This is a genomic window from uncultured Chitinophaga sp., from assembly GCF_902168175.1.
Taxonomy (GTDB): domain Bacteria; phylum Bacteroidota; class Bacteroidia; order Chitinophagales; family Chitinophagaceae; genus Chitinophaga.
Window position 1 is genome coordinate 403,701 of record NZ_CABHOU010000025.1, and the last position, 115,343, is coordinate 519,043.

A 115,343-nucleotide genomic window follows, 5' to 3' on the forward strand; every position below is an offset into this window, starting at 1 on the left:
ACGACCAGTCGTCGCGTACGGTAAAGGTGAGCAGGTATTTATCATCATACCCATAGTTGATCCTGCCGAAATACGACCAGTTCTGCGACTGTGTAAATATGCCCTGCGCCTGGTTAGGTGTGGTAGCAGAGTTATTCTGCAGAGAATGCCATTTCTGACTTTCGTAGATCAACTGGTCCGCACTTACAGAATTTTCTTCAAACCTGTTTTTCACAAACTCCTGTCCTACCACGAGGTTCAGCGCATGTTTCTGCGCAATACGCGTATCGTACGTAAGGAACTGCTGTGCCGACCATGTAAAGTAATTGCGGGTAGTATAGCTGGCGGTAGATGTACCGCCTACCCTGGCAGAAGAAACCGAGCCGCTGAAGGCACCAATCGTTACGTTAGAGAAATCGATATTCGCCGCCGCCCTGAACTTCAGGCCCTTGAGGAGTTGCACCTCACCGAATATGTTTGGGATAGCGCGATTGATACGCGTTTCATTAAATATCGTGTTGATATCGTTCAAAGGGTTTACGATATTGGCATCGTTGCCTGGTGTCAGAATAAATGCGCCCGTACTGTCGTAAGGCTGTGCGATGGGCAGCATGCCTGAGGCATTACGGTACACAGTAGGGCCCGTATTCTGGATGGCAAAGGAATAAAGCATACCACCACCAAAGTTCACCACATCATGCGGTTTTACGTCCGCATTCAGGCTAAATGAATAGCGGTTGTAATCCTGTCCCTTCTCCAAACTCTTCTGATCGAAGTAACCTGCAGAAAAAGAGCCTTTGAATTTATCGGTACCACCGCGCACCGTAATGTTATGGTTATTGGTGATACCTGTTTGCAGGCCGTTCTTTTGCCAGTCATACCCTCTCACTTTATTCGGGTCATAAATAGCAACACTATCTAATACCGCGAGGCGAAGGTCCGCGAGCATTTTTCTCTCCTCTGCCGTAGTAGCACGTTTAGCTGCAATGTTACGCGACCGGTCTATCCAGGTATAACCATCTGCCACACTCTGCCAGGTGTAATAATCCTGCCTGGCACCAAACAGTACAGAGTCGATCGAGGGATCGGGGAAGTAATAGCTGGGATTAGTAGGCGTAGCGCCGCTTAGTGATTTGTTATACGAGCGCGAACCAAATTGCGCATCGCGCCGCATTTGCGCATAACCGGCTGCATCAAATACTTCGAGCGGACGGATAATATTATCGAAAGAAACCTTTCCGTCATATTCCACCGTTACCCTGCCAGCCTTACCTTTTTTGGTAGTCACCTGTATAACACCGTTCGCACCGCGCGATCCGTAAATCGCGGTGGCCGACGCATCTTTCAGTACATCTATACTTTCGATGTCTAAGGGGTTAAGGTCGTTAATACTGGAAGAGATGGGCACACCATCCACTACCACCAGCGGATCGTTGGTAGCCACCAGCGAGCGGTTACCACGAATACGAATGGTACCGCCGGAGCCCGGACGAAAAGAGCTGGGGGTGGATACAAGTCCCGGGATACGCCCCTGCAAAGCCTGTGTAAGGTTCGGGGTGGGAATTTCCCGTAACTTGTTTTCACCAACAGAAGCCACCGATCCTGTTACATCTCCTTTTCTGCGCGTACCATATCCTACCACTACTACATCCTGTAGCGAGGCAGTGTTAGGTTGCATAGAGATGCTGAGGGACTGGCCTGTTACTTTTATTTCCTGGGTAAGGTAACCTATATATGTTACTACCAGGCTGCTGGCTGTTACGCCGCTAATCGAAAACGTACCGTCTTTCTTTGTAATTGCGTTGTTGGTTAATCCTTTCTGTTGAATCGTAGCGCCTTCGAGGGGAATTCCATTTTCATCTGTTACCCTCCCGGTAACTGTGGTCGCAGACTGTGCGAATAATACTGAATGAGAAGTGAGGGTTAGCAGAACGAGCATGAGCAGCCTGTTCCGCCACTGTATCAGTTTGGGATTCATAAATCGTGGTATTTAAATAAAGAACTTTAGATTGATACGTTAAATTATAATGGATGCAGCTATTTAGCGTCCTGCTCTATCCTGTTTGATACTTTTTTACCCGTTCTTTAAATTGTACCAATGACACTTACATAGTATTTCCGGGCCATGTAGGTACAGGATGCACAAAATGATCACAATTTATATATTGCTAATCTGTACAGTTCCACGGGCAGAGATAATACGCGTTATGAACAATACTGTACACGATTTACGGGCTACAAATGACTTATAAATTTCCAATTTCCACACATATGAAAAATACATTCCGCAGGCGCACGGCGCTCCTGCCCGTTGCATGCCTGTTGCTGGCCGCGCCGGCACAAGCACAGTATGTTAGCGGCAAAGGCAACGATGTTACATCTCCCCTGCACCTTACGAAACCAGATTATGTAACGCCGTATGGCGAAACCACACCCGAAAAAGTAAAAGTGGTGCTGGACCGGGTGTACAATTACCTGGATGGCGTTACGCCGGTGCAACTGGTGGATAAAACCAGCAAAGAAGCCATAGATATCAATAAGGCCACTACCAACAGTATTTTCAAACAAGGCGATTTCAGACTCACCAGTTATGAATGGGGCGTTACTTATACAGGTATGCTGGAAGCCGGTGCAGCTACCGGCGATAAAAAATATACTGCCTACACTATTAAACGCGTAAACTTTTTAGGCGATGTGGTAAAACACTACAAGTCTTACCTGCAAAAGAACGCCGGCGCAACTACTCCCGTACGCTCTGTACTGGAGCCACATGCGCTGGACGATGCCGGTTCGCTGGCCGCCTCTATGATTAAAGCATTAAGCAACGGGGCCGACAAAACAACGGTAAGACCAATGGTTGACAACTTCCTGAATTATGTGATGACCAAAGAATTTCGTTTAACCGATGGCACACTGGCCCGTAACCGCCCGCAACCCAATACCCTGTGGCTCGACGATCTGTACATGAGCCTTCCTGCCATTGTACAAATGGGCAAACTCACTGGCGACAAAAAATACTTTGATGAATCGATTAAGCAATTCAGACAGTTCAGCGCCCGTATGTTTAATAAAGAAAGAGGTTTGTTCATGCACGGATGGGTGCAGGACATGGAGCCGCATCCACAGTTCCATTGGGCCCGCGCCAATGGCTGGGCTATTATGACAATGATCGAACTGCTCGATGCTTTACCTGAAAACCAGGAAGGCCGCGATGAAATATTAAAAACACTTGCACAACATGCAGCAGGACTGGCCGAACGCCAGGATAAAACAGGTTTCTGGCACCAGTTACTGGACAGGAACGACTCTTACCTCGAAACATCGGCCACTGCTATTTATGCTTATTGCATTGCGCGTGCAGTAAACAAAGGCTGGTTACACCCAAAAGCCTACGGCCCTATGGCACTGCTTGCCTGGAATGCGGTAAGCACCAAAGTAGCCGCTAACGGCCAGGTAGAAGGCACCTGCGTAGGCACCGGCATGGGCTTCGATCCGGCATTCTACTATTACCGCCCCATCAGCAATTACGCCGCACATGGTTACGGCCCGGTATTGCTGGCCGGCGCGGAAATATACCGTATGCTCGGTTTACATCCTTTTGAGATCAACGACAGTTCCGTACAGATGAAAAAATAAAATGCATGAAATCTTTTTGTACGATCGCCGCTACTTTACTGATGTTGTCTGCACACGCGCAGATAGGCAAAAGGTTCCCTTCGGAGCGTAAAGTGATAACAGATCCTGTAACAGGCACCAAACTTACCTTCCTGACCAGCACTGCCGCCGGCGATTCCAAAATATACCAGACGCATAACCAATGGACTTCCGACGGGCAATGGCTCATCTTCCGCTCCAACCGGGTTAAAGGGGAGGCCATGGCCGTGAACGAGAAAACCGGCGACATGGTACAGGTAACAGAAGGTGGTTACAGCGGCATGCTTAACATTGCCCGTAACTCCATGAAACTGTACTTCATGCGGAACAAAGAGAATAAAGAAGTAGAGATTGTAGAAGTGGATCTGGAGAAACTGTTTAAGGACAGTAAAGCCGGTAAACTGCAGCCCGCAAGTATTTACCAGCGCATATGCGGCACCCCCGCCCCGGAAATTGGCGCCAGCGGTGACCTTGCATTGGATGGTGATGAAAACTGGGTATACTTCCGCATAGGAAAAGAAGAAGCCGCCAGGCGTATAAGTCCAGGCACTAAAATAGAAAGCAGCTTCGGCCCGAGAAAGATGGGCGCCGGCCCTTCCGGCATCGGCGCGATGAACGTCCATACAGGCGAAATGAAACACGTGGTAGCCGTACCGTTCCAGGTAGGGCACATTCAAACCAATCCATGGGTGCCCGGCGAAATCGTTTTCTGCTGGGAAACCGGCGGCAAGTCGCCCCAGCGCACCTGGACGGTAATGGCCGACGGTAGTGGGCTGCGTCCCTTATACCCGGAGGCAGAATATGAATGGGTAACGCATGAAGCGGTGATCAGTAAAGACGAAGTGGCCTTTGCCATCATGGGCCATCGTAAAATACCGGCCAGTACTAAAAACGTAGCAGAAGGAACGGCAGTAGAAGGTGCCAATCCCGGTCAGGAAGCAGCCTGGGGACCATCGGGCACCAGGGAGAAACCGACAGGGCTGGCCATTGTGAACTTACGTACAAGGGAAGTGGAAATAGCAGGCCAGACCAAAAGCGGCAGCGGCCTTTGGCACGTTAGCGGTTCGGCAGACGGACGGTTTGTCGTAGGCGACGACTTCGCCCGTAACATCTACCTCATCGACCGCCACAGCCGGGAAATGTTGCTACTGTCTACCGGCCACAAAACCACCGCGGCCGATCACCCACATCCTACCATGAGTCCCGACGGTACAAAGATCCAGGTACAATCCGCCATGCTGTCTGCCGACGGCCGGTCGATGAACATTTGTATTATACCGGTACCGGAAGCATGGTTGAAGCGGAAGTATTGAGTATATTGTTAAAAAAAACAGCACATTCCACATGAAACAAGCCCTTTCCCTGCTGTTGCTCACTGCAATGGCGGCCACGTCCTGTAAATCAACGAGAACAAGCCAGATACAGCTCGAAAACACTTCACCCTTAAGTCTTACCGACAAAGCGATCGTAATTGCCCGCAGCAGCCTTAAAAACGTTCCTGAAGGCTATAAGTTCCCGGTGGTACTATCGGCCACTAACGACACTGTACCCTCACAGGTAAATGATATGGACAGCGACGGGCAGTGGGATGAACTGGTTTTTGTAACCAATCTGCCAGCCAATTCAAAAAATACATATGCTTTAAGCTGGGCCGATGAGAGCCCCGTTTATACCACACGCACCAGTGTACGTTTTGGTAAAAGAGAATCGGCCACCGCCCCGGTTAAACCAGCATTAAGTGAAACGCTGAACCGCCAGGACATGCCCAAAGCGCAGGGCTTCCAAAAGTACCAGACCGACGGCCCTTCCTGGGAAAACGACAAAGTAGGTTTCCGCCAATACTTCGACGGCCGTAATGCAAAAGACCTGTTCGGCAAACTAACACCGGGTATCACACCGGAAAACGTGGGTATTAATGCCCAGGGCGCCGTAGAAGACAACTATCACGTAATGGCAGCCTGGGGCCGCGATCCGCTGGCCGTAGGTAATTCCAATGGCATAGGTGGTGTAGGTTTATTGTCTGATACCAATGTGATCAGACTCGGTGTTACTGTAGACGACAGCATCAACAACATAGAAAAAACCGACTTCTCCATTATCGCCGAAGGCCCCGTAAAATCCGCCTTCCGTATTAAATACCAGAAGTGGTATAACTGGAACCTCGAAGAAACAGTTAGCATCACGCCAGGCATGTACGCCTACCATAACAGCGTTAAGATCAGCAACACTGACGGCGGTGAAAAACTGCTGATAGGCATCGTGAACATCAACGCAGTCAATCCTCCCCAGGAAATAAAGATCAGCGACCGCTTGACGGCCCTGGTATCGCATGAAAGGCATGGGTACAATAAAGAGTGGATCATAGGATTGGCGCTGTTATTACCCACCGACCGATACGAAGGTTACATAAAGGCGCCGCAGGGCAACAAACTCACCAGCTGTTATCTGGCTAAAATGAAAATAACCGGCCAGCCCCTGGATTATTATGCGGTAGCGGGTTGGGAATTAAGTGATAAAGGTTTTGCCGATTCTGCTTACTTCCGGCAGTATGTCATCAACCTGGGCAAGCAAATAGATGCCGAAGTTAAAGTGACCGTTTTAGATTGATATTAAAAGGGAACAGGTTAAACGCCTGCTCCCTTTTTCATTAGTGGTGGAAATAATTTTTGTCTGATTTCGCCGGCTGTACCGGAAATATTTTATTGGTTTGCTGCACACAGTTATTTCCATCCACCTAAATACATAGCCCGCCACCAAAGGTTAGCGGGCTATTTGCGTAATGATATTTTATTTAGTCAGGCGTGGTATCGGCAGAAATCAATTCAGCATCTTTATTATAACGCTTGCGGTAATCGAGTGGCGTGAGTCCGGTTAACTTGCGGAACAGTTCACGAAAAGCTTTGACGTCGAGGTAACCTACTTCGTACATTACTTCACTCACTGTTTTATGCCCCGATTCCAGGAGTTTCTTCGCCGTTTCGATCTTCACACGCTGCTGGTATTCCAGCGGCGTATTACCCGTAGCGCGGAAGAAACGGCGGTCGAAGTTACGGCGGCTTAAGGCCAGTATATCGGCCAGCTGGTCCATCGAGAAACGTTCCATGATATTCTTCTCGATCATCTCCTGCGCTTTCATCACAATATCGTCTGTATGATCTTTTTGTCCGTTGAAAATAGTGAACTGCGACTGGCTATCCCGGTCCATATCTACCTGGAAGATCTTCGCGCAGAAAATGGCGGTTTCACGGCCGTAATACTTTTCCACCAGGTACAGTAAAAGGTTAAGGAAAGAGAACGCGCCACCGTTGGTATATATACCTCCTTCATCCGTAAGTATTTTATCTGTCTGTAAAATTACCTCGGGAAACATACGGTGGAATTTGGAACTGGCTTTCCAATGTGTAGAGCATTGTTTGCCCTCCATTAGCCCGGTAGCCGCCAGCAGGAAAGCGCCGGTACAAATACTGGCCACTTCGGCACCCAGGTGGTGTTGTTCTTTTATGAATTCAATACATTGTTTATTGATGCTGATGGTATGTTCCAGACCACTGTAGGCCTGCGCGGGAATGATGAGCAGGTCGGTTTTCTTCACGTCTTTAATATGCAGGTGCGGACGGATAGAAAATACACCATCGTACAGGTCCAGCTGTTTGTTGACGCCCGCCAACTGCACCTTAAACACAGGTTCACGCCCCGTGAACTCCATGTACTCGTTCGCCTTAAGGAAAAACTTGTACGGACCTATTACGCTACTGAGGTTATTTTGCCCGGCAGGTATCAGTATGATCAGTGATTTCATCCCAGGATATATTTAGCCTAAAGGTAAGGCTTATTGCATGTCCAAAATGCCCCCTGGAACCGTCTGTTTAAGCCCGTGTTATTCTTTCACGAACACCCCGGTCTTCCACCCCCCTGCCTGAATCGCATTTCATTCTCTACCGGGTTAAATTTTAATCACAAACCGTGATCATAGTTGGCCTGTTCGATAAAAAAAACCGCCGCAATCAAAGATCGCAGCGGTTTCATTTTCTTGTTGTCCTACCAGGATTCGAACCTAGACAGTCTGAACCAAAATCAGATGTACTACCTTTATACTATAGGACATTACCGTATTTATTTCTAAAACAAAGATAGAAGTTTAAAACATCATCCCGTCTTTTTTCCTTTTTTATGTCCCTGTTTAACGGCACTCATTATGCTATGAGATATCGTTTATTGGGATGGCAAAATTATACTTTTTTTCTATTCTGCAAAAAAAACTTTTATAAAATCGCCTAATCCTTTACCACAGATCATTACAGGCCACAAACCTGCTCCACTTTGGTGCTGATCGTTTCGGGTTTTATATTTTCCATACACGCATGATCGCCACGGTAGCAGGGTTTATTGCCAAATACAGAACAGGGCCTGCAATACAAATCGGTTTGCACCACATTGGCTTCCAGCTGACCATATCCCATAAATCCCGCAAAAGGATGGGTTGCTCCCCAGATAGAAACCACCGGCACGGCAAACAACGATGCCAGGTGCATATTGGCCGAATCCATACTTACCATCACATCCAATTGACGGATGATGGAAAGTTCCTCGGACAGCGAGTATTTACCGGCCATAACCTGTACGCCGGGATACCTGGCAGCGATTTCGTTCAACAGGGCCGTTTCATTTTTGCCGCCGCCGAAAAGCAGTATATCCGCATCCTTCCGTTTCCAGAGCGCGGCAATAGCCTGCTCCATTTTTTCAATGGGATAGGTTTTTTCACGGTAAGTGGCAAAAGGCGCTACGCCTATCCACTTTTTAGCTGCTTTTTGGGGCACTGAAGCGGAAACAGCACTCTTTTCCGGAGCAAGCGCTGTAAGGGCGCAGGAATAGCCTAACTGGCGAAAAACAAGGGCATAGCGCTCTACTGTAGTGGTCAGTTGTTTTAATTCCTTGTTTTCTTTGCGGGTAAGGGCCTTTTTCTCATCGCGGCCTTTGTCGATACCTCTTACGGGCGTACCCGTAAGACGAAAAAGGGTGCGTACGACCCTGGAACGTAACACGTTATGCAAATCGGCCACCGCATCGATCCTGTAAGCTGCCCGCAGTTCGCGGAACAGGCGGTACAGGCCTTTCAGGCCCTTGTGAGCGCCCTTCAGGTCGGCCGGGTGGAAGACGAGCCGGGGAATACCTTCGCAAAGCGCTGCCCAGTTGCGGTTACTAACGAATACGATCTGTATACCGGGATTGGCTTCCAGCACCTTTAGCATCACAGGTATTGTCATAGCAGCATCGCCCATGGCGGAGAAGCGGGTAGCCAGAATGGTTTTTAGCTGGATATCTGCCATACTACTTCTGTGCGTAGAGTATGGGGTTCAGCGAAGGATCGTTATACATCTTCATCTGCTTGTACACCTTCATGTACTTACGGCCTTTCTGGATGTCGCCCAGCAAATCTTCAATCGCTGAAGACAGGTCGCGGTGCTGCTCGAGCAGTACTTCCAGTTTACGCTGGCAGGCGGCACGGTGCTCATCCGTAGCATCTGTACGGGTGGCTTCCTCCTGCATATGGTATATTTTCAGGGCCAGAATGGAAAGGCGATCGATAGCCCAGGCCGGGCTTTCGGTGTTAATGTTCGCATCCGGCTGAGGAATTACATTACTAAATTTATCCAGGAAATAGCTATCAATGTATTCCACCATATCGGTACGTTCCTGGTTCGACTTGTCGATCCAGCGTTTGATTTCCAGGGCTTTTACCGGATCGATCTTAGGATCGCGGATAATATCTTCCAGGTGCCACTGTACCGTATCTATCCAGTTTTTGGCATACAGTAAATGCTCAATGGCTGATTTTTCAAAAGGATTTTCTACCTGCCTGTACACATCGTCGGTAAGGTGGTAGTCCGCAATGCTGCGAACAAAGGTCTGGTAACACACATCTGTAAACATGCAGCAAATGTAAAAAACTTCCGGTACTAATAGGTACCCAACCCATAATCGTTCGACCGTACAAAAAGGTAACATTTGCCTTAACGTTGGGATAACATCCCTTTCCTACATTTATTATCCGAAAGATCCACTATGTCTGATAACCCTACTAAACATTTTCAGGAACTGTTCGACGCCAACAGGGACAAAGTATTCCGCTTTGCGCTGAAGCTTACGGGCGACGCAAGCCGGGCGGATGAAATTACCCAGCAGTGCTTTATACGGCTTTGGGAAAACATGGAACAGGTGACCCCGGGACAGGATATTTTTCCCTTGTTGTTTGTATACGCCAAAAACCTGGTGATCGACGAGTCGCGCAAATTGTACCGCAGCCGCAAGGCTATGCAGGAACTTCCGCAGCCTGGGCACGATGCGCCTGTAGATAATATTTTGCTTGAAAAAGAATACCAGTCGCATTTGCAGAAAGTGATTGAAAAAATGCCCGACCAGCGCAAGGCGGTGTACCTGCTCAGTCGCGACAAAGGCTGCACGAACCGGGAAATTGCGGTACAATTATCCATTTCTCCGGCTACTGTAAAAAACCATTTAACCCTCGCGCTCCATTTCATCCGCCGTGAAGTAATGTCACATTATGGGATCGAGCCGAAATAAATTCCGCTTATGTCGCTCCGCTATCTTTTTTTACTGTTGATACCGGTATGCTTCGCATGCCGCAAAAACGATCCGCCCAAACCGCAGCCCAGTGGCCCTGTTACCCGCACTGAAATCAATACCTGGATACTTGACAGTCTCCGTTACTTCTATCTATGGAACGATGCACTACCTGCCCGCCCCGATACCTCGGAAGAAACGCTTGCCTGGTTCAAAAGCCTGCTCTCCCCTTCCGATCTCTTTTCTGTACTGTATCACCCGTTGTACGACAGTACTCAGCCACAATACTTATTAACCAATTTCGGTATCGAAATGAGTGTATTGCAATGGCCATTAGCTCCGGGAGGCGCAATTGGGATCATAAAACTCGTAGTACCATCCTCCGATGCTGCAAACCGTGGATTAGTGCGCGGGAGCTATATTACACGTATCAACGGCGAATTGATTACCCCGGCCACCGCCGCGCAACTTGTAAGCAACATGCCTGCAGCACAAACGCTTTCGCTTACACCAGCTACTATTGAACAAAATAATGTTACGGAACAGGCGGCCATCTCTCTTCAAAATAAAACTTATGAACACCCTCTTACCTACAGTATTGAGCTGATAAACGGCCGCACCACTGCCCGCCTTTTCTACAACTCCTTCCGCGATGCTACCAATGCGGAATTGCTCAGCACTTTTACGAAATTTAAACAGTCGGGGGTAAAGGAACTCGTACTCGATCTCCGTTATAACCGGGGCGGCAGTGTATCTTCCGCAGCGATGCTTACGGCACTTATTGCTCCCGGCATTAACGCCAACAGTGCATTTGTACAATACAGTGGCAACAAACGTCTTGGCAAACACGCCTACTCGTTTGCACAAATACTCGCTGTGCCCGAAAACGGTCAGCCCGTTTCATTCAGTTCCCTTGCGCCCGGCTCGCTGGGGCTCTCCCGCGTATTCATCCTCTGTGGGCATGAAACCGCATCGGCGGCAGAACTTGTCATCAATAACCTGAAACCTTTTACCAAAGTGGTGCTGATAGGCGAAAAAACGTATGGAAAAGATAAAGGGGCTATATCGGTAAGGGATATGCGCAGCCCGCGGCGTGTGCCCTGGATCATGTTGCCTGTTACTTACCATCTCGCCAACTCAAAAGGAGAAGGGAATTATGCAAATGGGATCACTCCGGATTATGTATTGGATGAAATGAGTGAGCAGCCCCTGGCCGACCTGTTGTATCGCCAGGCATTTAACATTATTAATGAGAACGGTCGTATGGCGGCGCTACCTGCATATCGTACTTTGTTCCGGCCAACGTATAATGTGTTGCCGGTAGTGCTGCCGCATCCTTAAAAAAGATAGCTGCGGAAGCCCTGCCGGATAAACAGGGAACCACATCCAGCCAAAGAATATTCATTTATTAGAGATGTGATCTTATTTTTCCAGGAAACAATCTTCACGGTTAAAATTTGATTGAACTATCACGCCATGTGATAGCGTTTTGCTGTTACCTTCCTTAACGGGAAAGCGCTGCGTAAAAACGCTGCGCCGTCATCATGTGAAACGAATTAAACACTTGTTATATTCAGACATTAAAAAGGCACGGCGTTAATACACCGTGCCCTATCGTGAAACGAATAATTTCTATTGGGGCCGGGTAAGAATACATTCGCCCCTTTTTTAAGCGTAGTTAAACAAACAGGTTGAGAATGTATATATGCTATTAATAAGGCAATTTTGTTACTTCTGTTGCGTAGCTATAACGTCCACGCTGTACCAGATGCATCACCGTAACTATAAACCTCCCATTTTCCGTAAATGAGAACTGGGTAACGTCACGACCACCCGCCAGCAGGAATTCGCCTGTGGCAACGTCTTTGAATTTCAGTTCATAACCTAAGGGCGAACCATCTGCACCTATATAACGCAATGCAATTCCCAGGGGATGCATCTTATTTCTTTCAAATTTGGGGAACACCTTCAGTGGTGTTTCGTATTCGCCTGCTTTATACAGATAAGCGTCTACCGTTACACCTTCTGGCATAATTTCCACCGGGAGTTTATTATACAAACGTACTTCCACCGAGTCTGGGTGTACCTCATCCGTTCCACCTTTCACGAATTCTTTCATACCCAGTACCTCGCTCCACGCCAGCTTAAACTCATAAAACTCACCGGCCACCGGGGCTAACAAAGTGTCCAGCAATGCAGCGCCTGTATTTTTATCTTTAAATTGAAGATGTATTTTCTTTCCCGCAGGCAACATATGTATTGGCGACAGTGTGCCGGCAGCTGCGAGTGTATCAACTTCTTTATTATCCACAAACACCGTCATATCTGGTGTTTCGGGCAGCGAAATAATCTGGGCCCTGAATGAAGCAAAATAAAATTCTTCCACAGGTTCTCCTTTTTTACAGGCGAACAGGGATATCGCCATCATACAAATCAGTGTAAATCGTTTCAACATGTTTAACTTATTTTTTAATGAAAAAAGCAAGTACAGGGAACATCCCTGCACTTGCCTGTAAATACTATAAAACCCTTGCCCAAACGTTAACACCCCATGTTGCACCACTAGGTACAGCACCGGCGCCATAGAAAGCAGCATCACCACCAGTCGCAGCAGCGAAGTTGGTGAACGCGCTACGGCTAAACGGATTGGTCAGGCTGATACCAGCATTGGCAGTGCCACTGGTATAACCACTGTTCAGTGTCAGCGGGAACGTGTAGTTAGAGAACACATTAGACAGCTCAGTTGAATAAGCTCTAACGTAACCGTGAGACAGGCTGTTGTCCAGGATGGAGATACCACGAGTGTCGTACCAGATTTTGGTATAACCCGGAGGAACACCACCACCGTCAAGAGAAACACCATTGTTGAAGCCCAGGAAAACAGAGTTCCTGATAGAGAACAAAGTATTCCTTCTCAGATGAGCCGCGCGGCCATAAGTAGCGGTTGGTGAAGTGTAAACAGTGCTGGCAGCGGTAGCAGTAGGCTGGCCAATGATAGTGAAATGGTTCAGTTTAGGGAAAGTGCGAGGTGTTACAGTAGTATCACCTGTAGCGTTACCATCCATTTCGATACCATTAGACTGGCTCTTATCAGCACGTGAGAAGTCGCTCAGACCCAGTGCATAGTCGATAGTACCAGTGTAACCGTTGTCAAAGTCAAACATGTCATCCTGAGAATCCACTACGATCAGGTGATCGCCATTTACAGTACCACCAAAAAATTCGATACCATCGTCTTTAGACTTGTACACCTCTACATAGCTGAGGGTAGTTCCAGAACCAACACCAGCAAGGGTCAGACCATTGAGTTCATTGTCGGTAGACAGTTCCCAGCCAGCGTACTCGATACGTACGTATTTCAGGATACCAGAGTTGTCGCTATCGTTGGTGCCACCATAAGTAGCATCAGCAGGAGGAGTACCGGTAATGCCTTCTACTACGGTAGTGTTAGCACGGTTGTGCCTGGCTTCACCCAGGATCACAATACCGCCCCAGTCACCAGATTGAGGGCTTGCAAGGTTTCTCCATGAAGTAAACACGATAGGACAGCTGGCAGTACCTTCAGCGTCGATGTAACCAGATTTAGTGATTACCAGGGTGCCACCGGCAGTACCAGGATTGTTGTCATCTATTCTGGGAGTACCTGCCAAACCACGAACGAGCGTACCTTCTTCGATGTTCAGCGTACCAGTTACGTACACGATACCATCAAGGTAATAAACAACATCATTCGTCAAATTTTTAGTGCCGGAAATTACACCACGCAGTGTGTCAGTAGCAGTGGAATCAGAGCAGACGCTAATAAAGCCTGCATTAAGTGCGCGGGCACCAGGGGCATTTTGCTCTTTCTGACAGCTTGTGCCCAGGGCTACGAAGGCGGCTGCAACAGAAAGAATAAGGGTCATCTTTTTCATGGCTTTGCTTGTTTTTTTTAGTTTTTCGAGTTACACAAATGAATACCTGATCAGGATATCTGGATACGCGTATTTTAGAATCTGTAAGTGATCGTACCGCTCCAGGTTCGGCCTGGCATGGCTTTGTACACGATCTTGTCCTGCCCTTTGTTGTACAACAGCTCGCGTGATTGCGGCGGTACACCCAGCACATCTTTTCCCATGTCTGCATAATAATTCTCATACACCATGGAGAAGCTGTTCAACAGGTTGCTCACATTCAACCGCAATTCCAGTTGCTTCAGCGGACGGAATGCGATTTGGGCATCAAGGGCTTCTATCGGACGTTCGAATTGAGAATTGCCATAGAACAACGCAGGACGAAGCATGCGGTTGCTCACCCAGTTATACACCAGGCTGGCCGATAAAACTTTAGTATCGAAGTAAGCTCCAGCATTCACAGTGTAGGTGCTGGCACCGGCCTGCGTACGGTCCTGTTCTTCACCAATCGTTTCTTTCACTATTATCTTTTCGTTGTCGGTCGGTGATACTTCGTACGACAACGTCATCGGGGTTACTTTCGATTTCAGGTAAGTAAAGTTGCCATACAGCGTAAGGTTGCGTATAACCGGCGCATTAATGAACGACAAACGTTTTCTTGCTTCCAGTTCCAGGCCATAGTTTTTGGCCACTTTACTGTTTCGCAATTCAAAAACGCTTTGCTGATCGTTTTTAAATACCTCCATCGGGTCTTTCATATTTTTATAGAAAAGCGATACCGATAATATTTCGCCGGGGGCAGGATACCACTCGTAGCGGAAGTCGTAGTTGTCTATCAGGGTTGATTTCAGCAGGCCTGCTTCGTAAGCGCCTCCCAGTTCGAAATCATACTCGCGGAAAAACGACAACTCGCGCAAATCGGGACGGATAATACTTTTCGCATAGGCCAGGCGCAGGTTCATGGCCGGCGTCAGGCTATAGGTAAGGTTTGCAGAAGGGAACCAGTGCAGGCTTTTCTCCCGGTTTTCGAGCGCGCTGTAGTCATAAGGTCTGCCGCGATCCGTGGTTATTTTGCGGAACAGGGAGTCCAGCACATCGTTCACACGGTTAAGGTCATAGTACTCTGCACGTACGCCCCATACCAGGCGCAATTTGTCTGCTATTTTATTGTCCAGCATCACAAAAGGCGCGTGCAGTGAAGCTTTTTTATGGAAGTTATCGTTAAACTGGCTCAGTGTAACAGTAGCTCTTTCCGGATCGAAATAATGCGCCAGTGGTGGGTAACTCAAATCAGAGCTGCCGCTGCCAAGGTTTATCACGTAAAAGCTTCGATCTTTGAACCAGCCGGCATAACCCACTTTCAGCGCGTTGCTCACCGCGGCGTTGCCGAGGTTAAATTTGAACGGCACGCTCATCGCCACATCCCAGTTCCATGAATCTTCCACTGCGCGGCTCCACCAACGTAACGCACCGCTGCTCAGGTAACTGTATTCGTTGCCAATGTTATATTCGTTGCTCTTAACCGATTGGTCATCCAGTATTTTCGCTGCCATGAAATGATTGTCCGGGCGCATACGATCAAGGTGAGTATAGCTGCCCAGCCATTTCAGTTTAATGCCGTTGTTTCCCAATGTATGCTCGCCTTTCAACTGGTTCTGCCACATATTGGTTTGTTGCGCCATATCGATGTAACCCAGCGCCAGTCCGGGAATATTACCATGCTCGCCCGTGCCCAGCAGCAACTGTTGATCATAAGTCCGTAAGTAAATGGTGTTATATGATACGCGATGTTTTTGGCCCCTGTAGCCAATGCCGGCTAATCCACCGAGGTTAGTGGTAATACCATAACGTTTGCCCTGAAAGCCTACAGAATCGGGTCCAATTACCCACAAACCTTCCCGCACAAAGCCATCGCGGGTCATCAGCACATCCTGGATTTGCATCGTGTTGCGATAGCTGGCAGACAGCACTGCCCCCCACTGACCCTTTTCGGTTTTTCCAAAGTTGTAGCCGCCAACCAACTGGTAGTTCTGCGAAGGATGCGCTTTCTTTTCGAACACGCCCCAGTTATTGCTGAATGCGTAGGCATCTTTACTGCTATTGTTGTATGCTTTTACGATCTCGCTCAGGTTATTCCATTTGCCGGACCCCAGCAGTTCGCGATGCGAAGCAGGTTTTGCCCAATATTCATCACCGTCTAATTCAAGCGATTTAAAAGTTTCACCATTGGTTTTACTGTTCACACTGCCACCTACGCTCAGGTTCAGGAAGTTTACAGTGGGAATATCCAGGGTGTTCACTTCCACCAAACCACCGCCAAATTCGGCGCTACGATCGGGCGTAAGGGTTTTGATCACGGTTACGTTCTCAACAATGTTGCTCGGTATAATATCAAAAGAAAAGTTTTTACGGTTCAGCTCTGTACTGGGCATCACCTGTCCGTTTAGTAAGGCCTGGTTATAACGTTCGCTCAATCCCCGCACTACTACATATTTATTATCTACAGTAGCCAGACCGCTTACGCGCTTTAAGGTTTCGCCGATGTTTTTATCCGGCGTACGCGCAATTTGTTCGGCACTGATACCGTCGGTGAGGGCCGCGTTGTTCTTTTGTAAAGCATACAAACCTTCCACGGAAGCACGTTTGTAGTTGGCCGTTACAGTTACGCCACTGAGGCTGGAAGCACTGCCGTTCAGCACAATATCCAAGGGTGTGGCAACACCTTCCTTTACAATTACGTCCGTGATTTTTTTGGTTTCAAAAGAAACAAAACTAAAGGTAACCGTATAAATACCGGGCGCTAACGGGAGTTCGTAAGTACCATCCACCTGCGATACCACACCGGTATTATTGCTGGCCTGAATAGTAACACCGGGCAATGCTTCGTTCCGGTTGTTTACTATTTTACCGGTTACCCGTCCTTTATCCACACGCTTTTCCTGCATGCCTTTTTTGATAGAAATAATTTTGTCGGCATATTTAATATCAAGCGGCATATTTTCATCCAGGAATAATAATACATCGGCGAGTTTACCATTGCCAAATTTGATTTCGCGGATGGTACACTTCTCCAGGTATTCAGGATCGTATATGAAGGTATAGGTGGTTTGTGACTGCAAAGCCTTTACCACGGCTGCTGCAGTAGTATGTTGCATTTTCACGTTTACTTTATCACCAAGCACCTGGTAAGACTGTGCGGCCAGTGCGCCAGGAAGTTTCAGCATGAATAAACAGAGCAGGATAAGAGGCACATGCACCTTTAACTTCCTGTAATAATCCCTGTGTGTAGACTTTCGCATGTTACGATAGTGGTTTTGTGGTTGAATAATTCGTTTATGATGATGACATAGCTCGCCCATTAGCACCGCAGGGCGGTACTTTAGGCTTAAGCTTTCGTGATGTGTGATCAGTAATTAATGACCGACGATATAAGTCTGTTTATCTATTTGTCTATATGTAAATTGGTGTACGTAACTCAATGATTGCAGTATATTTTCGGGTGTAGTGCCGGCGGTAAACACTGCTGTTATCCTACCTTTTAACAGACGCGGATCATCCACTTCTATCTTGCAGCCGAAGCGGCTCTCTATGCGGGCGAAGGCGTCGGCCACTGAAGTATTTTCAAATACAAGTTTACCAGCTCGCCAGTCCAGTACTTCCAGGCGGTTAAATCTTACGGGAGCTGCGGGTATCTTTCCCTTCCTGTAACTAAGCATTTGTCCGGGCTTTAACGTTTGGGTTAACGACACGGCCGGGCTGCTGATATCGATACGCACTTTACCTTTTAGCAGGCTTACTTCAATACTGCTGTCGGCGCGGTTACTGGTTGAAATATTAAATTCGGTTCCCAACACGGTTGTAGTGAGTTCGTTGGTATGCACCAGGAAGGGATGCTGCTCGCTGCCATTCACTTCAAAATATGCTTCACCGTTCAGCCACACTTCGCGGTTATTTCCCTGGCGGTAAGCCAGGCTGCTGCGCCCGTTCAGTGTAATGGTGGAACCATCGGGCATCTGTATACGACGGGCCGTAATCCGGCCATTGAATACAGTATCCCAGGTAGCAGCAACAACTTTGCTGGCTACATTCCTTGTATCCTTCCGCTGCCATGCCCATCCCAGGGTCATGCCCACAGCTATAACAGCGGCTGCGGCCGCATACCAGTTACGTCGCATAATAACCGGCCGGCGTTTTACTGGTTCTTCTACTGTTGTTTCCGCCCATGTCCGGTTCATAAAGGCGTCCAGCTCCGGCGTATTACCGGTAGCGATGTACGTTTCCACGAATGCCCGTTCAGCATCGCTGCAATCGCCTTTAAAATATTTCGCCAGGAGCGCGTCGTCTATTTTCATGATGGGAGGAATGATATCCGGAAAGAGTACGATACAGAAAAGGGGAAGTCCTAAGAGACATGACAGAGTTCATAATTCGTTAACATTGCGGCGGTTTTGCATTCATAGTCGGCAGTTAGGGTTAGGTGGATGGGAGATTGACTGGTGAATGGATTTTAGGCATTGGGGGCTGATAAGACGGTGGTGCGTATGGCTGCCTGCAGCATATGGGGCGACTAAAAACAGTGCGGTGTATACACCGCAAAAACACCGCAAAAAAAAGCGCAAAGTGGAAACTTTGCGCTTATTGTAAAATCATGTGAATGTTCGAGAATGCAATTGTGTAGGCTTTTAATGGTTCTCTAAAGAGGGCTTTTCTAATAACCTCAATAGGGAAATTAAAGCGAAAAGTCCTCCATAACCTGGCTCCCCGCCACTGTTGGTAAAACCGTTGCGGAGATATGTATATATGTTTAGAAAATCAATTCCTGTGTTAGAAGTTTCGGGTTAAGCAATTCCATGTGTCTTCGCATCTATAGTTAACATTGTCTAAGCCGTTCTTTTTACTATTCAGGGTTCTACCCTCAAATTTCGGAAAGGTCACTGCGGCAGTCACGCAGTATAGATATTTTTTTATCACAAAAGGACACAGCAAAAAAAGGCCTGCCGTATTAGTGCGGCAGGCCTTAAAGTATTTATAGTCGCGGCTTACGCCGTTTTCTTAGCAAGGAAGTACAGGGGGATACCTAACAATATGATACCCAGGCCGGCCAGTGCAAAACTGCTTTCAAAAACAAGCAGCAATAGTGCGAGTATAAAGGCCACTACGATGTACAGCGCTGGCAATACAGGGTAACCAAATGCTTTGTACGGACGAGGTACATCGGGCTGTTTCTTACGCAGGATAAAGATGCCTGCAATAGTAAGAATGTAAAACACCAGTACCCCAAATATCACCATCGCCAGTAAATCGCCATAACGACCGGTGAGGCACAGCAGGCATGTCCAGAAGCATTGTATCCAAAGACCGAAAGAAGGTACGCTGAACTTATTGAGGATACCGGCTTTCCTGAAAAACAGGCCATCTTCGGCCATCGTGTAATAAATCCTGGCACCCGAAAGTATCAGGCCGTTATTACAACCAAAGGTCGATATCATAATCATGATGGCTATCACATGAGGACCAATACCGCCGAAAATATTCTCTGCGGCTACCACGCCTACCCTGTCCAGCGGGGCAAAAGCAATATCGTTAAATGGCACCACCGCCAGGTACATCAGGTTGGCCGATACGTAAATGATGGTTACGATCAGGGTGCCGAGAAACAGTGCGCGGCCGATATTCTTATTAGGGTTTTTAATTTCTGCTGCAATGAAAGTCACGTTGTTCCAGGCATCGCTGCTGAACAAAGAGCCTTTCATAGATACTGAAATGGCGCCCAGCAGCGCCAGGCCTCCAAGTGCGGCCGTAGTCAGCTGTCCGGCGCTGTCCATGGTCAGGGATTGTGCTGTCCAGGCATTCTGCCAGTTAGCGTTCCATATCTCCGCTTTCGCGCCCAGTAAAAAACCGAAAATGATCAGCCCGAACAGCGATGCCAGTTTAGTGATGGTGAATACGGTTTGAATGATCTTACCGTTTTTCACCCCTCGTGTATTGATAAAAGTGAGCAGGATTACAGATATAACCGCCAGTACCTGCGCACCGGTAATTTTCATCCAGCCCAGGTCGGCAAGAATATTATTCTCGCTTACTGCCGGCCAGAGGTAAGCGGTATATTTGGCAAAAGCCACTGCTACCGCCGCAATCGTACCGGTTTGTATAACGCCGAACTGCGTCCATCCAAACAGGAATGCAATAAAAGGATTGTAAGCTTCGCGAAGGTAAACGTACTGGCCGCCTGCTTTTGGAAACATGCCCGACAGTTCGCCGTAACTAAGTGCTGCAATAAGTGTAACCACCCCCGTTAGCACCCACATGGCCATCAGCCATCCTGCAGAACCTACGCTGCGTGCTATTTCAGAAGATACGATAAAGATGCCCGAGCCGATCATGGAGCCTGCCACGATCATGGTTGCATCCAGTAAACCCAAACTGGGCTTAAACGAAGTGGACTCGTTCTGGTTGATTGACGACATGAATGTTAGATAAAAAGGTAAAGATTATGTTGATTGTTTAAGCGCTCTGGTTTTTCATCTCCACTTCTTCCCGACACGTAATTAACGTTCAAAGTAGCAATAAAATATTAAATATCTCCCGCCAGGCCAAAAAAAGAAAAATCCCGGCACATTTCCGTGCCGGGATCTCCCATCTATCTTTTGTTAATATTTTATTTAGTCGCTGTTTCGTTCAGCCCTTTAATAACATCGGCAGTAATGTCGTACTGCGTGTCTTTGTAAAGGATGTTGCTGGCACCTTTGCGGTAAGAAAAGATGTAGGCGTAGCGGCCTTTATTGAACGCCTGGAGGAAAATATCCAGTTTGTTCTGCAGGTCGTCGTTAAACTGTGCTTCCTGCTGCATGTAGGACTGCTGCATGTTCTGGCGGTTAACCTCCAGTTGCTGGTTCTTCTGCATAAGGTCCCTTTCTGCTGCCTGGCCGTCTGCCTGGCTCAACTGGCCGGCCTGTGCCTTTTGCTGCAGCGCTGCTACTTCGTTCTGTAATGCCCTCGCTTTTGCCTTCAGCTCATTATCCATTTGCTCTTGCTTCTTTTCCAGTTCTGCTTTCTTCTCTTTGAAATATCCGTAATGTGCTTCGAGGGAGTCAAGATCTACATAGGCAATCTTAAAGGAACCGTTTGCTTCGGCCTCAGTGCCGGCTGATTTACCGTCTGCTGCAGGTGATGCCGCTTTATCTTTCGGCTGGCATGCTGTCATTAAACCCGCCATAGCAACCAGTAAAAATCCGTTTTTCGCAATTTGTTGATGAATCATCATGATAAGAGGTAGGTTTTGACTCCTGGAATTTTATTTTGAAGCAGCTAAAATAAGGTTTTTGAAATAATAAAAAAGGTTAAAATCCCTCTTAACGTTTTAACAGGCGGTTATTAACAATCTTTTCAAGTACCGCTTCTTTCAGATATTTGCTCAGCGGCACCGCCTGAGTGCCTATAAAAAGCTGGTTCCCTTCTATGGATTTAATCTTGTCGACCGCCACCAGCCACGATTTATGCGGTTGTATAAACAGGTCGGCCGGCAGTTGTTCCAACAAAGATTTAATGGTAAGATGCACGATATATTTTCGGGTGGTGGTGTAAATCATCACATAATTCTGCAAGGCCTCAATGTATAAAAGGTCTGTAAACAGTATTTTTTCCAGCCGGCCGTCGGTTTTTACAAAGATGTGATCTGCCGGGGCAGGCTGCTGTTGCTGCTGCCACAGGCGATGGGCCTTGTTGGCGGCCTTCAGGAATCGTTCGAACGAAATGGGTTTCAGCAGGTAATCTGTTACATCTAGGTCGAAGCCATCCAGTGCATACTGTTCGTAAGCGGTGGTAAAAATAACCATCGGCGGTTGGGCCAGCGTTTTAAGGAAAGCGATACCGCTTAGTTGAGGCATTTCTATATCCAGGAAAAGCAGGTCAGCCGGCTGACGTTGCAATATGGCGTTGAGTTGCAGTGCATCTTCACAAACGGCCGTCAATTCAAGAAATTCGGCTTTCTCTACGTAACCTGCAAGGCCTTTACGGGCAAAGGGCTCATCGTCGGTAATAATACAGGTCATTTTCATATGCTAAGCGATAAGGTGAGTGTTACGGTAAAAAAGGTTTCCTCTTCTTCTATTTCCAGCAAATGTTTTTCCGGGTATAATAGTTCCAGGCGGCGGCGCAGGTTCTCGAGGCCTATCCCCTTCCCGCTTTGTAAGCTTAATGAGGGCGCGCTGCCTATGCTGTTACGCACACAAAAGATCATCAACGGCGCTGTCCAGCTGGCGCTGATACTCAGTTCATGTGCGCCTCCCACATATTTAAACGCGTTTTCTACCAGGGGGAGCAATAAAAGCGGGAACACCTGCTGCTGCTGTAAGGCTTCATCGATATATACTTCCAGTTTTAACCGTTCGCTACGTAACTGTTGCAATGCCAGGTATCGTTGCAGATAATCCAGTTCCCGCTGCACCGGCACCTCCTGCTGGGGGTCGTACAACTGGTAACGAAGCAGGTCCGAAAACTGTTCTACGGTACGTTTGGCCCCTGCCACATCCTCATCCATCTGGAAGTAAATAGTATTAAGCGCATTAAACAGGAAATGGGGATGATACTGGGCCTTCAGGAATTTAAGTTCTGTCTGCAACTGGTCGTTCCGCAGTTTTTCCAGCTGCACCTGTTGCTGTACGTAGGATTGCAGGTAGTGGTTACCCCGGATCACCGCAAAATAGAGCAGGTTAAACAGCATCGGGATGGTATTGATCATCACAATATCCTTTATTTGCAAACCATCGTCGGTGAATGCGGCCATCGGCGTAAGCAGCGCGTTCACGGTCACGAACAGCAAAAGGTACACTTTAAAAAAATCTTTCGCTATCTCCCACCGCGTAACCGGTAACACAGCGCGTTTTCGCATTGAACGCTCATACCGGTATAACAAGTTATCTGTTATAAATGCAGCCACCAGTGCTGTTGCAATTTCGATAGCTGTAATTTTCCAGGGACGTGTCCATATTCCAAAGGGAAGTATGCCGCTGGCAAACTGCACAACGGCATAAATCATTGCGGTTATCAAAAGTACCAGGCTATATCGCCGCAATCGTTTCATGTTCCGCGGTTTCATTCAATTTACGATTTTTCTGCTGCTCCTTTTTATCCTCCTTCACCCCAAAAATAAAGCGCATCACTGCAAAAGGCCTTATAAACACATGGTATACCAGCACCGATAATACCAACGAAACAAAGCTGATAAAAAGGTATTTTTCAAGAATGCCGTCATTGGTGGCAATTACATAGTAACCTATAATAACAATAACGGTCTGGTGAAGGATATAAAAGGGATAAATACCGCGATTCGCATACTCCAGCGCGGGGTGCGGCCGGTTCAGGTAACGCTTGCCGTAACCAAGGGCAGTTAACACCCAGCTCCAGCCGACGATGGGATATAACGCGTAATATAACCTGCTCACCGGATGATCCTGCCAGTCGTCGCCAAGTACGTCCCAGGGCTCGCGGCCATTCCATCGTAAGTAATTAAGGACGATCAGGCTGATGAATGCCGCTGCCAGGAACAGCCGCCTGTTACGCTCAATACTGTCCCAAAGGCCGGGGGTAACAGCTACAATATATCCCACGATAAAAAAGGTGAACCAGTACGGCAGAAACGCGTAGTCGTGTAAAAGATCGTTGGTCTGAGGGTTGCCGGGCCTTAGCCAGGTGTACAACAATATGGTTGGCACTATTAACCATAATATATTGGCGCCCTTTGCGAACCATCGCAAACGCTGCGTTATACTGCCGGCACGCTTTAGCCACAGGAACAGGGGAAGGCCGGCCGCTGCATAAATAAACAGGTACAAAATGAACCACAGGTGATGCCAACTGGTATTGCCTTCGGGGTAAGGCCGGAATTCGAAAATGCTCGGATAAAAATCGAAGTAGGATGGATAAGGCTGACCCTGTGAAAGCCGCTCTATGTATACCTGGGGCGGTACTATCAGTAGCATACCCGCCACCAGGGGAAGCAGCAAACGCAGGGCGCGTTCTTTCATAAACTGGCCGCCACTACGGCGTTTAAGGGCGTACCAAACACCTACGCCGGAAATGAAGAAAAGCAACGGCATGCGAAACCGCGACAGCCAGAAATTGAACTCCAGGAACAGGTAACTTTGATCTTTGTTCTTGATATGCCAGTTTTCCTCCATGGCAAATATCATCGATACATGATAAAAAAGTACCCCGATAATCGCGATAACACGTAACCAGTCTAAATCGTAACGGCGGGAGGTAGAAGTATACATGGCGCTTTTTTCACCAAATGTACCTTCCCCTCCCGCCGTCCTAAATTTCTTTTGATCAATAGGCTCAGGCTGTTGACCATTAGACAGGAACGCCTATTTCCCTTTCACCTTTTCCAGCGCCAGTTCGGGTTCGTCTGTAGTCAGGAAATCTACGCCGGCGTCCAGCAGTTGTGTCATCTGTTCTGCCTTGTTCACGGTCCATACGTTGGTGGTAACCCCTTTACTACGGGCATCTTTCAGGATGCTCATGTCTTTGTTCACCACACCATAGTTATAATCAAAACCCCATATTTTATCGGCTTTCAGTTGAGCCGGGCTTTTTTCACCGTTCAGGTACTGCACTTTTGCGTAAGGGTCCAGTTCTACCACCCTTTTACAAATATCATAATCGAAGCTGATGTAGATGATCCAGCCCTGCGCCTGTTTCGCCCTTACCATCTCCACCGCTTTGGTAGCCAGTTCCTGCCCACGCTCCTTACTCACTTTGGATGGCTTTATTTCGAGTACCAGTTTGGTACCGTTCTGTTTCATTCCTTCGTCCAGGTATTGCTCCAGGGTTGGAACCTTATCGCCATTGTCCAATGCAATAGCGGTAAGCTCGGCAGCATTAGTTTCTTCCACTTTTTTACCCCCAATTTCCGGATCGTGCGAAAGCACCATTTGCCCGTCGGCCGACATCCATATGTCGAACTCGCTACCGGCGCATCCCAGTTTGATCGCATCTTTTAAAGAAGAAAGAGAATTCTGACTGCCGGGCTGATTTTTCCAGGCACCACGGTGTGCCACCACTTTATTCTGATGAAATTCGTCTTTTACCAATGTATACACCACCTTTTCTGTACCTGCGCTAACAGCCACCTCGAACTTAAAAGCGCCCGCTGGTAACGACTTTCCCTTTTTAAGGCGAAGTGTATTTTTTTCAATAGTAAAAAGACCGGACGTATCTGCACTGATCGTTGCCTTATTAGCACCGGTTACTTTACCGATAGCAGCGCCGGGTTTGCCAGCAGGTATAACGTAATTATCGAGTATCAGCTGGGCCTGTGTTTGCATCGCGAATGGCAGCAAAACCGTTGCCAGCAACAAACATTTCTTCCTGGAGATCATGACGTGTTTTTTTTGAAAAATAGGTAATTGGGCAGATAGATGGAAATGTTTTACATGAAATCACTGTTATAAAAGTACAGCTGGTTCAAATCGCAGTTTGTATTGTCCGCGTTTGCCGATATATTTAATGTACCCAAACTATCGGTATGACAAGTTATTTTATCATTCCCGGCCATGGTGACTCTGGCCCGCGCCACTGGCAAACCTATTTTGAACAATCGGGCGCCAACTTCCGGCGCATTAACCAGCTGGAGTGGGAATCACCGGATTGCCATACCTGGGTACAAACCATCGAGCAAACAGTTAGCATGTACGACATCAGCGAGATAGTGCTGGTGGGCCATAGCCTTGGCTGCATTGCTATCGCGCAATGGGCGCATCAGTTTCCCAGGCTTATTAAGGGTGCGTTCCTGGTGGCGCCGGCGGACGTAGAGGCGCCTGGCTTTTCGCTACCTGTAAGGAACTTCGGGCCCATCCCCTTAGAAAAATTGCCTTTTAAAAGCATAGTGGTAGCCAGCTCAAACGATCCATGGATGTCGCTCGAACGGTCGGAATACCTGGCTGGGCAGTGGGGTAGCGAATTCGAGAACCTTGGTGAAGCGGGTCATATTAACGCGGCCAGTGGGCATGGCAATTGGGATGAAGGGTTAAAATTGCTGAAAGAGAAACTGGGATAAAGATTTATGCGGTGCAGGCAGATATTTAACTGCTGTTACAAAACAAAAAAGGGAAGCTTTCGCTTCCCTTTTTCTTTTCTATCATTACTCGTGTGAGTGTAAAACTGATAACTATTCTTCCTCGTCGAACTGGAATACTTCTTTCGAAGATGACAGGATATCGTATTCTTCTTTCGAACCTACGATCATGTTCTCGAATTCGCGTAAACCTGTACCTGCAGGAATCAGGTGACCGGTAATAACGTTCTCTTTCAGGCCGAGCATGTCATCTGTTTTACCGTTAATGGCTGCAGAAGACAGTACTTTGGTTGTTTCCTGGAAGGAAGCTGCGGAGATCCAGCTGTGTGTACCGAGTGATGCTTTGGTGATACCAAGGAGCAGCGGGCTGGAAGTAGCCGCACTTGCATCGCGGTATTCAACCAGTTTTTTGTCGGCGCGACGCAGCAGGGAGTTTTCTTCACGAACCTGGCGCAGCGATACGATCTGACCTGCTTTCAGGTTGGCGGACTCGCCAGCTTCTGTGATTACTTTCTTATCGAAAATGCCGTCATTTTCTTCAAAGAACTCAAATTTGTCGGTAGTGTCACCTTCGAGGAAGCGGGTATCTCCCGGATCTTCGATGGTTACTTTACGCATCATCTGACGTACGATAACCTCAATGTGTTTGTCGTTGATTTTTACACCCTGCAAACGATAAACCTCCTGGATCTCATTCACCAGGTATTCCTGTACGGCGAACGGACCTTTAATAGAGAGGATATCCGCAGGAGTGGTAGAACCATCGGACAATGGGTGGCCTGCTTTCACGAAGTCACCATCCTGTACCAGGATGTGGCGTGTCAACGGAACCAGGTACTTTTTCACATGCTGCTCGCGGCTTTCGATGATGATCTCACGGTTACCACGTTTGATGTTACCGAAGGTAACCACACCGTCGATCTCAGTTACGATCGCTGGATTGCTTGGGTTACGTGCTTCGAACAACTCAGTTACACGTGGCAGACCACCGGTGATGTCACGGAGTTTACCAAGCACACGCGGTATCTTAACGATTACCTGGCCTGCTCTTACTGCTTCCGCTTCTTCAATTACGATGTGTGAGCCAACCGGAAGGTTGTATGATTTCACTTCTTTGTTGCCATCAACATAGAGTGAAGGGATCTTATTTTTGTCTTTGGTTTCAATAACCACTTTCTCGCGGTGACCTGTTTGTTCGTCAGCCTCTTCACGGAAGGTAATACCTTCGATGATGCTTTCGAAACGGATCTTACCGGCGATTTCAGAAACGATAACAGCGTTATACGGATCCCATGAGCAGATCACATCTCCTTTAGTTACTTTCTGGCCGTCTTTCACTACCAGTGTAGAACCGTAAGGAATGTTGTTAGTGATCAGCAAACGGTCGTTTTTCACGTCCATAATACGGAGTTCACCGGTACGACCGATAACCACCTGTACTTTATCGCCATCATTGTTTTCGTAAGTTGTAGTACGAAGACCATCGAACTGGACAGTTCCATCGAACTTGGCAGTCAGCGTAGATTCAACCGAAGTAGAACCCGCAACACCACCTACGTGGAACGTACGCAGTGTCAGCTGTGTACCTGGCTCACCGATGGACTGTGCCGCGATGATACCTACAGCATCGCCACGTTGAGCGGTATACCCTGTTGCCAGGTTTTTACCATAACACCTTACACATACCCCTCTGCGGCTTTCGCAGGTAAGTACGGAACGGATCTCAACTGCTTCGATGGTGCTTTCTTCAATACGTTTACCTATTTCTTCAGTGATTTGCTCGCCTGCACCGATGATCAGTTCTTCACTGATCGGATCAAAAATATCGTGCAGTGAAGTACGGCCGAGGATACGGTCATACAGCGGTTCAACCACCTCTTCGTTATCTTTCAGCGCTGAAGTAGCGATACCACGCAGGGTGCCGCAATCTTCCTCGGTGATCACAACGTCCTGGGCAACGTCTACCAGACGACGGGTAAGGTAACCCGCATCCGCCGTTTTCAACGCCGTATCCGCAAGACCTTTACGCGCACCGTGCGTAGAGATGAAGTATTCCAATACGTTCAGACCATCTTTAAAGTTCGACAGGATCGGGTTTTCAATGATCTCGGAACCGGTAGATCCACTCTTACGCGGTTTCGCCATCAGACCCCTTAAACCTGCCAGCTGTTTGATCTGCTGTTTAGAACCACGTGCCCCAGAGTCAAGCATCATGTACACAGAGTTGAAGCCCTGTTTGTCATTTGCCAGCTCACGGATCAGTGTTTCCGTTACTTTGGTATCCACACGCGACCAGATATCGATGATCTGGTTATAACGTTCGTTATTCGTGATCAGACCCATGTTATAGTTATCCCAAACCTCGTCCACTTCAGAAGCCGCACCATCGATCATCTGTTGTTTCACTTCAGGGATGATGAGGTCATTGATGTTGAACGACAAACCACCACGGAATGCTGTACGGAAACCAAGTTGTTTGATATCGTCCAGGAACTTCGCAGTTTTAGGAATGTCAGTTGCTTTAATGATGTCGCCGATGATCTCACGAAGAGATTTTTTGGTCAACAGGGCATTTACATAACCGGCATCTCTTGGTACGTGCTGGTTGAACAGTACGCGACCTACAGTTGTTTCGATCAGTTTGAACTCCAGTTCACCTTTATCGTTTTTCACCTCAGCCTTCACCCTGATATGCGCGTGCAAATCTACACGGCCTTCATTGTGAGCGATGATCACCTCTTCTGCAGAATAGAACGCCTTACCTTCACCTTTAACGATTTCGGTAGGAGTACTCTTCTTGCCTTTAGAGATGTAGTACAGACCGAGAACCATGTCCTGTGAAGGCAGGGTGATCGGCGTACCGTTCTGAGGGTTGAGGATGTTGTGAGAAGAAAGCATCAGCAGCTGGGCTTCCAGGATCGCGGCGTTGCTCAAAGGAACGTGTACCGCCATCTGGTCACCATCGAAGTCGGCGTTGAACGCAGAACACACGAGCGGGTGCAGCTGGATCGCTTTACCTTCTACCAGTTTAGGCTGGAATGCCTGGATGGAAAGACGGTGAAGCGTTGGAGCACGGTTAAGCATTACCGGGTGACCTTTCAGTACATTCTCAAGAATGTCCCAAACCACGGCTTCTTTTCTATCTACAAGTTTCTTAGCTGATTTAACGGTTTTAACGATACCTCTTTCGATCAGCTTACGGATAATGAACGGTTTGAACAGCTCCGCAGCCATATCTTTAGGAAGACCGCACTCGTGCAGTTTCAGTTCAGGACCTACCACGATTACAGAACGACCGGAGTAGTCCACACGTTTACCGAGCAAGTTCTGACGGAAACGGCCTTGTTTACCTTTCAGTACGTCTGAGAGGGATTTCAGGGCACGACCACCTTCCGCTTTCACCGCGTTCGACTTCCTGGAGTTATCGAACAGGGAATCCACGGCTTCCTGCAGCATACGTTTTTCGTTACGCAGGATCACCTCAGGAGCCTTGATCTCGATCAGGCGTTTCAGACGGTTGTTACGGATAATTACACGGCGGTAAAGGTCGTTCAGGTCGGAAGACGCGAAACGGCCACCATCCAAAGGCACCAATGGGCGCAGTTCTGGTGGTACTACCGGAATATATTGCATTACCATCCACTCAGGACGGTTTTCTACACGGCCGTTGGCTTCACGGAAAGCTTCCACCACGCTAAGGCGTTTCAGGGCTTCTGCTTTACGTTGCTGCGAAGTTTCGGTAGCGGCCTGGTTACGAAGCGCATAAGAAAGGCTGTCCAGGTCGATCCTTGCCAGCATCATTTCTACAGCTTCAGCACCCATTTTGGCGATGAACTTATTCGGATCTTCATCCGGCAGCAACTGGTTGTCTTTCGGAAGGGTATCCAGGATGTCCAGGTACTCTTCTTCAGTCAGCAGGTCGCTATAGTTCAGGCCTTTCTCCTGTTTAATACCACTCTGTACAACCACGTATCTTTCATAATACACGATTGTTTCCAGCTTTTTGGATGACATACCCAGGAGGTAGCCGATTTTATTAGGAAGTGATTTGAAATACCAGATATGTACAACAGGCACTACCAGGCGGATGTGGCCCATCCTCTCGCGGCGTACTTTCTTCTCTGTTACTTCAACACCGCAGCGGTCGCACACGATGCCTTTATAACGGATACGTTTGTACTTTCCGCAATAACATTCGTAATCCTTTACAGGGCCGAATATCCTTTCACAGAACAAACCATCACGTTCCGGCTTGTAAGTACGGTAGTTGATGGTTTCGGGTTTCAGCACCTCTCCATAAGAACGTTCCAGGATAATATCCGGAGACGCCAGGCTGATCGTGATGCTGCTAAAATTTGATTTAGGACGATTCTCTTTCTTAATGGCCATTGTATGTTATTTAAGAAAATTCAGGTTGCGAGATAGTTGATGAAGAGATATATACAGCCGGCGGAAATACTTCCGCCAGCTGTTATGATTTCAACTATTCGAATTTCAGGTCAAGACCGAGGCCACGAAGCTCGTGGATCAATACGTTGAAGGATTCAGGTACGCCGGCTTTCGGAATGTTATCGCCTTTAACGATAGCTTCGTATGCTTTCGCACGTCCAACAATGTCATCAGACTTGATAGTGAGCAGTTCCTGAAGGATGTTAGCTGCACCGTATGCTTCCAGTGCCCACACTTCCATCTCACCAAAACGCTGACCACCGAATTGGGCTTTACCACCCAGCGGCTGTTGTGTAATGAGAGAGTAGGGTCCGATTGAACGGGCGTGCATTTTATCATCCACCATGTGGCTCAGTTTAAGCATGTAGATGATACCCACGGTAGCCTTCTGGTGGAAGCGCTCGCCGCTTTCACCGTCGCTCAGGTATGTATGGCCGAAGCTAGGCAGGCCTGCTTCTGTGATGTAGTCTGCAATTTCCTCTGTAGTAGCACCGTCGAAGATCGGGGTAGCGAATTTCACACCCAGTTTCTGGCCGGCCCAACCGAGTACAGTTTCGTAAATCTGACCAAGGTTCATACGTGAAGGTACGCCCAGTGGGTTCAGTACGATATCTACCGGAGTACCATCTTCCAGGAACGGCATGTCCTCGTCACGCACAATTTTCGCAACAATACCCTTGTTACCGTGGCGGCCCGCCATCTTATCACCCACTTTCAGTTTACGTTTGCTGGCCAGGTAAACCTTCGCCAGTTTCAGTACACCTGCAGGTAATTCATCACCGATCGAAATGTTGAATTTCTCACGTTTGTAACGGCCCAGCTCTTCGTTATACTTGATATTGTAGTTGTGCAACAGGATGTTGATCTGCTCGTTGGTCTGATCGTCAGTGGTCCAGCCAAGCGGATTAACGTTCTGGAAGTCTACATTGGCCAGGTTCTTCTGAGAGAACTTAGAACCTTTGGAGATGATTACTTCACCGTAAGTGTTGGTGATACCCTGTGAAGATCTGTCTTTCAACAGCGTCAACAGTTTGCTCATCAGCACTTCCATCAGGTCTTCTTCGTTCTTCTGGTGAACCTTTTCAAGTTTCTCCAGGGAAGCTTTTTCGCGTGTTTTAGAGTTTTTATCTTTCTTGGCACGAGAGAACAGTTTCTTGTCGATCACCACACCTTCAGTTGATGGGGGGGCCTTCAGGGAAGCGTCTTTCGCATCGGAAGCTTTATCGCCGAAGATCGCTCTCAGCAGTTTTTCTTCCGGAGAAGGATCAGACTCACCACGCGGAGTGATTTTACCGATCAGGATATCACCTTCTTTAATGTGCGCACCAACACGGATGATACCGTTCTGGTCGAGGTCTTTGGTAGCCTCTTCGCTCACGTTCGGGATATCCGGGGTCAGTTCTTCTTCACCCAGTTTAGTATCGCGTACTTCCAGTTCATACTCGTCGATATGAATAGAGGTAAACCAATCTTCTTTAGCAACACGCTCAGAGATCACGATCGCATCCTCGAAGTTGTACCCTTTCCATGGCATGAACGCCACTTTCAGGTTACGGCCCAGGGCCAGCTCACCACCACGGGTAGCATAACCTTCGGTCAGGAAGTCGCCTTCTTCAAGACGCTGTCCTTTCTTCACTGCAGGACGGAGGTTGATACAGGTGCTCTGGTTCGTTTTCACGAACTTGGTGAGTCGGTAAACGATCAGATCGTCTTCGAAGCTCACCAGCTTCTGCATTTCATCGCGCTCGTAACGTACATGGATTTCGTTAGCATCCACGAACTCTACCACACCTTTACCTTCTGAAGTAATCTGCAGACGGCTGTCGCGGGCAGCTTTCGCTTCCAGACCTGTACCTACGATCGGCACCTGTGGTGCGATCAGCGGAACTGCCTGACGTTGCATGTTCGATCCCATCAACGCACGGTTGGCATCATCATGTTCAAGGAACGGAATCAATGAAGCGCTCAAACCAACGATCTGGTTCGGAGCCACGTCCATGAATTCTACTTCTCCCGGATCAAGAATCGGGAAATCACCGGTTTCGCGGGATTTCACTTTATCACCAGTAAATGCACCTTTCTCATCGAGCGGAGCATTCGCCTGTGCGATTTTTACACTGTCTTCTTCTTCTGCGCTCAGGTACTCCACTTTATGCATGTCTACTTTACCGTCTTTTACCTTGCGGTAAGGAGTTTCGATAAAGCCCATTTCATTTACCATTGCGTGTACGCAAAGGGTGGAGATCAGACCGATGTTTGGTCCTTCCGGTGTTTCGATAGTACAAAGACGGCCGTAGTGGCTGTAGTGTACGTCACGCACCTCGAAGCCTGCACGCTCACGGCTCAAACCGCCGGGTCCGAGTGCGGAGATACGACGTTTGTGCGTGATTTCAGACAGCGGGTTGGTTTGGTCGAGGAACTGAGACAGCTGAGAGGTACCGAAGAAAGAGTTGATCACGGAAGAGAGTGTCCTCGCATTGATCAGATCTACCGGCGTAAACACCTCATTGTCCCTTACGTTCATCCTTTCACGGATGGTACGCGCCATACGGGCCAGACCTACACCAAACTGAGCATATAACTGCTCGCCCACAGTACGTACACGACGGTTAGACAGGTGATCGATATCGTCGATCTCGGCCTTACCGTTGGTGAGTTGCACCAGGTATTTGATGATCGAAATGATGTCATCTTTCGTCAAAACTTTCATATCCAGCGGTGTAGGCAGACCCAGTTTCCTGTTGATCTTATAACGTCCTACATCACCCAGATCGTAACGTTTGTCGGAGAAGAATAATTTATCAATGATGCCCCTTGCTGTTTCATCATCCGGCGCATCGGCACCGCGCAGTTGGCGGTAGATGTGCTGAACGGCTTCCAGCTCGGAGTTAGATGTATCCTTATTTAATGTGTTGTAGATGATGGAGAAATCGCCGCTCACTTCTTCTTTCTGCACGAAAACAGATTTCACGTCCATATCCACGATGGTTTCGATGTTAGCTTCATCCAGGATGGAGTCACGCTCAAGCATGATCTCATTCCTTTCGATGCTTACCACCTCACCGGTGTCTTCATCCACGAAATCTTCCACCCAGCTTCTTAACACACGGGCAGCCAGCTTTTTGCCGGCATATTTATCGAGGCTTTTCTTGTCAGCTTTAACCTCATCCGCCATGCCGAAGAGCTGGAGAATGTCTTTATCGGTTTCGTAGCCAATAGCCCTCAGCAACGTTGTTACCGGGAATTTCTTCTTACGGTCGATGTACGCATACATCACGTTGTTGATGTCTGTCGCAAACTCCATCCAGGCGCCTTTGAAAGGGATCACCCTTGCAGAGTAGATCTTGGTGCCGTTAGGATGCACGGATTGACCAAAGAATACACCAGGAGAACGGTGAAGTTGAGATACAACTACACGTTCAGCACCGTTAATCACGAAGGTACCCCTGGGGGTCATGTACGGAATATTACCAAGGAATACGTCCTGTACAATGGTCTGGAAGTCTACGTGCTCTTCGTCATTACAGCTCAAACGGAGTTTGGCTTTCAAAGGCACAGAATATGTAAGACCACGCTCGATACACTCTTCGATAGTATAACGCGGAGGATCTACGAAATAGTCAAGGAACTCCAGGTTGAAGATATTTCTCGTATCTGTGATCGGGAAGTTTTCCTTGAATACTTTAAAAAGGCCTTCGTTGTTACGCTTGTCTGGTGTGGTTTCTAATTGGAAGAAATCCTTGAAAGATTGTATTTGGATAGCCAACAGATCCGGTGTCTCAGCAACTTGTTTGATCTTTCCAAAATTTACTCTTTCGCTAGTTTGGGCTTTTTTTAGAGACATATTCGTAGTTAGCAGTTAATATGACTTGTAAGATTAGGGGAAATTAAGGATTCTTTGCCAAAATACATCCATAAGATGTGTTTCAAACCCCCGAACGTCAATTCACTATGTGTAAATTCCCCTGTTTTTGACCCTCGAAAAAGACACATTCCCAAAGGGAATAAGGCCAAAAGTGCCAGAAGCACTTTTGACCTTTATAAGATGTATCTCGTTAAGCAAAGAATTACTGAATTTCTACATCAGCACCAGCTTCTGTGAGCTTAGCTTTCAGATCTTCTGCTTCTGCCTTGTTCACGCCTTCTTTAACTGCTTTCGGTGCACCGTCAACCAGTTCTTTAGCTTCTTTCAGACCGAGGCCAGTCAGATCTTTAACTATTTTCACAACGTTCAGCTTGCTAGCGCCAGCAGATTTCAGGATAACGTTGAAGGAAGTTTTTTCTTCTACCGCAGCAGCTCCGCCACCATCGTTAGAAACTACAACTGCAGCAGCAGCTGGTTCGATACCGTATTCGCTTTTCAAAACGTCTGCGAGTTCTTGAACTTCCTTAACAGTCAGGCCTACTAATTGTTCGGCTAATGCTTTTACGTCTGCCATTTTATGTATTTTTTGTAATGTTTTGTAATTGTTGTTAAAATCGAAATGTATATTTTGACTTGGAAGCCATTTTTATAACCTTACCCCGTAACAGGACTCGGTTTCCGGCACTAGCCCGCCATTTTCAGGCGGTAACCTGGCGCCGGTACCAGATTACTCGGCTGCTGGTGCTGGTGCAGGTGCTTCCACTTCCGCTTCCGCTGCTGCGCCACCTTCTTCTTTCTTGCCTTTCTCGAGCAGGGCTGCGATAACGCGTTTTGCCGGAGATTGCAACAGACCCAGAACTTCGCCAATGAGTTCGTTCTTGGTTTTGATCTTCACCAGGTTAGCCAGTTCTTTATCGCCAACGTACAGGTCTTCACCGATGAACGCAGCTTTCAGTACAGGTTTTTCCAGTTTAGCATTTTCCTTACGGAAAGTAGAGATGATCAAAGCTGGCTCTTTCGGGCTGTCAGAAAACATCAGGGCAGTTACACCATGCAGGGAATCAAATACACCTGCATATTTCTCGCTGTCCAGAGATTCCAATGCTTTGCGGATGAGGGTGTTTTTAGCCACCTTCAATTCTACATTCTTGTCGAAGCAAGTCTTACGCAGGGTGTTAACCTGAGCTACAGACAGTGATTCGGTGTTGGTGATGTAGAAGTTGCTATATTGAGAGAACTTGCTTTTCAGCAGTTCAATCGCTTCTTGTTTTTGCTCTTTGTTCATAGCTTTTGTTGTTGGTATTGATATTGTCGGCCTCACTGTTTCCTCTCAGACCCCGTTCCGCCTATTGACGCTATCAATTAGTTTTGAACAGATTTAGTGTCAATTGCAATACCAGGGCTCATTGTTGCAGCCATGGACAAACCTTTCAGGTAAGTACCTTTAGCAGTAGAAGGTTTCAGTTTGATCAGCGCGTTGATCAGCTCCTGTGAGTTCTCAGCAATTTTCTCTGCAGAGAAAGACACACGACCGATTGAAGCGTGGATGATACCGGCTTTATCTACTTTAAAAGTGATTTTACCGCCTTTAACCTCGTTAACAGCAGCTGCAACATCATTAGTTACAGTGCCTGTTTTAGGGTTCGGCATCAGGTTACGGGGACCGAGGATTTTACCAAGTTTACCGATCTTAGGCATCACTGAAGGTGTAGCAACGATAACGTCTACATCTGTCCAGCCAGCTTCGATCTTCTGGATAAACTCGTCCAGACCTACGAAATCAGCACCTGCGCCTTTGGCATCGTTCTCCTTGTCTGGAGTGCAAAGCACCAAAACACGTTTAGTTTTACCAGTACCGTGGGGAAGCGTTACGGAACCACGGATAGCCTGATCTGCTTTCTTAGGATCAACGCCTAAGCGGATATGTAAATCGACAGAGCTGTCGAATTTAGTTGTATTGATATCTTTAACAAGAGTGGATGCCTCTTTCAGGCTGTATTGCTTGTTTTTGTCCACCTTTGCGTCAGCAATCTTTCTTTTCTTAGTTGCCATTTTTCAGTTTTTTAAAGGTTTATCCCGCTATAAAAGCGAGAGTGACAAATTAGTTTTCCCAGGGAGCTTTACCGTCAACAGTAATACCCATGCTACGCGCAGTACCGGCAACCATTTTCATAGCGCTTTCCAGTGTGAAGCAGTTCAGGTCGGGCATTTTGTCTTTTGCGATAGCTTCGATGCTTGTCCAGGAAACTTTGCCTACCTTGTTACGGTTAGGTTCTTTAGAACCAGACTGAAGTTTGGCAGCTTCCAACAGCTGAACGGCTGCAGGAGGAGTTTTGATTACGAAGTCGAAGGATTTGTCAGTGTAAACTGTAAGCAACACAGGCAATACTTTACCCATTTTATCCTGGGTACGGGCATTGAACTGCTTGCAGAACTCCATGATGTTCACACCTTTGGAACCTAAAGCAGGACCAATCGGAGGAGCAGGGTTGGCTTGGCCGCCTTTAACCTGCAATTTCACGTACGTTGCGATCTCTTTTGCCATTATTTGCGTTTTAATTTGGTGAAAACGTGACGCGTAAACGCCACTCCCAAGTCTGAAAAAGTCTTAAAAAGACCTTCTACGGGGGATGCAAAGGTAGGTATTAATAACAAAATCACAAAAAGAATTTCAATGTAGGCATTCTTTTTGCTAATAGCGGAGTTCTTTTTTACAATAGCATTGCAATATAACGGATCAAACCGGCTTTTCCAAGCGCCATTTTCTTTCCCCTCCCCCCGCCCACCGCCCCCCAGGCGCTGAAGTGTGCGACGCAACGGCGGCACAATCAGAGGACTAAATGCCTGTTGCAACACCTAACTTATTGTAAATGAAGTTGTTTTAGCGTCTACATACTGTTTTTTCGTACCTTTAATCAAACTCCAAATGTTATGAAACGTAATCTTTATCTACTGGCACTATTGTGCCTTACCTTCTCTTTTTCAGCCACAGCCCAGGATGCCGCACAAAAAGCCTGGGAAGAATACATGACACCTGGCGAAATGCATAAAATGCTCTCTTCCGGTGATGGCAACTGGAAATACGACATGACCATGTGGATGGCCCCCGGTGCCGACCCCATGAAAAGCAACGGCACCTGCAGCAACCGCATGATACTGGGCGGCCGCTACCAGGAAACCACTTACAAGGGCGACTTTATGGGAATGCCTTTCGAAGGCATCAGCGTTACCGGTTACGATAACCTGAAAAAAACCTTCCACAGCAGCTGGATCGACAACATGGGTACCGGCATCATGAACTCCGAAGGTAAACTGGACCCGGCCACTCAATCCATTGTGTTGATGGGCAAAAGCATGGATGCCGCCTCCGGTAAAGAAGTAATGACTAAAACCTCCTTGAAAATGGTGGACAAAGACAACCACCTGATGGAAATGTTCATGGTCGATAATGGGCAGGAAACTAAAACGATGGAGCTGAAACTCTCCCGCGTAAAGTAATAACAACAGTCGATACTAAAAAGGCGTTCCGCAATGGAACGCCTTTTTAGTATCGACTCTAAAAAAAAGAGCGCTCCAACCGGAACGCTCTTCTGAATATGATCATCTCTGAGATTAAGCGATTTTTTCTACCTGCATGAAGTTCAGCTCTACTGGTGTAGCACGGCCGAAGATCTTCACAGTTACTTTCAGTTTCTTTTTGTCTTCGATCACTTCTTCGATTACACCGTTGAAGTCGTTGAACGGACCGTCGATGATCTTGATCGTTTCGCCTACGATGAAAGGTTCGCTCATGGTAAGTCCCTGATCGGACAGTTCATCTACTTTACCCAGCATTTTATTTACTTCTGATTTACGGAGAGCGATAGGCTTCTCTTTACCCAGGAAGTGAATAACGCCTGATACGTTGCGGATGGATTGAATAACCTCATCGGTCATTTTACCGTCAATGGCTTCGATCATTACATAACCGGGGTAGAAGTTTTTTTCGCGCATTACCTTTTTACCGGCCTGCACTTTATATACTTTTTCTACGGGAAGAAAGATCTGAGTGATAACGTTTCCCCAGTCGGAACGGCGTACTTCGATATCGAGGTATTCTTTTACCTTTTTTTCTTTGCCACTAACTACACGCAGCACGTACCATTTAGTTTCCGGAGAAGGTGTTGGATTTATTGCTGCTTCCATCTTTAGAATAATTTATAGTACTGAGACAGTACAACGTGTGCTGCACTATCCATGCCCCACACTAATAATGTAATGAGAATTGTAGCAATGAGAACGATCATCGTAGATGACTGAAGCTCCTGCCAGGTAGGCCAGGATACTTTATGTACAAGCTCATGGTACGATTCGCGGAAGTAATTTCTGATTTTGTTCATTGCCTGTAATTAAGGTTTTACGGTAGTTACCTACAATTCCGATAGCTGCACGGGCACAAGGATTCGAACCCTGATCAAAGGTTTTGGAGACCTCTATTCTACCATTGAACTATGCCCGTAGGAAGTTACAAAGTACTCAAAGTACGAATACTAAAGTACTTTGTAACTATATTTTTATCAAACTTTCTGTTAGTTCCTTCCTTGTGAAGGCAGAAAAGCGAGACTATTTGATGATTTCAGTAACCTGACCGGCACCTACTGTACGACCACCTTCGCGGATAGCGAATTTCAGACCTTTCTCCATTGCGATAGGCTGAATCAGTTTAACAGTCAGTGACACGTTATCACCAGGCATAACCATTTCAACACCTGCACCCAGTTCAACTTCACCAGTTACGTCAGTTGTACGGAAGTAGAACTGAGGACGGTATTTGTTGAAGAATGGAGTGTGACGGCCACCTTCGTCTTTGCTCAGTACGTATACTTCACATTTGAAGTCGGTGTGCGGAGTGATAGAACCTGGGGCACAGATAACCTGACCACGACGGATCTGAGTTTTCTCAATACCACGGAGGAGGATACCAGCGTTGTCACCAGCTTCACCTTGGTCGAGGAGTTTTTTGAACATCTCAACACCAGTACAAGTTGATTTCAGTGCTTCCGGGATCAGACCGATGATCTCAACGTTCTCACCAACTTTGATGCGACCGCGCTCGATACGACCTGTAGCAACTGTACCACGACCAGTGATAGAGAATACATCTTCTACAGACATCAGGAACGGAAGATCAACCGGACGAGGAGGCAGCGGAATGTAAGTATCTACAGCATCCATCAGTTCGTCGATAGCAGTAACCCACTGAGCATCGCCAGCGAGAGCGCCTGTTGCAGAACCTTTGATGATTGGAGTGTTGTCACCGTCAAAGCCGTTTTTAGTCAGCAGGTCACGGATTTCAATTTCAACCAGTTCCAGCAGTTCAGCATCGTCTACCAGGTCAACTTTGTTCATGAAAACAACGATACGTGGTACACCTACCTGACGTGCAAGCAGGATGTGCTCACGAGTCTGTGGCATAGGACCATCTGTAGCTGCTACCACGAGGATAGCACCGTCCATCTGGGCTGCACCGGTGATCATGTTTTTCACATAGTCAGCGTGACCAGGACAGTCAACGTGAGCGTAGTGACGCGCTGTAGTCTCATACTCTACGTGTGCTGTATTGATGGTAATACCTCTTTCTTTTTCTTCAGGAGCGGCATCGATCTCATCATATCCTCTTTTCTGAGCCAGACCCTTGTTTGCCAAAATTGTGGTAATGGCAGCAGTCAAGGTAGTTTTACCGTGGTCCACGTGGCCGATGGTACCAATGTTTACGTGGGGTTTATCCCGCTTAAAGGTTTCTTTTGCCATTGTATTTTCTTTTTAAGATGGTTTGTAAAGATTGTATTGATAGTTGTTATAAAACTGTTTTACAAACTTGAGCGGTTGGTGAGAATTGAACTCACGCCCGTAAAGGAGTTCTCCTTTCTGCTCTTCCATTGAGCTACAAACGCTTAGTTAAATAGTCTTATTAAAATGAGAATATTTTAATCCGTTAATCCCAAGTCGAAAGACAACTGAGCTGTTGATGAGAATTGAACTCACGACCTCTTCCTTACCAAGGAAGTGCTCTACCCCTGAGCTACAACAGCATGAAAGGAAGCTTAAACACAAAACACATAACACAATTCCAACCTGCTTTCCAAATTTCCTACAGAGCGGGAGACGAGGTTCGAACCCGCGACCTACAGCTTGGAAGGCTGTCGCTCTACCAACTGAGCTACTCCCGCATTTTTGTTCTTTACCTGCCGAAGCAAACTATTGAACATTTCCAAAGAACAATTCCTTGCACAACTAAGTTCCGCCCCTGGTAAACAAAAGCGGAACAAAAATCGTGGATGTGGGCAGGATAGGATTCGAACCTATGAAGTCGTAGACAGCGGATTTACAGTCCGCCCCATTTGGCCGCTCTGGAACCTGCCCTAAAAATCTTTAATCTTGTTTCTGTTAATCTCCCGTCCTATTTAACTCTGTTACCAAACAGTGCCCGTATCCCGGAAATTTAATGAGCCACCAGAGGGATTCGAACCCCCGACCCACTGATTACAAATCAGTAGCTCTGGCCAACTGAGCTATGGTGGCATTCTTAAAAGTTGCAAAGTGTAATACCTTGTTTCTGAAAGAGAGCGCAAAGTAAAAGTTAATCTGATTAAGAAACAAATTATTTTTTATCTTTTTTTTTGCTCTTGTTTTAACCGATCAATCGGCTAAAACGCCCTACAGTAAAGAACTTTACTACCTTTGCCCACATCCTTTTTTCGGATGGGATGGCAAAGGTAGTAAAGTGATTTTTAACTTCAAAATATTTTTCAGGAATTAATGAAAATTCTTCTCTTTTTGTCTTTTGATCTGGTTCACAAGAGAAGCAAAGGCGAGATCGAACGATTCTTCAAATGACTTAGACTCATGCTTTACAAAGAAATCGTGACGGGGAACGTGTACTTTAATTTCCGCAATCTTATCCTTGATCTGGTGGGCTATATTATCCAATTTTAAGTAGACCTCTACACTGACTATCCGGTCGTAAAAGGTGGCTAGTTTCTGAATTTTTTGATTCACATGATCGACCAGTTTTGCGTCAGCATCGAAACGCACTGTTTGAATTTGAAGATTCATAGCACTGTTTTTTAAAATATTTAAAAATCTAATTACGAATAAGTAGTGCTCATATCATAGGCTATTTGTTTATGGAAAGAACTGTATTACTAATTTAGTAAACTTTGATATCATTTGCATTTTTTCAAAGAAATATTTTGTTAAAATGACGAGGATCATCTTTTTCACAAGCGGGCATATCTTTCCTGATACACTGTTCATAAGGGTTTTACTCTCAACTGCTAAAACAGGTAAATCATGCCTTGGGATGTGCCTTGCTATGTATCTCTTTAAGCCTGTCGATGGTATTATGGGTGTAAACCTGGGTGGCTGCAAGGCTGGAGTGGCCTAACAACTCTTTGATCGCATTCAGATCGGCGCCGGCGTTGGTAAGATGGGTGGCAAATGTATGCCGCAGAATATGGGGGCTACGCTTTTCTATCGTGGTTACCTGGCTTAATACTTCTTTTACCGCATTGTACACGTACTTCGGGTACAACTTCTTCCCTTTTGAATTCACTAACAAAACTTCCCGGTCGTACTGCTCCAGTTCACGGGCCTTTCGCTCCCGGTACGCCCGCACACGCTCCAGTAAAGGCGCGCTTACAGGTATGATCCGCTCTTTATTACCCTTGCCCAGCACTTTAATGGTGCGCTGGTGCGCATCTACCTGGCGGTCTTTTAGCGAAATAAGCTCGGATAAGCGAATACCGGTTTGGTACAGTATATCGATAATCAGCCTGCGCGTATCACCCTCAAAATCGTCTGTAAACAGCGGTAGCGCCGCAGCCTGCTCCTGCTCTATCGCCTGCATACCTTTCTCTTCTACAAAAAGCGGCAGCCTTTTGTTTAATTTGGGTGCAGTAATTTTCAGCATCACACTCTGCGATACCCACTGCTGCTTTAGCGCGTACTTGAAAAATGATTTAAGGGAAGATATTTTCCGGGTCACGGTACGTGCCGACGCTGCTTTGCCGTCGCGCCCCTTAAGGGTACCTGCCAGCCACGAACGAACATAACTATGGTGAATATCAGGCAGTGCAATACTGCCGTAAGTTTGCTCCAGGAAACTGAAAAACTGGCGAAGATCTTCTTCGTAAGCGGTTACAGTATGGGGAGAATACCGCTTTTCCAACGCCAGGTAGGAAAGAAATTGTTCTGTATAAAATGCGTAAGTTCCGGTCAACACAAAAAAATTGATGACTGCAAAGTTATATAAAACCTTACAATCATCAATTTCTATATGAGAATTGATTCAGATCTAATTAATCTTCGAACTTACCGCTCGCCAGCTGTTGTTTGTACACAGCTTTCAGCATTTCGTTGCGACGTTTCACCGAAGGCTTCGTAAAAGACTGACGGGTTCTCAGTTGCAGCAGCACACGTGCTTTTTCGAATTTCTTCTTGTACTTCTTAAGCGCTTTGTCTATGTTTTCGCAGTCTTTGCTATCGATAATTAACATAAATTACTCCATTTGTGTTTTTAAGGATGGCAAAGATAACGCTAATTTCAAAATATCGCAAAACTCTTTGAAAAAATAATTTATCCTGCCCTTTATTCTCTTATGCCGGCTGACAATCAGCGCATTGCATATCCTCCCATCTCCCCCTCTCCCAACCCACTGCCCTTAACTAACCGCAATACCAGGCAGGGAACTCTCGAAATTATGTCCGAAATTCGTGTGCAAATTTAATGAATCACGGACATGTTTACCGGCATCATAGAAACATTAGGACAAGTTATCACAGCTGCACACCAGGGCGACAACCTGGAACTCACGCTCCAAAGCACGTTAGCGCCTGAATTAAAGGTGGACCAAAGCGTATCGCACAACGGCGTATGCCTCACGGTGACGGAAATTACACCCACCTCCTTTAAAACGGTGGCGGTAAAGGAAACCCTGCAGAAAACTAACCTCGGCCTGCTTAAACCCGGGCAGCTGGTTAATCTCGAACGGGCCATGGTATTCAATCACCGCATCGACGGTCATATTGTGCAGGGGCATGTTGACTGCACGGGCTCCTGCCTGTCGGTTACGGAACAGAACGGCAGCTGGCTCTACCGCTTCGGCTACCCTTCACACTTCGCAGGACTTATCGTGGAAAAAGGCTCTATCTGCCTCAATGGTATCAGTCTTACCCTGTTCGATATCACCGAAGGCGAATTTTCGGTGGCTATCATTCCTTATACTTACGAACATACTAATATGCAACACCTGGCTGTTTCCGACATCGTGAACCTCGAATTTGACATACTGGGCAAATATGTGGCCCGGCAAATGGAAGTACGGAAATAGGCCTTTACTATCATTCTTCAACCACTATACATTGAACACCCGGCTAACACAAAAACTAGACATACAACATCCGCTGATCATGGCACCCATGTTCCTGGTGAGCAATGAGCCTATGACAAAGGCGGGCATTGAAAGTGGCGTGGCCGCCACCTTTCCTACGCTAAATTACCGCAAGGAAGGCGAACTGAAAGCGGTACTGGAAAGGCTTAACATGCACCGCCAGCAGCACGCAGCGGCTAAAGGCACTTACGGCGTAAACATCATCGTACAAAAAACGAACCCGCTGTTCCAGCAACACCTGGACGCCTGTGTGGAAGCGAAAGTACCGCTGTACATCACATCACTGGGTAATCCCAAAACGGTGATAGACGCGGCACACAGCTATGGCGCCACGGTGCTTTGCGATGTAACCAATATGATACACGCACAAAAGGCGGCCGATATGGGCTGCGACGGCTTCATAGCGGTATCGTCGGGCGCAGGCGGCCATGCGGGCCCTTACCCTATGCACGTACTGGTACCCATGCTGCAAAAGGCTTTTCCCGATAAAATGGTGATTGCTGCAGGCGGTATTGCCACGGGCCAGCAAATGGCCAGCGCCATGATACTGGGAGCGGCAGGCGTGTCTATCGGCACCCGTTTTATCGCCAGCACAGAGGCTACGGTAAGTGAGGAGTACAAAAAAGCCATACTGGCATACGGTATGGAAGATATTGTACTCACCGAACGCATATCCGGCACACCTTGCAACATCATCAATACGCCGGTGGCGAAAAGGATAGGCTACAAACAAAACTGGTTCGAGCGATTCATGTCTAAAAGTCCACGCACGCGCAAGTATTTTAAAATGCTGGTGCAGGTACGCGGTATGAAGAGCCTTGAAAAAGCAGTGAAACCGGGCTCGTACCACCAGTTGTGGAGCGCCGGGCAAAGCGTGGCTTTTGTTGACGACATCACCCCGGTAAAAGAGATCATAGAAAGGCTCATTAAAGAATACCGGACGAGCCTGGGCGCGGTATCGGCGCAGTTTTAACGGAGAATGACAAACACAGATCTAACTAACAGCGTGAAATGGCGGACAAGGATTGCGGTGAGCGCATTCTTTTTCCTCACAGGCTTGTGTTTCGCCAGCTGGGGCTCACGCGTGGCGGATATCCAACTTAAACTCGGGTTGGACGAAGCGGGCCTTGGCCTTATCCTGCTTGCTATTCCCGGCGGTTCGGCACTCTCCTTACCCATTGCAGGATGGCTCATTAACCGTTATGGCAGCAGCCGCATTTTATCCGCGGCCTGCCTGTTGTATGCACTGCTTCTTCCCCTGATCGGTCTTGCTCCCTCTATCGCCACGCTGGTGGTAGCGTTGTTCTTTTTCGGCTTTATCGGCAACATCGGCAATATTGCGGTGAACACGCAGGCGGTGAGCGTAGAGCAGCTATTCGGCAAAACGATCATGTCGTCGTTCCATGCCATCTGGAGCCTGGCGGGACTTGCCGGTGCCAGCATCGGTAACCTGATGGTGAACCTGCACCTGGAACCGCTTAACCACTTCCTGATCATTGCACTGGCGGCGATCGTAATATGGGCGACGAACGCGCACAAGACGGTGAAAACGCATATACCTGTTAAGGGCAAGCAGCCTTTTTTCGTAAAACCAGACAAAACACTGGTAGGCCTGGGCGTCATCGCGTTTTGCTGTATGATCAGCGAAGGCACGATGTACGACTGGAGTACGGTATACTTCGCCCGCGCGCTGAACGCCTCTCCGGGTTTGGTACCGCTTGGGTTCCAGGCGTTTACACTGGCCACCACCACAGGTCGTTTTACGGGCGACTGGCTGGCCCACCGCTACGGCATTAAGAAAATACTGATGGTCAGCGGCGTACTTACCGCCACGGGCCTGTTGATATCTGCACTTTTCCCTTACATAGCCACCGCCATTGCAGGTTTCTTCCTGGTTGGCCTGGGCGTTTCGGCGGTAATACCATTGGTCTACAGCGAAGCCGGCCGCTCTAAATCGATGAGTCCCAGTATGGCCCTGGCCGCAGTCACCACGCTAGGCTTCTTTGGCTTTTTGCTGGGGCCACCCCTGATCGGCTTTATTGCCCATGCTTCCGGCTTACGTACTTCTTTTGCCATCGTGGCTATCATGGGCCTTATGATCACTGTACTGGCCAGGCGTCAGAAATTAAGTTAAGCGGGGGAACCAGCAGTAGTACTACTATTGAGCCCCCGTTGTGTCACTCTCTTCAGCGACAACAATTCTACTGGTCAAGTCCTGTCGCAATCACACCCGCAAGTACTAAAACATGTTTAACCCTCCGCTTACGTTCCGCTTCTCCATACTCTCACCATACTTACTCCATACTGGTTACATCCTTTAAGGATACTTGCCCGGTTAGCCATATCACATTCGAGATTAAGTCATAGATATCCCAACCCTTTTAAGATATGGGACATCTATGGCTTATATATGACTCATATATGGCTCATATATGGGACATCTATAAAGGATCTGGCAAGGAAACCCGGTGGAAGTTTATGCATAGTTCGGCAGAATGGCCGGAAGGCTGGCCATCACTGTTCAAGAGAGTGCTTTGGGGTTTACCGGTACGGTATATACACCGCCGTGATGGACGAACTGAACATTGCCCAATGATGTTGCTTCCGTTGAAGGGAGTGACAACGGCGGGCCGGGGAGCGAACAAATGATGACAAACTAATTATCTTTGCCGAATGGAACAGATCGAAAAGAACATTTTCCAGGAAGGACAGGTGATCCTGATTAATAAACCATTGAACTGGACTTCCTTTGATGTGGTGGGCAAAATACGTAATACGACTAAGGCTAAAACTGGGCACGCTGGCACGCTGGACCCGCTGGCTACGGGTTTGCTGATTTGCTGCACCGGGAAAATGACGAAGAATATCAACGAATACCAGGCCGCAGAAAAAGAGTATACCGGCACTTTTACGCTCGGCGCGGTAACCCCTACGTTCGATCTCGAATCGGCCCCTCAGGACTTTAAACCGGTACCGGAACTGGACAAGGAGGCCCTGCAGGAAATAGCCAAACGCTTTACCGGCGAACAGCAACAGTTGCCCCCGATCCACTCTGCTATTAAACAAAACGGTAAACCCATTTACGAACTGGCGCGCAAAGGTGTGGAAGTGAAAGTGGAGCCACGTAACATATTCATCAAGGAATTTGAGATCACTGCGGTAGAGCTGCCTGTGGTGCATTTCCGCGTGGTATGCAGCACCGGTACTTACATCCGTTCGCTGGCCAACGACTTTGGTGCTGCTACCGGTGCAGGTGGTTATATGAGTTCGCTGGTGCGCACCCGCATTGGCACGTTCAAATTGGAAGATGCGTTAGATATACAGGACTTTGTAGAGAAAACAAAGGCCGCGCTGCAAAAGGCTTAGAAGGGGTAACCGATCGCCACGTTCCAGATGATGTTATCCTTTCGCCAGGAACCGCTGCCCAAATCCCATTTACTGATATACCAGCTTTTGTCGGTTGCATTGCTGGCAAAAGGCTTTTTCAACGGCAGTCCCCAGTCGAACCGCACGATAAAGAACGAGAAATCGAGCCGTAAACCCGCGCCCGTACCAATGGCCAGATCGTTGTACAATTTCGCGAAATTGAATTCTGCGCCGGGGCGAACAGTATCTTTCTTCAACATCCAGATATTACCCACATCCAGGAAGGTGGCGCCTTTGAGGTTAATGGTGCCGTTGAACAGGCGTAACAGATCGAACCGGTATTCGAGGTTGCCCTCCAGTTTCATATCGCCGGTTTGATCGGGGAAGATAGTGGCAGTAGCCGATGTATCAACATACGAACCCGGGCCCAGCGTACGAAGCCGCCATGCCCTTATACTGTTAGGTCCGCCAGATGTGTATTGGCGGATGTAAGGCAATACGTCGGACTGTCCGTAAGGCAACCCTATACCCACATAAGCCCTCGCCACGGTGGAAGCCTTCGGCCTGTTCCAGTAAATACGGTAATCACCATCTATTTTTACAAACTGCGATATCTGTACATTGGTACCTTTCTCCAGGCTGGTATTCTTGCTGGATACCTGGTAAATGAGGCTGTTGATACCTTTTAACCAAAGGCCCGACTCCTCGAAGTTTACGCGGACAAAGGAGTTACGTTTGGTATGCAGCGCATCGTTATTGGTATAAATGAACGTAAAGGTCTCCCCACCTATAAACGCCGGCTGGAAGCTGCGCACCAGGTAAGGGCTCTGATTTACCACCGAATCGCGGAACACTTTCGTTAACTCGGTGCCGACATAGTTAAGCGTAATGGGCCTGAATACCCAACGTTTGTAAATAGACTCGTTCCAGTCGTAGCCAAAGCTGGACGACAAGGTGGAGATCACAAATTTATCTACACGGGAAACAGAACTAAAACCTGCGCTCACCCTGGTTTTGGCAGTAGAACGATTACTTTGCCTGACGCGGAAAAAAGGCGTGATAAAACGAGGGAAGGTCAGGTTACTTTCAAGCCCGTACTCGGTGGTTTGCAATGCGAAACGGCCATCGTTACGCACTACTTCCAGGCCGCCCTTCAAACTTACCTGTAATTCATTAGCCGCCTTATTGATGTTGAAGTGGCGGTAATTAAGCGACAAACTGCTACCCACAAAGTAGTCGGAACTGGTAGTCACATCGAAGTTTAGCCCCACCTCCTGCCGCTTTTTAGGCGTCATTTGCAGGAATACGTCCAATTTATTAAGACTGTCCTGCTTCTCACGGTATTGCAGGGTGATGAATTGCCAGAGGTTGAGGTCGTAGAGTTTATTGATGGTACCGTTATAGTTATCGATCGAGTATTTGCTACCCGGCCGCATCAGGATAGAACGGGCCAGCACACTGGGTTTAACGAAGTCGGTGTGCGAGCGTATGGTAAACGACCTGCGATGATTTTCTTTCAGCGTAGTATCGGCAATATTACCGTTAATGGCCAGGTCGGGGTATACGTAAATGCTGTCGATAAAGTACAACTGATCCGTATTGCTGGACGAATCGACGGGTTTGTTTACCCTTACTTCCACATCCAGCGTGAGTTTCGACTGGTTGCGGCTATTGTTAAAAATACCAGAAAGGTTCTCGAAAGGGTTCAATGCGTTTTTGAACATCGACTTGTTAAGCGTATCTACTTCAAATTCGATAAGGTCGCGCTGGAACTTGTAGTAGCCGGCGTTGCGGAGTACGCGGGTAAGCCTTTCGCGCTCTGCGTTCAGTGTTTCGCCTTTGTAGACCGTGTTTTTCTTCAGCAGGGAAAGCGTTTGATTTTCGACGACCACTTTACGGACAGCCGTATCCGGGATCACAAATATGACTTTATCGATCACAAAGTTTTTGCCGGTGTTGACCGTATATTTAACCGATGCCTTTTGCTTCGATAATTCTTCCTCATAACTAACGGTTGCGTAAAAGAAGCCCTGGTTGTTCAGGTAGGTAGCCATGCGTGTTACCGATTCCTTTGTTTTGGTGGAATCGTAAATAGCAGGCCCCTCCAGGTTACGGGGGGCCAGTACAAGGTTCCAGAACCAGTTCGATTTCTTTTCGTTGTACTTCTGGTTATACAGCCACACCTTTACGCGGGTACCGAGAAATTTAGTATTGGGTTGCTGAAGGCTGAGTGATTTAGAAGTGAGGGCACTCTTGATATCCTGTTTTTCGGCCGAGGTAATATCACCTTTGATGGCCATTTCGCTGCCTACGAACAGGTGCTGATCTTTTTGAAGATATTTGGTGTTGGAGCAGGCGCCGATAAAAATGCAGGCACATATCAACAGGCATGAAAAGTATATATTGTATGCGGAGTTGAACTGTTTCTGCACTTGCAATCAAATTAGCTTTTGTTAGTTTCCTGCCTGGCTGATCCTCCCTGGCTTGGCCGAATGAAGGAATTCATGTAGGTTTGACCCATGTTGTCAAAGGCGCAAATTAAATATATTCAATCATTACAGCACAAAAAAAACCGTCAAAAATTTGGCCAGTTTGTGGCGGAGGGCGATAAGATCGTCCAGGAACTGTTGTTGGCCGGGCAACCTGTATCAGCAGTTTATGCTACCCGCGACTGGTTAAGCGACCATCGCGATCTGGCCGAAAAGGCCACCGGGGCCGATGTAACGGAGGTAGACGAAGCGGGCCTTAAACAACTGTCATCACTATCCACCCCCAATGGCGCACTGGCCATTGTTACTGTACCCACTCAAAAGGGCACACCCGAACTGGCGGGGCAAATTAGCCTGATGCTCGAAACCGTTCAGGACCCAGGCAACCTGGGTACCATTATTCGTATAGCCGACTGGTTTGGCATAAAGCAGGTTATTTGCTCGCCCGACTGTGTGGACGCATACAATGCAAAAACCGTTCAATCCACGATGGGCAGCATTACCCGGGTTAAGGTTTTGACGGCCGACCTGGTGGCTTTGTTGAAGGAGCAGGCGGCTGTACCCGCCTTTGCCGCCACCCTGGATGGTGAGAATATCGCAGACTTCAGCAAAATCACCGAAGGTGTGATCCTGATCGGTAACGAATCACGCGGACTCAGTAACGAACTCATTGAGCAATGCAGTCATAAAATAACGATCCCCCGCCTGGGCGGTGCAGAGTCGCTTAATGCGGCAGTAGCTACCGGCATTATTTGCGGACGTTTGCTTATTTAAACTGGATAGCCTTTACAGGCACTATTTTCTGGATAAGTATAGATGGGATGAAAAGGATGACGGTGCAAATGACCACCGTGCCCACGTTGATGAGCGCCACTTTCCACCATTGGATGGCGATGGGCGCTACCGTCATGTAATACGATTCTTCGGGCAGGGTAAAGAAACCCGTTTGCAGTTGCAGGAAAGCCAGGCCCAGGCCCAGCACATTACCGATAATTACGCCCACCAGCACAATGTAACCCGACTGGTACACGAAAATATTCTGCAAATCGCCGTTGCTCATACCCAGTGCTTTCAGGATGCCCACCATGTTCGTTCGTTCCAGGATGAGGATAAGGATGGCGGTGACCATATTGATAATGGCCACTATAGCCATGATAATAAGAATGATGATCTCGTTTTTATTCTGTAACCCAAGCCAGTCGAAAATGTTGGGATAAATTTCCTTCATCGTACGCACGGTTTGTTCCTCGGGCATAAAATCGACTACCAGCTCACTGACCTTGTCCATTTTGCGGTAATCGTCTAGGAACACTTCATAACCACCAATTTCGTTCCTATCCCAGTCGTTCAGTTTGCGGATAAGTTGCAGGTCGCCCAGGAAATACGTTTTATCATACTCTTCAATGCCAGTTTTATAAATACCGCATATTGTGAGTTTACGCGCCCGTGGCGGCAATCCGTCGCCGCGCACGAAGTAAACGATGATAGCGTCGTTCAGTTTGAGTTTTAGTAACCGCGCCGTGGTGGCAGATACAAGTACTTCCGGCGAGTAAGCCGTATCGTTATATCTTATAAGGCGGCCCTCCTGTAAAAAGCCGCTGATCCTGCTCCAATTGTAATTTTTATCAACCCCTTTATAGATCATGCCTTCAATATCCGTTTTCGTTTTTACCAGCACCGATTTAGTGGCGAAGGTATTAACAGCAGTTACACCTGGCGTGGCAAGCAGGCGGGCAGTAAACTTTTTATCGGCAGGAAAAGGAGTTTGATCGGTTAGCGGGCTGGCATTAGGCTGATATTGATTGATATGAAGATGGCCCCAGAAGCTGAATATCTTATCCTGGATGGTTTGCTGGAAACCGTTGATCAGCGCCGTGGCCAGTATCATTACCGCTACACTGATAGCCGTAGCCGCCATCGCAATGGTGATAATGAACCTGGAAAAAGACGAGGCTTTATTAAAAGCGATACGCCTGGCAATGAACAACGATACCTGCATGTATGAATTTTACGCGCATCAAACCTAAAGAAAATTTCGGGGATTATGCCATCCCGGTATCAGCAGGCTTCGTCACACCGCAATGGAAGTTAGTCACATCTGCCGGCAGGCAGTGGATTTGAGCGCTAATATTACATTGTATTTAACAAACACCCCATGAAACATATTTGTACTGCCCTGGTGATATTAATAAGCATTAACCTGCCTGCGCAGGATAAAACGCAGGCCTATTTTGATACACTGCACCAGCATCAACTGTTTCATGGGAATATATTACTGGCGCAGCAGGAAAAGGTTGTGTACCGTTACAGTGGTGGTTATGCCAACGAGCGTGCCCATCAGCCCAACCAAACTCAAACACGCTTTAACCTGGCCTCTATATCTAAAGTTTTTACGTCCACCGCCATTCTTCAACTAAGGGATAAGGGGAAATTACAGCTGGAAGATGATGTCCGTCTGTATTTCCCCGACTTCCCGTTTCCCGGTGTACGCATCCGGCACCTGTTAACCCATACTGCCGGCCTGCCCAACCTGGAACTCACCGGTGATGTAGTGAAACAATATCCTGATACGGTGATCACCAATGCGGTGTTGATGCAACTGCTGAAACAATGGGGCAAGCCGCTGTACTTCACGCCAGGCGAGGAATACCGCTATTGCAATACCGGCTATATGCTGCTGGCGATGATCGTGGAAAAGCAAAGCCGTATGCCCTTTGCCGCTTACCTCGACAAGTACATTTTTAAGCCTGCCGGTATGAAGAACACTTACCTGGCGGTATATGGCAGTCCGAGCTGGCAGGATACGGCGCGGGCGGTTCACCAGGTGATGCCTTTTTTATTCGATTCGGTGTATACACCTGTAGATGAGATAAAGCGGTACCGTTTTTCAGAATACAATAACCAGGCGGCTTATGGCAGCAGCAACATTATAAGTACGGTAGAAGACATCCTTAAATTTGATGCCGCGTTTTTCGGATACAAGCTGTTGCGCGCATCGAGTGTTGCAGAAGCCATTACCCCACTCAGACTTAACAATGGCAAGCTGGTGCGCGAACAGATGGACACTATGCTGGGTGAAGGCGATGGTTATTATGGCCTCGGCTGGGAGATATTCGAGCAGCCGGGCTTTGGTAAAGGGGTAGGACATGGAGGTTACAAGTTCGGGATGGCTACGTTTTACTATCGTAACCTCGATAAACAGCAGGTAATTGTAAGTTTTATGAATGGTAACAGTCGCCTTGGCGACGTGGTAACTTCCGGGCTGTACCTGCTGAACGGACTACCCGCCATCAAACCGGACATCAAACGATCAGCTGTACGGGCTTATGCACAGGCGCTTATCAGTAAAGGCCCCGATCATGCGGCCGCCATGTTGCAACTATACCGTGCCGATAGCAGCCACTATTACTTCTCAGATAAAGAAATGAATTTCCTGGGTTACGATTTCCTTTACCAGGCATCGTTTACGGGCCACCAGCAACTATCGCTGGAAACCTTTAAGCTTAACACGTTCATCGTGCCAGGCGACTTTAATGTGTACGACAGTTATGGGGAAGCGCTGATGGAAAGCGGGAATAAGGAAGATGCCGTACATATGTATAAACGTTCGCTGGAACTTAATCCCCAAAACCAGGGCGGCATAAAAGCCCTGGAAAGGATAGGGAGTATGCCCGGGGCATAGCATCTGCGCAAATAGTCGTACCTTAAATGCCACATTTTGCGTTATTGTAATTATGAGAACAACTTGTAGCATATTCCTCAGCATACTCCTGTTTTGCAGTCATATAGCCCGGGCCCAGTCAGATGTTCCCACACCCGATCATGTGTACATGAGTAACATTAAAACGGTGAAACTTAACCGGAGCGGCGACTACCTGGCGGCACCCATCATTACACTTACCGGTGGCGAAAAGTTAAGCCTCGGCTTTGACGACCTGGACGCAACACCAAAGAACTACTTCTATACCATTGTACATTGCAACGCCGACTGGACGCGTTCGAACTTCAATACGTTCGACTACCTGAACGGCTTTGTTGAAAACAGGATACAAACTTCCAGGTTCTCCAGGCTTACGCTGCAGCGCTACCTGCACTATTCGGTGGATTTTCCGAATGCCAACTGCACACCACTTAAATCGGGCAACTACATCTTAAAAGTGTACATGAACAGCGATACCAGTCAGCTCGCCTTCACCCGCCGTTTTTTAGTGGTGGATAGTAAAGCGGGACTGAGTGGTTTCATCTCCACTCCCATCAACCCAAAATTTTTCAAAACGCATCAGAAGGTAAACTTCTCGATCAATACCAAAGCACTGAACATAAACAATCCTTTTAACCAGGTAAAGGTGGTGATATTGCAGAACAACCGCTGGGACAATGCCATCACCGGTATTAAACCCATGTTCGTAAAACCGGATGGGCTGGAATACAATGCAGAAAACGACTGCCTGTTCCCCGCAGGTAAAGAATGGCGCTGGATGGACCTTCGCAGTCTTCGACTGCAAACAGAACGCGTAGCCCGTGCAGAATATGGTAAAACCGGTACCGAAATATGGGCACAGCCCGACCCGGAAAGGGGTAATGCCCGTTACTTTTACATCAAAGACATTAACGGCAAATTCTTCCCCGGCTCGCTCGACAACACCTACGATGCTAATACAGAAGGTGACTATACGAAGGTAAATTTTGTGTTTCCCTCTAAAGATCCGTACGTGGGTTACGATTTGTACATTTTTGGTGAGTTAACCAACTACGAACGTAATGAAAGCAATAAACTTATTTATAATGGCACACGCCAGGCCTACGAAGGCAGCCTGTTCCTGAAACAGGGCTTCTATAATTATGTTTATGGGTTGATAGACCGGGCTAACAACAATACGTTTAGCACTGAATACACTGAGGGAGACTGGTGGGAAACCGAAAACGATTACACGGTGCTGGTGTATTACCGCTCGCTTGGCGGGCGTGGCGATGAACTGGTGGGCTCACTGCCGTTAAATTCGATACGGAACAGGAAGTAAAGAAGAAAGAAGTTATAAAGATAAACCACCTGTCTGATCAGGTTGTAAAAGAAAACAGGGCACCTCATTGAGATGCCCTGTTTTCTTTTATTCCGTCGACGTGTCTATCGACTGCCGCAGTTTTACAATGTTAGCCGCACCGCGTTTAATGATAATACGCGTGCCACGGTCGTAAGTAAGGTAACGGTAGGCCCAGTTGATGAATACCACCATCTTATTACGGAAGCCCATCAGGTTTAGCAGGTGTACCACCATCCACACTATCCACGCGAAGTAACCAGCTAGTTTAAGTCCCAGGAATTCTGCCACTGCACGGTGACGGCCAATGGTAGCCATACTACCCAGGTCTTTATATTTAAAGGGCTGCATGGCTTCTCCTTTTAATGAACGTTTCAGGTTTTTACCTACGTTACTACCCTGTTGCGACGCTACCTGGGCCACCATTGGGTAACCTTTGGGGAAACGCTCGTCGTTGGCCAGTTGTGCGGCATCGCCAATCGCATAGATATTGTTAAAGCCTTTTACCTGGTTAAATTCATTGACTATAATACGGCCGTTAGGTATAATATTATCAGCTGGCAAACCGTCTACCGGTACGCCCTTAACACCAGCCGACCATAACAGCGACTGCGAGCGCAGCACTTCGCCGTTGCCAAGTACCAGCGTGGTACCATCATAATCTTTCACGGCGGTGTTAGTGAGTACTTTTACACCCAGTTTGCGAAGCCCTGCTTCGGTACGTTGCGATGATTTTTCGCTCATAGCCGCCAGCAATCTCGGGCCAGCTTCTATCAGGTACACCTCCATTAAATGCAGGGGTAATTCCGGGTAATCTTTTGGCAGTATATATTCACGTAACTCAGCAAAAGCCCCTGCCAGTTCAACTCCTGTAGGGCCGCCACCTACCATTACAAAGTTCAGTTTAGTACGAATATCATCGTCGTTGCCCATCAGCAAACTTTCTTCGAACTGTTTTAACACATAGTTCCTGATCTGCACGGCTTCTATCAGCGACTTCATACCAATGGCATGTTGTTCAATTTGTTTATTGCCGAAGAAGTTGGTATTGCTGCCTGTGGCCAGTACGAGGTGATCAAATTTGATGGGACCTATATTAGTATCGAGGATGTTTTCAGCGGTATTAACGCCCTTCACTTCGGCCATCCGGAAGTGAAAGTTCTTTTGTTTTTTAAAGATCCCTCTTAATGGGAAAGCGATGCTATCGGGTTCGAGGCCGGCAGTGGCTACCTGGTATAAAAGGGGTTGAAAAAGATGATAGTTATTCCTGTCGAGTAATACCACCTGGAAGGCTGCTTTTCGTAAAGACTTGGCTAGCATTATGCCTCCGAATCCGCCCCCCACGATTACGACGCGGGGCTCACTGGTTTCCGGAATATTGGGCTGTAACATATCTTGAGTTTTAATGTTCCTGTTCTCCTTCGCCGGGCAGCGGTTTCCAGCTGCCAGGCGTTCCTGTCTTTTGTTCTATGGTTGCGGCAAATGCCGTACCATTGGTTTAGATTCCCAAAGTTACGAAACTTTCAAAAAATACTGAAAGATACAGGCATAATATTCCCAATTTGATTAAAAAAAATCCGGGTATCGCAGATGATACCCGGAACATAAAAACTGCTATTCTATTAATGAAAAAACTTAGGCTGATGAGTTACTTTGTAGTGCAGCATCCGCCGTCATCAGGAAATTTGCAGGTACAGCAAAGCCGCCAGGGCTGCGCCTATGAACGGCCCTACCACGGGTATCCACGCATAACCCCAATCGCTGTTACGTTTGTTGGGAATGGGCAGGATAAAGTGTGCAATACGAGGGCCGAGGTCACGTGCAGGATTGATAGCGTACCCGGTTGGGCCGCCTAACGAAAGACCGATAGCCAGCACAAGCAGTGCTACCGGCAGAGCATCCAGCGCACCCAACCCAACGCCGGGTTTGGCGATGAAAAATACACCCAGTATGAGTACAAACGTGCCTATGATTTCGGTAAGCAGGTTATAAAAAGGATTACGTATAGCCGGAGAGGTGCAGAACACCGCCATTTTCAGATCGGCATCGGCCGTACTGTCGAAGTGTTGTTTATAGGCCAGCCACATAGTAATAGAACCAGCAATAGCGCCCGTTAGCTGCGCCAGGAGGTACATGGGTACATCGGCCCAGGTAAACTTACCTGCTATAGCCAGCGCCAATGTAACGGCAGGGCTCAAATGCGCGCCACTGGTGGCCCCTACGGCGTACACACCTACGAAAACCGCCATGGCCCAACCAAATGTGATAACTATCCATCCACCATTCTGACCCTTGCTTTTACTGAGCAGTACGTTGGCCACTACGCCGTTACCGAGTACGATCAATAAAGCCGTACCTAAAAATTCCGCTAAAAAGGGACTCATATCTTCCTTATTTATTTAGTCATTAGAATCGTTTGCCCATACCTTGGCTGCATTCACCGCGCGATGCCAACCTTTTAACAATGGCTTGCGGTGCGCTTCCTCCATTTGCGGGGTAAATTTCCTTTCCTGTTGCCATTGGGTACGGATCTCGTCCATATCCTTCCAGAAGCCGCAGGCCAGTCCGGCCAGGTAGGCAGCCCCCAGGGCAGTGGTTTCGGTGATTTTAGGTCGCACGACAGCAGCGTCCAGCACATCACTCTGGAACTGCATGAGCAGGTCGTTGGCGGTAGCGCCGCCGTCCACTCTCAATTCAGCGATCTTAATACCGGCGTCGGCTTCCATGGCTTTTAATACATCCACCGTTTGGTAAGCAATACTTTCCAGTGCAGCGCGGGCAAGGTGGGCCGAAGTAGTGCCTCTTGTAAGGCCAACGGCTGTACCTCTTGCGTACTGGTTCCAGTGTGGCGCGCCCAATCCCGCAAAGGCAGGCACCAGGTATACACCATCTGTATCTTTCACAGACAAAGCGAGTTTTTCAACATCGCCGGAGCTGCGGATAATACCCAGCCCATCACGGAGCCATTGTACTACGGCGCCGCCGATGAATATGCTGCCTTCCAGCGCGTACTGCACTTTGCCGCCTACTTTCCAGGCAACAGTGGCCAGCAGGTTGTTGTCTGATTCTATTATTTTATCACCGGTGTTCATCACCATGAAGCAACCGGTACCATAAGTATTTTTCACCATACCCGGTTCGGTACACATTTGTCCGAACAGGGCAGCCTGCTGGTCGCCGGCAATACCGCTGATGGGGATACGGTATGGGGTGAGCGTGGCTTCGGAGTAGCCGTACATTTCACTACTCTGCCGTACTTCCGGAAGCATAGAGGCGGGTATGTCCAGGATGTCCATCAATTCCTTGTCCCAGCTCATGGTATGGATGTTATACAGGAGGGTGCGGGATGCGTTACTTACGTCGGTGATGTGCAGTTGCCCTTTGCTGAAGTTCCAGATCAGCCAGCTGTCGATAGTGCCAAAAGCCAGCCTTCCCTTATTGGCCATTTCCCGGGCGCCGTCTACATGATCGAGTATCCAGCGGATTTTAGTACCGGAGAAATAGGCATCGACTATGAGCCCCGTCTTTTTCCGGAAAGTATCGGCCAAACCGCGGCTGCGGAGTTCATCACAATATTCAGCGGTTCGCCTGTCCTGCCAAACGATGGCGTGGTACAGGGGTTTACCGGTTTCGCGATCCCATACTACCGTGGTTTCACGTTGGTTGGTGATACCGATGGTGGCGATCTGGTCGCCTTCGAGGCCTGCTTTCAGCAATACTTCGGCGGCTACGCTGGCCTGCGAGGTCCAGATTTCCATAGCATCGTGTTCTACCCAGCCTGGTTGCGGATAAATTTGCGGAAACTCTTTCTGAGCAACGGCTATGGTATTTCCTGCTTTGTCGAAAATAATGGCGCGAGAACTGGTAGTGCCCTGGTCGAGGGCCATGATAAACTGTTGTTTCATGCTATATGGCGGTAAAATCGTTTAGAGTGGAAGTTGGATAACAGTATTGCATAACGTGGTGCCTAGGTTTACGAGGTATCAAGGTACTAAAATTATTTTGAGTAAAACAAGGGGCATGAGAAAAGAAAAAGGAATGGGCTGGCTTAGAGCTGGACGGGGAAAATTAGTGATAGTATTTTAGCAAAATGGCCCGAAGCAACCTGGAAGCTACCTGAAAGCTACCTGAAAGCAAGGAGAGAGCATGGTGAAGGTGGGTAATATAGTACTATGTCTGATCGACGGGAACAACTGCTGACTGGACTATAAAAGCAAAACCCGGTAAGCTGAGCCTACCGGGTTTGCCGAATATCTGAAAACTCAGTTAGAGTTTCTTTGCATCTTCCAGGAATTTAGCCAGGCCGATATCTGTAAGCGGGTGCTTCAGCAGGCCAAGGATAGAGTCAAGCGGGCAGGTACATACATCAGCACCAACTTCTGCACATCTTACAATGTGAAGGGCGTTGCGGATAGAAGCTGCGAGGATCTCAGTTTTAAAGCCCTGCAGGCTGTAGATCTGCGCGATCTGTGCGATCAGTTCAACACCGTCCCAACTGCTGTCGTCGATACGGCCAATGAATGGTGATACATAAGAAGCACCTGCTTTGGCTGCCAGGATAGCCTGACCAGCAGAGAATACCAGGGTACAGTTAGTTTTAATACCGTTGTCAGTAAACCATTTGATGGCTTTAACACCGTCTTTGATCATTGGCACTTTCACCACGATGTTCGGGTGAATAGCAGCCAGTTTCTTACCTTCTTCAACTATGGTAGCAAAGTCGGTAGACAGTACTTCGGCGCTCACATCGCCATCTACCAGTTCGCAGATCGCTTCGTAGTGTTTGATAATGTTAGCTTCGCCGCTAATGCCTTCCTTCGCCATCAGGGAAGGGTTTGTAGTTACGCCGTCGAGAATGCCCAGATCGTTTGCTTCTTTTATCTGTGCCAGGTTGGCGGTATCAATAAAAAATTTCATGATTAAATTATTATAATGTTCTCAAATGTAAGAATAAAGATAAACTTGCTAAAACAGTTTTCGCTGTTATTTTAGCTATTACTCGGGTGTTACATAAAGGCGAACGTAGATGCTGTGTAGGGCGAATGTGCCGAGGGTGTAGGTCATACTAAGAGGTATGAAGGATTATTATTTACACCACTTAAAAGAAAAAAAAGTGGCAAGTTACTTACATCGCACCGCTTCAACCGCCTACCCTTGCTACATTCCTGTCCTGGGGGAGTTCAGCAGGAGCTGGTCGTATAAGACTTGCCGTTGCAAAGGTAACCATAAAGTGATAATAAGCAAATTCCACCTACTCCTTTTTCAAAATTAATTTATTACCATATCTATAAAACTCTTTATGATTAAGGGTTTGAAGGCTACGACTTTTTCTTTTTACGACTGGGCTGCAGTACTTCGTTTACGTCTTTTATGAGCAAAGATGGGTCGTCGGGGCCTTGTTTTACGGGAATTATACAGTTGATTTTCATGTCGGAGTTGAGCCGGTAAACTGCCTCTACCTTAATTTCCTTCGTCATGGTGTCGTTCCTGTCCAGCAGCAGGTCCTGCCCATGCAGTTCGGCCCCGTTTACAGTGAAGCGGATGCGCGAGGTATCCAGCGGTAAGATGCGTCCGCTGCTGTATATACCTTCTACATTTACATAAAAGTATTCGCCCCGCTTAAGGCTGTCGGTATATTGTTTAAACCGTATACCGGTGAGGTAAGGCAACTGCATACTCACCTTGAATTGCTGACCGGGGGCCTCTTTCAGCGAAACGGAAAAATGGGCAAGGTAACGTTTGGGGCGGAGCGCAGTGCGGTTAAAAGTAAAAACACCATTCCTGAATGTGCCGTCCTCACTGGTAACCGTTACCTGGTTCCAGCGGATATTGCCGCCCGAGAGTCCTACCGTGGCACGGCTGGGGGCATTCTTATAAAAAACTTCGAAGCCAACCGGCACCACATCATACAATTCAGCGATAGCGGTGGAGTCGTAATAGGCTTCCACACGTTCGATCTGTTGCGACTTTGCCAGCACAGGTAAGGCCAATAGGGCGAGTATAATCAGGAATCTGCTCATTATATATTAATAAAACGAAAATCATTCCAAATTTACAATGGTTTGCCGGAGTGTCTTTTTAACTTGCATTTTATTTTTGCCTATTTTCACGGAATTTTCAGAAACAATGTCACTTCCTCAACATACCGACGCTAACTTACGCTACCAGCAGCAGGTAGACAATTCACGCAACTACGTGCTGCCTTTCATTGAGCAGGAAATGCCCGACCTGGCAGGACTGCGGGTAATGGAAATTGGCTGTGGCGAAGGCGGCGTGCTTACTCCATTTTTAGAAAAAGGATGTAAATGTGTAGGCGTGGACCTTTTCCCGGAAAGGATTGCGCTGGCTAACGGCTTTCTAAAACAGTATGTTGATAACGGGCAATTGCAGCTGATCGCCAAAAACATTTATGATGTTGATTTTGCCGGCGAGTTCAAAAACGCGTTCGACCTCATCATCCTTAAAGATGCTATTGAACACATTCCCGACCAGGATAAACTGATCGCATATCTCAAAACCCTGCTCAGCCCACGCGGACAGGTGTATTTCGGCTTTCCGCCCTGGTACATGCCTCATGGTGGTCACCAGCAGATTTGCCAGAGTAAGGTGCTGAGTTTTATGCCATATATACATGTACTCCCCCGCCCTCTTTACCGCGGTTTGCTGCGTATGGCAGGCGAACACCACACCACTATTAAAGAACTGATGGAACTGGTGGATACAGGTATCACTATCGAAAGGTTCGAGAAAATAGCGGCTCAAACAGGGTATACCATCACACAGAAAAAATACTACCTGATCAACCCGATCTATAAATACAAGTTTAACCTCCAACCGCGCGAGCAGTTTGGTTTCATGAAACGCCTGCCATTTATCAGGAACTTCTTTACCACTTGTATGTATTATCTCATCAAACCTAACTAGCTATTCCATATTTCCCAGCTGGCCTCTGCCTGCAGGATCAGCATTTCGTGCCCATTTTTAATGACCGCTCCTTTCGCAGCACCGCGCTCCAGGAACAAAGGAATGGCTGGATTGTACACCAGGTCATACAACAGGTGGGAAGCGGTAACGGCCTCGTAAGGGATTGGAGGAGCCGTATCCACCTTAGGATACATACCCAAAGGTGTGGTATTAATGATGAGCATATACTCCGCCATCATCTCAGGGGTAATATCTTCGTAACTAATGGCCGTTGCAGAAGCAGTGCGGCTCACTTCTTTAAAAGAAATATTCAGTTCATTCAGCACAAACTTTACCGCTTTGGCAGCACCGCCCGTACCTAACACCAAAGCCTTTGTATGTTGCAGTTGCAGCAACGGCTCCAGCGAACGGCGAAAACCAATAACATCCGTATTAAAGCCCGTGAGTTTACCATTACTTTCGCGGCGGATGCAGTTTACCGCACCAATCGCTTTCACCGCGTCGCTCAACTCGTCGAGGTAAGGAATGACATCCTGTTTGTAGGGAATAGTAACATTAATTCCCTGCAGGTCGGGCTGCTGCCAGAGGTTTGGGAATACTTCGATATTTTCCAGCGGAAAGTTTTCGTATATGCATCCCTGTATATTCTCTTTGCTGAATTTCTCTGCAAAAAAACCTTTCGAAAAAGAGTGGCTTAAAGGATAGCCGATCAGTCCATATACTTTCATAACACCGTATTAAAAACAGAATGTCCTCTGCAGGAGCGTAAAGCTACTACAGAGGACATTAACTTTCGAATAATATCTTAACTAATCCTTGTTATCCAGGAAGAGGTGGAAAGTATCGCCCCTGAGGCCAATACGCATCGCTTCGAGAGAGATCATTTCGTGAGGAGCAAGGTTACCGAGGTTTACATTGCAGCCTACCAGTTCGAGGAAGTACAGCTGTTGTGCTTTTTGTGGAGCTTCCCAGATGATTTTTTCAGCAGGTATCTGTGTGAGGATTTCCTGTACCAGACCTTCACGAACCTCACCTGAACCGCGGTAAATACCTACGTTACCGCTTTCGCGGGCTTCGGCAATTACGTAAGTGGCGCCGGCTTCGAGTTCGCCGCGCATCAGTTCAATCCATTTGTAGGGAGGAATGATATGTTCGGCATCTTTAGAACCTACTTCGCTCAACACGGTAAATTCTTTCGCCAGTTTCTCAATATATCCGCATTTTTCAGAGTGCGGTATGGTGATAGAACCGTCGGAAACCTCTACATGCTGAATATTGTAATCTCTCAGCACTTTCACATAGTCATCAAACTGGTTGCGGATCAGGAATGCTTCGAACAGGGTACCTCCGAAATATACGGGAAGGCCCGCCGCCTGGTACAGTTCAATTTTTGCACGAAGGTTAGGTGTAACGAAAGATGTTCCGAATCCGAGCTTCACTATATCCACATGAGGCGCTGCTACTGATATGAAATTTCTTGCTTCCTCCAGGCTAAGGCCCTTATCCATTACCATTGTAAGACCGAAAGTGCGTGGCTTAGCCGTTCTTTCCGGGATTTGTGTCAGATTAAAATTCATTTGCAACATAGTTTTTCTTCTTAATGGTCAGTCGTAACCCATCAAAAGCGTTGGCCTTTTACATGGTACCCTTCAATAATCCGGGAACGTTAAAGCTGTCAAAATCGGTTTTGAATACATATGTGTTATAGAAAACCGCCGCAAAAATAAGAAGTATACTCAATTGTGAGGGAAGAAATTAGACGAGATCGGAAAATACTTCAACGTTTCTTGCGATACCGGGAGATTAACTCTACCACGGAGGCATGTTGAAGGACGGACGGATCGAGTTCTACCAGCTTTTTAACCTGGCGGGGGGCCAGTTGCAGGGCATTTTCGAGCTGCAGGAGGCCTTCCTTGCTTTTTCCCTCGGCTATCAGGATGGCGGCGCGGTAGTAGATAAACACAGGCTTGCGGCCCAGTTTTGCTTCTGCGGCCTCCAGTTGCGAGAGGGCCTCTTCGTAAAAACCAGCCACATATAGTCCGCGGATAAGCTCCTGCCAGGCGTGGGGGCTGCTGGGGCGGATACGTACGGCATTCACAAAATGGATCAGCGCATCTTTGGTACGCCCCTGCTCCAGGAAACATTCGCCCATTGCCATATTATACTCAGCGCTCTGTTTATTGATCTTCAGAGCAGCCTGCAGGGACTTAATTGCATTATCCCAGTTAGCCTCGGTCATATAGGCCACGGCTATCTTATAGTACAGCTTATCGTCGTTGGGACTGAGATGAGAAGCTTTACGATAGTAATAACGGGCCTGAGTATACTTCCGCATGCGCTCGTAACAGTGGCCAATCGCCTCGTAGATCACATCTTCCGGCTTGGCTATCTCCAGGTGTTTAGACAGCACGTCGATAGCGTCGTTGTACTTACGTAAACGGATGAATGCGTCGCCCATATTACGGTAAGCATAATCGAACTTTTCATCGATCGCTACGGCGTACTGATAAGCATCGATCGCTTTCTCATACAGCTTTAAGCCCTGGTAAGCGGTGCCGAGGTTAAACCAGGCCAGCTGGTTATACGGGTGTTCGTTGATGATATTGTTGTGCAAACGGATACTCTCCTCGTTACGGCCGGTAAACTCCGTCCAGAAACAAATTTTATGAAGTGCTTCCTCGTTGTTAGGATCGTGTTCCAGGAGTATTTTGAGGCAGTCGAACACCTTTTCGAACTCTTCCCAGTCGTCGTACACGTCGGCCAGTTCCAGCAGCAGTTCGGTACGATCTTCCCCGTCGAAATGTTCGATCTGCTCTTCCAGTACGCCGGCCGCCTTTTCGTGCTGGTTCATAGCCAGGTACACGTCTGTTTTAAGGATATAGAGGTTGATGTCATTACTGTCCAGCAACTCCGCTTTATCCAGCAGGGCGAGGGCCTCTTTGTATTTCTTGGTTTCTATTAAAAGTCCGGATTTTTTCAGGAGCAGGGCTGAAGAGTAGGGAAACTGCTCAATGGCCAGTTCGGCCGCATGTATGGCGTTAATGAGCTCGTCATGCTCATCGTAATAGTCGATGATCTGTTCAAAAGAATCCTCATCCAAAAAAGAATGAGCACGACCTGCTACCAGATTTTCATACTGCTGAAGCAAATCCCTCAAATCTTCAAAATCCTCGTTAAACTCGTTAAATGATGGGAAGTCGTGATTCATTAACGTAAATATAGGGGAATTTACACCTGCCGCCAAAATTCGGGAAGGTGATCGGCGTAAAACTTTTTAACATTTTTTTAAGATTATTCGGTAATTTCCGTTAAGAATATGTTACGAAATATAAAAAATCGTATATTTGTGTAGCAATAAGTGTTGCAATGAAAAGGATTTTATACATAACACATACGTTTACATTGTCTTGTGCGCTTTCTACGCTCCTGATACTGGGTGCATTGAAAGCCTCGGCCAATGACTCGGGGCTTATCTCAGAAGATGATAAGGCTAAAGCGGTCAAAAAAACTGAGACCAGCTTTAACCTTACCACCATGCCTAAAAAAGGCCTGAGCCTCGACGCTGGTTTTAAATACAGCGGTATACTCAATTCAGAATTTAAACTGATCGATAACAACACCGTAAATGTTAAATCGATCATGACTTATAAGAAAGGTAACGTTACCTACGTGGTGCCGTACTCTTTCCAGGTACCTCAGCAAACTGGCAATAAATACCACCAGCTGCAGATCAACCTGCCATTACGCAGAGGATAATAGTGTTAGAAAATAATATTTTAAAAAGAAAAGCGGTCCTGCGACCGCTTTCTTTTTTTATATCCGTTTGTGATGGATCAACCACGTATTTTCTGTAACTCGTCCTGGGTGATTTCTTTGTACCCCTTGGGAATATCGAACACCGACGCCGGCACCGGGCTCAAGTCGACTTTGGTAGCCGTCACTTTCATCTTAGAACCCGCCCCGGCTATTATTTCAAACTCAAGCGGAATGCCTGAAAGGTTCATGAACCGGCGGTTATACAAACGGTTCTCAGGCACGAGTTCGGGCGTATAATACACTTCGAACGTTGTGCCATCGGGCATTTTACCAATAGCCTTGCGGCATTTATACCCCTGTATTTCCTTTACCTCTTTCTGATCGGTGAATTTGATGCTTTCGTAATTACGTGTCTCTTTTTCATAAGCCGCTTTGTCAGAACGGATCATGTACTTGTCACCGTGATTATCCAGCAATGTGATCATTGTTTGGCTTTTGCGGTTCAGGAAGTACGTGTAGTTAACAACGTTAAAGATCATATCAATACGGCTGTCATCGCCACGGATGTACTGGGTGAAAGTACTGTTGGCAAACATGGCGTCCATTTGCAGGTGTTCGGGCGGCACCTCTATCTTATACTCGACCTTAGCATCGGAGATCGTGCGTTGCGCGCACAATACCGATGGCAGTCCGAGCAGGACCGTAGTGAACAGGCGTAATAAACTTTTCTTCATGGTGTTTCAGTATTTCATAGGGATGTAATGAAAAATATGTGCCAGTTGGACCAAACTCGCTACCAGACTGGCTTTTCCTTATTCAGGAAGGCCTTTATGCCCTGCCGGCAATCAGGATGCTCCCTGGTTACTGCATTTTGCCTGGCTGCTTCTTCCAATGCTGCCTGTAAGGGCAGATCAAGCGCAGTAGCCACCAGTTTTTTAGTCAGTTTTAAAGAATTTGCCGAGGCATCGTCACACAGTTCTTTTGCCAGGGCATCAACCATCACATTTATCTCATCCGCAGCCACCACTCTATTTATCAACCCAAACTCCTGCGCTTGTTGGGCGCTTACCAGCTTACCGGTCAACAGTAATTCACGGGCACGCCCCTCTCCTATCTTTCTTACCAAAAACACCGATACCAGTGCGGGTACAAATCCGATTTTCACTTCTGTATAACCAAACTTAGCTGCGGGCACCGCGTAGCTAAAATCGCACACAGTGGCCAGTCCACAGCCGCCTGCAACGGCATGCCCTTCTATCCGGGCAATTACTATTTTATCATGGGCGTAAATCAGTTGCATCAACTGCATTAACTGCCGGGAATCGGCCAGATTTTCTTCGTAGCTATTACGCTGTAACTGCTGTAGGTATTCCAAATCAGCGCCGGCACAAAAGGCTTCTCCATTTGCTGCCAATATAATCACTTTTACCGCATCGCTGGCACCTGCCGTATTAAAGGCATCTGTCAACTCTTTCACCACCTCTCCGTTAAGCGCGTTGCGTTTTTCAGGCCGGTTTAGCGTAATGGTAGCCACTCTGCCGGCTAACTCGTAAGTGATGAACGAATAGGACATCGGTTGTTTTAACCAAAAATAAGGGAATTCTGCTTATAACAAATACCCTATGGATAAACGGGTGTGCATCAAATAAAAACTCCGTGTTAACCTACGCCAACACGGAGTTCTAACTATTTGCAAACCACGCTTAGTGGGCCACTTCGGTGATTACATGCCCAACGTTACCGCTCGGCATTTGTATGCGTAACATAGCTGCCACAGTAGGCGCAATATCCGTCATTTCGGTATTACGGTTGGTTCTACCGGGTTTAACGCCCCACCCCATCCATACCAGTGGTATGTGTGCGTCGTATGGGTTCCATACACCGTGTGAGGTACCAGTATTGCCACCTGCAATCCAGCCTGGTTGTAGGGTAAACATTACATCGCCGCTACGTTTGGCGTTATAACCAGCCGTTACCATGTTTTTTATTGGCTGCGTAAGACTGCCTGCACCTATACTTTTCAGATCGAACGCCTCCTGTACTCCAGGTATTTTCTTCAGTTCATCGATCAGGTACTCTTTTACTTCCGCCATTTTAACTTTGGGAATAGCAGCATAGTTCAGGTACAGTTCGTAGTTATCTGCATCCAGGATGGCTTTATCTATACCAAACTCCTTTTTCACACCTGCGTTAAGGATTTTAACGCTTTCGCCAGTGCTAACAGTGCCGCCGTGCATCCTGTTTTCTTTGCTATAACCGGGAACATGCGCCACGCCGTGGTCGGCAGTTATAAAATATAACCACTGACCTTTACCTACAGTTTTATCAAGGAATTTAAAGAATTCACCCAGATCTTTATCGAGGCGCAGGTAAGTATCTTCTGCTTCTATGGAATTAGGACCAAACTGGTGACCTACATAGTCGGTAGAGGAAAGGCTTACAGCCAGAAAATCGGTTACGCCGTTAGTACCCATCCTGTTAGATTCTACCGCCCTTTTTGCAAATTCGAGGGTATAAGTATTGCCGGCGGGTAAGCTGGCCAGCTGTGCAGGGCCTGCTATTTTATGCGGGAACGACGTACCATTCTCCCCTTTGAACTTGCCTTCGTAAGGTTTTTCGTCGGCAGTGCTAAGGGTATAAGTGGAGATGGGATACAGTGTATTCCAGGGTTGCGCGGTATACTGCTCTGGCAGTTTTTCGTCGTTAAACTGGTTTACCCAATCCGGCAGCACGTTTGTATAATAAGTACTGGTAATAAATTTACCTGCGCTACCATCGTACCAGTAAGCTCCGTTAGCGGTGTGCCCGGCAGGCAAAATGGCACCACGGTCTTTAATGGCGATGCCGATGGTACGGCTCTTGAAGTTGGTGGCCATACGAAGCTCGTCGGCCACGGTGGTTACGAGCATATTTTTCGGGCTCATCTGCCCTGCTTTGGAAGAGCTGCCTACAGTTTTTACGGTAGAATCTTCTGCGCAATACATTTCACGGTTTAACTGCCTGTCGTACCAGCCGTTACCGATAATACCGTGAATAGCCGGCACAGAACCTGTGTAGGCACAGGCGTGGCCGCAGCCGGTAATAGTGGGGGTATATGGAATAAAAGTGTTTTCGCAGGTAAACCCTTCTCTCAATAATCTTTTAAATCCATCGTTTGAATAACGATCGTAGTACCGGTAAAGATAGTCCCAGCGCATCTGGTCTACCACCATTCCGACTACGAGTTTAGGTCTTGCTACTGATTTCGGGCTGCGTGAGCTTACATACGACGTGGTGTTTGACGGCGACGTGGCCTTCTGGGCGTATGCCCCGCTGCTGAGCAGCAGCAGTGCGGAAGCCCAAAAAAAATTTGATCTCATGGCTACAATAAAAAAGGTTTATCAAACAAAAGTAACCTAAGTTTACAAAAAATAATATTTTAATACCTTTGTGGGGTGATTGATCATATTCAATTAAAAAATATTTAACATCATGGATATATTCGAGAAACTAACTAGAAATCTCGGTCCTATCGGCCAACACTCTGACAGAGCACATGGATACTTTGCTTTCCCTAAGCTGGAAGGCGAAATCGGGAACCGTATGAACTTCCGCGGGAAAGAAAAGATTGTATGGAGCCTTAACAACTACCTCGGTCTGGCAAATCACCCGGAAGTACGTGCAATAGATGCGGAAGCTGCTAAAGAATTCGGCCTGGGTTACCCAATGGGCGCCCGTATGATGAGTGGTAACTCGAATTATCATGAGCAACTCGAAAAAGAACTTTCCGAATTTGAAAAGAAAGAAGACACGGTGCTACTGAACTTTGGTTACCAGGGTATCATGAGCGCTATTGATGCGCTTTGCGGCCGTCACGACATTATCGTGTACGATGCAGAAAGCCACGCTTGTATTATCGACGGCCTTCGCCTGCACCCGGGTCACCGCTATGTGTATAAGCATAACGACGTAGCGGATTGCGAAAAACAGCTGAAACGTGCTACAGAGCGCCTGAAAGACAATGGCGGTAACGGTGGTATTCTCGTTATTACAGAAGGTGTATTCGGTATGGGCGGCGACCAGGGCAAACTGAAAGAAATCGTTGCACTGAAAAAAGATTATGAATTCCGTTTGCTGGTAGACGATGCCCACGGTTTTGGTACAATGGGCGAAACTGGTGCGGGTACTGGTGAAGCGCAGGGCGTGCAGGACGAAATAGATCTGTATTTCTCTACTTTCGCTAAATCTATGGCCTCTATCGGTGCTTTCATCAGCGGCGACCGTGGTATTATTAATTACCTGCGCTATAACATGCGCTCGCAGATATTCGCGAAATCAGTTCCAATGCCACTGGTGGTAGGTAATCTGAAACGTCTGCAGATGCTCCGCAATCAACCAGAACTTAAAGCAAAACTCTGGGATAATGTGGCCAAAATACAGAAAGGCCTGCGTGACAGGGGCTTCGACATCGGTCATACCGATTCTCCGGTTACACCTATCTACCTGAAAGGTGATATCCCGGAAGCCACTGCCATGTGCCTGGATTTGCGCGAGAACTACAACATCTTCTGTTCTATCGTGGTTTACCCTGTAATCCCGAAAGGCCAGATCATCTACCGCATTATCCCTACCGCATCGCATACCGACCAGGATATCGAGGAAACACTGAACGCGTTCAGCGAAACCAAAAAGAAACTGGACAACAAAGTATACCAGGTAGCGGAAATTCCTGTAGTATAACTATTACAATACTTTATATGAAAAAGGGGAAAGCAGTTGCTTTCCCCTTTTTTTTGCCCTACCGACACGTAAGGGCAAAAAAAGGGCTGAATAAATTCAGCCCTGGCAAACAAATCGTTCTTTCACTAGGTGTAATACTAGTTTCTCATTAGGATTGGTACATTCTACTTTTCACTAGGACATGGTAAACTACTTTTCACTAGGATATGGATAAACATCTTCTTCTTTTCATATTAGGACATGGTCGAAACGTAAATCATTAGGACATGGTAAATAAACTTCTTCGAATTAAATAGGTCTTCATAGAAAGCTGGAGTTCTCCTCCAAAAAAATAATGTATAAATATTTTGTATGTATTTCTGCTTGTAAAAATCTTCACTATCCGACCTCTACATCTGCGCCTGCTCTCATTCTCTCGCTCTATTCAAAAGTAGATCACTTCTACCGTATATCAATAACACGATCGTGGTATTTTGTTAATAAGTTGTTAAGCGATTATTAACGAACGACACAATAAGCACGTTTTGGTTTGAAAATCACGAATTAAAGGGCCATTTTTAGCCGTTTTTTTTAATATGTTGGGTTATTAACAATGTGTGAATAACCACCATAAACCTAGGCATACTAACGGTTTAGGCCGATTTTTACGGTTTTTATGGAGTTGTTAACACCCAGACTGGCAATTGTTATTTGCTATTAACAAACTGCGCCTCGTTTTCAGGCGAAAATGGCGCGTTTTGAACGCAATCCGGGGCCGATTTGTTAACGATTTATATAACACTAAATGTGTAAAAGGGGTATAGATGACAGAACGGACTAATGGATTAAAGTTGATAATATGAGCATCTTTTAGCGATGCGGCATACGTTAACGATCACCACATTCAGCGGAAATTCACTAAGTAGCCTGACTTTAAAATGTTTAAACACTTCGTCGACCATACATCTTACATAATTGATGGGTAGAATATAATGGAAGGATCAGCTAACAGGCTGGCGTTGACTGTCATATGCAGCTTAAAAGGGCTGTTAACAAACCAGGTGTAAGAAATAGACGGTGAGAAGCGACGAAGCCTGAACCTTGGCCGTATAAAGACCTCCTGCGGTAGACGCGCAGGGCGGCGTTTTAGAATGCCGGTACAAATAATGACGGCGACGCCCATAAATACAAAAAGACCGGCTAAAACCGGTCTTTTTGTGCGAATATGCTTGATATAACTAGTGCTCCAGGTGTTTTTCCAGGGCAGTATCATATTTTTTCTTCCATTCTTCGGTACGACCCCAGTCTTCACCGTTAACAATCACGTTTTCGCCTTTCACCACACCTACTTTCTCGTAACGTACGCTATGTTCGGAAGCATCTACCAGTGTATGCAGGAGCGCCTCGAATTTTTCACGGTCTGCAGGGCTTACAGTCACCACTACGCGGCTCTGCGCCTCGCCAAACAGGTAAGCATCTTTACGGAAGTGATCATTAGTTTTCAGTTCGAAACCGAAGCCTCTGTGCATCGCGCTTTCCAGCGCAGTGATGAACAAACCGCCTTCACTAACGTCGTGTACAGACTGAACCAGACCAGACTTAATCACTTTAGCTACTGCCTGCTGTAACTGGAATTCTTCATCCAGGTTAAAGTGAGGCGCGGGGCTGAATTCCACACCAATGATTTTGTGCAGGTATTCAGAGCTGTTGATATCATTATAACTACGGCCAACCAGGTATACCAGGTCACCTTCGTTTTTAAAGTCGAGCGTCATACGGTCTTCGAAATTCAGTACACCTACCATACCTATTGTTGGTGTAGGATATACTGGTCCGTCGGGAGACTGGTTGTAGAAGCTTACGTTACCGCCGGTTACCGGGGTATTGAACTTGCGGCAGGCGTCGCCCATACCTTTCAGCGCATTTACGAACTGGAAGTATACTTCAGGATCGTAAGGGTTGCCGAAGTTCAGGCAGTTAGTGATAGCAACGGGCTCGCCACCGGAACATACGATGTTACGGGCAGCTTCCGCTACTGCAATCTGACCGCCTTTCAAAGGATCGGCGTACACATAACGGCTGTTACAGTCGGTCGTCATAGCCAGGGCCTTTTTGGTACCTTTTACTACAACAATGGCCGCATCGCTGGGCGCATTGGTAGAGGCGTTGGCGGTACCTACCATGCTGTCGTACTGCGTGTAAACCCAACGTTTAGAGGCAATATTCGGCAACTGTACCATTCTTTCGGCAGCAAACTTCAGGTTCTGCACGTCCGGAATATTCTGGATCTCAAAAGCTTTGATTTTCTCGAAGTACTTCGGCTCTACATAAGCCCTGTGGTACTGAGGGGCACCGCCACCGAGTACCATGCTTTCTGCAGGCAGGTCGGCTTCCAGCTCGCCGTTCATATAGAACTTCAGGCTTGGGTCTTTGGTTACTTCACCGATTTGTACGCAGTGGAGGTCCCATTTATCGAAGATGCGCAGTACTTCTGCTTCGCGACCTTTTTTGATCACGATGAGCATACGTTCCTGGCTTTCGCTGAGCAGCATTTCCCAGCCCTTCATATTTTCCTGGCGGGTAGGCACTTTATCCAGCTGGATCTTCATACCATGCTCACCTTTAGCGCTCATTTCAGCAGTAGAACAAGTGATGCCTGCTGCACCCATATCCTGCATACCAACGAGTGCGCCGGTAGGGATAATTTCAAGACAGGCTTCCAGCAGTTTCTTTTCCTGGAAAGGATCGCCCACCTGTACGGCCGGCAGGTCCTGCGCACTTTCTTCAGTAATATCGGCCGATGCGAAAGAAGCACCACCGATACCATCTTTACCGGTAGCGGAGCCTACGATGAATACCGGGTTACCTTCGCCGAAAGAAGTAGCAGAAACAGTTTGACCTACTTTTACCACACCAACGCTCATTGCGTTTACCAGCGGATTGGTGCTGTAGCAGTCCTCGAAGTAAACTTCACCGCCCACAGTAGGTACGCCGAAGCAGTTACCATAGTGGCTGATACCGTCTACCACACCTTTAAGCAGGTGCTGTGTTTTTTTATCGTTGATGTTGCCGAAACGCAGAGAGTTAAGCGTAGCAACAGGGCGTGCGCCCATTGTGAAAATATCGCGGTGAATACCCCCTACGCCAGTAGCAGCGCCCTGAAAAGGCTCGATAGCGGAGGGGTGATTATGTGATTCTATTTTAAATACAACGGCATAACCATCGCCGATGTCTACCAGACCCGCATTTTCCTCACCGGCTTTCACCAATAAACGATCGCCATCACGCGGGAGTGTTTTTAACCAGACAATAGAATTTTTATAGCTGCAATGCTCACTCCACATAACAGAGTACATGCTCAGTTCTGTGAAATTGGGCGTACGGCCTAAAACGGATTTTATTCTCTCAAATTCATCTGCGGTAAGTCCCAGCTGTTCAGCCGTTTCTACGGTAGTGGTTTGCATGTAAGTTTACGATTTTAAAAGAAGATGCAAATCTACATGCTTTTATATCAATAGACAAGAAACAGCTCATTTGTGACAAGAATGTAAGTAACCGATACATTGTGCCTTACCTGACAGGATAAAATGGGTTGGAAACATGTGATTTTCAAGACTTTCAGAAAAGGTTGAAAATCAATACACGCACATATGAATTATGTTATTTTTAATATATCAGTTTCGAGCAACTGGTTCCTCAGTTTTTTGGCCAAATTTCAAAAAAAGCGCCCTTTAGCCATCAAAATGCAATATTTAGATTAAAAAATGTTTAATTCTTGCATTTTAAAGATAAGAAGTGTTTTTTTGTAGAAAATTATTCACAGCATGCAATCTTTACGTTTTACTGCGCTGGAAGGCTTAACCGGCGTAGATGTTAAAATCAAACCAGAACACAACGGTAAGATCACAGATGTTTTTGGAAGTAATGTTTTTTCCGGCAGATCAATGCGGGAACATCTGAGTGACGAGGCTTACAAAAGCCTGATGAACTCCATTAAGGCCGGCACTAAGATCGAGCGCAAGATGGCGGAACAGATTTCATCAGGAATGAAGTCATGGGCAATGAAAAAAGGCGTAACCCACTACACGCACTGGTTCCAACCCCTGACCGGCACTACAGCTGAAAAACATGACTCTTTCTTTACTCTGAAAAGTGATGGAACTTCCATCGAAACTTTTGATGGCGATGCATTGGTTCAACAGGAGCCTGATGCTTCCAGCTTCCCTAACGGTGGTATCCGTGCTACTTTTGAGGCTCGCGGTTACACTGCATGGGACCCTTCTTCTCCTGCTTTCATTATTGAGCAGGGTGCTGGTAAAACCCTCTGCATCCCTACAATTTTCGTAGCTTATACAGGCGAATCGCTTGATTACAAAGCTCCTTTGCTGAAAGCACTGGCTGCTCTTGACAAATCTGCGGTTGAAGTTTGTAACTATTTCGATAAAAACGTTAACAAAGTAACTGCTACCCTCGGTTGGGAACAGGAGTACTTCCTGGTTGACGAAGGTCTGGCTAACGCCCGTCCTGACCTGGTAATGTGCGGTCGTACTGTAGTTGGCCACGCTCCTGCTAAAGGCCAGCAGCTGGAAGACCACTACTTCGGTGCTATCCCTGAGCGCGCTTACGCTTTCATGCGTGATTTCGAAGAAGAGTCTTACAAACTGGGTATTCCTTTAAGAACCCGTCACAATGAAGTAGCACCTGCTCAGTTCGAGTGTGCGCCTATCTTCGAAGAAGTTAACATCGCAGTTGACCACAACTCCCTGCTGATGGACGTGATGGCTAAAGTAGGTAAACGCCACAAACTGCGCGTATTACTGCACGAGAAACCATTCGCTGGCATCAACGGTTCAGGTAAACACAATAACTGGAGCCTTGCTACAGATACTGGTGTAAACCTGCTGGCTCCTGGCAAAACGCCTAAGACCAATCTGATGTTCCTCACCTTCTTCGTGAACACTATTAAAGCTGTACACGATTATAACGACCTGATGCGTGCATCTATCGCCTCTCCAAGCAACGATTTCCGTCTTGGTGCGAACGAAGCTCCTCCAGCGATCATTTCCGTATTCGTAGGTAAATACCTGGCTGAAGTACTGGAAGCGGTGAAAACCCGCGTTAGCAACAAATTCGACGAACAAGACGAAGCGATCCTGAAACTGGACCTTCACCGTCATATTCCTGAGCTGCTGCTCGACAACACCGACCGTAACCGTACCTCTCCTTTTGCCTTTACCGGTAACAAGTTTGAGTTCCGCGCGGTAGGTTCTTCTGCCAACTGTGCTTCTGCGATGACCGTGGTTAACACCATTATGGCTAAAACACTGGCCAACTTCAAAACTGAAGTTGACGGCCTGATCGAAAAAGGCGAGAAGAAAGAGATTGCTATCATGCAAACCCTTCGTAAATATATCGTTGAGTCTGAGAAGATCCTCTTCGAAGGCGACGGTTATAGCGAAGAGTGGGAAAAAGAAGCAGAAAAAAGAGGTTTACCTAACGTAAAAACCACGCCTCGCGCACTGGATGCTTACGTTACTGAGAAATCTACTAAACTGTTCGTAGAAACAGGCGTTTACAACGAGAAAGAACTGCACGCACGTTACGAAATCCTGCTGGAAGACTACGTGAAAAAAGTACAGATCGAAGCCCGCGTAATCGGTGACCTCGCTACTAACACTGTATTGCCTTGCGCAATCACTTACCAGAACACGCTGCTGGCTAACATCAATGGCCTCAAAGCAGCTGGTTTCCCTGAAAGTGCTTACAAGGCCCAGAAACAAATTGCCGAAAAAATTTCTGAACATATCAACGTCATCAGCGAAAACGTACAGGCGATGATCGAGGCTCGCAAAGTTGCGAACAAACTGTCTGACAGCCGTGAGAAAGCGATTGATTACTGTGAAAAGATCAAAGGTCCTTACTTTGATGTGATCCGCTACCACGCAGACAAACTCGAATTCCTGGTGGATGACAAGGTTTGGGCACTGCCTAAATACAGAGAACTGCTTTTCTTGCGATAAAAAACCGTAAGATTGTTTTGGTGTATGATGGCCCCCGGTTTTTACCGGGGGTTCTTTTTTGCCCATAAGTGACTGGTAACGAACTGAATAAGCGTGGCGAAGCGAACGGACGGCTAAACAGGTTCAGGCACGCGGGTGTGTTTGCGACACTAAGTTGTCGGTGGCAGTCGAGCCGGTGTATACACGGCCATTGTTACAATTGTATAAAACAGCCCGGTATAGATCTGGTCGCTGAAGGGAGTGACACAACGGCGGCTGAATAGAATTCCCCCAGCCCGTCCCCTCAATTTAGGATTAATGTTAAAGTATGTTAAACCTCGGGCAGGCACTTAAACCTTTGTTCCCCTACCCTGTCTATTACTACAAATCGATAATTTATGAAAAGAATACTGATTGCGTTAATTATAACTTCTGCCAGTACTGCAGCATTTGCACAAGACAGTACCCGCACGCACAAACGCCCTATGCACGAACAAAGAGCGAAAATGCAGGACGACCTGAAACTGGACGAAAAACAGTCTGCGCAGGTGAAGGATATTAACAAGGAATTTATGAGCAGTGCCCAGGCCATCCAGAAAAATAAAGAACTCAGTAAAGAAGAGCGAAAATCGAAGCTGGAAGCCCTGGACAAGGAACGTAGCGGCAAACTTAAAACGGTGATGAATGATGAACAATTTACCAAATGGGAAAGCAACCGCGCGGCTACCAGAGCTAAAATGGAAGGTTATAAAGAGAAACGTCACGATAAAATGGCGAGAGGTAAAGGAAAACGTGGCGACAGGCCTAAACAAGACCTGGGCCTGAACGAAGAGCAGAGCAAACAACTGAAAAGCATCAACGGCGATTTTCATGATAAAACGGTGGCCCTGCGTAACAACAAAGATTTATCTGAAGATCAGCGTAAAGCTCAATTCAAACAACTGCGTGAACAGCGGGATAGCAAACTAAAAGCCACGCTGAGCACCGAACAGTACGAAAAAATACAACAACGCGGTAAACGGAAACCAGACCATAAAAGAGGCGCTCCCGTTGAACAGGAAGCTGCTTCAGAAAATAACTAAATAGTTCTGATAGATAAAAGTGTTTTAGGAAAACGACGGCTTACTTCTGTAAGCCGTTTTTTATTTTTCGTCGGTACCCAGCAAGATGGCCCAGGCGCGCATGTTAGGCATGCGGTCGAAAATGATTTTAAGCAGTGCCAGCGCGGGAATGGAAATAAACATACCGCTTACCCCCCACACCATGTTACCGATAAATACCCCCAATATTGTGACCAGCGCATTGATCTTTACTTTAGAGCCAACGATACGTGGCAGCAGTACATTACTGTCCAGCAGATGGATAGCGAACAGCGCTAACGCCGCCCAAACCGCCATGATACCGGTATTGGTCGTAAAAGTGATGATGATGGTAAAGATCATCGTAACGATAAAACCGATGTACGGGATAACGTTGAGTAATGCGCCAATAGTGCCGAGCAGCACAGCGTACTTAACACCAATAAGCGCCAGCACCGTGCAGTTAAGCGCCGCCACCACGATCATTTCGATGAACAGTCCAACTACATAGCCTTTCACCACTTTCCTGGTTTCGTCGATCGCATCATATACATCAGTTGCATGTTCACGGCGGAACAACTTTACCAGGAAACTCACCAGCAACCTGCGATAATAGAGCAGGAAAAATGTATAAATAGGGATGAACACCAGGAACAGTACAGTGGCAGACACAGAAGAAAATGTGTTGATGAGCATTTGCGCGCCACCGGAAATACTGCGGTCGGCTATGTCGTTTAGGTACGCCATCTGGTTAGCCGAGCTGATATTAAAACGATGATCGATCCAGTCGGTAAGCACATCAGCCTCCGCCAACAGCCGCTGTTCGAGCAAAGGTATATCCGCCAGAAAACCGGCCATTTGCATGGATACAAAATATAAAATGCCTGCCATGCTCAATACAAAAAAGAACACCGCAATGCCCGCAGCAGCGCCCCTTGAGAAACGGATCCTCTCCATCAATTGTGCGAGCGGCAGTAATAAAAGCGAGAACAAAAAGGCGAAGGCTACCGGCGCCAGCACCTCTTTAGTTACCTGCAGGATAAGGACGATCAGTACAAGGCTTAGCAATACGAGACTCAGCTTCGTATAAAAAGGCGGTTTGCGGGTGACAGGTTTCATACTTTAAATATAAGAGGGATACTTCGTAAAATGGCATCGGGAGGTGAACAGGCAACAACTTTGCCATTTACCAAGCAATTTTGTGTTTAATGAGCCTGTTGCGCTAACAACCATATAATGCAGGCACTCGTTAAAAACTCTCCATTGGTTGATGTGGTTACCTGCCCTCCAGCGCTACCCGGCAATGAGGTATTACCCCTACATATTGGCTCTTGCTAAAATAAAAAGGGAGAACAATAACGTTCTCCCTTTCCAATATGGTATTAGAACCGGCCTACACCAGTTTAAAGCCTTCTGTAAATTTGGTAGTAAAGTTACCTTTCCTGAAGTCCTCGTTGCGCATAAGCTGCTGGTGGAACGGAATGGTAGTTTTTACGCCTTCTATCACGAACTCGCTGAGGGCTCTCTCCATAGAGTTGATGGCCTCTTCGCGGGTTTGGGCGATGGTGATGATTTTAGCCACCATGGAATCGTAGTAAGGAGGAATAACATAACCTGCGTAGATGTGCGAATCTACCCTTACGCCATGGCCGCCTGGTGTATGCAGCACGGTGATTTTACCCGGAGATGGACGGAAATCGTTGTACGGGTCTTCGGCATTGATACGGCACTCGATGGCATGCATCTGTGGCGTATAGTTTTTTCCGGAGATAGGGATGCCCGCTGCGATCTTAATTTGTTCTTTAATCAGGTCGAAGTTGATTACTTCTTCCGTAACGCCATGTTCTACCTGGATACGGGTGTTCATTTCCATGAAATAGAAGTTACGGTGTTTGTCTACCAGGAACTCGATAGTACCTACGCTTTCGTAGTTAATAGCGCTGGCGGCTTTGATAGCTGCTTCGCCCATTTTTTCACGAAGTTCAGGCGTCATAAACGGAGAAGGAGATTCTTCCACCAGTTTCTGGTGACGGCGCTGGATAGAGCAATCGCGTTCGGAGAGGTGACATACTTTGCCGTATTGGTCGCCTGCTATCTGTATTTCAATGTGACGGGGTTCTTCCACGAATTTCTCCATGTAAATACCATCGTTATTGAAAGAAGCGCGGGCTTCGTTTTTGGCCATGTTGTAGTTGTTCTCCAGTTCTTCTTCCTGCCAAACCACGCGCATACCTTTACCACCACCACCAGCGGTGGCTTTGATGATAACGGGGTAGCCCATTTCTTTGGCCACTTTTCTCGCTTCATCTGCGCTTTCGAGCAGGCTGGCAGATCCTGGAATAACCGGTACGCCGGCAGCGATCATCGTTTCTTTCGCAGTCATCTTATCACCCATTCTGCGGATCATATCCGGGGTGGGGCCGATGAATTTGATACCATGTTCGCCGCAGATTTCAGCGAACTTGGCGTTTTCGGCGAGGAAGCCGTAGCCGGGATGTATAGCATCGGCATTGGTAATTTCTGCCGCTGCCATCAGGTGAGGGATATTCAGGTAAGATTCGCTGCTCTGCGGTTTGCCGATGCACACTGCCTCGTCCGCGAACTTCACGTGGAGGCTGTCTTTATCTGCAGTTGAATATACAGCTACCGTTCTGATGCCCATTTCCTTGCAGGTGCGGATAATGCGCAGGGCGATTTCGCCACGGTTAGCGATCAGTATCTTTTTAAACATTGTTTTTCGTAATAGGTTAAAAAAGCTAAAAGTTGGAAGGTTGTAAGGGCCTAACCTTACAACCTTCCAACTTTATCCGAAATGTTATGGTTCAACCAGGAACAGCGGTTGATCGTATTCCACCGGTGAAGCGTCGTCCACCAGTATTTTCACGATTTTACCACTTACTTCACTTTCAATTTCATTAAACAATTTCATGGCTTCGATAATACAAACCACTTTGCCTGCGCTTACATCGTCGCCAACGTTTACGAATGGTGGTTTATCCGGACCTGCGCTGCGATAAAAAGTACCGATCATGGGCGATTTGATAGTGATCAGGTTGTCTTTCACAGGTGCTACTGCAGGTGTTCCTGCTGCCGGAGCCTGAGGAGTTGCTGCAACCTGGGCTACTGGCTGTGCGTAAGCCTGAACTGGCGCCATAGCGGGAACCGCTACAATCTGCCCTTCAGCATCCTTTTGTTTTATTGTAATCTTAAACTTGTCCTGCTCGATGCTCAGTTCGCTGATGTTAGACTTATTCACCATCTTGATCAGCTCCTGAATCTGTTTAAAATCCATGTAGGCAGTTTTTTGTTTTAGTAATGATTGTTCTTAGGAATGAAATCTGTTGATATGGTAATTACTTTACTCTCTCGATATATTCACCGGTTTTGGCGTTCACACGGATCATTTCGCCTTCTTCCACGAACAGGGGCACCATAACGGTAGCGCCGGTTTCCACGGTTGCCGGTTTAAGTGTGCGGGTAGCGGTATCGCCTCTCATACCCGGCTCGGAGTAGGTTACGAGCATTACAATTTTGTCAGGCAATTCTACCGACATATGCTGCTCGGTTTCTGTGTTAATAGAGATGGCAACTTCCTGGCCATCTTTGAGGAACTGCGGCGCGTCGATCATGTTTTCGGGCAGCGCAATCTGCTCAAAGGTTTCATTGTCCATGAAGTTATATCCAGAATCATCTTTGTAAAGGAATTGGAAGGCCTTCTTTTCTACGCGCACCGGGTAAATGGTGTCGCCAGAGTTCCAGGTATGCTCAATAGTACGGCTATTATCTACGCCCTTTAATTTAGCCCAAACTTTGGCAGCAGCGCGGGCAGTCTTGTTCTGACCAAACTCTACAACAGAATACAAACTGTTTTCCAGTTTGATGATTAATCCTGTTCTGATATCTGCAGTGGTAGCCATAAAACGGATACTGATTTAAAGTTAAAAATTTACATTAGGATTGCAAAAGTAAAAATTTCTGAATATGAACAAACAAATTTGCCAGAATTACCACGAAATCACCACGTTTTGAAGGAAAATAAGGGTGAAATGGCTCAATTATGACCCTGTTGCCGTCGATTCAGCGGGTAAAGATACGGCCGTCAGTTGTTAAACGAGCCATTTATATGCTGTAAGCCCAATTTTATTTTACTTCCGGGGTTATAAATTATAGTGTTAGTTTTAAAGAGATTAAGCGCGCTCGTGTTCGGCAATGATGCCGTATATTGCAAACATTAGATGACTAAACGGATAAAAATATGAGATACCTGAGCTTCTTTTTGCTTTTTTGTGTGATACCTGCTTTAGTGAGCGCCCAGACATCGAACCCGAAAGCTCCTTATCTGCAGTACCCTACCCCGCCTACGTTCAAGTTAACGCTGCCCGACGGAAAAATTACTACAGTCAGGGAACTCAAAAAGAACAAGGAACTGATCGTTTTTGTTTTCAGCGTAGATTGCGATCATTGCAAACACTTAACCGAGGATGTGGTTAAAAACATCGATAAGTTCAAAGACAAGCAAATTCTGATGATCACGCCTTTTGGGCTTGACCAGATGAAACAGTACTATAACCAATACAAGATTGGCAGTTACCCGGCTATCACAATGGCCAGCGAACCTACCCGGTCGATCATGTATTTCTACGACCTCCAGTACTTCCCCGGCCTTTATTTCTATGATAAAAAAGGGAAACTGCTGGACAAACACTTCGAAGGCACCGTGAAATTGCAGGACTTGTTGTAGCAGAAGCCGGAGTGTCGGGCATTAATCATTACATTTGATTCAATTATTCCTCACTTTTAAATTTTGTACGTAAGATGAAAGTAACTGTTGTTGGAGCTGGTAACGTAGGCGCCACCTGCGCCAATGTACTCGCCCACAGAGATTTTTTGCGAGAAGTCGTGTTGCTGGATATAAAAGAAGGTACAGCGGAAGGAAAAGCACTGGACACCTGGCAACAAGCTCCTATTGACTACTATAGCACCAAGGTGACCGGTGTTACGAATGATTACACGAAAACAGCCAACAGCGACGTGGTAGTAATTACCTCCGGCCTTCCACGTAAACCGGGTATGAGCCGCGACGACCTGATTTCCACCAATGCCAACATTGTTAAATCTGTTACCGAAAATATCAGCAAACACTCGCCCGATGCCATTATTATCGTGGTATCCAACCCATTGGACGTGATGACTTACTGTGCTTTCCTGACTGCTAAAAAAGACAGCAGCAAGGTGTTTGGTATGGCCGGTATATTGGACACAGCACGTTACAGGGCTTTCCTGGCCGACGAAATCGGCTGTTCTCCCAAAGACATCCAGGCGATCCTGATGGGTGGCCATGGTGATACAATGGTGCCATTACCCCGTTACACTACTGTTGCGGGCATCCCGGTAACAGAACTGGTGGCTGCCGACAAGCTGGAAGCTATCATACAGCGTACTAAAGTAGGCGGTGGCGAAATTGTAAATCTGCTGGGAACTTCGGCGTGGTACGCGCCCGGCGCAGCCGCAGCCCAGATGGTAGAAGCCATTGTAAAAGACGAAAAACGCATTTTCCCTTGCTGTGCCTGGCTTACCGGCGAATATGGACTTAAAGATATTTACCTTGGCGTGCCGGTAGTACTGGGCAAAAAGGGAATTGAAAAGATCATTGAGCTGCAGCTGGACAAAGACGAGCAGGAACTCCTGAAAACCTCGGCAGTGCACGTTAAAGAAGTAATGGACGTGCTGGATAAAATGAATGTTGTGAGTGCTTAATCTGATACACATAAAATAATCTATAAGGGAGAGGCGGGAAACCGTCTCTCCCTTTTTTTTGAAGATAAGGGGCGTTTTTCGTGACATATGGAAACAGTTAAACCACCCCTAATCTCCACTTTAACAGAACATTAGGATTAGATGTTACAACACGCACTTTGATTATTCGTAAATTCGTTTAAAGAAACAATCACCCCCGAAAGGGATTTAGGTTTGGCATAAAAGGCGAAATATAGGTTTAAGGTTAGGCGATCAAAGGCAGCTCACAAGGCTGCCTTTGTCATTTGCAGTAAGTACCGGTGGCCGTATTTCTACGCCTTTATCATTACCGGGTTGTTACCGTATTTTAATTTATAGAAATGCCCTAACTTTACCTAAGCGTTTGGGGATGAACGTTTGATCTGTACCAGGTCATTTTCGCACGTTCGTCTCAGCGCTTCGAAGGCCGGACACCAAAAAGCATTTGTTATGAAACAATTACTCTTGCTTTTGTTCCTCTGCCCCTGGTTAACAACTTTGGGGCAAACAGCTTCCTGGAAATTGGACAGGGTGCATTCATCGGTAAAGTTCTCCGTTGTGCACATGCTCATTTCGGAAGTAGAGGGCAAATTTACCAGCTTCGAAGGCACTATTAAAAGTGCCAAACCAGATTTCACGGATGCAGCTATCGACTTCAGTGTAGATGTAATGAGCATCGACACCGATGATGATAACAGGGACAAACACCTCAAATCATCCGACTTTTTCAACGCCGACGATTATCCCAGGATGATTTTCAAAAGCACGAAGTTCACGAAAACGGGAGATGACAAGTACACGCTGGAAGGCGATCTTACCATCAGAGGCATCACGAAACGAACTACTTTCAATGTAACATTAGGCGGGCAAACAACCGACAACCAGGGCAAAGTGCACGCAGGCTTTAAGGCAAATACCTACATCAACAGGTTTGATTATAACCTGAAATGGGACAAAAAAACAGAAACAGGAGGATTAGTAGTAGACAAAATGGTAAACGTAACGCTTAACCTGGAATTCATCCGGCAGAAATGAGCTTATACGTTTCGCAGCAGAAAAACCAAACGTGTTAACTTACTGTAAAACACGCCTTTATCAACTTATCATTTAAATTGCGCCATATTATTTTTGTTGAGTATGTCTAATATTGAAAAGCTTATTGCTACCAAAAATTTCACGAGCGAACATCACCGGGGCCTGGTGGGTCTTATCTTCGTTGGCAACTGGATCGTTAGCCGCCACCAGCACTTCTTCAAACAGTACGATATCACCATGCAGCAATACAACATCCTGCGAATATTGCGTGGCCAGCACCCCAAGGCAGCTAACATCAATACACTAAAAGACAGGATGCTCGACAAAATGAGTGATGTGTCGCGCCTGGTGGAAAGATTGCGTAAATCGGAACTGGTAGAGCGGAAAAGCTGTGAAATGGACCGTCGTGCAGTAGATGTAAAAATCACCGCCAAGGGGCTTCAGTTGCTGAGGACCATTGACGGTGAAATAGATAAGCTGGACGACTGCCTCAAAACATCGCTGAACGAGAAAGAGGTGGTACAGCTGAATAAGTTATTGGATAAGTTGTTAAACGCTTATTAAGGCCTACTTTTCCACATAGTTAAGGTCTTTACCGAAAGTTTCGTCGATACGGATAGCGGCGATAAACGCAATGGCAATACATACAAGCCCTGTAATAAGGCCGCTTTGCAGGTATGACAAGCCGAACACTGTTTTCTGCAGCATTACGAACAACAGCGATATGATATTTAGCATGCCGCGTGCAAAGTTAGGCACGGTGGTGGCTGCTGTTGCACGTACGTTAGTACCAAACTGCTCTGCAGATACGGTCACAAAAATCGCCCAGAAGCCTACACTAAAGCCCATCAAACCTATTATGCTGTAAAAAACAGTTTCGCTCACACCATAAGCGCGGAAATACAATAGCACACTAATTAGGGTGAGAGTATAAAAGATGTACAACACTTTTTTACGGCTCTTCATCACCTGGCTGATGTATCCGCTGGCCAGGTCGCCTAACGTGAGGCAGGCGTAACAAATCATAATCGCACGTCCGGGATCGATAGAACCCTCCACTCCCATTTTTTCGGCAAAGCGGTCGGAGAAGGAAACAAGTATCCCAACCACATACCAGGTGGGTAAACCGATCAAAATACATTTGATATAACGCAGCAGTCTTTCCTTATCGGTAAAGAACTTAAAGTAGTTACCGCGGCTAATTCCTTCCTGCTGTTGTATGTTTTTAAACATTCCCGATTCTACCACGCTTACACGCAGTAACAGCAGCGCCAGTCCCAAGCCACCTCCAATAAAGTAACATACACGCCAGTTATCGCCCAGCGCTTTAGATACGAAATAGGCAACTACAGCGCCGGAAATACCTACACTGGCTACGATCATCGTACCCAATCCACGTTTTTCCTTTGGCAGTATTTCAGAAACGAGGGTAATACCCGCACCTAATTCTCCAGCCAGCCCAAGCCCGGCAACGAAACGCCAGATCATGTACCACATAATGGCATTGTCGCCGCTGATAAGGCCATTGGCAATGTTGGCTACAGAATAAAGAAGGATAGAACCGAACAACACGGAGAGTCGACCCTTTTTATCACCCAGGATTCCCCAGATAATACCACCTACGAGGAGGCCGAGCATCTGCACATTAATCAGTTGTAAGCCTACGCTTTCTATCTGCTCGGGGTTGAGGCCGAGCGATGCGAGACTTTTAATACGGATAATACCGAACAGCAGCAGATCATAAATGTCTACAAAGTAACCGAGTGACGCCACGATTACAGCTGCATTTAATAGGGATACAGCCGGCTTTACGCCAGCCTGTGTAACAGGAACTTTTGTATCAGTTTTCATATGTGGATGCTAAAAAATTTCTTACTACAGGGTAGAATCTGAGGGCGGCGTTTGCCCGTCAGGCCCTACGAAATGGTCTTCCGGGTGCTTTTGTCCCTTACTCTTTGGTTTACCGAAAGCCAGCTTGATAATCACCGGTGCAGTAGTTACTACAATAATGATGATGATAATCAGCTCCAGGTGGTCTTTCAGGTTAGGCCAAACCTTGTCGAGATAATGACCGGCGAGCATCATGGAAAATACCCATGAAAAAGAACCGATGACGTTATAAAACATGAATTTCTTACGCTCCATGCCTACGACTCCGGCAATGATCGGGGCAAAGGTCCTTACTACGGGCAGGAACCTGGCCAGGAACACTGCACCACCACCATGTTTGTTATAAAAATCTTGTGCCTGGTAAAGATGTTTTTTCTTGAACAGGAAAGTATCCTTCTTTTTGAACAACAAAGGACCTGACTTCTGACCAAACCAAAAGCCTACCATATTACCTATCACACCAGTAACCGCGATCATCGTCATTAATACGAAGAAAGGAATATCATAGAAGCTGGTGCAAAGCCTGTCGCCATAAATACCAGCTACGAAAAGCAGTGAATCTCCCGGAAGGAAGAACCCTACAAAAAGGCCAGTTTCAGCAAAAACGATAGCCAGCAAAAAATACAATCCCCCATTATCAATAATCCATTCGGGGCTAAGAATGTGCTTTAAAAAATCTATGATCTGATCCATGCTCTTGGTTATTACCCGCAATTAATTTTTATGAACTCGAAAAATAAGATATTAAATGTTAAACCCCCGTTATTTTTCCGGTAAAGGTTCGCCTAGTTTGCCTTCCCACTTAGATACGACAGTAGTGGCCATGGCATTTCCGATAACATTAGTGGCCGAGCGGCCCATGTCCAGGAAGTGGTCAACACCAAGCAGCAGGAACAGCCCAGCCTCCGGAATATCGAACATGGCAAGCGTACCAGCAATTACCACCAGTGAGGCACGGGGCACACCGGCTACACCTTTACTGGTGACCATTAACACCAGTAACATGGACATTTGCTGGCCAAAATCGAGGTGAATACCATAGGCCTGCGCAATGAAAAGGCTGGCAAAGGTCATATACATCATAGAGCCGTCGAGGTTAAAGGAGTAACCCAACGGCAAAACGAAACTCACAATCCTGTTATCGGCCCCAAACTTTTCTAGTTGCTCCATGGTACGCGGGTAAGCAGCTTCACTACTGGCAGTACTAAACGCCATCAAAATCGGGTCGATAAGCATTACTATCAATGATAATACTCTTTTGCCAATTACCAGATAGCCGGCAAAACACAGCAGGAGCCACAGTATCCCTAAGCCCAGATAAAACTGCCCGATGAATTTGCCATAAGTAATAAGGATACCGGGTCCCTTTTGCGCAATGATAGCTGCCACGGCTGCAAAAACAGCAAACGGGGCGAACTTCATTACATACCCGGTAAGCTTCAACATTACATGCGCAACGCTGTCCATCAGCTTAACAACCGGCTCGCCCTTTTCACCGATGGCCGCTGTTGCCACTCCAAAGAAAAGAGAGAATACAACAATCTGCAGTATCTCATTCTCTGCCATCGCTCTGATAGCGCTATCAGGAAATACATGTATAAAGAAGTTCTGGATCGTCATTTTACCCTTTTCCAGGCCGAGCGTTGCGTGCGTATCTGGCAATGGGAGATTGAGCGATACACCAGGCTGAAGCACATTCACAAGTATCATCCCCAGAAAAAGTGATATGAAGGTTGCTGAGATGAACCAAAGCATCGTTTTGCCTCCGATACGGCCTACCGATTTAATATCGCCAAGTTTTGCAACGCCCACAACCAGTGTCGAAAATACCAGCGGCGCAATGATCATCTTGATCAGCCGGAGGAAAATGGTAGTAACGATCGATATATTATCAGAAAAAGATTTGATGGATGCGTCCTCCGGGTAAACTTCCCTGTAAATCACCCCGGCAACAATGCCCAACACCAATGCCACAAGGATATAAACCGTAAGCCGGTTCGATTTCTTCATACAGTTACTCTTTAATTATCTAATTATTAGCGGAAATTGATTCCCTGAAAATTTCCCAAAAATAAGGTTCTGGCCGAAATATCCGCTGAAATATTGGCTGACAATGGATTTACAAATCAAACTGCCGAAAACCGGTTTACTAATGAAAGTGTTAGAAGACTGTCAAGCCCGCCACAGCCGGTAAAATAAAAATACCTTTTTTGATTTTACATACTATATTTGGCAATACTCGATAAATAGAAATAAACCTAATATCAACATCAACCACACAACAAAATTCTTATGAGCAAGATTTTTGCTAAAAAATCTCTTCCATTATTATTATCGGATGCATCAGAATCAGAGAAAGGACTAAAAAGAACATTGGGCTCCGGGGCACTCGTTGCATTAGGTATTGGTGCCATCATTGGTGCCGGCCTGTTTTCCCTTACCGGTATAGCTGCCGCTGAAAATGCGGGTCCTGCAGTAACTATCTCGTTTATTCTTGCAGCAGTTGGTTGCGCATTTGCAGGTCTTTGCTATGCAGAATTTGCCTCCATGATCCCTGTGGCTGGTAGTGCTTATACTTACTCTTATGCAACCATGGGCGAGTTTGTAGCCTGGATCATTGGCTGGGACCTCGTACTGGAATATGCGTTGGGTGCTGCTACCGTTGCGGTAAGCTGGTCGCGCTACCTTTTGGAGTTCCTGCACAAGTTTGGTATTCACCTTCCGCAGAACCTTGTATGTTCCCCCTGGGAAACACTGAAACTTAGTGATGGCACAATTATCAACGGTGGTACTTTCAACCTTCCTGCCGTTATTATCGTGATCCTGCTTTCTCTCCTGCTCATAAGGGGAACCAAAGAATCGGCCACGCTCAATAACGTCCTCGTTATTCTGAAAGTGGCAGTAGTATTAGTATTCATCGCTTTAGGCTGGGGCCACATCGACCCGGCTAACTATACACCTTACATCCCTGCCAACACCGGACAGTACGAACACTTCGGCTGGACGGGTATTGCAACCGGAGCCGCAGTGGTATTCTTTGCCTTTATTGGTTTCGATGCAGTATCTACTGCTGCACAGGAAGCTAAAAATCCTGCTAAAGGTATGCCTATCGGCATTCTTGGTTCGCTGGTAGTTTGTACTGTATTGTATGTACTGTTCGCTCACGTAATGACAGGCCTGCTGAACTACAAGCTATTTGCGAATGATGCAAAACCTGTTGCTACTGCTTTTGCGAAAACTGGTTACGACTTCCTGCAGAATGGCCTCATTCTCGCCATACTTGCTGGTTATACGTCTGTAATGCTGGTAATGTTGATGGGCCAGAGCCGCGTATTCTACTCTATGAGCCGCGATGGTTTGCTGCCCAAATTCTTCAGCGAAGTACATCCTAAATTCCGCACACCCTGGAAAACTAACTTGTTTTTCATGGTATTTGTGAGCATTTTCGCTGGTCTTGTGCCTGTGAGCCAGTTGGGCCACATGGTAAGTATCGGTACCCTGTTCGCATTCGTACTCGTATGTGTAGGTGTAATGATCATGCGTAAAACGATGCCGGACATTCCACGTGCCTTCAAAACTCCGCTGGTGCCTGTTGTGCCTATTCTCGGTATCCTGGTTTGTGGTTACCTGATGTACTCTCTGCCTGGCGAAAGCTGGTTACGCCTGGCTGCATGGCTCGCTATCGGCCTGGTCATTTATTTCACCTACGGTATTAAAAACAGCAAAATCAACGAGAAGTCTTAAAACAGCTCGTTTAACTAATAAAAAAACCGCTTTCCTCTACGGGAAGCGGTTTTTCTCATTTTATTTGGCCCAAACACTTTATTTTTGCAACGCTAAACACCCGTTCCCTGCAACAAAAGGGCCCTGCCCGCAGGAATCGGTCCCGAGAAAACAGCTTTACACATCATTATCATGGGAAGAATATTTGAAGTAAGAAAGTCCACCATGTTCGCCCGTTGGGACAAGATGGCAAAACAGTTTACCCGTATCGGAAAAGATATTGCCATGGCCGTTAAACAAGGCGGTGGTGATCCCGATAACAACCCTGCCCTGCGCCGGTGCATGCAGAACGCCAAAGGTGTTAACATGCCTAAAGATCGTGTAGAAGCGGCCATCAAACGTGCAGTAGAAGGTAAAGATAAGACCAACTATGAAGAAGTACTTTACGAAGGGTATGCACCTCATGGTGTGGCGGTAATGGTTGAAACGGCTACCGACAATACAACCCGTACTGTGGCCAACGTTCGTATGCACTTTAATAAAGGTGGTGGTAGCCTTGGTAACAGTGGCTCCGTAGCGTTCATGTTTAACAGGCTGGGCGTATTCAAAATTAAGAACGATGGTGTTAACCTGGAAGATCTGGAACTGGAACTGATCGACTTCGGTTTAGAAGAAATTGGTGAAGATAGCGAAGGCAATATTGTACTTCGTACCGCCTTCAGCGAGTTCGGTAATATGGCGAAAGCACTCGAGGAAAAAGGCATCACCCCTATTTCCTCTGAACTGGAACGTCTTCCGCTTAATACAGTTGAGTTGAACGAAGAACAAGCCAAGGAAGTATTTGAACTGATCGATCGCCTGGAACAGGACGATGACGTGCAGCAGGTGTTCCACAATCTGAAATAGAAGTATAAGTTCCACATAATTGAAAAGGGTAAGGGCACGACGCCTTTACCCTTTTCCTCTTTAGCTTACCACGTTTTGCGGGCTGCCTTCTATAAATGTCTTAACATTCTCCACTACCACACTCATCAGCCGTTTGCGGGCTTCCAGTGTAGCCCAGGCAATATGCGGTGTGATATAACAATTTTTAGCTGTCAACAATGGGTTATCAGTATCGGGCGGCTCTTTACTAATTACATCAAGGCCTGCACCGGCAATGCGACCGCTGTTCAGTGCTAATGCCAGGTCTGTTTCATTAATTAACGGTCCACGACTTGTGTTGATGAGGAATGCAGAGGGTTTCATCAATTCGATCATTCTTTTATTCACAAATCCTTTGTTCTGCTCGTTCAGCGGGCAATGAAGCGTTACAAAATCAGCCTCACGGAAACAGGTATCCAAATCTACAAACTTCACGCCCACCATCTTATCTCTTTCAGGATGTTTGTGAGATGCAATTACCTGCATTCCGAACGCCATCGCCAGTCTTGCCACAGCCTGGCCAATGCCGCCTAATCCAACTATCCCAATCGTTTTATGCTGTAGTTCGATCAACGGGGTTTTCCAATAACTAAAATCTTTACTGGCCGCCCATTCGCCCGACTGCACACTGTTGGCATGTGTACCAACGTTAAAACAATGCTCCAGCATTAACGAAATAGTCAGTTGAGCAACTGATGAAGTGCCATAAGCAGGTACATTGGTAACTGTAATGCCCTGTCTTTCCGCCGTTTTAACATCCACTACATTATAACCGGTGGCTGTAACTCCTATATACTTCAATTTTGGCAGCGCTTCCAGCGTTGCTTTACTCAGAATCGCTTTATTAGTAAGCACAATATCAGCATCGCTGCAGCGATCTGCGACCTCTGCTTCCGCCGTTCGCTCATAAACGGTTATTTCTCCTAATGCCTGTAGCTGCTCCCAGCTAAGATCTCCCGGGTTAAGTGTTTGTCCATCAAGTATCACAATTTGCATCGGTTGCTTTAATTTGGTACAGCTTCTAAAATAAGCATATTGCCGTTCTCCCCATGAGTAAATTAAGATAAGTATTTCTGTTTTCCCCCATCAAAACTGTAAAAAAATGGGCCATACGAAATCGCATGGCCCTGTTCCACCAAAATGTATTAACCAACTAACAATAACTTAGTTTTCTAAAACGATTATTCAATTTATCTATGATAAAAAAACCGTACGCGGATTTATAGGTCCCATAACAAAATTTGCCGTCCAACGATAGGTTATGCTCCCTTCCTAAAGGGTGAAGCCCTTCTACCAGGCGTACAAAGCGCATCCGCTGTACCTGGCCCCCACACTTCGTACATTTAATTTCTGCGATCCTTTTGTGTGAGGTTACAATGTTATCGCAGCGGATACATCTCATGTCCATATTCAATGGTTTTATACTGGTTGAATGTTAATTATTAAATGGGTAAGGGGATTCGGTATGGTCTAACATTCAAGCTAAATCTTCGAAAAGAGTGTTACTATTTATTTTGAAGACAGTTAAAGAGAAGGGCCATCTTTAGAGACGGCCCCTGGTCCCTGCCTATTTTACTATTTAAACCGTCAAAGCAATCGGCCGTATTGGAGGGTGTTACATTACCTCGCTTCTAAGTTAGAGAAATCAATATGAGTAAGATTGTTCAATGAACACAGTTGACGGTTTTGTACAGTAATGAATGCTAAATTATAAATGAATAAAAATGAACAGGGATAATAAAAAAGTATAAAAAACTAAAAATCAAATATTTATAACACAAAAAAGAGCCTTCAAAGGAAAACTGAATGTCTAATCTTGAATAAACTGACATGAATGAGGTTGTAAACAACATCTAGCATCCATACGCGTCAATTAACACGAAATTCATTTTGAAAAAGGGCTAAAAACAAAAGTCCCCTGAAGTAAATGGCTTTACCTCAGGGGACTTTGTATTTATTTTTAACAGATTATTCTTGCATCATTTCCGTTACAACGGTAACTACATCTTCAACATTAGGCTTGGAGAAGTAATCACCATCAGAACCGTAGGCAGGCCGGTGTGCCTGAGCAGCAAGGGTACGTGGAGCAACGTCCAGGTAACGATAACCACCCTGCAACTCTATCACCTGCTGGAACATGAACGCAGTGCCCCCACCCGGAACATCTTCGTCAACAAACAAAATACGGTTCGTTTTCTTCAGCGACTCGATGATCGTATTATTAATATCGAAAGGCAGCAATGTTTGAATATCAAGCAACTCAACTGAAATACCCAGCTCGTCAAGCGTGTGCATGGCTTCTTCCACTACTCTGAGCGTAGAGCCGTAAGAAACGATCGTGACGTCCGTACCTTCCCTGAGTACATCAACAATTCCCAGAGGTACAGTAAATTCACCAAGGTTTTCAGGTAATGCTTCTTTCAAACGGTAACCATTCAATGATTCAATCATCAACGCTGGCTCATGCGCACGAAGTAAAGTGTTGTACATCCCCGCTGCCTGCACCATATTACGCGGCACACAAATATGGAAGCCACGTAAAGAGTTGATGATCATACCCATTGGAGATCCGGAATGCCAGATACCTTCCAGCCTGTGACCGCGTGTACGCACAATGATCGGACAGAACTGCTTTCCTTTGGTGCGGTATTGTAATGACGCTACATCGTCGCTTAACGGCTGTAAACCATAAAGCAGATAATCCAGGTATTGAATTTCCGCGATAGGTCTTAGTCCCCGAAGAGCCATCCCTATCCCCTGCCCCATGATGGTGAGTTCACGAATGCCGGTATCGGCAATACGCACCTTACCATGCTTCTGCTGCAAACCGGCAAAGCCCTGGTTCACGTCGCCTATCTTTCCCACATCTTCTCCGAAAGCAAAAACATTAGGGTTGTGGGTAAACAATTCATCGAAATACCTGTTGAGCACTTCGTACCCATTGAGAACAGTTGGTTCAGCACTATATGCCGCTGGCACTACAGGCACATTAAGTGCAGAGTTGGCGCCGGTGGCATGCAGGTAAGTATTATAATTCTCTCTTTCTGTTTTAAGTTGTGTGTCGTAGAACGCTTTCAATTCCCCCAAAGCCGGAGATTCTATCTTGCGATTTCGTACCAGCACACTGGCGGCCGCTTTGAGAACATCTCTCCGCAACGGCTCACGGTTAACAGACAAATCATGCCTGGCGCGTTCGGCAAAGGCTGTTTCGGCCCGACCTTCATTTACCACATTTTGCAAAAGACCCGTTACTTGCGTAACCTGGGCTTTAATAGGTGTTATATACTTCTCCCATGCACGTTTCTTAGCTTCCAGCACAACAGCCTTGGCAGTTAGTTCGATTTCGTGAAGGGTTGCATCATCGGCTAAAGCATTACTGATCAGCCACTGGCGCATTTTAAGATTACAGTCAAATTCCTTTTCCCAGCTTAATCTTTCCTTACTCTTATACCGTTCGTGAGAACCTGAAGTAGAGTGCCCCTGGGGCTGGGTAATTTCTTCAACATGGAAAATAGCGGGGATATGGGTTTCACGCACCTTACGAAGGCCTTCTTCAAAGACTTCGCACATACCGGCATAATCCCATCCTTTTACATTATATATATCTAAACCATTGGAATCCTCCGTTTTACGGAAACCTTCCAAGGCTGCACTAATAGATCCTTTAGTAGTCTGATGTTTGCGTGGCACAGAAATACCATATCCATCATCCCAAACAAAAACAGCGAGGGGTACCTGTAAAACACCTGCAGCATTAATAGTTTCCCAGAAGTGCCCTTCAGACGTTGAGGCATCACCGATCGTTGCAAAACATACCTCGTTACCGTTATGCGACAGGTGTGTCAGGCTTTTCAATTCATCAACTTCTCTAAATAGTTTTGAAGCGAAAGCCAGTCCTAGCGCACGAGGCATCTGGGCCGCTGTGGGCGCCATATCCGTTGCGGTGTTCATCATCGCTGTAAGTGGCAGCCAGTTTCCGTCTTCGTCAATATTGGGTGTTGCAAAGTGAGAATTCATCTGCCGGCCACCAGAAAACGGTTCATTTTCGACGTCCGGGTCAGCATATAATTGGGAGAAAAATTGCTCCATATTAGCGATACCACTGGCGAATGCAAATGTCTGGTCGCGATAATAACCCGAGCGAAAATCACCGGGCTGGAAGTATTTTGCCATAGCAATCTGGGCAATTTCCTTTCCATCGCCAAAAATTCCAAACTTAGCCTTACCCGTCAACACCTCCTTCCTCGCTAAAAGGCTCACTTCTCTGCTTTCGCAGGCCAGCCGGTAATCATTTAATACCTCCTTGCGGAATTGCTCGAATGACAACTGGCTTTCCATATTCATAGCTAATAGTTCGTTGTTTTCTATCATGCCTGTCCGGTTAAAGTACAAATGTAAGGAATAATAACTTGTTCGCTAACGCTTTAGGAGAGAAGGAACACCCGTTCAATACAGTAGCAGATTTCAACTCAAATTATTTATTTTTTTAAGAAGATTTTAATAATTTCTGACGGATTGCAATGTTTTTGGCCGTAAATTTGTTTAAATAGTAAGAAACCGATTTTGTTTTTAACCAATCGTTTTTAAAAACCACATAACAAAGATGAAAAAATTTATCTTATCCCTATTTGCAAGCATGCTGTTAACTACAGCTCTTTGGGCTCAGGCTCAAACTGGTTCGGGTGCAACTAACCCGGTTGATGCTAAAATCAAGTTTTCTAAAGAAACTGTTGATTTTGGTAAAACTAAGCTTAACAAACCCGTTAATGCTGAATTTGAATTTACAAACATCAGCAAAGAACCAGTAATTATTGAGAACGCCAGGCCTAGCTGCGGTTGCACTACGCCAACCTGGACCAAAGAACCGATTCTGCCGGGTAAAAAAGGTAAAATCACTGCCCAGTACAGCGCGAATGCGATAGGTAAACAACAGAAGACAGTTTGGGTTAAACTGAAGGGCGTTGACCAGGACAAAGAATTGCACCTGGAAGGAACTGTAGAAAACTAATCAACGTTTTATAAGATTCAAAAAGCTGCTCTTTCCGAGCAGCTTTTTTTATGTCATTATTTTAAAGGAAAGCATCATAAGCCCTACCTTTGCACTTCAAAAGAAATCAAAAACATGCCTACCATTAGCCAGAGAGGGGAACAAATGCCACCTTCACCAATCAGAAAGCTGGTGCCCTTCGCAGAAGCAGCCAAGAAAAAAGGAGTAAAAGTTTATCACCTTAACATCGGTCAGCCCGACATCGAAACACCCAAAGCTGTTCTTGATGCGGTACGTCATTCCGATTTTAAGATCTTGGAATACAGCCACAGCGCAGGTAATGAAAGCTATCGCCGCAAACTTACGGGCTATTATGAAAAGTTCGGGATTGACGTAAATCATCAGCAGATCATTGTTACCACAGGAGGTTCTGAAGCGATATTGTTCGGCTTTATGGCCTGCCTCGATCCAGGTGACGAGGTGATCATTCCCGAACCCTTTTACGCCAACTACAATGGTTTTGCCGTTGCCGCTAATATTAACGTAAAGCCTATCACATCTTCCATTGAATCGGGCTTTGCTTTGCCCCCTATCGAAGAGTTTGAACAGTTGATTACGCCTAGAACTAAAGGTATCCTCATCTGTAACCCTAATAACCCAACCGGCTACCTGTATAGCCGCGAGGAAATGGAAATTTTAAAGCAGCTTTGCCTCAAATACAACCTTTTCCTGTTTTCAGACGAGGCTTACCGTGAATTCTGCTATACCGGCACTCACATCTCAGCCATGAACCTGGAAGGACTTGACGAAAATGTGATCCTTATGGATACCATTTCTAAACGTTACAGCGCATGTGGTGGCAGAATAGGAGCGCTCGTAACTAAAAATCAGAAAGTACTAGACTCCGTAATGAAATTCGCTCAGGCACGTCTCAGTCCCCCAAGTTTTGCCCAAATAGCAGGCGAAGCAGCTGTAGATTTACCTGATGACTACTTTAACGACATCAAAGCCGAATACCAGAGCCGTCGTGATGTATTGGTAAAATTACTAAACAACATTCCAGGCGTGTTCTGCCCCAATCCCGGCGGAGCATTTTATGCCATGGCCAAACTCCCTATCGATGATGCCGATAAATTTTGCCAATGGTTGCTGGAATCTTTCTCTTACGAACAGCAAACTGTAATGGTTTCGCCAGCCAGCGGATTCTACGCCACTAAAGGCTTAGGAAAGAACGAGATCAGATTGGCTTACGTTTTGAATAAGGAAGATATTGCGAGCGCAATGACTTGTCTTGAGAAAGCGTTGGAAGTTTATCCGGGAAGGATAAATAGCTAAATGTTATTTTCGATGCTGTCTATGTTAAAATAGGATTAAATTTTTGTTTAGCCTTTCTTAAATTTTGGTGTAAAAAATACACTTTAAAAGAAGAATATTCATATTACATTTAAATCGATATGAACTTTTATGATCGAAAACTGAGTTTTTGTCAAACAAAATTTGTTTTTCATTCAATTTATCTATAAGTTTACATCGTGAACGGAACGAAAGAGAGTTGAAAAGACAAATAGAATAAATAACAATATAAGTTCTTTGGTTTTTGATCGGCTTTTACAAAAATTTAACTAATATAATTTTGACAAGTGAAATAAAGATCGGAACTTTGCAGTATCACAAACAGTAAAAAAGAGTGTAGCTAACTAAAACGTTTTAGCATAAATCACTTCAAAATATTTTGTATCAGTTTTTCATAACGTGGAATTTATAAAGGCAAACGGCTCCGTTCTCGGGGCCGTATTTTTTTATACAGATTCCAAATATAATACTGTTAAGTAGTTATTAAAACTTTCAGTGCGAATCTCTGCAAAATAATTTCCTGGAAAATGATACCTGATAATTGCAATCGATTTTACAGAATAATGAGGTAACAATTAGATAAAATGATATTATGGTCACTCCATAGTACCTTCATAAAAGTTTTCATAACGTGGAATTTAAAATAATAAGGTCCCGAATCTTCGGGACCTTTTGTTTTTCTACATACCATCGTTCACTTATCCTGGAAGTTAAATGGGCTTCCGCCCATTTACTACATGTTCGCTTTAATCATCGTAAAGAAATCGTCGAATAAATACCTCGAATCGTGCGGACCTGGTGTTGATTCAGGATGGTACTGCACAGAGAAGGCCGGCTTATTCTTAATCCTGATACCTTCCACAGACTTATCATTCAGATTTACGTGGGTTACTTCTACGTTGGCTGATTTCGCAACAGCCTCCGCATCAATAGCGAAGCCGTGATTCTGTGTGGTGATCTCACAACGGCCAGTGAGCAGGTTTTTAACCGGGTGATTAAGACCGCGGTGGCCATGGTGCATTTTATAAGTAGGAATACCATTTGCAAGCGCCAATAACTGATGGCCCAGGCAAATACCGAACATTGGGCGTTCAGCCTCCAGTATCTTCTTGATATTTTCCACTGCATAAGTTAACGGAGCCGGATCCCCAGGACCGTTTGAGATAAAGTATGCATGTGGCTTAAACCCTTCGCATTCCTCGAAAGTTGCCGTTGTTGGGAATACTTTCAGGTAAGCTCTTTCGGAAAGGCATTTCAACATGTTGCGCTTAACACCATTGTCCATTACCGCAATCCTTATTTCTGAATTTGGATCGCCTACATTATAAGCTTCTTTAGTGGAAACCTCAGCACATAATGCCTGGCCTTCCATATCAGGAACCTTCACCAATTCGGCCTTTAATTTGGCTTCATCGAGAATTTCCGAAGAGATAATGCAGTTCATGGCACCTTTGCTGCGAACGTGACTAACCAACGCGCGCGTATCTACATCGTAAATAGCCACCAGGTTATTCTCTATAAGGAATTGCTCGAGCGACTCGTCGGCCTGTTTACGAGAGTAGTTGTAAGAAATGTTTTTGCAGATAAGGCCACTGATTTTAACAGAGCTGCTTTCTACATCATCCTTTTTTGTGCCGTAGTTACCAATGTAACAGTTATTCATGATCAAAACCTGTCCTTTGTAGGAAGGATCTGTGAAAACTTCCTGGTAACCAGTCATACCTGTGTTAAAGCAAAGCTCGCCGGCAGCTGTGCCGATCTTTCCAAATGCTTTACCATGGTAAACAGTGCCATCTTCTAACAACAGCATGGCAGGCTGGGTGGATCTTGACTGAGGCATTCTTCTTACTGTCTTATTTTTTGTGGTGCTTCCGGCTGCCCGAAAGTACCGGTTTAAAAAACTTTGCAAAAGTACTAAAACAGTAAGGGATTGCCACAAAAAATTTTAAACCCTTTAGGAGCCCACTTTTACGGAGCGCAAAAGCCTCTCCGCCACCTGGCTACCGGTATCATCTGCAGCGCCGTAAGTAATTAATAATTGACGGATTTCATCCCCATCTACAATAATCAAATTATCAAATTGAAGGGCGGTATTGCTTTGGTAAACATAACTACCTTTTTGAAGTATGGCGGGCTTTCCATCTATCATAATTTCGTGCTGATCATAGTCGAACTGGCTGTATAGCTGCTGAGATTGCCACTCAACTATCGCGGCGTTTGCTATTGTAGACAGGTTAGCATTGTTCCCTTCTTTCCATTTCAACATTATCAGATCAATCCTGAAGCCGTCTGCATCATTATTTCGGAATGCCCCGTTTAAGTCCGCATATGTAGCTAATTCAGGCGCAAGGCTGTGTTCATAAGGCATGAGTGAAGTGGGTGTCTCAAATGTCAAGAGGCTATCTGCACCGGGCCCGAAGCGTTGCCATGAGGATGTGAGCCAGGATGAAGGTGTTTTAACTTCATTAAAAGATTTCGCTATCCGCTTTCCAAATTGGGTGGCAAATGCACCTGCCACAACACAAACTACTATCACTGCGGCTATGGCGATCGTCTTACGGGTTTTGGCTGATATTTTCCGCTTGAATGCTCTTCTTTCAGCTTCCGCCTTGGAGCCGGAAAGCCCCACCTCCTGCTTAAATTGTTCGAAATCTTTCGCCGGATGCTCAAGTTTCCATGAACTATAATTAGAACCTAACTTTTTACCACAATGGTCGCAAAAAGTTGCGTATTCAGATTTCAGCGGATTAAGGTATCCGCAATTCTCACATTTCAAGTAATACTGCATAGGTGTGGTGGTTTCGCTATAGGATAGAACACATTACATTATAAATATACAAATACCCTGCCACATATAAAAAAAGGACAAAGCGTAACGCTTTGTCCTTTACGAGAAGAATCTTATAATAACAACTATTCAGCTGCTTTTTCTTCTTTAGCTTCTGCAGCCGGAGCTTCACCTTCTGCTTTCTTCTTCGCACCACCGGCACGACGAGTTTTCTTAGCAGGAGCAGCTTCAGTAGCGGCTGTTTTACCGTAGATTTCGTTGAAGTCTACCAGTTCAATCATCGCTATTTCAGCAGCATCGCCCAAACGCTTACCCAGTTTAATGATACGAGTGTAACCACCGGGACGGTTAGCGATTTTCTCGCTGATAGTGCCGAACAGTTCCTTAATCGATTCCTTATCCTGCAGGTAGCTGAACACGATCCTCCTGTTATGCGTGTTATCTTCTTTAGCCCTTGTGAGCAGTGGCTCTACGTATACGCGCAGTGCTTTTGCTTTTGCAAGAGTAGTAGTAATACGCTTGTGGCTGATCAGTTCCATAGCCAGATTACTCATCAGGCTTTTGCGGTGGGCCGCCTTGCGGCTTAATCTGTTTAATTTAACTCCGTGACGCATGACATTTTGTTTTACTCCCCTATACCGTGTCAGGAATTACAGGGTACTGATGTTTGATTATTGATAAGCAGGTTTGGCCTACTCTTCTTCCAATTTGAGTTTAGACAAATCCATACCGAAGTGAAGACCTCTTTCGCCTAACACTTGTTCGATTTCGCTGAGTGATTTCTGACCGAAGTTTCTGAACTTCATCAATTCTTCCTGCTCGTACTGTACCAGTTCGCTCAGTGAATTGATTTTCGCAGCTTTCAGACAGTTAAACGCACGTACGCTCAAATCCAGATCTTCCAGCGGAGTTTTCAGGATTTTGCGCAGTTGCAGAGTCTGTTCATCAACTACATCTTCTTTCTCAGTGTCTTTAGTATCGAAGCTGATGTTTTCATCAGTGATGATCATCAGGTGTTGGATCAGGATGCGGGATGCTTGTTTTACCGCTTCTTCCGGATGGATAGTACCGTCAGTGATCACTTCCATGATCAGCTTCTCGTAATCGGTCTTTTGTTCCACACGGGTGTTTTCGATGCTGTATTTCACGTTTTTGATCGGCGTGAATACAGAGTCGATAGCGATAAAACCAAAAATACCATCTTTGGATTTATTTTCTTCTGCAGGTACATAACCACGGCCTTTACCGATAGTCAGTTCGATATCCAGTTTAGCGGATGGATCGAGTGTGCAAAGAAGCAGTTCGGGGTTCATGATCTGGAATGAATTCGTAGCTTTCTCTATCATATCGGCACGGAACTCGGTTTTGCCTTTGATAGAGATCTGCACCTTTTCGTTACTTACTTCATTCTCTACGATCTTCTTGAAGCGCACCTGTTTCAGGTTCAGGATGATCTCTGTTACGTCTTCGGTGATACCTTTAAGGGTAGCGAATTCGTGGTCAGCGCCTTCAATCTTTATTCCCACAATGGCATAGCCCTCCAAAGACGACAGCAACACACGACGAAGCGCGTTACCGATGGTCACGCCATAACCTGGTTCTAACGGACGGAACTCGAATTGAGCTTCAAAGTCGGTAGACTTCTGCAAAACGATCTTGTCAGGCTTTTGGAAATTTAATATTGCCATTGATATGATAGTTTTAAGATTTGAATGTATGATATATAATATCGTAAATGTCCATGACACATAGACCCGGTTAAGGACCATGCGCCATGGACTAAAAAAGTACTATTATTTAGAGTACAACTCTACGATCAGCTGCTCCTTGATATTCTCAGGAACGCTTTCCCTTTCAGGATATGCGATGAATGTACCTTTATTATCTTTCTCGTTCCAGTCTAACCAGCTGAATTTCGGGTTTTTACCGCGAATAATGCTGGTCAGTGCTGTGTTACCTGCTGTTTTATCTTTCAGGCCGATGATATCGCCTGGTTTCAGCTGGTAAGAAGGTACGTTCATAACGTGACCATTCACAGTGATGTGTTTGTGAGAAACGAGCTGACGGGCAGCCGGACGGCTAGGTGCAATACCCAGACGGAATACGGTGTTATCCAAACGAGCTTCCAGCAGTTTGATCAATACCTCACCGGTAACGCCTTTTCTACGGTTAGCTTCGTCGAACAGATTACGGAACTGGCGCTCCAATAAACCATAGGTGTATTTTGCTTTCTGTTTCTCTCTCAGCTGCAGAGCGTATTCACCCAATTGCTTACGCTTCCTGGTAGCACCGTGCTGACCGGGAGGGTTGCTGTTCTTGCCTAAATACTTGCCATTACCGAGAATGGGCTCGCCAAAGATTCTAGAAATCTTGGTCTTGGGTCCTGTGTACCTTGCCATGTTTTTCTTTGTTAGATTTTTTAGTTACGATGTGCGCTCTTCAAAAAATCCAAAAACCTGATCGCACACCCACTGTTAAGTGTAAATATAAATTCCAAATTCCAGGATTCAGTAACCCCTCCGGTAAATAAATATACCGAAAAGAACTGTATCCTGGAGTTTGATAAACTAAACCCTACGTTTCTTAGGAGGACGGCAACCGTTGTGCGGTAAAGGCGTCACATCTTTGATCATGTTTACTTCGATACCTGAGTTCGCGATTGCACGGATAGCGCTTTCACGACCTGCACCAGGACCTTTTACAAACACGTCAGCTCTTTTCAGACCAGCGTCGATAGCTACTTTAGCAGCATCGCTAGCAGCCAGCTGCGCAGCGTATGGAGTGTTCTTTTTAGAACCTTTGAAACCCATTTTACCTGCAGAAGACCAGGATATTACCTGACCGAATTTATTGGTGATGCTAACAATAATATTGTTAAAGCTGGCGGAGATATGTACGTCTCCGTAGTTATCTACCTTTACTACCCTTTTCTTCGCAGCAGCTTTGGTATTGGTTGCTTTTGCCATAGTTATTAAAATTCCGAATATGACTTTCCTGATCCGTTTATATGAACACCCAATTTCGTTGCCTGATACTCCGGATCTGGAAGTTAGAATATCAGCCCAGGGCCTTATTTACTATTTCTTAGGTGCTTTCTTCTTACCAGCAACTGTCTTACGCTTACCTTTACGTGTACGGCTGTTGGTACGTGTACGCTGACCTCTCAGCGGCAGACCTTTCCTGTGACGCAGGCCACGGTAGCAAGCAATATCCAGCAAACGCTTGATATTCATCTGAACTTCTGAACGAAGCTGGCCTTCAACCTTGAACTCACCATTGATGATGTTACGGATTGCTGCCTGATCATCGTCATTCCAATCTTTCACTTTCTTGCTCAGATCAATTTCTGCTTTTGTCAGGATATACTGGGCGGTAGAACGACCAATACCAAAAATATAGGTCAGGCCAATTTCGCCTCTTTTGTTTTTAGGAAGATCTATACCGGCTATACGTGCCATATCACTTGTTTAATTTATAATGTCAGTGTTGAATAAGCGACGGGAATACTCCCTCCGCGCGCCAAATTATCCCTGGCGTTGTTTAAAGCGAGGATTCTTTTTGTTGATCACAAGCAGTTTACCTTTTCTGCGCACAATCTTGCAATCCGCACTTCTTTTCTTGATTGAAGCTCTAACCTTCATATATTTAAATTATAAGATAAAAATTAAAAGTTGTGTTTGTTATTGCACTACGTGCGTCAGTCTTAAAAGAAAACCAGTAACTCTCGTAACCTATCCCCAGATAATTGACTATTTGTACCTAAAAATGATTCTTCCTCTCGACAAATCATATGGGCTCATCTCTACACCCACCTTATCGCCTGGCAGGATTCTGATGTAGTGCATTCTCATTTTGCCAGAAATGGTAGCCAGGATCTCATGCCCGTTTTCCAATTTTACACGGAACATTGCATTCGATAAGGCTTCTAAAATAATACCATCCTGCTTAATAAGTGCCTGTTTAGCCATAAAAATTTTTAGGAATGCAAAGATACCATAAAAGTTTCTGAAATGGAAAAAATTCCAAAAATAATTCTTTCCCGCGCTACGATTGCGTTTGTAGCTCTCTCTACCTTTCCTCTGCCTGAATAATATTTATTGTAAATCAATATAATACGAATATAAATTAATTATACACAACACTAAGCTCAGGATTACTTTTTTCCGCAGCTTCTATTCCGGCGAAGGTAGAAAGCATATCTGGCTTTCCTTTCATCACCGCAACTGTGTGTTCAAAGTGTACCGAAGGCTTACCGTCCGCCGTATTCACTGTCCAGCCATCCTCCAACCAAACGATCTCACGGGTGCCGAGATTGATCATCGGTTCTATACAGATTACTAACCCCTCCTTCATCACCGAGCCACTGCCTCTACGCCCGTAATTGGGCACCTGGGGATCTTCATGCAGGTGCTTGCCAATACCATGACCAACCATCTCACGAACAATACCGTATCCCTTTTCTTTCTCGATGTATTCCTGGATAGCGAAGGAGATATCTCCTATCCTGTTGCCGGCCACCGCTTTTTCAACGCCTTTTACAAGCGCCGCCTTCGTAGCATTCAACAAATGCTGTAATTCCGGCTTCACGTTGCCTATTCCGAACGTATAAGCACTGTCGCCATGGTATCCGTTGCTAAGTACCCCAACGTCCACAGAAACGATGTCTCCATCCTTTATCACGTGTTTGTTAGGAATACCGTGTACAACTGCTTCATTTACCGAAATACAGCAGGTATTGGGAAAACCTTTGTAATTTTTAAATGCCGGAACCGCACCGTTATCGCGGATGAACTGCTCCGCCAATGCATCGACCTCCAAAGTAGTCATGCCCGGTTTAATAGATTTCGCTACCTCTTCCAGTGTGGCGCTTACAAGTAATGCGCTTTTCCTGATTAACTCTATCTCTTCTTTCGACTTATAGTAAATCATAGCATGCAAAGTTACTTAAAATTAGCCTAAATCCAGCCGAAAACCCTTGTCTGGTGCGGCCGGGCCAATTAAAAACTTTAGCCACCGGTACAGGAAACAAAGCTGCTAAATTAACCTGCTTTGTGTCATGTGCCAGGTGGCTAAAATATAGGATTAAGCCGTTAGGGCTTATACATTTGCGGGTGTAGTCCTGCCTTTTATACGGCCAGAGCTCATCAGACCATCGTAGTGGCGCATCAGCAGCTGGCTTTCGATCTGTTGCAGGGTATCGAGGATAACACCTACCATGATCAACAGGGAAGTACCACCAAAGAAGGATGCGAAACCTGCATTAATGTGCAGGGCCGAAGCCAGACCTGGAAGAATACCAACCAATGCCAGGAAAAATGCACCAGGCAATGTGATACGGTCCATTACAGCACCGATATAATCTGCAGTAGCCTGACCAGGTTTTACACCAGGAATGAAACCGTTGTTACGTTTCATTTCTTCAGCCATCTGCGAAGGATTAAATATCAGGGCAGTATAGAAGTAGGTAAATACAATTACCAGTATACAGTAAATAAGGCTGTAGTACCCGTTTGTGGGATCGCTAAATATCCGAACGAAACCAGAAGCGCTTTCAGACGATGTTGCAAAGTTGATAGCAGTTGCAGGAATGAACATAATAGCCTGAGCGAAGATGATTGGCATAACACCCGCAGCATTCACTTTAAGCGGAATGAACTGGCGTACACCACCGAATTGTTTGTTGCCAACAATTCGTTTCGCATAGTTAACAGGGATCTTCCTGGTACCTTGCACCAGCAGGATAAGCCCGACAGTGATAAGGATGAAGAACGCGATCTCTATCAGGAACATTAGCAGTCCCCCACCACCTTCTGTAGTCCTGGATACGAATTCCTGAAAAAGCGATTCTGGAAGACGGGCAAGGATGCCTACCATGATGATAATGGAAGTACCGTTACCAATACCTTTGTCTGTGATTTTTTCACCGAGCCACATTACAAACAGCGTACCGGCTGTAAGTACTACCGTAGTAGAGAGCCAGAACATGAATGAGCCATAGGCATCGATAATAGCACCACCGGATTGCTGTTTCAGGTAAGCCACGTAAGCGCTTGCCTGGAATGCAGTAACAACAACTGTAAGTATACGAGTGTATTGGTTGATTTTTTTTCTACCGCTTTCGCCTTCTTTCTGCAGTTTCTGGAAATAAGGTACTGCAATGGTTAACAGCTGGATAGCAATTGAAGCCGAAATGTAAGGCATAATGCCCAGGGCAAATATGGAAGCGCGGGAGAATGAACCACCGGCGAACATATTAAACAGTCCCAGGATACCCTTACTTGACGTTTCGGCAAAAGCTGCCAGACGGTTAGGGTCGATACCGGGCAGGGCAATGTAAGATCCCACGCGGTAGATCAGGACCAGGAGCAACGTTGTAAGAATGCGGTTGCGCAAGTCTTCGATACTCCAGATATTCTTGATAGTTTCGATAAATTTCTTCACAGGAAGACAAGGTTTAATAGCGCTTGCAAAATACGAGAAGACGCACTACTCCGTAGGCGTCTTCTCTATCGTAAAAACTTATACCAGTTCTACTGAACCGCCTGCAGTTTCGATAGCTTGTTTAGCTTTCTCGCTGATTGCGTTCACTTTCAGAGACACTTTGCTTTTCAACTCACCATGACCAAGTACTTTAACCTGGGCAGTTTTGTTGATCAGACCGTTCATGTACAGTGTATCCAGGGAGAATTCCTGAAGACCGTATTTCTCAATGATCTGCTCAAGCTGACCAATGTTAAATACTTTGTATTCAATACGGTTGTTGTTGACAAAGCCTCTTTTAGGCAGGCGACGTTGGATCGGCATCTGACCACCTTCGTGTCCTCTTTTAGAAGAGTAACCAGTGTTTGATTGCGCACCCTTATTACCTTTAGTAGCGGTACCACCTTTACCGGAAGCTTCACCACGACCTAAACGTTTCTCTTTATGTACAGCACCTTGTGCAGGTTTTAATGTATGCAGGTTCATGTCTATAATTTTTTTTACTTACGCGGAAATCAACCGCTCGCTTGCTTTAAAATAAAATTTATTGCCGGGGCAATATAGTAAACTTAGGTAATAGAAGAAAGAAACCGGAAAAATTAACCGTTAACTTCCTCAACCTTTACCAGGTGGTTTACTTTACGCACCATACCGAGGATCTGAGGAGTAGCTTCAACTTCAACAGCCGCGTTCATCTTTCTGAGACCCAGCGCCTGTAATGTAAGTTTCTGCCTTTCAGGACGGTCAATGCCACTTTTTACCTGAGTGATCTTGATCTTTGCCATTTTATTAATCAGTTTGAAGTTCGTTAGTAAAACTGCAGCTGCCTTTCAGCGCACTGTAACTTTACAGCACCGAACAAGATTATCCGTTAAATACTTTCTTCAAAGAGATGCTTCTCGTTCTAGCGATAGACACCGGCTCGCGGAGCAGGCCCAGCGCTTTGAAGGTAGCTTTTACCACGTTGTGAGGATTGGCAGAACCCAAAGATTTAGCCAATACGTCGGTGATACCTGCACTTTCAAGAACAGCACGCATAGAACCACCAGCGATCACACCTGTACCATGAGCAGCAGGTTTGATCAGTACTTTCGCAGCACCTTCTTTGGCAAACTGATCATGAGGAATTGTACCGTGCATTACAGGTACTTTGATCAGGTTCTTTTTAGCATCATCTATACCTTTAGTGATAGCTTCCTGTACCTCTTTGGCTTTACCCAGGCCGTGACCAACCACGCCATTCTCGTTACCTACAACCACCAGGGCAGAAAAGCTGAATGTACGACCGCCTTTGGTAGTTTTGGTAACCCTGTTGATAGCTACCACTTTTTCCTTCAGCTCCAGCTCACCAGCTTTTATTTTATTGAATGAATTCTTTGCCATTTGTTTAAATAAGAATTACGATTTCAGAATTATGCTTTTGACACCCGGCTATTCCAAAGAATAACCGGTGCGGAGCTTGATTTAGAATTGCAGACCGGCTTCACGGGCACCATCGGCTACCGCCTTGACACGACCATGGTAAAGGTAACCGCTTCTGTCGAAAACTACTTTGGTAAGGCCCAGAGCAACGGCTTTAGTAGCCAGTGCAGCGCCCACCAATTTAGATTTTTCGCTTTTATTGCCCTTCTGCGCAACAATATCCTTATCGCGTGAAGAAGCTGATGCCAGGGTAGTACCGTTGGTATCATCTATCAGCTGCACGTAGATTTCTGCATTACTGCGGAATACCGAAAATCTAGGTGTCTGTGCAGTACCGCCCACTTTCTTACGAATGCGGTAGCGGATCTTCTGTCTTCTGATTACTTTAGTGTTCATTGTTTATTTATTTAAGAACCCGATGCTGCCGGATTCAAAATCCTGCTCCGCCGAAACGGAGCAGTGGAATGTTAAAAAATGATTCAATTACATCGATCGCCCGTTTAAGGAACGATGCGGTATTATTTACCGGCAGATTTACCTGCTTTCTTACGTACCACTTCGTCGCTGTAGCGAACACCTTTACCTTTGTAAGGCTCAGGCTTACGGAGGCTGCGGATTTTAGCAGCAACCTGACCGAGTAATTGTTTATCGATACCTTCCAGCATGATCTTAGGGTTCTGACCTTTTTCAGTTAAAGTAGCAACCTTCAGTTCTTTTGGAATTTCGATGATAATATTGTGTGAGTAACCGAGTGACAGGTCCAAAAGCTGACCCTGGTTGGCGGCTTTGTAACCTACACCTACCAGTTCGAGTTGCTTTTTGAAACCCTCGGTTACACCAGCTACCATGTTAGCGAGCAGCGCGCGGTATAAACCGTGCAAAGCGCGGTGACGGATCTGATCGGTAGGACGATATACGGTAAGCACACCTTCAGCTACTTCAACTTTAATATCCCTGTTGAGTACTTCCTTCAGTTCGCCTTTAGGGCCTTTTACCGTGATTTCATTAGCCGGGGAAACTGTAACAGTAACACCGCTGGCCAATTTGATAGGACTCTTTCCTATACGTGACATAACTTTTCAGTTTATTAAGTTAAATATGTTGAGTTCAAAGCGTTCCGTGTTCAGCGCCGTATAGAAAGCTTAATTGTCAGATACGCTTTTAGCGGCCCTGCGGCCGCTGTAAAGTCTTAGTAAATGTAGCACACTACCTCACCACCTACGTTCTGAGCTTTCGCCTCTTTGTCGGTCATTACACCTTTAGAAGTAGAGATGATAGAAATACCCAAACCGTTTTTCACGCGTTTGAAGTCGGCAGGGCTGGAGTACTGGCGAAGACCGGGGCGGCTGATACGCTGCAGATCGGTGATAGCCGGAACTTTAGTCTGAGGATCGTATTTCAAAGCGATCTTGATCAGACCTTGTTTGTTATCCTCTTCGAATTTGTACTTCAGGATATAACCCTTGTCGTACAGAATTTCTGTGATACGTTTTTTCAGTTTAGAGGCTGGAATTTCCACGATTCTGTGGTTAGCCATTTGCGCGTTGCGGATGCGCGTTAAAAAGTCTGAAATTGGATCAGTAACCATTGTTTCAAAAAAGTTAAAAATTTACAATGCGATATCCAACCGATAAAGGAAAGGAATCAGTTGCTGCCGGTATGCTGGACCGGGCTTATTTGTGCTTACCAGCTAGCTTTTCTAACACCAGGGATTTTACCTGAAAGGGCCATGTCGCGGAACATGTTACGGCACAGGCCAAATTGGCGCATGTAACCTTTTGGACGACCGCTCAGTTGGCACCGGTTGTGCAGGCGAACGGGAGATGCATTTCTAGGCAGTTTGTCAAGTGCTGCGTAATCGCCTGCGGCTTTCAGCTCAGCGCGTTTCTCAGCAAATTTTTCTACCAGTGCTTCTCTCTTTCTTTGTCTGGCTTTAATGGATTCTCTTGCCATATTAAATTGTTGATATTCCGGTTTTAAAATCCCAAATCCCAGGCTTTTAATAGCCCGGGACTTGTTATTTCGAATATATTATTGATTATCTTTCTTCATGTTACGGAACGGCATACCCAGTTCTCTCAGCAGCTCGTAAGCTTCTTCGTTAGTTTGGGCAGTTGTCACGAAAGTGATATCCATACCAGCGATTTTAGTCACTTTATCGATATCGATCTCAGGGAAGATGATCTGCTCGGTGATACCCATTGTGTAGTTACCACGGCCATCAAATGCCTTTTCGTTAACGCCTTTGAAGTCACGTACGCGGGGCAGGGATACAGACACCAGCCTGTCCAGGAACTCGTACATGTTAACACCACGAAGTGTTACGCGGGCGCCAATTGGCATATTTTTCCTCAACTTGAAGTTGGAGATATCTTTTTTAGACATAGTAGCGATGGCTTTCTGACCTGAAATACGGGTCATTTCGTCCACTGCGATGTCAACCAGTTTCTTATCACTAACTGCACCGTTAATACCCTGGTTCAGGCATATTTTGGTGAGGCGTGGAACCTGCATCACTGTTTTGTAGCTGAATTTCTTCATCAGTGCATTTACCACTTCTTCGCGGTACTTGGTAGCCAGCCTGGGTGTGTATGTAGTGTTTGCCATTATTTAATTACCTCCCCTGATTTTTTAGCTATACGAACTAATTTACCGGTCTCTCTCTGCCTGGTAACCCTTGTAGGTTTGCCAGCTTTAGCATCCCAAAGCATAACATTAGAGATAGCGATAGGCGCTTCCTGCTTTACGATACCACCTTTGGTATTCTGAGCAGTCGGTTTTGTGTGTTTGGTGTTAATATTAACACCTTCCACCAGCACGCGTGCCTTCTCAGGAAGTACTTCCAACACTTTGCGGGCTTTGGTTCTGTCCTTGTCGTCGCCGGCAATAACTACTACCAAGTCGCCTTTCTTAATGTTGAACTTTGGCTTGAATCTAGTTTTCATTATTTGTTTATTTAAAACGCCAAGCGAAACCTTTGTTTCGCTTGATTAATAAGTTTTCTCGTTTTTGAAACGGGCTGCAAAGATATATATAAAAAGCGAAAAGGCAAAATCTGCCTTTTCGCTGATAAATATCTTAGAGTACTTCAGGAGCGAGAGAGATAATCTTCATGTATCCTTTATCCCTGAGCTCACGGGCTACCGGACCGAAAATACGGGTTCCGCGAGGCTCGTCGGCGTTGTTCAGCAATACAACTGCGTTGTCGTCAAAGCGGATATAAGATCCGTCTTTACGGCGCAATTTGTTCTTGGTCCTAACGATAACTGCTTTGGTTACGCTACCTTTCTTAACGCCACCACCAGGGATAGCGTCTTTCACTGTAACTACAATCTTGTCGCCTACTCTTGCGTAGTCCTGGCCGGAGTTACCCAACACGCGGATGCAGAGTACTTCTTTAGCACCAGAGTTATCAGCTACGTTCAGCCTTGATTCTTGTTGTATCATCGTAATACTTTTTGATGGTTGTTTAATCAGCGGCTGTAACTGCACAGGCAGCTTACAGCTTGAAACAATTGTTTGATTATTTTACTTTTTCGATAATCTCTACCAGTCTCCAGCACTTATTCTTGCTCAGCGGGCGGGTTTCCATAATTTTTACGGTATCGCCGATGCTGCACTCGTTCTTCTCGTCGTGTGCCATGAACTTGGTAGTTTTCTTAACGAACTTACCATAAATCGGGTGCTTTACTTTACGTTCTACGCTAACGGAGATCGTTTTATCAGCTTTATTGCTGGATACCACACCAATCCTGGTTTTTCTTAATTTTCTTTCGGTCATTTTGAAAGTATTTTACCACCGTGCTCCCTTACGGGAGGTTTTAAAAATATATTTATTTGAGCAGGCTCAAAGCAGGGCCGTAACCCTGTTGGACTTAAGCGCCCAGCTCTCTTTTGCGCAGTTCTGTTTTCATGCGGGCAATATCCCTTCTTATACCACGAATAATCATTGGATTTTCGATGGGAGTGATTGCGTGGCCGAATGAAATCTTTTTCAGGCGCAGTGTTTCTTCAGAGATTTTCTCTTTCAGTTCTTGTTCACCAAAGCCCTTAAGATCCAGTTTAGCTTTTGCCATTGTATTATTTTTTGTTTCTGTTTTTTGAATTCAGTACGTAATAAAACCTGCGGCTTATGCTACGTAATCGCGGCGTACTACGAACTTAACTGCGATTGGCAGTTTCTGTGCGGCCAGTTCCATAGCTTCTTTCGCAACCTGCAAAGGTACGCCGTCAGCTTCGAACAGGATCCTGCCTGGTTTTACAACAGCAGCCCAATGATCAGGAGCACCTTTACCTTTACCCATCCTCACTTCCAAAGGTTTAGCAGTGATCGGTTTGTCTGGGAATATGCGGATCCAAACGTTACCTTCACGCTTCATATGCCTGGTCAGAGCCACCCTGGCCGCTTCTATCTGGCGGTCAGTGATCCACTTAGGTTCCAATGCTTTGAGGCCGAAAGTACCAAAAGAAAGGGTTGCTCCCCTCTTGGCGTTACCCTTGATGCGGCCTTTGTGCATCTTCCTGTGTTTCGTTCTTTTTGGCTGTAACATCGTTTATGTTGTTAAATAGTTATTTATAAATCTTCGTGGCTTACACCACCCTGTTTATCTTATTGTGCTTCAGATGATTATCTGCGGGGACCACGGTCACCACCACCTCTTCTGTCGCCACCACCACGGTTATCTCTGCGGTCGCCACCACGATCGCCACGGTCACCACCACGGCTAGGAGCGCCACCACCGCGAACATCACCTTCTTTACCGCTAACAGCATTAGGGTTCAGGTCGCGTTTGCCAAGTACTTCACCTTTACAGATCCATACTTTGATACCGATTTTGCCATAAACAGTCTGTGCAAACAGTGAAGCGTAATCGATGTCCATACGGAAAGTATGCAAAGGAACACGTCCCTGCTTCATTTCCTCTGAACGTGCGATTTCAGCACCGCCCAAACGACCGCCAACTTTCACCTTGATACCTTCGGCGCCCATTCTCAGAGCAGTTGCAATTGCCATTTTGATAGCGCGTTTGTAGTTGATACGGCTTTCAATCTGTTTTGCAATTGTTTCACCTACGATATTGGCGTCGATCTCAGGACGGCGGATCTCCAGGATATTGATCTGAACATCTTCCTTACCGGTCAATTTTTTCAGTTCTTCCTTGATACGATCCACTTCTCCACCGCCTTTACCTATGATGATACCAGGTTTAGAAGTATGAATGGTGATGATAAGTTTACCCAGTGTTCTTTCGATCACTACCCTAGAAATTCCGCCTTTGTTAATACGGGCATTCAGGTATGTCCTGATCTTGTTATCCTCGATCAGTTTGGTAGAGTAATCCTTTTTGCTACCATACCAATTAGAGTCCCATCCTCTGATGATACCTAACCTGTTACCAATAGGATTTGTTTTCTGACCCATGTTCTGGTTTTATTTGTCTATGAGTTTAATACTATTTGTTTCCTTTAACTGCTTACGCTTTGCTGTCAACTACGATGGTTACGTGGTTGCTCCTTTTACGGATACGGTAGCCACGACCCTGAGGAGCCGGACGCATTCTTTTCAACTGGCGTCCACCATCTACGAAGATCGTTTTTACGTACAGGTTAGCATCTTCCGCTCTGGAACCTTCGTTCTTCACTTTCCAGTTTGCGATAGCAGATACCAACAGCTTTTCCAAAGGCACACTTGGGTGCTTGGTATGGAATTTCAAAATGTTCAAAGCTTTCTCTACATCCAATCCGCGGATCAGGTCTGCCAGCAAACGCATTTTGCGGGGAGATGTAGGATTATTATTGAGCTTAGCTACTGCTTCCATTGTTATATGTTTCGGATTCGTGTTAATTGTTTCTAGTCAGCGATTCCGGTTCAGTATTTCAGGTTTCATTCTTTTTGAGGGTGATACCCTTACCGGAAACCGAAAAACTAAAACCTTACACTAATTACATTTTCTTGTTGGCGTGTCCTTTGAAGTTACGCGTAGGTGCAAATTCACCCAGTTTATGACCAACCATGAACTCTGTTACATACACAGGGATAAACTTATTACCGTTGTGTACTGCGAAAGTATGGCCCACAAAATCAGGAGTGATAGTTGAACGGCGGCTCCACGTCTTGATAACAGTACGTTTAGTGCCTTCATTCATTTTCTCTACCTTCTTCTCTAATTTCTGGTCTACGTAAGGACCTTTTCTAATGGAACGACCCATGTTGTTGTGTTTAAATTCCGTTTATCAGAGCCGGTCCCGGACTTCCTTCCGGGACCGCACCAGGATTTAAATATTATTTGTTTTTACCGCTTTTCCTGCTGATGATCAGTTTATCAGAGCTCTTATGTGGCTTCCTTGTTTTCAGACCTTTAGCATATTTGCCAGTCCTTGAACGTGGATGACCACCGCTTGATTTACCTTCACCACCACCCATCGGGTGATCTACAGGGTTCATCGCAACACCACGGTTTCTTGGGCGAATACCCCTCCAACGGTTAGCACCTGCTTTACCGATAGACTGAAGCGCGTGATCTGAGTTAGAAACGGTACCTACAGTAGCTTTACAAGTGTTCAGTACTTTACGGAGCTCACCAGAAGGCATTTTCAATACAGCGTATTTTTCCTCCTTGTTCGAGAGCTGAGCATAAGTACCAGCGCTTCTTGCGATAGCGCCGCCTCTGCCTGGCTGCAGTTCAATGTTGTGAACAACAGTACCCAAAGGCATGTTTTTCAGCGGTAATGAGTTACCCAGTTCAGGAGCAATATCAGAACCACTGATTACAGTAGCGCCAACCTGCAGGCCCTGAGGAGCCAGGATATAACGTTTTTCACCGTCTGAATAGTTAAGCAACGCGATAAATGCGCTACGGTTTGGATCGTACTCGATAGATTTAACGGTAGCAGGAATATTCTCCTTGTTACGTTTGAAATCTATGATACGGTAGTGTTTTTTGTGACCACCACCGATATAGCGCATGGACCTTCTACCCTGAGCATTCCTACCACCGGTCCTTTTAATTGGATCGAGGAGGCTTTTTTCAGGCTGGTCAGTAGTCAGCTCTGCATATGCATTGCCAATTTTCCAACGGGTACCGGCTGTAATCGGTTTGTACTTTTTCAGTGCCATTTTCTAAAGTCTAAAGAATTTGTAATTCAGTTTATTAAATCGATCTTGTATATACATCCATCTAGCGGTTATTTCAACCGTTGAGGGCACTACATGTTAGCATACAGATCTATCGCTTCACCCTGTGCGAGGGTAACTACTGCTTTTTTGTAAGAAGGCTTCTTACCGGCAATAAAACCAGCTTTGGTAAAACGGAATTTGTTTTTACCAGGCATTACTGCGGTATTCACCTCAGCTACGGTTACTCCGTAAAATTCTTCCACTGCCTTTTTGATCTCCAGTTTGTTGGCTTTCTTGTCAACAATGAAGTAGTAGCGGTTGAATTTATCGGTAGCTTTATTCACCTTTTCAGATACCACCGGTTTGATTAAAACATCAGAAGGTTTCATCTTTTATCGCTTTTCGCAGCCAGCAAGCCGGCTGCTTGTTTATTGTATAGTTTCGAATTTACTTATGCTTCTACTGTAGGCTCGTCTGTGAATATCTTCACAGCGCTCTCAGTAAATACCAGGAAATTGGTATTAACGATGTCATAAGTATTGATGTCGCTCAGTACGGTACCACCAACTG

The 115,343-nt window shown here is 46.3% G+C and carries 107 protein-coding genes, 7 tRNA genes and 1 other RNA gene (2 of these 115 cut by a window edge); 27 read left to right on the forward strand and 88 right to left on the reverse strand.

Annotated elements, in window-relative coordinates:
* Positions 1 to 1,957, reverse strand: partial view of a TonB-dependent receptor gene (locus QZT80_RS05080; RefSeq protein ID WP_295118593.1) — the 5' portion only. It extends 1,268 nt beyond the left edge of the window; 1,957 of the gene's 3,225 nt are visible here — the first part of the coding sequence; it begins with the start codon at positions 1,955 to 1,957; the stop codon falls past the left edge of the window.
* Positions 1,958 to 2,250: 293 nt separating this feature from the next.
* On the opposite strand from QZT80_RS05080, the gene QZT80_RS05085 reads away from it, so the two are divergent.
* Genes QZT80_RS05085 through QZT80_RS05095 form a run of 3 tightly spaced genes read left to right on the forward strand, consistent with a single transcriptional unit; the run spans position 2,251 to position 6,240 of the window.
* Positions 2,251 to 3,615 (forward strand): glycoside hydrolase family 88 protein, encoded by a 1,365-nt coding sequence (locus tag QZT80_RS05085; protein ID WP_295118596.1) that lies wholly within the window; start codon positions 2,251 to 2,253, stop codon positions 3,613 to 3,615.
* Positions 3,616 to 3,620: 5 nt separating this feature from the next.
* Positions 3,621 to 4,946, forward strand: coding sequence for a hypothetical protein (locus QZT80_RS05090; protein WP_295118599.1), 1,326 nt, complete (start codon positions 3,621 to 3,623; stop codon positions 4,944 to 4,946).
* A gap of 31 nt (positions 4,947 to 4,977) precedes the next feature.
* Positions 4,978 to 6,240 (forward strand): DUF4861 family protein, encoded by a 1,263-nt coding sequence (locus QZT80_RS05095; protein ID WP_295118601.1) that lies wholly within the window; start codon positions 4,978 to 4,980, stop codon positions 6,238 to 6,240.
* Between the two features lie 184 nt (positions 6,241 to 6,424).
* Here QZT80_RS05095 and QZT80_RS05100 read toward each other — a convergent pair whose 3' ends face one another.
* The 4 genes from QZT80_RS05100 to QZT80_RS05115 form a co-directional block, all read right to left on the reverse strand.
* The gene (locus QZT80_RS05100; RefSeq protein ID WP_295118605.1) at positions 6,425 to 7,432 is read right to left on the reverse strand and encodes a GlxA family transcriptional regulator; all 1,008 of its coding nucleotides are present in this window, start codon (positions 7,430 to 7,432) and stop codon (positions 6,425 to 6,427) included.
* Positions 7,433 to 7,666: 234 nt separating this feature from the next.
* Positions 7,667 to 7,737, reverse strand: a tRNA-Gln gene (locus QZT80_RS05105).
* Positions 7,738 to 7,928: 191 nt separating this feature from the next.
* On the reverse strand, positions 7,929 to 8,960 hold the full coding sequence (locus QZT80_RS05110) for a glycosyltransferase family 9 protein (RefSeq protein WP_295118608.1): 1,032 nt from the start codon (positions 8,958 to 8,960) through the stop codon (positions 7,929 to 7,931).
* Between the two features lies 1 nt (position 8,961).
* The gene (locus QZT80_RS05115) at positions 8,962 to 9,564 is read right to left on the reverse strand and encodes a DUF4254 domain-containing protein (RefSeq protein WP_295118611.1); all 603 of its coding nucleotides are present in this window, start codon (positions 9,562 to 9,564) and stop codon (positions 8,962 to 8,964) included.
* Between the two features lie 132 nt (positions 9,565 to 9,696).
* On the opposite strand from QZT80_RS05115, the gene QZT80_RS05120 reads away from it, so the two are divergent.
* Both QZT80_RS05120 and QZT80_RS05125 read left to right on the forward strand, forming a co-directional pair.
* Complete coding sequence (locus QZT80_RS05120; RefSeq protein WP_295118614.1) at positions 9,697 to 10,215, forward strand: sigma-70 family RNA polymerase sigma factor; 519 nt, start codon at positions 9,697 to 9,699, stop codon at positions 10,213 to 10,215.
* A gap of 9 nt (positions 10,216 to 10,224) precedes the next feature.
* Complete coding sequence (locus QZT80_RS05125) at positions 10,225 to 11,556, forward strand: S41 family peptidase (RefSeq protein ID WP_295118617.1); 1,332 nt, start codon at positions 10,225 to 10,227, stop codon at positions 11,554 to 11,556.
* Positions 11,557 to 11,926: 370 nt separating this feature from the next.
* Here QZT80_RS05125 and QZT80_RS05130 read toward each other — a convergent pair whose 3' ends face one another.
* The 10 genes from QZT80_RS05130 to QZT80_RS05175 form a co-directional block, all read right to left on the reverse strand.
* On the reverse strand, positions 11,927 to 12,670 hold the full coding sequence (locus QZT80_RS05130; RefSeq protein ID WP_295118620.1) for a hypothetical protein: 744 nt from the start codon (positions 12,668 to 12,670) through the stop codon (positions 11,927 to 11,929).
* 64 nt (positions 12,671 to 12,734) lie between these two features.
* Positions 12,735 to 14,129 carry a hypothetical protein gene (locus tag QZT80_RS05135; RefSeq protein ID WP_295118623.1) on the reverse strand — a complete coding sequence of 465 codons (1,395 nt, stop codon included), beginning with the start codon at positions 14,127 to 14,129 and terminating at the stop codon, positions 12,735 to 12,737.
* Positions 14,130 to 14,203: 74 nt separating this feature from the next.
* Positions 14,204 to 17,407, reverse strand: coding sequence for a TonB-dependent receptor (locus tag QZT80_RS05140; RefSeq protein ID WP_295118626.1), 3,204 nt, complete (start codon positions 17,405 to 17,407; stop codon positions 14,204 to 14,206).
* 114 nt (positions 17,408 to 17,521) lie between these two features.
* Positions 17,522 to 18,460 carry a FecR family protein gene (locus tag QZT80_RS05145; protein WP_295118629.1) on the reverse strand — a complete coding sequence of 313 codons (939 nt, stop codon included), beginning with the start codon at positions 18,458 to 18,460 and terminating at the stop codon, positions 17,522 to 17,524.
* Between the two features lie 687 nt (positions 18,461 to 19,147).
* A complete protein-coding gene (locus QZT80_RS05150) occupies positions 19,148 to 20,575 on the reverse strand; it encodes an APC family permease (RefSeq protein ID WP_295118631.1) in 1,428 nt (475 codons plus the stop codon).
* Between the two features lie 191 nt (positions 20,576 to 20,766).
* A complete protein-coding gene (locus QZT80_RS05155; RefSeq protein ID WP_295118633.1) occupies positions 20,767 to 21,372 on the reverse strand; it encodes an OmpH family outer membrane protein in 606 nt (201 codons plus the stop codon).
* A gap of 88 nt (positions 21,373 to 21,460) precedes the next feature.
* Entirely contained in the window at positions 21,461 to 22,165 is a 705-nt protein-coding gene (locus QZT80_RS05160) for a LytTR family DNA-binding domain-containing protein (RefSeq protein ID WP_295118636.1), read from the reverse strand.
* Positions 22,162 to 23,190, reverse strand: a complete 1,029-nt coding sequence (locus tag QZT80_RS05165; protein ID WP_295118640.1) for a sensor histidine kinase — start codon at positions 23,188 to 23,190, stop codon at positions 22,162 to 22,164. Before QZT80_RS05165 ends, QZT80_RS05160 begins: the two co-directional genes overlap by 4 nt.
* On the reverse strand, positions 23,168 to 24,382 hold the full coding sequence (locus QZT80_RS05170) for an acyltransferase family protein (protein WP_295118642.1): 1,215 nt from the start codon (positions 24,380 to 24,382) through the stop codon (positions 23,168 to 23,170). The genes QZT80_RS05165 and QZT80_RS05170 overlap by 23 nt, the downstream gene beginning before the upstream one ends.
* 93 nt (positions 24,383 to 24,475) lie before the next feature.
* A complete protein-coding gene (locus QZT80_RS05175; RefSeq protein WP_295118645.1) occupies positions 24,476 to 25,489 on the reverse strand; it encodes a glycerophosphodiester phosphodiesterase family protein in 1,014 nt (337 codons plus the stop codon).
* Between the two features lie 146 nt (positions 25,490 to 25,635).
* Here QZT80_RS05175 and QZT80_RS05180 point away from each other — a divergent pair, with 146 nt between their 5' ends.
* Positions 25,636 to 26,166 (forward strand): alpha/beta hydrolase, encoded by a 531-nt coding sequence (locus QZT80_RS05180; protein WP_295118648.1) that lies wholly within the window; start codon positions 25,636 to 25,638, stop codon positions 26,164 to 26,166.
* 111 nt (positions 26,167 to 26,277) lie between these two features.
* Here QZT80_RS05180 and rpoC read toward each other — a convergent pair whose 3' ends face one another.
* The 7 genes from rpoC to QZT80_RS05215 all read right to left on the reverse strand — a co-directional run bounded on the left by rpoC (position 26,278) and on the right by QZT80_RS05215 (position 37,351).
* Positions 26,278 to 30,573: a DNA-directed RNA polymerase subunit beta' gene (gene rpoC, locus QZT80_RS05185; protein WP_295118651.1), complete on the reverse strand. Its 4,296-nt coding sequence runs from the start codon at positions 30,571 to 30,573 to the stop codon at positions 26,278 to 26,280.
* Positions 30,574 to 30,667: 94 nt separating this feature from the next.
* The gene (rpoB, locus tag QZT80_RS05190; RefSeq protein ID WP_295118654.1) at positions 30,668 to 34,477 is read right to left on the reverse strand and encodes a DNA-directed RNA polymerase subunit beta; all 3,810 of its coding nucleotides are present in this window, start codon (positions 34,475 to 34,477) and stop codon (positions 30,668 to 30,670) included.
* Between the two features lie 223 nt (positions 34,478 to 34,700).
* Positions 34,701 to 35,072, reverse strand: a complete 372-nt coding sequence (gene rplL, locus QZT80_RS05195) for a 50S ribosomal protein L7/L12 (RefSeq protein ID WP_295118656.1) — start codon at positions 35,070 to 35,072, stop codon at positions 34,701 to 34,703.
* A 153-nt stretch (positions 35,073 to 35,225) separates the two neighbouring features.
* Positions 35,226 to 35,783, reverse strand: coding sequence for a 50S ribosomal protein L10 (rplJ, locus tag QZT80_RS05200; protein ID WP_295118659.1), 558 nt, complete (start codon positions 35,781 to 35,783; stop codon positions 35,226 to 35,228).
* Positions 35,784 to 35,860: 77 nt separating this feature from the next.
* On the reverse strand, positions 35,861 to 36,550 hold the full coding sequence (gene rplA, locus QZT80_RS05205) for a 50S ribosomal protein L1 (RefSeq protein WP_295118661.1): 690 nt from the start codon (positions 36,548 to 36,550) through the stop codon (positions 35,861 to 35,863).
* Positions 36,551 to 36,599: 49 nt separating this feature from the next.
* Positions 36,600 to 37,043 (reverse strand): 50S ribosomal protein L11, encoded by a 444-nt coding sequence (gene rplK / locus QZT80_RS05210; RefSeq protein ID WP_295118664.1) that lies wholly within the window; start codon positions 37,041 to 37,043, stop codon positions 36,600 to 36,602.
* A complete protein-coding gene (locus QZT80_RS05215) occupies positions 37,043 to 37,351 on the reverse strand; it encodes a hypothetical protein (protein ID WP_295118666.1) in 309 nt (102 codons plus the stop codon). The genes rplK and QZT80_RS05215 overlap by 1 nt, the downstream gene beginning before the upstream one ends.
* A 78-nt stretch (positions 37,352 to 37,429) precedes the next feature.
* Between QZT80_RS05215 and QZT80_RS05220 the strand changes: the two genes are divergently transcribed.
* Positions 37,430 to 37,996 (forward strand): DUF1579 domain-containing protein, encoded by a 567-nt coding sequence (locus QZT80_RS05220; RefSeq protein WP_295118668.1) that lies wholly within the window; start codon positions 37,430 to 37,432, stop codon positions 37,994 to 37,996.
* 114 nt (positions 37,997 to 38,110) lie between these two features.
* On the opposite strand, the gene nusG is transcribed toward QZT80_RS05220, so the two are convergent.
* The 12 genes from nusG to rpsU form a co-directional block, all read right to left on the reverse strand.
* The gene (gene nusG, locus QZT80_RS05225; protein WP_295118669.1) at positions 38,111 to 38,683 is read right to left on the reverse strand and encodes a transcription termination/antitermination protein NusG; all 573 of its coding nucleotides are present in this window, start codon (positions 38,681 to 38,683) and stop codon (positions 38,111 to 38,113) included.
* Positions 38,684 to 38,685: 2 nt separating this feature from the next.
* The gene (secE, locus tag QZT80_RS05230) at positions 38,686 to 38,877 is read right to left on the reverse strand and encodes a preprotein translocase subunit SecE (RefSeq protein WP_295118672.1); all 192 of its coding nucleotides are present in this window, start codon (positions 38,875 to 38,877) and stop codon (positions 38,686 to 38,688) included.
* A 48-nt stretch (positions 38,878 to 38,925) separates the two neighbouring features.
* Positions 38,926 to 38,996, reverse strand: a tRNA-Trp gene (locus QZT80_RS05235).
* A 104-nt stretch (positions 38,997 to 39,100) separates the two neighbouring features.
* Positions 39,101 to 40,288: an elongation factor Tu gene (gene tuf / locus QZT80_RS05240; RefSeq protein WP_295118675.1), complete on the reverse strand. Its 1,188-nt coding sequence runs from the start codon at positions 40,286 to 40,288 to the stop codon at positions 39,101 to 39,103.
* A gap of 70 nt (positions 40,289 to 40,358) precedes the next feature.
* A tRNA-Ser gene (locus QZT80_RS05245) sits at positions 40,359 to 40,431 on the reverse strand.
* Between the two features lie 66 nt (positions 40,432 to 40,497).
* Positions 40,498 to 40,569 (reverse strand) — tRNA-Thr (locus tag QZT80_RS05250).
* 65 nt (positions 40,570 to 40,634) lie between these two features.
* A tRNA-Gly gene (locus QZT80_RS05255) sits at positions 40,635 to 40,707 on the reverse strand.
* 111 nt (positions 40,708 to 40,818) lie between these two features.
* Positions 40,819 to 40,900 (reverse strand) — tRNA-Tyr (locus QZT80_RS05260).
* Between the two features lie 85 nt (positions 40,901 to 40,985).
* Positions 40,986 to 41,059: transfer RNA gene (locus QZT80_RS05265), tRNA-Thr, on the reverse strand.
* Between the two features lie 234 nt (positions 41,060 to 41,293).
* On the reverse strand, positions 41,294 to 41,593 hold the full coding sequence (locus tag QZT80_RS05270; protein ID WP_295118677.1) for an HPF/RaiA family ribosome-associated protein: 300 nt from the start codon (positions 41,591 to 41,593) through the stop codon (positions 41,294 to 41,296).
* A 235-nt stretch (positions 41,594 to 41,828) separates the two neighbouring features.
* The gene (locus QZT80_RS05275; protein ID WP_295118680.1) at positions 41,829 to 42,758 is read right to left on the reverse strand and encodes a tyrosine-type recombinase/integrase; all 930 of its coding nucleotides are present in this window, start codon (positions 42,756 to 42,758) and stop codon (positions 41,829 to 41,831) included.
* A gap of 79 nt (positions 42,759 to 42,837) precedes the next feature.
* Positions 42,838 to 43,035, reverse strand: coding sequence for a 30S ribosomal protein S21 (gene rpsU, locus QZT80_RS05280; protein ID WP_295118683.1), 198 nt, complete (start codon positions 43,033 to 43,035; stop codon positions 42,838 to 42,840).
* Between the two features lie 243 nt (positions 43,036 to 43,278).
* Between rpsU and QZT80_RS05285 the strand changes: the two genes are divergently transcribed.
* The 4 genes from QZT80_RS05285 (at position 43,279) to truB (ending at position 47,295) form a co-directional block, all read left to right on the forward strand.
* On the forward strand, positions 43,279 to 43,869 hold the full coding sequence (locus QZT80_RS05285) for a riboflavin synthase (protein ID WP_295118686.1): 591 nt from the start codon (positions 43,279 to 43,281) through the stop codon (positions 43,867 to 43,869).
* A 79-nt stretch (positions 43,870 to 43,948) separates the two neighbouring features.
* Positions 43,949 to 44,902, forward strand: a complete 954-nt coding sequence (locus tag QZT80_RS05290) for a nitronate monooxygenase (protein WP_295118689.1) — start codon at positions 43,949 to 43,951, stop codon at positions 44,900 to 44,902.
* 6 nt (positions 44,903 to 44,908) lie between these two features.
* Positions 44,909 to 46,063: an MFS transporter gene (locus tag QZT80_RS05295; RefSeq protein WP_295118692.1), complete on the forward strand. Its 1,155-nt coding sequence runs from the start codon at positions 44,909 to 44,911 to the stop codon at positions 46,061 to 46,063.
* A gap of 539 nt (positions 46,064 to 46,602) precedes the next feature.
* Positions 46,603 to 47,295 carry a tRNA pseudouridine(55) synthase TruB gene (gene truB / locus QZT80_RS05300; protein ID WP_295118695.1) on the forward strand — a complete coding sequence of 231 codons (693 nt, stop codon included), beginning with the start codon at positions 46,603 to 46,605 and terminating at the stop codon, positions 47,293 to 47,295.
* Here the strand turns inward: truB and QZT80_RS05305 are convergent.
* On the reverse strand, positions 47,292 to 49,727 hold the full coding sequence (locus QZT80_RS05305; RefSeq protein ID WP_295119247.1) for a BamA/TamA family outer membrane protein: 2,436 nt from the start codon (positions 49,725 to 49,727) through the stop codon (positions 47,292 to 47,294). The two genes, truB and QZT80_RS05305, sit on opposite strands and share 4 nt — an antisense overlap.
* A 162-nt stretch (positions 49,728 to 49,889) precedes the next feature.
* Here QZT80_RS05305 and QZT80_RS05310 point away from each other — a divergent pair, with 162 nt between their 5' ends.
* The gene (locus QZT80_RS05310; RefSeq protein ID WP_295118698.1) at positions 49,890 to 50,558 is read left to right on the forward strand and encodes an RNA methyltransferase; all 669 of its coding nucleotides are present in this window, start codon (positions 49,890 to 49,892) and stop codon (positions 50,556 to 50,558) included.
* Here QZT80_RS05310 and QZT80_RS05315 read toward each other — a convergent pair.
* Entirely contained in the window at positions 50,551 to 51,783 is a 1,233-nt protein-coding gene (locus QZT80_RS05315) for an FtsX-like permease family protein (protein ID WP_295118699.1), read from the reverse strand. The genes QZT80_RS05310 and QZT80_RS05315 overlap by 8 nt on opposite strands.
* A 156-nt stretch (positions 51,784 to 51,939) precedes the next feature.
* On the opposite strand from QZT80_RS05315, the gene QZT80_RS05320 reads away from it, so the two are divergent.
* Both QZT80_RS05320 and QZT80_RS05325 read left to right on the forward strand, forming a co-directional pair.
* Positions 51,940 to 53,466, forward strand: a complete 1,527-nt coding sequence (locus QZT80_RS05320; protein ID WP_295118701.1) for a serine hydrolase domain-containing protein — start codon at positions 51,940 to 51,942, stop codon at positions 53,464 to 53,466.
* 52 nt (positions 53,467 to 53,518) lie between these two features.
* On the forward strand, positions 53,519 to 54,805 hold the full coding sequence (locus QZT80_RS05325; protein WP_295118704.1) for a DUF5103 domain-containing protein: 1,287 nt from the start codon (positions 53,519 to 53,521) through the stop codon (positions 54,803 to 54,805).
* An 87-nt stretch (positions 54,806 to 54,892) separates the two neighbouring features.
* Here the strand turns inward: QZT80_RS05325 and QZT80_RS05330 are convergent, their stop codons facing one another.
* From QZT80_RS05330 to QZT80_RS05355, 6 genes are all read right to left on the reverse strand, one after another.
* Entirely contained in the window at positions 54,893 to 56,215 is a 1,323-nt protein-coding gene (locus QZT80_RS05330) for an NAD(P)/FAD-dependent oxidoreductase (protein ID WP_295118707.1), read from the reverse strand.
* A 284-nt stretch (positions 56,216 to 56,499) separates the two neighbouring features.
* Positions 56,500 to 57,207, reverse strand: a complete 708-nt coding sequence (locus QZT80_RS05335) for an MIP/aquaporin family protein (RefSeq protein ID WP_295118709.1) — start codon at positions 57,205 to 57,207, stop codon at positions 56,500 to 56,502.
* A gap of 15 nt (positions 57,208 to 57,222) precedes the next feature.
* A complete protein-coding gene (gene glpK / locus QZT80_RS05340; RefSeq protein WP_295118712.1) occupies positions 57,223 to 58,728 on the reverse strand; it encodes a glycerol kinase GlpK in 1,506 nt (501 codons plus the stop codon).
* A 361-nt stretch (positions 58,729 to 59,089) separates the two neighbouring features.
* Positions 59,090 to 59,740 (reverse strand): fructose-6-phosphate aldolase, encoded by a 651-nt coding sequence (gene fsa, locus QZT80_RS05345; protein ID WP_295118715.1) that lies wholly within the window; start codon positions 59,738 to 59,740, stop codon positions 59,090 to 59,092.
* Between the two features lie 194 nt (positions 59,741 to 59,934).
* An RNA gene (gene ffs, locus QZT80_RS05350) (signal recognition particle sRNA small type) lies at positions 59,935 to 60,034 on the reverse strand.
* A 107-nt stretch (positions 60,035 to 60,141) separates the two neighbouring features.
* Positions 60,142 to 60,843, reverse strand: a complete 702-nt coding sequence (locus QZT80_RS05355) for a hypothetical protein (protein WP_295118718.1) — start codon at positions 60,841 to 60,843, stop codon at positions 60,142 to 60,144.
* Positions 60,844 to 60,949: 106 nt separating this feature from the next.
* Between QZT80_RS05355 and QZT80_RS05360 the strand changes: the two genes are divergently transcribed.
* Positions 60,950 to 61,747 (forward strand): class I SAM-dependent methyltransferase, encoded by a 798-nt coding sequence (locus QZT80_RS05360; protein ID WP_295118721.1) that lies wholly within the window; start codon positions 60,950 to 60,952, stop codon positions 61,745 to 61,747.
* Here QZT80_RS05360 and QZT80_RS05365 read toward each other — a convergent pair.
* The 3 genes from QZT80_RS05365 to QZT80_RS05375 all read right to left on the reverse strand — a co-directional run bounded on the left by QZT80_RS05365 (position 61,744) and on the right by QZT80_RS05375 (position 64,955).
* Positions 61,744 to 62,475 carry a shikimate dehydrogenase gene (locus QZT80_RS05365; RefSeq protein ID WP_295118724.1) on the reverse strand — a complete coding sequence of 244 codons (732 nt, stop codon included), beginning with the start codon at positions 62,473 to 62,475 and terminating at the stop codon, positions 61,744 to 61,746. The genes QZT80_RS05360 and QZT80_RS05365 overlap by 4 nt on opposite strands.
* A gap of 81 nt (positions 62,476 to 62,556) precedes the next feature.
* Positions 62,557 to 63,324 (reverse strand): phosphosulfolactate synthase, encoded by a 768-nt coding sequence (locus QZT80_RS05370; protein WP_295118727.1) that lies wholly within the window; start codon positions 63,322 to 63,324, stop codon positions 62,557 to 62,559.
* 200 nt (positions 63,325 to 63,524) lie between these two features.
* Positions 63,525 to 64,955, reverse strand: a complete 1,431-nt coding sequence (locus tag QZT80_RS05375; RefSeq protein ID WP_295118730.1) for a tetratricopeptide repeat protein — start codon at positions 64,953 to 64,955, stop codon at positions 63,525 to 63,527.
* Between the two features lie 158 nt (positions 64,956 to 65,113).
* Here QZT80_RS05375 and QZT80_RS05380 point away from each other — a divergent pair, with 158 nt between their 5' ends.
* On the forward strand, positions 65,114 to 65,503 hold the full coding sequence (locus QZT80_RS05380) for a hypothetical protein (protein ID WP_295118733.1): 390 nt from the start codon (positions 65,114 to 65,116) through the stop codon (positions 65,501 to 65,503).
* A 77-nt stretch (positions 65,504 to 65,580) separates the two neighbouring features.
* Here QZT80_RS05380 and QZT80_RS05385 read toward each other — a convergent pair whose 3' ends face one another.
* From QZT80_RS05385 to pafA, 3 genes are all read right to left on the reverse strand, one after another.
* The gene (locus QZT80_RS05385; protein WP_295118736.1) at positions 65,581 to 66,237 is read right to left on the reverse strand and encodes a hypothetical protein; all 657 of its coding nucleotides are present in this window, start codon (positions 66,235 to 66,237) and stop codon (positions 65,581 to 65,583) included.
* Positions 66,238 to 66,296: 59 nt separating this feature from the next.
* Complete coding sequence (locus QZT80_RS05390) at positions 66,297 to 67,076, reverse strand: enoyl-CoA hydratase-related protein (protein ID WP_295118739.1); 780 nt, start codon at positions 67,074 to 67,076, stop codon at positions 66,297 to 66,299.
* Between the two features lie 130 nt (positions 67,077 to 67,206).
* Entirely contained in the window at positions 67,207 to 68,862 is a 1,656-nt protein-coding gene (pafA, locus tag QZT80_RS05395) for an alkaline phosphatase PafA (protein ID WP_295118742.1), read from the reverse strand.
* A 112-nt stretch (positions 68,863 to 68,974) separates the two neighbouring features.
* Between pafA and QZT80_RS05400 the strand changes: the two genes are divergently transcribed.
* Positions 68,975 to 70,222 carry an aminotransferase class I/II-fold pyridoxal phosphate-dependent enzyme gene (locus tag QZT80_RS05400; RefSeq protein WP_295118745.1) on the forward strand — a complete coding sequence of 416 codons (1,248 nt, stop codon included), beginning with the start codon at positions 68,975 to 68,977 and terminating at the stop codon, positions 70,220 to 70,222.
* A gap of 1,217 nt (positions 70,223 to 71,439) precedes the next feature.
* On the opposite strand, the gene purL is transcribed toward QZT80_RS05400, so the two are convergent.
* Positions 71,440 to 73,665, reverse strand: a complete 2,226-nt coding sequence (gene purL, locus QZT80_RS05405; protein WP_295118748.1) for a phosphoribosylformylglycinamidine synthase subunit PurL — start codon at positions 73,663 to 73,665, stop codon at positions 71,440 to 71,442.
* A gap of 360 nt (positions 73,666 to 74,025) precedes the next feature.
* On the opposite strand from purL, the gene QZT80_RS05410 reads away from it, so the two are divergent.
* Positions 74,026 to 76,221 (forward strand): glutamine synthetase III, encoded by a 2,196-nt coding sequence (locus QZT80_RS05410; RefSeq protein ID WP_295118751.1) that lies wholly within the window; start codon positions 74,026 to 74,028, stop codon positions 76,219 to 76,221.
* Between the two features lie 377 nt (positions 76,222 to 76,598).
* Positions 76,599 to 77,282, forward strand: a complete 684-nt coding sequence (locus QZT80_RS05415) for a hypothetical protein (RefSeq protein WP_295118753.1) — start codon at positions 76,599 to 76,601, stop codon at positions 77,280 to 77,282.
* A gap of 60 nt (positions 77,283 to 77,342) precedes the next feature.
* Here QZT80_RS05415 and QZT80_RS05420 read toward each other — a convergent pair whose 3' ends face one another.
* The 4 genes from QZT80_RS05420 to efp form a co-directional block, all read right to left on the reverse strand.
* Positions 77,343 to 78,398 carry an AI-2E family transporter gene (locus tag QZT80_RS05420; RefSeq protein ID WP_295118756.1) on the reverse strand — a complete coding sequence of 352 codons (1,056 nt, stop codon included), beginning with the start codon at positions 78,396 to 78,398 and terminating at the stop codon, positions 77,343 to 77,345.
* Between the two features lie 274 nt (positions 78,399 to 78,672).
* Positions 78,673 to 80,010 carry an acetyl-CoA carboxylase biotin carboxylase subunit gene (gene accC / locus QZT80_RS05425; RefSeq protein ID WP_295118759.1) on the reverse strand — a complete coding sequence of 446 codons (1,338 nt, stop codon included), beginning with the start codon at positions 80,008 to 80,010 and terminating at the stop codon, positions 78,673 to 78,675.
* A gap of 84 nt (positions 80,011 to 80,094) precedes the next feature.
* Positions 80,095 to 80,571 (reverse strand): acetyl-CoA carboxylase biotin carboxyl carrier protein, encoded by a 477-nt coding sequence (accB, locus tag QZT80_RS05430; protein ID WP_295118762.1) that lies wholly within the window; start codon positions 80,569 to 80,571, stop codon positions 80,095 to 80,097.
* A gap of 61 nt (positions 80,572 to 80,632) precedes the next feature.
* Entirely contained in the window at positions 80,633 to 81,196 is a 564-nt protein-coding gene (gene efp, locus QZT80_RS05435) for an elongation factor P (protein ID WP_295118765.1), read from the reverse strand.
* A 338-nt stretch (positions 81,197 to 81,534) separates the two neighbouring features.
* Here efp and QZT80_RS05440 point away from each other — a divergent pair, with 338 nt between their 5' ends.
* The 4 genes from QZT80_RS05440 to QZT80_RS05455 all read left to right on the forward strand — a co-directional run bounded on the left by QZT80_RS05440 (position 81,535) and on the right by QZT80_RS05455 (position 84,653).
* On the forward strand, positions 81,535 to 82,020 hold the full coding sequence (locus QZT80_RS05440; RefSeq protein ID WP_295118767.1) for a peroxiredoxin: 486 nt from the start codon (positions 81,535 to 81,537) through the stop codon (positions 82,018 to 82,020).
* 74 nt (positions 82,021 to 82,094) lie between these two features.
* Positions 82,095 to 83,036: a malate dehydrogenase gene (gene mdh, locus QZT80_RS05445; RefSeq protein WP_295118770.1), complete on the forward strand. Its 942-nt coding sequence runs from the start codon at positions 82,095 to 82,097 to the stop codon at positions 83,034 to 83,036.
* Positions 83,037 to 83,504: 468 nt separating this feature from the next.
* A complete protein-coding gene (locus QZT80_RS05450; RefSeq protein WP_295118773.1) occupies positions 83,505 to 84,089 on the forward strand; it encodes a YceI family protein in 585 nt (194 codons plus the stop codon).
* Between the two features lie 102 nt (positions 84,090 to 84,191).
* Positions 84,192 to 84,653: a MarR family transcriptional regulator gene (locus QZT80_RS05455; RefSeq protein ID WP_295118775.1), complete on the forward strand. Its 462-nt coding sequence runs from the start codon at positions 84,192 to 84,194 to the stop codon at positions 84,651 to 84,653.
* Positions 84,654 to 84,656: 3 nt separating this feature from the next.
* On the opposite strand, the gene QZT80_RS05460 is transcribed toward QZT80_RS05455, so the two are convergent.
* The 3 genes from QZT80_RS05460 to QZT80_RS05470 all read right to left on the reverse strand — a co-directional run bounded on the left by QZT80_RS05460 (position 84,657) and on the right by QZT80_RS05470 (position 87,989).
* Entirely contained in the window at positions 84,657 to 85,940 is a 1,284-nt protein-coding gene (locus QZT80_RS05460) for an MFS transporter (protein ID WP_295118778.1), read from the reverse strand.
* 24 nt (positions 85,941 to 85,964) lie between these two features.
* Complete coding sequence (locus tag QZT80_RS05465) at positions 85,965 to 86,672, reverse strand: VTT domain-containing protein (protein WP_295118781.1); 708 nt, start codon at positions 86,670 to 86,672, stop codon at positions 85,965 to 85,967.
* A gap of 69 nt (positions 86,673 to 86,741) precedes the next feature.
* Positions 86,742 to 87,989 (reverse strand): dicarboxylate/amino acid:cation symporter, encoded by a 1,248-nt coding sequence (locus QZT80_RS05470; protein WP_295118784.1) that lies wholly within the window; start codon positions 87,987 to 87,989, stop codon positions 86,742 to 86,744.
* 282 nt (positions 87,990 to 88,271) lie between these two features.
* On the opposite strand from QZT80_RS05470, the gene QZT80_RS05475 reads away from it, so the two are divergent.
* Together QZT80_RS05475 and QZT80_RS05480 are read left to right on the forward strand one after the other, a co-directional pair.
* Positions 88,272 to 89,723: an amino acid permease gene (locus QZT80_RS05475; protein ID WP_295118787.1), complete on the forward strand. Its 1,452-nt coding sequence runs from the start codon at positions 88,272 to 88,274 to the stop codon at positions 89,721 to 89,723.
* Between the two features lie 171 nt (positions 89,724 to 89,894).
* A complete protein-coding gene (locus QZT80_RS05480) occupies positions 89,895 to 90,608 on the forward strand; it encodes a YebC/PmpR family DNA-binding transcriptional regulator (RefSeq protein WP_295118790.1) in 714 nt (237 codons plus the stop codon).
* Positions 90,609 to 90,668: 60 nt separating this feature from the next.
* Here the strand turns inward: QZT80_RS05480 and QZT80_RS05485 are convergent, their stop codons facing one another.
* A complete protein-coding gene (locus QZT80_RS05485; protein WP_295118792.1) occupies positions 90,669 to 91,622 on the reverse strand; it encodes a D-2-hydroxyacid dehydrogenase in 954 nt (317 codons plus the stop codon).
* A 972-nt stretch (positions 91,623 to 92,594) separates the two neighbouring features.
* A complete protein-coding gene (locus tag QZT80_RS05490; RefSeq protein ID WP_295118795.1) occupies positions 92,595 to 94,997 on the reverse strand; it encodes a thiamine pyrophosphate-dependent enzyme in 2,403 nt (800 codons plus the stop codon).
* Positions 94,998 to 95,229: 232 nt separating this feature from the next.
* Between QZT80_RS05490 and QZT80_RS05495 the strand changes: the two genes are divergently transcribed.
* Complete coding sequence (locus QZT80_RS05495) at positions 95,230 to 95,634, forward strand: DUF1573 domain-containing protein (RefSeq protein WP_295118798.1); 405 nt, start codon at positions 95,230 to 95,232, stop codon at positions 95,632 to 95,634.
* Positions 95,635 to 95,748: 114 nt separating this feature from the next.
* Positions 95,749 to 96,948: a pyridoxal phosphate-dependent aminotransferase gene (locus QZT80_RS05500; RefSeq protein ID WP_295118801.1), complete on the forward strand. Its 1,200-nt coding sequence runs from the start codon at positions 95,749 to 95,751 to the stop codon at positions 96,946 to 96,948.
* Between the two features lie 751 nt (positions 96,949 to 97,699).
* Here the strand turns inward: QZT80_RS05500 and carA are convergent.
* The 30 genes from carA to rplD form a co-directional block, all read right to left on the reverse strand.
* Complete coding sequence (gene carA, locus QZT80_RS05505) at positions 97,700 to 98,806, reverse strand: glutamine-hydrolyzing carbamoyl-phosphate synthase small subunit (protein WP_295118804.1); 1,107 nt, start codon at positions 98,804 to 98,806, stop codon at positions 97,700 to 97,702.
* 114 nt (positions 98,807 to 98,920) lie between these two features.
* Complete coding sequence (locus QZT80_RS05510; RefSeq protein WP_295118807.1) at positions 98,921 to 99,754, reverse strand: zinc ribbon domain-containing protein; 834 nt, start codon at positions 99,752 to 99,754, stop codon at positions 98,921 to 98,923.
* Between the two features lie 125 nt (positions 99,755 to 99,879).
* Entirely contained in the window at positions 99,880 to 100,368 is a 489-nt protein-coding gene (rplQ, locus tag QZT80_RS05515) for a 50S ribosomal protein L17 (protein ID WP_295118810.1), read from the reverse strand.
* 78 nt (positions 100,369 to 100,446) lie between these two features.
* Positions 100,447 to 101,442: a DNA-directed RNA polymerase subunit alpha gene (locus tag QZT80_RS05520; protein WP_295118813.1), complete on the reverse strand. Its 996-nt coding sequence runs from the start codon at positions 101,440 to 101,442 to the stop codon at positions 100,447 to 100,449.
* Between the two features lie 105 nt (positions 101,443 to 101,547).
* Positions 101,548 to 102,153, reverse strand: a complete 606-nt coding sequence (rpsD, locus tag QZT80_RS05525; protein WP_295118816.1) for a 30S ribosomal protein S4 — start codon at positions 102,151 to 102,153, stop codon at positions 101,548 to 101,550.
* Between the two features lie 168 nt (positions 102,154 to 102,321).
* Positions 102,322 to 102,720 carry a 30S ribosomal protein S11 gene (rpsK, locus tag QZT80_RS05530; protein ID WP_295118819.1) on the reverse strand — a complete coding sequence of 133 codons (399 nt, stop codon included), beginning with the start codon at positions 102,718 to 102,720 and terminating at the stop codon, positions 102,322 to 102,324.
* A gap of 111 nt (positions 102,721 to 102,831) precedes the next feature.
* On the reverse strand, positions 102,832 to 103,212 hold the full coding sequence (rpsM, locus tag QZT80_RS05535; RefSeq protein WP_295118822.1) for a 30S ribosomal protein S13: 381 nt from the start codon (positions 103,210 to 103,212) through the stop codon (positions 102,832 to 102,834).
* Positions 103,213 to 103,278: 66 nt separating this feature from the next.
* Positions 103,279 to 103,395 carry a 50S ribosomal protein L36 gene (rpmJ, locus tag QZT80_RS05540; protein WP_072360626.1) on the reverse strand — a complete coding sequence of 39 codons (117 nt, stop codon included), beginning with the start codon at positions 103,393 to 103,395 and terminating at the stop codon, positions 103,279 to 103,281.
* Positions 103,396 to 103,503: 108 nt separating this feature from the next.
* A complete protein-coding gene (infA, locus tag QZT80_RS05545; protein ID WP_012789309.1) occupies positions 103,504 to 103,722 on the reverse strand; it encodes a translation initiation factor IF-1 in 219 nt (72 codons plus the stop codon).
* 157 nt (positions 103,723 to 103,879) lie between these two features.
* Entirely contained in the window at positions 103,880 to 104,683 is an 804-nt protein-coding gene (map, locus tag QZT80_RS05550) for a type I methionyl aminopeptidase (protein ID WP_295118843.1), read from the reverse strand.
* A 168-nt stretch (positions 104,684 to 104,851) separates the two neighbouring features.
* Positions 104,852 to 106,195 carry a preprotein translocase subunit SecY gene (secY, locus tag QZT80_RS05555; RefSeq protein WP_295118846.1) on the reverse strand — a complete coding sequence of 448 codons (1,344 nt, stop codon included), beginning with the start codon at positions 106,193 to 106,195 and terminating at the stop codon, positions 104,852 to 104,854.
* Between the two features lie 78 nt (positions 106,196 to 106,273).
* Positions 106,274 to 106,720 carry a 50S ribosomal protein L15 gene (gene rplO / locus QZT80_RS05560; RefSeq protein ID WP_295118849.1) on the reverse strand — a complete coding sequence of 149 codons (447 nt, stop codon included), beginning with the start codon at positions 106,718 to 106,720 and terminating at the stop codon, positions 106,274 to 106,276.
* Positions 106,721 to 106,833: 113 nt separating this feature from the next.
* Positions 106,834 to 107,019 carry a 50S ribosomal protein L30 gene (gene rpmD / locus QZT80_RS05565; protein ID WP_295118852.1) on the reverse strand — a complete coding sequence of 62 codons (186 nt, stop codon included), beginning with the start codon at positions 107,017 to 107,019 and terminating at the stop codon, positions 106,834 to 106,836.
* Between the two features lie 79 nt (positions 107,020 to 107,098).
* Complete coding sequence (gene rpsE, locus QZT80_RS05570; RefSeq protein WP_295118855.1) at positions 107,099 to 107,617, reverse strand: 30S ribosomal protein S5; 519 nt, start codon at positions 107,615 to 107,617, stop codon at positions 107,099 to 107,101.
* A gap of 81 nt (positions 107,618 to 107,698) precedes the next feature.
* On the reverse strand, positions 107,699 to 108,052 hold the full coding sequence (rplR, locus tag QZT80_RS05575) for a 50S ribosomal protein L18 (protein ID WP_295118858.1): 354 nt from the start codon (positions 108,050 to 108,052) through the stop codon (positions 107,699 to 107,701).
* A 122-nt stretch (positions 108,053 to 108,174) separates the two neighbouring features.
* On the reverse strand, positions 108,175 to 108,729 hold the full coding sequence (rplF, locus tag QZT80_RS05580; protein ID WP_295118861.1) for a 50S ribosomal protein L6: 555 nt from the start codon (positions 108,727 to 108,729) through the stop codon (positions 108,175 to 108,177).
* 116 nt (positions 108,730 to 108,845) lie between these two features.
* Positions 108,846 to 109,244: a 30S ribosomal protein S8 gene (gene rpsH, locus QZT80_RS05585; RefSeq protein WP_295118863.1), complete on the reverse strand. Its 399-nt coding sequence runs from the start codon at positions 109,242 to 109,244 to the stop codon at positions 108,846 to 108,848.
* A 95-nt stretch (positions 109,245 to 109,339) separates the two neighbouring features.
* A complete protein-coding gene (gene rpsN / locus QZT80_RS05590) occupies positions 109,340 to 109,609 on the reverse strand; it encodes a 30S ribosomal protein S14 (RefSeq protein ID WP_295118866.1) in 270 nt (89 codons plus the stop codon).
* A gap of 78 nt (positions 109,610 to 109,687) precedes the next feature.
* A complete protein-coding gene (gene rplE, locus QZT80_RS05595) occupies positions 109,688 to 110,263 on the reverse strand; it encodes a 50S ribosomal protein L5 (RefSeq protein ID WP_295118868.1) in 576 nt (191 codons plus the stop codon).
* Entirely contained in the window at positions 110,263 to 110,601 is a 339-nt protein-coding gene (rplX, locus tag QZT80_RS05600) for a 50S ribosomal protein L24 (protein WP_295118871.1), read from the reverse strand. Before rplX ends, rplE begins: the two co-directional genes overlap by 1 nt.
* Before the next feature lie 133 nt (positions 110,602 to 110,734).
* A complete protein-coding gene (gene rplN / locus QZT80_RS05605) occupies positions 110,735 to 111,103 on the reverse strand; it encodes a 50S ribosomal protein L14 (RefSeq protein WP_295118874.1) in 369 nt (122 codons plus the stop codon).
* A gap of 76 nt (positions 111,104 to 111,179) precedes the next feature.
* A complete protein-coding gene (rpsQ, locus tag QZT80_RS05610) occupies positions 111,180 to 111,437 on the reverse strand; it encodes a 30S ribosomal protein S17 (protein ID WP_295118877.1) in 258 nt (85 codons plus the stop codon).
* A gap of 94 nt (positions 111,438 to 111,531) precedes the next feature.
* Complete coding sequence (gene rpmC, locus QZT80_RS05615) at positions 111,532 to 111,732, reverse strand: 50S ribosomal protein L29 (protein WP_295118880.1); 201 nt, start codon at positions 111,730 to 111,732, stop codon at positions 111,532 to 111,534.
* A 54-nt stretch (positions 111,733 to 111,786) separates the two neighbouring features.
* Positions 111,787 to 112,206: a 50S ribosomal protein L16 gene (rplP, locus tag QZT80_RS05620; RefSeq protein WP_244837286.1), complete on the reverse strand. Its 420-nt coding sequence runs from the start codon at positions 112,204 to 112,206 to the stop codon at positions 111,787 to 111,789.
* 77 nt (positions 112,207 to 112,283) lie between these two features.
* A complete protein-coding gene (gene rpsC, locus QZT80_RS05625; RefSeq protein WP_367112853.1) occupies positions 112,284 to 113,078 on the reverse strand; it encodes a 30S ribosomal protein S3 in 795 nt (264 codons plus the stop codon).
* 52 nt (positions 113,079 to 113,130) lie between these two features.
* The gene (rplV, locus tag QZT80_RS05630; RefSeq protein ID WP_295118885.1) at positions 113,131 to 113,475 is read right to left on the reverse strand and encodes a 50S ribosomal protein L22; all 345 of its coding nucleotides are present in this window, start codon (positions 113,473 to 113,475) and stop codon (positions 113,131 to 113,133) included.
* Positions 113,476 to 113,599: 124 nt separating this feature from the next.
* On the reverse strand, positions 113,600 to 113,866 hold the full coding sequence (rpsS, locus tag QZT80_RS05635) for a 30S ribosomal protein S19 (RefSeq protein WP_295118887.1): 267 nt from the start codon (positions 113,864 to 113,866) through the stop codon (positions 113,600 to 113,602).
* Positions 113,867 to 113,939: 73 nt separating this feature from the next.
* Positions 113,940 to 114,773 carry a 50S ribosomal protein L2 gene (rplB, locus tag QZT80_RS05640; RefSeq protein ID WP_295118889.1) on the reverse strand — a complete coding sequence of 278 codons (834 nt, stop codon included), beginning with the start codon at positions 114,771 to 114,773 and terminating at the stop codon, positions 113,940 to 113,942.
* Between the two features lie 89 nt (positions 114,774 to 114,862).
* Complete coding sequence (gene rplW / locus QZT80_RS05645) at positions 114,863 to 115,162, reverse strand: 50S ribosomal protein L23 (protein ID WP_295118894.1); 300 nt, start codon at positions 115,160 to 115,162, stop codon at positions 114,863 to 114,865.
* A 62-nt stretch (positions 115,163 to 115,224) separates the two neighbouring features.
* Positions 115,225 to 115,343, reverse strand: partial view of a 50S ribosomal protein L4 gene (rplD, locus tag QZT80_RS05650; protein ID WP_295118897.1) — the final stretch only. Its footprint extends 523 nt past the window's final position; the window shows 119 of its 642 coding nt (coding positions 524–642); the start codon falls outside the window, past its right edge; it ends in the stop codon at positions 115,225 to 115,227.

What these genes read in the sequence shown, in the direction of transcription:
- QZT80_RS05470 (WP_295118784.1), bottom strand. Translation starts at nt 87,989, where the DNA reads ATGAAGAAATCGAACCGGCTTACGGTTTATATCCTTGTGGCATTGGTG.
- rplQ (WP_295118810.1), bottom strand. Translation starts at nt 100,368, where the DNA reads ATGCGTCACGGAGTTAAATTAAACAGATTAAGCCGCAAGGCGGCCCAC.
- rpsQ (WP_295118877.1), bottom strand. Translation starts at nt 111,437, where the DNA reads ATGACCGAAAGAAAATTAAGAAAAACCAGGATTGGTGTGGTATCCAGC.
- QZT80_RS05165 (WP_295118640.1), bottom strand. Translation starts at nt 23,190, where the DNA reads ATGAAACGATTGCGGCGATATAGCCTGGTACTTTTGATAACCGCAATG.
- QZT80_RS05140 (WP_295118626.1), bottom strand. Translation starts at nt 17,407, where the DNA reads ATGCGAAAGTCTACACACAGGGATTATTACAGGAAGTTAAAGGTGCAT.
- rpsM (WP_295118822.1), bottom strand. Translation starts at nt 103,212, where the DNA reads ATGGCACGTATAGCCGGTATAGATCTTCCTAAAAACAAAAGAGGCGAA.
- QZT80_RS05150 (WP_295118631.1), bottom strand. Translation starts at nt 20,575, where the DNA reads ATGTCGTCAATCAACCAGAACGAGTCCACTTCGTTTAAGCCCAGTTTG.
- QZT80_RS05500 (WP_295118801.1), top strand. Translation starts at nt 95,749, where the DNA reads ATGCCTACCATTAGCCAGAGAGGGGAACAAATGCCACCTTCACCAATC.
- rplL (WP_295118656.1), bottom strand. Translation starts at nt 35,072, where the DNA reads ATGGCAGACGTAAAAGCATTAGCCGAACAATTAGTAGGCCTGACTGTT.
- QZT80_RS05355 (WP_295118718.1), bottom strand. Translation starts at nt 60,843, where the DNA reads ATGAGCAGATTCCTGATTATACTCGCCCTATTGGCCTTACCTGTGCTG.
- rplB (WP_295118889.1), bottom strand. Translation starts at nt 114,773, where the DNA reads ATGGCACTGAAAAAGTACAAACCGATTACAGCCGGTACCCGTTGGAAA.
- fsa (WP_295118715.1), bottom strand. Translation starts at nt 59,740, where the DNA reads ATGAAATTTTTTATTGATACCGCCAACCTGGCACAGATAAAAGAAGCA.
- truB (WP_295118695.1), top strand. Translation starts at nt 46,603, where the DNA reads ATGGAACAGATCGAAAAGAACATTTTCCAGGAAGGACAGGTGATCCTG.
- rplN (WP_295118874.1), bottom strand. Translation starts at nt 111,103, where the DNA reads ATGATACAACAAGAATCAAGGCTGAACGTAGCTGATAACTCTGGTGCT.
- QZT80_RS05370 (WP_295118727.1), bottom strand. Translation starts at nt 63,324, where the DNA reads ATGAATTTTAATCTGACACAAATCCCGGAAAGAACGGCTAAGCCACGC.
- QZT80_RS05490 (WP_295118795.1), bottom strand. Translation starts at nt 94,997, where the DNA reads ATGATAGAAAACAACGAACTATTAGCTATGAATATGGAAAGCCAGTTG.
- rpsC (WP_367112853.1), bottom strand. Translation starts at nt 113,078, where the DNA reads ATGGGTCAGAAAACAAATCCTATTGGTAACAGGTTAGGTATCATCAGA.
- QZT80_RS05090 (WP_295118599.1), top strand. Translation starts at nt 3,621, where the DNA reads ATGAAATCTTTTTGTACGATCGCCGCTACTTTACTGATGTTGTCTGCA.
- rpoB (WP_295118654.1), bottom strand. Translation starts at nt 34,477, where the DNA reads ATGTCTCTAAAAAAAGCCCAAACTAGCGAAAGAGTAAATTTTGGAAAG.
- QZT80_RS05270 (WP_295118677.1), bottom strand. Translation starts at nt 41,593, where the DNA reads ATGAATCTTCAAATTCAAACAGTGCGTTTCGATGCTGACGCAAAACTG.
- QZT80_RS05365 (WP_295118724.1), bottom strand. Translation starts at nt 62,475, where the DNA reads ATGAAAGTATATGGACTGATCGGCTATCCTTTAAGCCACTCTTTTTCG.
- QZT80_RS05130 (WP_295118620.1), bottom strand. Translation starts at nt 12,670, where the DNA reads ATGTTGAAACGATTTACACTGATTTGTATGATGGCGATATCCCTGTTC.
- infA (WP_012789309.1), bottom strand. Translation starts at nt 103,722, where the DNA reads ATGGCTAAACAGGCACTTATTAAGCAGGATGGTATTATTTTAGAAGCC.
- QZT80_RS05175 (WP_295118645.1), bottom strand. Translation starts at nt 25,489, where the DNA reads ATGATCTCCAGGAAGAAATGTTTGTTGCTGGCAACGGTTTTGCTGCCA.
- QZT80_RS05460 (WP_295118778.1), bottom strand. Translation starts at nt 85,940, where the DNA reads ATGAAAACTGATACAAAAGTTCCTGTTACACAGGCTGGCGTAAAGCCG.
- QZT80_RS05440 (WP_295118767.1), top strand. Translation starts at nt 81,535, where the DNA reads ATGAGATACCTGAGCTTCTTTTTGCTTTTTTGTGTGATACCTGCTTTA.
- QZT80_RS05450 (WP_295118773.1), top strand. Translation starts at nt 83,505, where the DNA reads ATGAAACAATTACTCTTGCTTTTGTTCCTCTGCCCCTGGTTAACAACT.
- QZT80_RS05110 (WP_295118608.1), bottom strand. Translation starts at nt 8,960, where the DNA reads ATGGCAGATATCCAGCTAAAAACCATTCTGGCTACCCGCTTCTCCGCC.
- QZT80_RS05465 (WP_295118781.1), bottom strand. Translation starts at nt 86,672, where the DNA reads ATGGATCAGATCATAGATTTTTTAAAGCACATTCTTAGCCCCGAATGG.
- glpK (WP_295118712.1), bottom strand. Translation starts at nt 58,728, where the DNA reads ATGAAACAACAGTTTATCATGGCCCTCGACCAGGGCACTACCAGTTCT.
- QZT80_RS05180 (WP_295118648.1), top strand. Translation starts at nt 25,636, where the DNA reads ATGACAAGTTATTTTATCATTCCCGGCCATGGTGACTCTGGCCCGCGC.
- QZT80_RS05455 (WP_295118775.1), top strand. Translation starts at nt 84,192, where the DNA reads ATGTCTAATATTGAAAAGCTTATTGCTACCAAAAATTTCACGAGCGAA.
- QZT80_RS05155 (WP_295118633.1), bottom strand. Translation starts at nt 21,372, where the DNA reads ATGATGATTCATCAACAAATTGCGAAAAACGGATTTTTACTGGTTGCT.
- efp (WP_295118765.1), bottom strand. Translation starts at nt 81,196, where the DNA reads ATGGCTACCACTGCAGATATCAGAACAGGATTAATCATCAAACTGGAA.
- QZT80_RS05380 (WP_295118733.1), top strand. Translation starts at nt 65,114, where the DNA reads ATGAAAAGGATTTTATACATAACACATACGTTTACATTGTCTTGTGCG.
- rpmC (WP_295118880.1), bottom strand. Translation starts at nt 111,732, where the DNA reads ATGGCAAAAGCTAAACTGGATCTTAAGGGCTTTGGTGAACAAGAACTG.
- rplE (WP_295118868.1), bottom strand. Translation starts at nt 110,263, where the DNA reads ATGGCAAACACTACATACACACCCAGGCTGGCTACCAAGTACCGCGAA.
- QZT80_RS05495 (WP_295118798.1), top strand. Translation starts at nt 95,230, where the DNA reads ATGAAAAAATTTATCTTATCCCTATTTGCAAGCATGCTGTTAACTACA.
- rpmD (WP_295118852.1), bottom strand. Translation starts at nt 107,019, where the DNA reads ATGGCAAAGATCAAGATCACTCAGGTAAAAAGTGGCATTGACCGTCCT.
- rplK (WP_295118664.1), bottom strand. Translation starts at nt 37,043, where the DNA reads ATGGCAAAAGAGATCGCAACGTACGTGAAATTGCAGGTTAAAGGCGGC.
- QZT80_RS05415 (WP_295118753.1), top strand. Translation starts at nt 76,599, where the DNA reads ATGAAAAGAATACTGATTGCGTTAATTATAACTTCTGCCAGTACTGCA.
- QZT80_RS05400 (WP_295118745.1), top strand. Translation starts at nt 68,975, where the DNA reads ATGGATATATTCGAGAAACTAACTAGAAATCTCGGTCCTATCGGCCAA.
- QZT80_RS05100 (WP_295118605.1), bottom strand. Translation starts at nt 7,432, where the DNA reads ATGAAATCACTGATCATACTGATACCTGCCGGGCAAAATAACCTCAGT.
- nusG (WP_295118669.1), bottom strand. Translation starts at nt 38,683, where the DNA reads ATGGAAGCAGCAATAAATCCAACACCTTCTCCGGAAACTAAATGGTAC.
- rplO (WP_295118849.1), bottom strand. Translation starts at nt 106,720, where the DNA reads ATGAACCTGCATACATTAAAACCTGCACAAGGTGCTGTACATAAAGAG.
- QZT80_RS05385 (WP_295118736.1), bottom strand. Translation starts at nt 66,237, where the DNA reads ATGAAGAAAAGTTTATTACGCCTGTTCACTACGGTCCTGCTCGGACTG.
- QZT80_RS05295 (WP_295118692.1), top strand. Translation starts at nt 44,909, where the DNA reads ATGACAAACACAGATCTAACTAACAGCGTGAAATGGCGGACAAGGATT.
- QZT80_RS05420 (WP_295118756.1), bottom strand. Translation starts at nt 78,398, where the DNA reads ATGAAACCTGTCACCCGCAAACCGCCTTTTTATACGAAGCTGAGTCTC.
- rpsE (WP_295118855.1), bottom strand. Translation starts at nt 107,617, where the DNA reads ATGGCAAAGAATTCATTCAATAAAATAAAAGCTGGTGAGCTGGAGCTG.
- QZT80_RS05125 (WP_295118617.1), top strand. Translation starts at nt 10,225, where the DNA reads ATGTCGCTCCGCTATCTTTTTTTACTGTTGATACCGGTATGCTTCGCA.
- rplP (WP_244837286.1), bottom strand. Translation starts at nt 112,206, where the DNA reads ATGTTACAGCCAAAAAGAACGAAACACAGGAAGATGCACAAAGGCCGC.
- rplJ (WP_295118659.1), bottom strand. Translation starts at nt 35,783, where the DNA reads ATGAACAAAGAGCAAAAACAAGAAGCGATTGAACTGCTGAAAAGCAAG.
- mdh (WP_295118770.1), top strand. Translation starts at nt 82,095, where the DNA reads ATGAAAGTAACTGTTGTTGGAGCTGGTAACGTAGGCGCCACCTGCGCC.
- rpsN (WP_295118866.1), bottom strand. Translation starts at nt 109,609, where the DNA reads ATGGCAAGAGAATCCATTAAAGCCAGACAAAGAAAGAGAGAAGCACTG.
- accC (WP_295118759.1), bottom strand. Translation starts at nt 80,010, where the DNA reads ATGTTTAAAAAGATACTGATCGCTAACCGTGGCGAAATCGCCCTGCGC.
- QZT80_RS05325 (WP_295118704.1), top strand. Translation starts at nt 53,519, where the DNA reads ATGAGAACAACTTGTAGCATATTCCTCAGCATACTCCTGTTTTGCAGT.
- QZT80_RS05475 (WP_295118787.1), top strand. Translation starts at nt 88,272, where the DNA reads ATGAGCAAGATTTTTGCTAAAAAATCTCTTCCATTATTATTATCGGAT.
- QZT80_RS05135 (WP_295118623.1), bottom strand. Translation starts at nt 14,129, where the DNA reads ATGAAAAAGATGACCCTTATTCTTTCTGTTGCAGCCGCCTTCGTAGCC.
- tuf (WP_295118675.1), bottom strand. Translation starts at nt 40,288, where the DNA reads ATGGCAAAAGAAACCTTTAAGCGGGATAAACCCCACGTAAACATTGGT.
- secE (WP_295118672.1), bottom strand. Translation starts at nt 38,877, where the DNA reads ATGAACAAAATCAGAAATTACTTCCGCGAATCGTACCATGAGCTTGTA.
- QZT80_RS05410 (WP_295118751.1), top strand. Translation starts at nt 74,026, where the DNA reads ATGCAATCTTTACGTTTTACTGCGCTGGAAGGCTTAACCGGCGTAGAT.
- QZT80_RS05220 (WP_295118668.1), top strand. Translation starts at nt 37,430, where the DNA reads ATGAAACGTAATCTTTATCTACTGGCACTATTGTGCCTTACCTTCTCT.
- QZT80_RS05335 (WP_295118709.1), bottom strand. Translation starts at nt 57,207, where the DNA reads ATGAGTCCCTTTTTAGCGGAATTTTTAGGTACGGCTTTATTGATCGTA.
- QZT80_RS05520 (WP_295118813.1), bottom strand. Translation starts at nt 101,442, where the DNA reads ATGGCAATATTAAATTTCCAAAAGCCTGACAAGATCGTTTTGCAGAAG.
- QZT80_RS05115 (WP_295118611.1), bottom strand. Translation starts at nt 9,564, where the DNA reads ATGTTTACAGATGTGTGTTACCAGACCTTTGTTCGCAGCATTGCGGAC.
- QZT80_RS05510 (WP_295118807.1), bottom strand. Translation starts at nt 99,754, where the DNA reads ATGCAGTATTACTTGAAATGTGAGAATTGCGGATACCTTAATCCGCTG.
- rplW (WP_295118894.1), bottom strand. Translation starts at nt 115,162, where the DNA reads ATGAAACCTTCTGATGTTTTAATCAAACCGGTGGTATCTGAAAAGGTG.
- purL (WP_295118748.1), bottom strand. Translation starts at nt 73,665, where the DNA reads ATGCAAACCACTACCGTAGAAACGGCTGAACAGCTGGGACTTACCGCA.
- QZT80_RS05485 (WP_295118792.1), bottom strand. Translation starts at nt 91,622, where the DNA reads ATGCAAATTGTGATACTTGATGGACAAACACTTAACCCGGGAGATCTT.
- QZT80_RS05320 (WP_295118701.1), top strand. Translation starts at nt 51,940, where the DNA reads ATGAAACATATTTGTACTGCCCTGGTGATATTAATAAGCATTAACCTG.
- rpsU (WP_295118683.1), bottom strand. Translation starts at nt 43,035, where the DNA reads ATGTTAATTATCGATAGCAAAGACTGCGAAAACATAGACAAAGCGCTT.
- QZT80_RS05290 (WP_295118689.1), top strand. Translation starts at nt 43,949, where the DNA reads ATGGCACCCATGTTCCTGGTGAGCAATGAGCCTATGACAAAGGCGGGC.
- QZT80_RS05480 (WP_295118790.1), top strand. Translation starts at nt 89,895, where the DNA reads ATGGGAAGAATATTTGAAGTAAGAAAGTCCACCATGTTCGCCCGTTGG.
- rpsS (WP_295118887.1), bottom strand. Translation starts at nt 113,866, where the DNA reads ATGGGTCGTTCCATTAGAAAAGGTCCTTACGTAGACCAGAAATTAGAG.
- QZT80_RS05095 (WP_295118601.1), top strand. Translation starts at nt 4,978, where the DNA reads ATGAAACAAGCCCTTTCCCTGCTGTTGCTCACTGCAATGGCGGCCACG.
- carA (WP_295118804.1), bottom strand. Translation starts at nt 98,806, where the DNA reads ATGCCTCAGTCAAGATCCACCCAGCCTGCCATGCTGTTGTTAGAAGAT.
- rpsH (WP_295118863.1), bottom strand. Translation starts at nt 109,244, where the DNA reads ATGGTTACTGATCCAATTTCAGACTTTTTAACGCGCATCCGCAACGCG.
- rpsD (WP_295118816.1), bottom strand. Translation starts at nt 102,153, where the DNA reads ATGGCAAGGTACACAGGACCCAAGACCAAGATTTCTAGAATCTTTGGC.
- rpmJ (WP_072360626.1), bottom strand. Translation starts at nt 103,395, where the DNA reads ATGAAGGTTAGAGCTTCAATCAAGAAAAGAAGTGCGGATTGCAAGATT.
- QZT80_RS05170 (WP_295118642.1), bottom strand. Translation starts at nt 24,382, where the DNA reads ATGTATACTTCTACCTCCCGCCGTTACGATTTAGACTGGTTACGTGTT.
- QZT80_RS05160 (WP_295118636.1), bottom strand. Translation starts at nt 22,165, where the DNA reads ATGAAAATGACCTGTATTATTACCGACGATGAGCCCTTTGCCCGTAAA.
- QZT80_RS05315 (WP_295118699.1), bottom strand. Translation starts at nt 51,783, where the DNA reads ATGCAGGTATCGTTGTTCATTGCCAGGCGTATCGCTTTTAATAAAGCC.
- QZT80_RS05360 (WP_295118721.1), top strand. Translation starts at nt 60,950, where the DNA reads ATGTCACTTCCTCAACATACCGACGCTAACTTACGCTACCAGCAGCAG.
- QZT80_RS05145 (WP_295118629.1), bottom strand. Translation starts at nt 18,460, where the DNA reads ATGAAAATAGACGACGCGCTCCTGGCGAAATATTTTAAAGGCGATTGC.
- QZT80_RS05285 (WP_295118686.1), top strand. Translation starts at nt 43,279, where the DNA reads ATGTTTACCGGCATCATAGAAACATTAGGACAAGTTATCACAGCTGCA.
- pafA (WP_295118742.1), bottom strand. Translation starts at nt 68,862, where the DNA reads ATGAGATCAAATTTTTTTTGGGCTTCCGCACTGCTGCTGCTCAGCAGC.
- rplV (WP_295118885.1), bottom strand. Translation starts at nt 113,475, where the DNA reads ATGGAAGCAGTAGCTAAGCTCAATAATAATCCTACATCTCCCCGCAAA.
- QZT80_RS05330 (WP_295118707.1), bottom strand. Translation starts at nt 56,215, where the DNA reads ATGTTACAGCCCAATATTCCGGAAACCAGTGAGCCCCGCGTCGTAATC.
- QZT80_RS05120 (WP_295118614.1), top strand. Translation starts at nt 9,697, where the DNA reads ATGTCTGATAACCCTACTAAACATTTTCAGGAACTGTTCGACGCCAAC.
- rplX (WP_295118871.1), bottom strand. Translation starts at nt 110,601, where the DNA reads ATGAAAACTAGATTCAAGCCAAAGTTCAACATTAAGAAAGGCGACTTG.
- QZT80_RS05390 (WP_295118739.1), bottom strand. Translation starts at nt 67,076, where the DNA reads ATGTCCTATTCGTTCATCACTTACGAGTTAGCCGGCAGAGTGGCTACC.
- rpsK (WP_295118819.1), bottom strand. Translation starts at nt 102,720, where the DNA reads ATGGCAAAAGCAACCAATACCAAAGCTGCTGCGAAGAAAAGGGTAGTA.
- rplF (WP_295118861.1), bottom strand. Translation starts at nt 108,729, where the DNA reads ATGTCACGTATAGGAAAGAGTCCTATCAAATTGGCCAGCGGTGTTACT.
- map (WP_295118843.1), bottom strand. Translation starts at nt 104,683, where the DNA reads ATGATTTACTATAAGTCGAAAGAAGAGATAGAGTTAATCAGGAAAAGC.
- rplR (WP_295118858.1), bottom strand. Translation starts at nt 108,052, where the DNA reads ATGAACACTAAAGTAATCAGAAGACAGAAGATCCGCTACCGCATTCGT.
- rplA (WP_295118661.1), bottom strand. Translation starts at nt 36,550, where the DNA reads ATGGCAACTAAGAAAAGAAAGATTGCTGACGCAAAGGTGGACAAAAAC.
- QZT80_RS05375 (WP_295118730.1), bottom strand. Translation starts at nt 64,955, where the DNA reads ATGAATCACGACTTCCCATCATTTAACGAGTTTAACGAGGATTTTGAA.
- accB (WP_295118762.1), bottom strand. Translation starts at nt 80,571, where the DNA reads ATGGATTTTAAACAGATTCAGGAGCTGATCAAGATGGTGAATAAGTCT.
- rpoC (WP_295118651.1), bottom strand. Translation starts at nt 30,573, where the DNA reads ATGGCCATTAAGAAAGAGAATCGTCCTAAATCAAATTTTAGCAGCATC.
- QZT80_RS05085 (WP_295118596.1), top strand. Translation starts at nt 2,251, where the DNA reads ATGAAAAATACATTCCGCAGGCGCACGGCGCTCCTGCCCGTTGCATGC.